The sequence below is a fragment of the Levilactobacillus parabrevis genome (assembly GCF_044051715.1).
GTDB classification, from domain to species: Bacteria; Bacillota; Bacilli; order Lactobacillales; family Lactobacillaceae; genus Levilactobacillus; species Levilactobacillus parabrevis.
In genome coordinates this window covers 2,189,866-2,305,208 of sequence record NZ_CP168688.1, presented here as the reverse complement: position 1 = coordinate 2,305,208, position 115,343 = coordinate 2,189,866, and the positions used below count along the sequence as shown (strand labels likewise).

At 49.8% G+C, this 115,343-nt stretch carries 101 protein-coding genes, 1 tRNA gene, 3 rRNA genes and 1 other annotated feature (2 of these 106 only partly in view); of the genes, 72 read left to right on the top strand and 33 right to left on the bottom strand.

Annotated elements, in window-relative coordinates:
- The 5 genes from ACEPSU_RS10810 to ACEPSU_RS10790 all read left to right on the top strand — a co-directional run.
- Positions 1-566 carry the end of a MucBP domain-containing protein gene (locus ACEPSU_RS10810; protein ID WP_395321577.1) on the top strand. It extends 1,561 nt beyond the left edge of the window, so the window shows 566 of its 2,127 coding nt (coding positions 1,562-2,127); its start codon lies off the left edge, out of view; the stop codon is at positions 564-566.
- A 162-nt stretch (positions 567-728) separates the two neighbouring features.
- Positions 729-869, top strand: a complete 141-nt coding sequence (locus ACEPSU_RS10805) for a hypothetical protein (protein WP_395321575.1) — start codon at positions 729-731, stop codon at positions 867-869.
- A gap of 282 nt (positions 870-1,151) precedes the next feature.
- Positions 1,152-3,401, top strand: coding sequence for a MucBP domain-containing protein (locus ACEPSU_RS10800; RefSeq protein WP_395321573.1), 2,250 nt, complete (start codon positions 1,152-1,154; stop codon positions 3,399-3,401).
- 57 nt (positions 3,402-3,458) lie between these two features.
- Positions 3,459-4,346 carry a MucBP domain-containing protein gene (locus tag ACEPSU_RS10795; RefSeq protein ID WP_395321571.1) on the top strand — a complete coding sequence of 296 codons (888 nt, stop codon included), beginning with the start codon at positions 3,459-3,461 and terminating at the stop codon, positions 4,344-4,346.
- A 343-nt stretch (positions 4,347-4,689) separates the two neighbouring features.
- On the top strand, positions 4,690-6,780 hold the full coding sequence (locus ACEPSU_RS10790) for a collagen-binding domain-containing protein (protein ID WP_395321569.1): 2,091 nt from the start codon (positions 4,690-4,692) through the stop codon (positions 6,778-6,780).
- Between the two features lie 68 nt (positions 6,781-6,848).
- Here the strand turns inward: ACEPSU_RS10790 and ACEPSU_RS10785 are convergent, their stop codons facing one another.
- Positions 6,849-7,592 carry a sulfite exporter TauE/SafE family protein gene (locus ACEPSU_RS10785; protein ID WP_395321567.1) on the bottom strand — a complete coding sequence of 248 codons (744 nt, stop codon included), beginning with the start codon at positions 7,590-7,592 and terminating at the stop codon, positions 6,849-6,851.
- Between the two features lie 240 nt (positions 7,593-7,832).
- Positions 7,833-8,534, bottom strand: a complete 702-nt coding sequence (locus tag ACEPSU_RS10780) for an SDR family NAD(P)-dependent oxidoreductase (protein WP_020088708.1) — start codon at positions 8,532-8,534, stop codon at positions 7,833-7,835.
- A 171-nt stretch (positions 8,535-8,705) separates the two neighbouring features.
- Here ACEPSU_RS10780 and ACEPSU_RS10775 point away from each other — a divergent pair, with 171 nt between their 5' ends.
- Positions 8,706-9,569, top strand: coding sequence for an NAD(P)H-binding protein (locus ACEPSU_RS10775; protein WP_395323187.1), 864 nt, complete (start codon positions 8,706-8,708; stop codon positions 9,567-9,569).
- 18 nt (positions 9,570-9,587) lie between these two features.
- Entirely contained in the window at positions 9,588-10,025 is a 438-nt protein-coding gene (locus tag ACEPSU_RS10770; RefSeq protein ID WP_395321564.1) for an Rrf2 family transcriptional regulator, read from the top strand.
- A gap of 158 nt (positions 10,026-10,183) precedes the next feature.
- Here ACEPSU_RS10770 and ACEPSU_RS10765 read toward each other — a convergent pair whose 3' ends face one another.
- The 4 genes from ACEPSU_RS10765 to ACEPSU_RS10750 form a co-directional block, all read right to left on the bottom strand.
- Positions 10,184-12,508 (bottom strand): CDP-glycerol glycerophosphotransferase family protein, encoded by a 2,325-nt coding sequence (locus tag ACEPSU_RS10765; RefSeq protein ID WP_395321562.1) that lies wholly within the window; start codon positions 12,506-12,508, stop codon positions 10,184-10,186.
- 9 nt (positions 12,509-12,517) lie between these two features.
- A complete protein-coding gene (locus ACEPSU_RS10760; RefSeq protein ID WP_395321560.1) occupies positions 12,518-13,450 on the bottom strand; it encodes a hypothetical protein in 933 nt (310 codons plus the stop codon).
- Between the two features lie 335 nt (positions 13,451-13,785).
- The gene (locus tag ACEPSU_RS10755; RefSeq protein WP_395321559.1) at positions 13,786-14,343 is read right to left on the bottom strand and encodes a hypothetical protein; all 558 of its coding nucleotides are present in this window, start codon (positions 14,341-14,343) and stop codon (positions 13,786-13,788) included.
- A 430-nt stretch (positions 14,344-14,773) separates the two neighbouring features.
- Positions 14,774-15,136, bottom strand: coding sequence for a helix-turn-helix domain-containing protein (locus tag ACEPSU_RS10750; RefSeq protein ID WP_020088714.1), 363 nt, complete (start codon positions 15,134-15,136; stop codon positions 14,774-14,776).
- 123 nt (positions 15,137-15,259) lie between these two features.
- Between ACEPSU_RS10750 and ACEPSU_RS10745 the strand changes: the two genes are divergently transcribed.
- From ACEPSU_RS10745 to ACEPSU_RS10735, 3 genes are all read left to right on the top strand, one after another.
- Entirely contained in the window at positions 15,260-16,465 is a 1,206-nt protein-coding gene (locus tag ACEPSU_RS10745; RefSeq protein WP_395321556.1) for an MFS transporter, read from the top strand.
- A gap of 202 nt (positions 16,466-16,667) precedes the next feature.
- A complete protein-coding gene (locus ACEPSU_RS10740) occupies positions 16,668-18,785 on the top strand; it encodes a lectin-like domain-containing protein (protein WP_395361541.1) in 2,118 nt (705 codons plus the stop codon).
- A gap of 264 nt (positions 18,786-19,049) precedes the next feature.
- Entirely contained in the window at positions 19,050-21,215 is a 2,166-nt protein-coding gene (locus ACEPSU_RS10735; RefSeq protein WP_395321553.1) for a lectin-like domain-containing protein, read from the top strand.
- Between the two features lie 24 nt (positions 21,216-21,239).
- Here ACEPSU_RS10735 and ACEPSU_RS10730 read toward each other — a convergent pair whose 3' ends face one another.
- The 3 genes from ACEPSU_RS10730 to ACEPSU_RS10720 all read right to left on the bottom strand — a co-directional run bounded on the left by ACEPSU_RS10730 (position 21,240) and on the right by ACEPSU_RS10720 (position 23,608).
- Entirely contained in the window at positions 21,240-21,899 is a 660-nt protein-coding gene (locus ACEPSU_RS10730) for a TetR/AcrR family transcriptional regulator (RefSeq protein ID WP_395321551.1), read from the bottom strand.
- 264 nt (positions 21,900-22,163) lie between these two features.
- The gene (locus ACEPSU_RS10725) at positions 22,164-22,430 is read right to left on the bottom strand and encodes a hypothetical protein (RefSeq protein WP_395321549.1); all 267 of its coding nucleotides are present in this window, start codon (positions 22,428-22,430) and stop codon (positions 22,164-22,166) included.
- A gap of 227 nt (positions 22,431-22,657) precedes the next feature.
- On the bottom strand, positions 22,658-23,608 hold the full coding sequence (locus ACEPSU_RS10720) for an aldo/keto reductase family oxidoreductase (protein WP_395321547.1): 951 nt from the start codon (positions 23,606-23,608) through the stop codon (positions 22,658-22,660).
- Between the two features lie 293 nt (positions 23,609-23,901).
- On the opposite strand from ACEPSU_RS10720, the gene ACEPSU_RS10715 reads away from it, so the two are divergent.
- From ACEPSU_RS10715 to ACEPSU_RS10685, 7 genes are all read left to right on the top strand, one after another.
- Positions 23,902-24,660, top strand: coding sequence for an ABC transporter ATP-binding protein (locus ACEPSU_RS10715; RefSeq protein ID WP_020088721.1), 759 nt, complete (start codon positions 23,902-23,904; stop codon positions 24,658-24,660).
- Positions 24,661-24,673: 13 nt separating this feature from the next.
- On the top strand, positions 24,674-26,494 hold the full coding sequence (locus ACEPSU_RS10710; RefSeq protein WP_395321545.1) for an FtsX-like permease family protein: 1,821 nt from the start codon (positions 24,674-24,676) through the stop codon (positions 26,492-26,494).
- Positions 26,495-26,532: 38 nt separating this feature from the next.
- Positions 26,533-26,913, top strand: a complete 381-nt coding sequence (locus ACEPSU_RS10705) for a GntR family transcriptional regulator (RefSeq protein WP_395323185.1) — start codon at positions 26,533-26,535, stop codon at positions 26,911-26,913.
- 435 nt (positions 26,914-27,348) lie between these two features.
- Positions 27,349-27,753: an iron-sulfur cluster biosynthesis family protein gene (locus ACEPSU_RS10700; RefSeq protein ID WP_020088724.1), complete on the top strand. Its 405-nt coding sequence runs from the start codon at positions 27,349-27,351 to the stop codon at positions 27,751-27,753.
- Positions 27,754-28,008: 255 nt separating this feature from the next.
- Positions 28,009-29,343, top strand: coding sequence for a collagen binding domain-containing protein (locus tag ACEPSU_RS10695; protein WP_395321542.1), 1,335 nt, complete (start codon positions 28,009-28,011; stop codon positions 29,341-29,343).
- Between the two features lie 417 nt (positions 29,344-29,760).
- Positions 29,761-31,554, top strand: coding sequence for a heavy metal translocating P-type ATPase (locus ACEPSU_RS10690; RefSeq protein ID WP_395321540.1), 1,794 nt, complete (start codon positions 29,761-29,763; stop codon positions 31,552-31,554).
- Between the two features lie 189 nt (positions 31,555-31,743).
- Positions 31,744-33,279 carry a multicopper oxidase family protein gene (locus ACEPSU_RS10685; RefSeq protein WP_395321538.1) on the top strand — a complete coding sequence of 512 codons (1,536 nt, stop codon included), beginning with the start codon at positions 31,744-31,746 and terminating at the stop codon, positions 33,277-33,279.
- A 364-nt stretch (positions 33,280-33,643) separates the two neighbouring features.
- Here the strand turns inward: ACEPSU_RS10685 and ACEPSU_RS10680 are convergent, their stop codons facing one another.
- The gene (locus tag ACEPSU_RS10680; protein ID WP_020088728.1) at positions 33,644-33,823 is read right to left on the bottom strand and encodes a hypothetical protein; all 180 of its coding nucleotides are present in this window, start codon (positions 33,821-33,823) and stop codon (positions 33,644-33,646) included.
- On the bottom strand, positions 33,813-34,151 hold the full coding sequence (locus tag ACEPSU_RS10675; protein ID WP_020088729.1) for a helix-turn-helix transcriptional regulator: 339 nt from the start codon (positions 34,149-34,151) through the stop codon (positions 33,813-33,815). The genes ACEPSU_RS10680 and ACEPSU_RS10675 overlap by 11 nt, the downstream gene beginning before the upstream one ends.
- A 70-nt stretch (positions 34,152-34,221) precedes the next feature.
- Here ACEPSU_RS10675 and ACEPSU_RS10670 point away from each other — a divergent pair, with 70 nt between their 5' ends.
- From ACEPSU_RS10670 to ACEPSU_RS10660, 3 genes are all read left to right on the top strand, one after another.
- The gene (locus ACEPSU_RS10670; RefSeq protein WP_020088730.1) at positions 34,222-34,827 is read left to right on the top strand and encodes a cadmium resistance transporter; all 606 of its coding nucleotides are present in this window, start codon (positions 34,222-34,224) and stop codon (positions 34,825-34,827) included.
- A gap of 63 nt (positions 34,828-34,890) precedes the next feature.
- Positions 34,891-35,421: a helix-turn-helix domain-containing protein gene (locus tag ACEPSU_RS10665; RefSeq protein WP_260338565.1), complete on the top strand. Its 531-nt coding sequence runs from the start codon at positions 34,891-34,893 to the stop codon at positions 35,419-35,421.
- Positions 35,421-36,302, top strand: a complete 882-nt coding sequence (locus tag ACEPSU_RS10660) for an IS3 family transposase (protein ID WP_260338566.1) — start codon at positions 35,421-35,423, stop codon at positions 36,300-36,302. The genes ACEPSU_RS10665 and ACEPSU_RS10660 overlap by 1 nt, the downstream gene beginning before the upstream one ends.
- Positions 36,303-36,377: 75 nt before the next feature.
- Here the strand turns inward: ACEPSU_RS10660 and ACEPSU_RS10655 are convergent, their stop codons facing one another.
- On the bottom strand, positions 36,378-37,421 hold the full coding sequence (locus ACEPSU_RS10655; protein WP_395321535.1) for a YeiH family protein: 1,044 nt from the start codon (positions 37,419-37,421) through the stop codon (positions 36,378-36,380).
- Positions 37,422-37,528: 107 nt separating this feature from the next.
- On the opposite strand from ACEPSU_RS10655, the gene ACEPSU_RS10650 reads away from it, so the two are divergent.
- From ACEPSU_RS10650 to ACEPSU_RS10635, 4 genes are all read left to right on the top strand, one after another.
- On the top strand, positions 37,529-38,413 hold the full coding sequence (locus tag ACEPSU_RS10650; protein WP_395361539.1) for a LysR family transcriptional regulator: 885 nt from the start codon (positions 37,529-37,531) through the stop codon (positions 38,411-38,413).
- A 115-nt stretch (positions 38,414-38,528) separates the two neighbouring features.
- Entirely contained in the window at positions 38,529-39,734 is a 1,206-nt protein-coding gene (locus tag ACEPSU_RS10645; RefSeq protein WP_395321531.1) for an MFS transporter, read from the top strand.
- Positions 39,735-40,949: 1,215 nt separating this feature from the next.
- Positions 40,950-41,810 (top strand): AraC family transcriptional regulator, encoded by an 861-nt coding sequence (locus tag ACEPSU_RS10640; protein WP_260338701.1) that lies wholly within the window; start codon positions 40,950-40,952, stop codon positions 41,808-41,810.
- Between the two features lie 134 nt (positions 41,811-41,944).
- The gene (locus ACEPSU_RS10635; RefSeq protein WP_020088735.1) at positions 41,945-43,576 is read left to right on the top strand and encodes an ABC-F family ATP-binding cassette domain-containing protein; all 1,632 of its coding nucleotides are present in this window, start codon (positions 41,945-41,947) and stop codon (positions 43,574-43,576) included.
- A 173-nt stretch (positions 43,577-43,749) separates the two neighbouring features.
- On the opposite strand, the gene ACEPSU_RS10630 is transcribed toward ACEPSU_RS10635, so the two are convergent.
- From ACEPSU_RS10630 to ACEPSU_RS10615, 4 genes are all read right to left on the bottom strand, one after another.
- Positions 43,750-44,250 (bottom strand): hypothetical protein, encoded by a 501-nt coding sequence (locus ACEPSU_RS10630; protein WP_395321529.1) that lies wholly within the window; start codon positions 44,248-44,250, stop codon positions 43,750-43,752.
- Positions 44,251-44,270: 20 nt separating this feature from the next.
- Positions 44,271-46,712: a hypothetical protein gene (locus ACEPSU_RS10625; RefSeq protein ID WP_395321527.1), complete on the bottom strand. Its 2,442-nt coding sequence runs from the start codon at positions 46,710-46,712 to the stop codon at positions 44,271-44,273.
- Between the two features lie 476 nt (positions 46,713-47,188).
- A complete protein-coding gene (locus tag ACEPSU_RS10620) occupies positions 47,189-48,127 on the bottom strand; it encodes a DMT family transporter (protein ID WP_395361537.1) in 939 nt (312 codons plus the stop codon).
- Positions 48,128-48,249: 122 nt separating this feature from the next.
- Positions 48,250-49,191, bottom strand: coding sequence for a nucleoside hydrolase (locus tag ACEPSU_RS10615; protein WP_395321523.1), 942 nt, complete (start codon positions 49,189-49,191; stop codon positions 48,250-48,252).
- A 181-nt stretch (positions 49,192-49,372) separates the two neighbouring features.
- On the opposite strand from ACEPSU_RS10615, the gene ACEPSU_RS10610 reads away from it, so the two are divergent.
- The 3 genes from ACEPSU_RS10610 (at position 49,373) to ACEPSU_RS10600 (ending at position 51,381) form a co-directional block, all read left to right on the top strand.
- On the top strand, positions 49,373-49,591 hold the full coding sequence (locus ACEPSU_RS10610) for a hypothetical protein (protein ID WP_395321521.1): 219 nt from the start codon (positions 49,373-49,375) through the stop codon (positions 49,589-49,591).
- 200 nt (positions 49,592-49,791) lie between these two features.
- Positions 49,792-50,517, top strand: a complete 726-nt coding sequence (locus ACEPSU_RS10605) for a hypothetical protein (protein ID WP_395321519.1) — start codon at positions 49,792-49,794, stop codon at positions 50,515-50,517.
- Positions 50,518-50,580: 63 nt separating this feature from the next.
- Positions 50,581-51,381, top strand: coding sequence for a chitosanase (locus ACEPSU_RS10600; protein WP_395321517.1), 801 nt, complete (start codon positions 50,581-50,583; stop codon positions 51,379-51,381).
- A gap of 139 nt (positions 51,382-51,520) precedes the next feature.
- On the opposite strand, the gene ACEPSU_RS10595 is transcribed toward ACEPSU_RS10600, so the two are convergent.
- On the bottom strand, positions 51,521-52,960 hold the full coding sequence (locus ACEPSU_RS10595; protein ID WP_395321515.1) for an aryl-sulfate sulfotransferase: 1,440 nt from the start codon (positions 52,958-52,960) through the stop codon (positions 51,521-51,523).
- A 230-nt stretch (positions 52,961-53,190) separates the two neighbouring features.
- On the opposite strand from ACEPSU_RS10595, the gene ACEPSU_RS10590 reads away from it, so the two are divergent.
- From ACEPSU_RS10590 to ACEPSU_RS10575, 4 genes are all read left to right on the top strand, one after another.
- Positions 53,191-53,922, top strand: coding sequence for a DUF975 family protein (locus ACEPSU_RS10590; protein WP_260339869.1), 732 nt, complete (start codon positions 53,191-53,193; stop codon positions 53,920-53,922).
- Positions 53,923-54,866: 944 nt separating this feature from the next.
- Positions 54,867-55,241: a GntR family transcriptional regulator gene (locus ACEPSU_RS10585; protein ID WP_395321513.1), complete on the top strand. Its 375-nt coding sequence runs from the start codon at positions 54,867-54,869 to the stop codon at positions 55,239-55,241.
- Positions 55,238-56,131 (top strand): ATP-binding cassette domain-containing protein, encoded by an 894-nt coding sequence (locus tag ACEPSU_RS10580; protein ID WP_395321511.1) that lies wholly within the window; start codon positions 55,238-55,240, stop codon positions 56,129-56,131. Before ACEPSU_RS10585 ends, ACEPSU_RS10580 begins: the two co-directional genes overlap by 4 nt.
- A gap of 16 nt (positions 56,132-56,147) precedes the next feature.
- Entirely contained in the window at positions 56,148-57,089 is a 942-nt protein-coding gene (locus tag ACEPSU_RS10575; protein ID WP_260339874.1) for an ABC transporter permease, read from the top strand.
- A 356-nt stretch (positions 57,090-57,445) separates the two neighbouring features.
- On the opposite strand, the gene ACEPSU_RS10570 is transcribed toward ACEPSU_RS10575, so the two are convergent.
- From ACEPSU_RS10570 to ACEPSU_RS10560, 3 genes are read right to left on the bottom strand one after another with little or no spacing between them, the layout of a single operon-like run.
- Positions 57,446-57,796 (bottom strand): DUF2200 domain-containing protein, encoded by a 351-nt coding sequence (locus ACEPSU_RS10570; protein ID WP_395321509.1) that lies wholly within the window; start codon positions 57,794-57,796, stop codon positions 57,446-57,448.
- Positions 57,797-57,809: 13 nt separating this feature from the next.
- Positions 57,810-59,276, bottom strand: a complete 1,467-nt coding sequence (locus ACEPSU_RS10565; protein ID WP_395321507.1) for a PH domain-containing protein — start codon at positions 59,274-59,276, stop codon at positions 57,810-57,812.
- Positions 59,263-59,739, bottom strand: coding sequence for a PH domain-containing protein (locus tag ACEPSU_RS10560; RefSeq protein ID WP_020088749.1), 477 nt, complete (start codon positions 59,737-59,739; stop codon positions 59,263-59,265). The genes ACEPSU_RS10565 and ACEPSU_RS10560 overlap by 14 nt, the downstream gene beginning before the upstream one ends.
- A 657-nt stretch (positions 59,740-60,396) precedes the next feature.
- Between ACEPSU_RS10560 and ACEPSU_RS10555 the strand changes: the two genes are divergently transcribed.
- The 5 genes from ACEPSU_RS10555 to ACEPSU_RS10535 all read left to right on the top strand — a co-directional run bounded on the left by ACEPSU_RS10555 (position 60,397) and on the right by ACEPSU_RS10535 (position 65,839).
- Positions 60,397-60,837, top strand: a complete 441-nt coding sequence (locus ACEPSU_RS10555; RefSeq protein WP_395321505.1) for a nucleoside 2-deoxyribosyltransferase — start codon at positions 60,397-60,399, stop codon at positions 60,835-60,837.
- Positions 60,838-61,613: 776 nt separating this feature from the next.
- Entirely contained in the window at positions 61,614-63,020 is a 1,407-nt protein-coding gene (locus ACEPSU_RS10550) for a cytosine permease (RefSeq protein WP_395321503.1), read from the top strand.
- 347 nt (positions 63,021-63,367) lie between these two features.
- The gene (locus ACEPSU_RS10545; RefSeq protein ID WP_020088753.1) at positions 63,368-63,610 is read left to right on the top strand and encodes a hypothetical protein; all 243 of its coding nucleotides are present in this window, start codon (positions 63,368-63,370) and stop codon (positions 63,608-63,610) included.
- 102 nt (positions 63,611-63,712) lie between these two features.
- Positions 63,713-65,209: a helix-turn-helix domain-containing protein gene (locus ACEPSU_RS10540; RefSeq protein WP_395321501.1), complete on the top strand. Its 1,497-nt coding sequence runs from the start codon at positions 63,713-63,715 to the stop codon at positions 65,207-65,209.
- A gap of 261 nt (positions 65,210-65,470) precedes the next feature.
- Positions 65,471-65,839 carry a MarR family winged helix-turn-helix transcriptional regulator gene (locus ACEPSU_RS10535; RefSeq protein ID WP_395321499.1) on the top strand — a complete coding sequence of 123 codons (369 nt, stop codon included), beginning with the start codon at positions 65,471-65,473 and terminating at the stop codon, positions 65,837-65,839.
- 59 nt (positions 65,840-65,898) lie between these two features.
- Here ACEPSU_RS10535 and ACEPSU_RS10530 read toward each other — a convergent pair whose 3' ends face one another.
- Positions 65,899-66,129 carry a hypothetical protein gene (locus ACEPSU_RS10530; protein WP_395321497.1) on the bottom strand — a complete coding sequence of 77 codons (231 nt, stop codon included), beginning with the start codon at positions 66,127-66,129 and terminating at the stop codon, positions 65,899-65,901.
- A 204-nt stretch (positions 66,130-66,333) separates the two neighbouring features.
- Here ACEPSU_RS10530 and ACEPSU_RS10525 point away from each other — a divergent pair, with 204 nt between their 5' ends.
- The 8 genes from ACEPSU_RS10525 (at position 66,334) to ACEPSU_RS10490 (ending at position 78,518) form a co-directional block, all read left to right on the top strand.
- Positions 66,334-67,704, top strand: a complete 1,371-nt coding sequence (locus ACEPSU_RS10525; RefSeq protein WP_260339882.1) for an Nramp family divalent metal transporter — start codon at positions 66,334-66,336, stop codon at positions 67,702-67,704.
- Positions 67,705-67,782: 78 nt separating this feature from the next.
- Positions 67,783-67,980: a binding site (T-box leader), on the top strand.
- Between the two features lie 55 nt (positions 67,981-68,035).
- Positions 68,036-69,295: a tyrosine--tRNA ligase gene (tyrS, locus tag ACEPSU_RS10520; protein ID WP_020088758.1), complete on the top strand. Its 1,260-nt coding sequence runs from the start codon at positions 68,036-68,038 to the stop codon at positions 69,293-69,295.
- A gap of 571 nt (positions 69,296-69,866) precedes the next feature.
- Positions 69,867-71,432 (top strand): 16S ribosomal RNA (locus tag ACEPSU_RS10515).
- Between the two features lie 217 nt (positions 71,433-71,649).
- Positions 71,650-74,568 (top strand): 23S ribosomal RNA (locus ACEPSU_RS10510).
- Positions 74,569-74,643: 75 nt separating this feature from the next.
- A 5S ribosomal RNA gene (rrf, locus tag ACEPSU_RS10505) occupies positions 74,644-74,760 on the top strand.
- Together the 16S, 23S and 5S rRNA genes with 1 tRNA gene alongside form the textbook arrangement of a ribosomal RNA operon.
- Before the next feature lie 70 nt (positions 74,761-74,830).
- Positions 74,831-74,903: transfer RNA gene (locus tag ACEPSU_RS10500), tRNA-Thr, on the top strand.
- A gap of 212 nt (positions 74,904-75,115) precedes the next feature.
- Positions 75,116-75,334 (top strand): hypothetical protein, encoded by a 219-nt coding sequence (locus ACEPSU_RS10495; RefSeq protein ID WP_395361535.1) that lies wholly within the window; start codon positions 75,116-75,118, stop codon positions 75,332-75,334.
- Positions 75,335-75,560: 226 nt separating this feature from the next.
- Positions 75,561-78,518: a beta strand repeat-containing protein gene (locus ACEPSU_RS10490; protein ID WP_395321492.1), complete on the top strand. Its 2,958-nt coding sequence runs from the start codon at positions 75,561-75,563 to the stop codon at positions 78,516-78,518.
- Positions 78,519-79,112: 594 nt separating this feature from the next.
- Here ACEPSU_RS10490 and ACEPSU_RS10485 read toward each other — a convergent pair.
- The 4 genes from ACEPSU_RS10485 to ACEPSU_RS10470 form a co-directional block, all read right to left on the bottom strand.
- On the bottom strand, positions 79,113-79,643 hold the full coding sequence (locus ACEPSU_RS10485; RefSeq protein ID WP_395321491.1) for an NUDIX domain-containing protein: 531 nt from the start codon (positions 79,641-79,643) through the stop codon (positions 79,113-79,115).
- Positions 79,644-79,743: 100 nt separating this feature from the next.
- Entirely contained in the window at positions 79,744-80,382 is a 639-nt protein-coding gene (locus ACEPSU_RS10480; protein WP_020089204.1) for a DUF421 domain-containing protein, read from the bottom strand.
- 3 nt (positions 80,383-80,385) lie between these two features.
- Positions 80,386-80,832 (bottom strand): DUF3290 domain-containing protein, encoded by a 447-nt coding sequence (locus tag ACEPSU_RS10475; RefSeq protein ID WP_020089203.1) that lies wholly within the window; start codon positions 80,830-80,832, stop codon positions 80,386-80,388.
- Positions 80,833-80,883: 51 nt separating this feature from the next.
- On the bottom strand, positions 80,884-81,777 hold the full coding sequence (locus tag ACEPSU_RS10470; RefSeq protein WP_395321488.1) for a helix-turn-helix domain-containing protein: 894 nt from the start codon (positions 81,775-81,777) through the stop codon (positions 80,884-80,886).
- A 112-nt stretch (positions 81,778-81,889) separates the two neighbouring features.
- Here ACEPSU_RS10470 and ACEPSU_RS10465 point away from each other — a divergent pair, with 112 nt between their 5' ends.
- From ACEPSU_RS10465 to ACEPSU_RS10450, 4 genes are all read left to right on the top strand, one after another.
- Complete coding sequence (locus tag ACEPSU_RS10465) at positions 81,890-83,158, top strand: MFS transporter (RefSeq protein ID WP_395361533.1); 1,269 nt, start codon at positions 81,890-81,892, stop codon at positions 83,156-83,158.
- Between the two features lie 164 nt (positions 83,159-83,322).
- Entirely contained in the window at positions 83,323-84,657 is a 1,335-nt protein-coding gene (locus ACEPSU_RS10460) for a dihydrolipoyl dehydrogenase family protein (RefSeq protein ID WP_395321484.1), read from the top strand.
- 206 nt (positions 84,658-84,863) lie between these two features.
- Positions 84,864-85,697 (top strand): hypothetical protein, encoded by an 834-nt coding sequence (locus ACEPSU_RS10455; protein ID WP_395321482.1) that lies wholly within the window; start codon positions 84,864-84,866, stop codon positions 85,695-85,697.
- 29 nt (positions 85,698-85,726) lie between these two features.
- Positions 85,727-86,551 (top strand): hypothetical protein, encoded by an 825-nt coding sequence (locus ACEPSU_RS10450; protein ID WP_395321480.1) that lies wholly within the window; start codon positions 85,727-85,729, stop codon positions 86,549-86,551.
- A 150-nt stretch (positions 86,552-86,701) separates the two neighbouring features.
- Here ACEPSU_RS10450 and ACEPSU_RS10445 read toward each other — a convergent pair whose 3' ends face one another.
- Positions 86,702-86,905, bottom strand: coding sequence for a helix-turn-helix domain-containing protein (locus ACEPSU_RS10445; RefSeq protein ID WP_395321478.1), 204 nt, complete (start codon positions 86,903-86,905; stop codon positions 86,702-86,704).
- Positions 86,906-86,915: 10 nt separating this feature from the next.
- Positions 86,916-87,494: a hypothetical protein gene (locus ACEPSU_RS10440; protein ID WP_395321476.1), complete on the bottom strand. Its 579-nt coding sequence runs from the start codon at positions 87,492-87,494 to the stop codon at positions 86,916-86,918.
- A gap of 144 nt (positions 87,495-87,638) precedes the next feature.
- Between ACEPSU_RS10440 and ACEPSU_RS10435 the strand changes: the two genes are divergently transcribed.
- Both ACEPSU_RS10435 and ACEPSU_RS10430 read left to right on the top strand, forming a co-directional pair.
- Positions 87,639-87,836 carry a hypothetical protein gene (locus tag ACEPSU_RS10435; protein ID WP_395321474.1) on the top strand — a complete coding sequence of 66 codons (198 nt, stop codon included), beginning with the start codon at positions 87,639-87,641 and terminating at the stop codon, positions 87,834-87,836.
- 398 nt (positions 87,837-88,234) lie between these two features.
- Complete coding sequence (locus ACEPSU_RS10430) at positions 88,235-88,981, top strand: HAD-IIB family hydrolase (protein WP_395321472.1); 747 nt, start codon at positions 88,235-88,237, stop codon at positions 88,979-88,981.
- A 202-nt stretch (positions 88,982-89,183) separates the two neighbouring features.
- On the opposite strand, the gene ACEPSU_RS10425 is transcribed toward ACEPSU_RS10430, so the two are convergent.
- Both ACEPSU_RS10425 and ACEPSU_RS10420 read right to left on the bottom strand, forming a co-directional pair.
- Positions 89,184-89,459 (bottom strand): hypothetical protein, encoded by a 276-nt coding sequence (locus ACEPSU_RS10425; protein WP_395321470.1) that lies wholly within the window; start codon positions 89,457-89,459, stop codon positions 89,184-89,186.
- A gap of 167 nt (positions 89,460-89,626) precedes the next feature.
- The gene (locus tag ACEPSU_RS10420; RefSeq protein ID WP_395321468.1) at positions 89,627-89,905 is read right to left on the bottom strand and encodes a hypothetical protein; all 279 of its coding nucleotides are present in this window, start codon (positions 89,903-89,905) and stop codon (positions 89,627-89,629) included.
- 108 nt (positions 89,906-90,013) lie between these two features.
- Between ACEPSU_RS10420 and ACEPSU_RS10415 the strand changes: the two genes are divergently transcribed.
- A complete protein-coding gene (locus ACEPSU_RS10415) occupies positions 90,014-90,553 on the top strand; it encodes a GNAT family N-acetyltransferase (protein WP_395321466.1) in 540 nt (179 codons plus the stop codon).
- 1 nt (position 90,554) lies between these two features.
- Here ACEPSU_RS10415 and ACEPSU_RS10410 read toward each other — a convergent pair whose 3' ends face one another.
- Together ACEPSU_RS10410 and ACEPSU_RS10405 are read right to left on the bottom strand one after the other, a co-directional pair.
- The gene (locus ACEPSU_RS10410) at positions 90,555-91,064 is read right to left on the bottom strand and encodes a DUF3278 domain-containing protein (protein ID WP_395323392.1); all 510 of its coding nucleotides are present in this window, start codon (positions 91,062-91,064) and stop codon (positions 90,555-90,557) included.
- A 166-nt stretch (positions 91,065-91,230) separates the two neighbouring features.
- The gene (locus tag ACEPSU_RS10405) at positions 91,231-92,223 is read right to left on the bottom strand and encodes a serine hydrolase (protein WP_395321462.1); all 993 of its coding nucleotides are present in this window, start codon (positions 92,221-92,223) and stop codon (positions 91,231-91,233) included.
- Positions 92,224-92,528: 305 nt separating this feature from the next.
- Between ACEPSU_RS10405 and ACEPSU_RS10400 the strand changes: the two genes are divergently transcribed.
- Together ACEPSU_RS10400 and ACEPSU_RS10395 are read left to right on the top strand one after the other, a co-directional pair.
- A complete protein-coding gene (locus ACEPSU_RS10400; RefSeq protein ID WP_395321460.1) occupies positions 92,529-93,710 on the top strand; it encodes a cation:proton antiporter in 1,182 nt (393 codons plus the stop codon).
- A 138-nt stretch (positions 93,711-93,848) separates the two neighbouring features.
- The gene (locus ACEPSU_RS10395; RefSeq protein WP_395321458.1) at positions 93,849-94,307 is read left to right on the top strand and encodes a hypothetical protein; all 459 of its coding nucleotides are present in this window, start codon (positions 93,849-93,851) and stop codon (positions 94,305-94,307) included.
- A gap of 81 nt (positions 94,308-94,388) precedes the next feature.
- Here the strand turns inward: ACEPSU_RS10395 and ACEPSU_RS10390 are convergent, their stop codons facing one another.
- Both ACEPSU_RS10390 and helD read right to left on the bottom strand, forming a co-directional pair.
- On the bottom strand, positions 94,389-94,985 hold the full coding sequence (locus tag ACEPSU_RS10390) for an SdpI family protein (protein ID WP_395321456.1): 597 nt from the start codon (positions 94,983-94,985) through the stop codon (positions 94,389-94,391).
- Between the two features lie 210 nt (positions 94,986-95,195).
- Complete coding sequence (gene helD / locus ACEPSU_RS10385; RefSeq protein WP_395321454.1) at positions 95,196-97,502, bottom strand: RNA polymerase recycling motor HelD; 2,307 nt, start codon at positions 97,500-97,502, stop codon at positions 95,196-95,198.
- Positions 97,503-97,988: 486 nt separating this feature from the next.
- Here helD and trpS point away from each other — a divergent pair, with 486 nt between their 5' ends.
- The 19 genes from trpS to ACEPSU_RS10290 form a co-directional block, all read left to right on the top strand.
- Positions 97,989-99,008, top strand: a complete 1,020-nt coding sequence (gene trpS / locus ACEPSU_RS10380) for a tryptophan--tRNA ligase (protein WP_020089185.1) — start codon at positions 97,989-97,991, stop codon at positions 99,006-99,008.
- A gap of 20 nt (positions 99,009-99,028) precedes the next feature.
- Positions 99,029-99,949, top strand: a complete 921-nt coding sequence (locus tag ACEPSU_RS10375; protein ID WP_020089184.1) for a Ppx/GppA family phosphatase — start codon at positions 99,029-99,031, stop codon at positions 99,947-99,949.
- 12 nt (positions 99,950-99,961) lie between these two features.
- Complete coding sequence (locus tag ACEPSU_RS10370; protein WP_020089183.1) at positions 99,962-101,224, top strand: hydroxymethylglutaryl-CoA reductase, degradative; 1,263 nt, start codon at positions 99,962-99,964, stop codon at positions 101,222-101,224.
- Positions 101,225-101,239: 15 nt separating this feature from the next.
- Positions 101,240-102,205, top strand: coding sequence for an IpaB/EvcA family protein (locus tag ACEPSU_RS10365; protein ID WP_260339814.1), 966 nt, complete (start codon positions 101,240-101,242; stop codon positions 102,203-102,205).
- A gap of 337 nt (positions 102,206-102,542) precedes the next feature.
- Complete coding sequence (locus tag ACEPSU_RS10360) at positions 102,543-103,241, top strand: NAD-dependent protein deacylase (RefSeq protein ID WP_020089181.1); 699 nt, start codon at positions 102,543-102,545, stop codon at positions 103,239-103,241.
- Between the two features lie 10 nt (positions 103,242-103,251).
- On the top strand, positions 103,252-103,578 hold the full coding sequence (locus ACEPSU_RS10355) for a hypothetical protein (RefSeq protein WP_020089180.1): 327 nt from the start codon (positions 103,252-103,254) through the stop codon (positions 103,576-103,578).
- An 11-nt stretch (positions 103,579-103,589) separates the two neighbouring features.
- Positions 103,590-104,438: a DUF72 domain-containing protein gene (locus ACEPSU_RS10350; RefSeq protein ID WP_395321451.1), complete on the top strand. Its 849-nt coding sequence runs from the start codon at positions 103,590-103,592 to the stop codon at positions 104,436-104,438.
- A 206-nt stretch (positions 104,439-104,644) separates the two neighbouring features.
- On the top strand, positions 104,645-106,687 hold the full coding sequence (gene metG, locus ACEPSU_RS10345) for a methionine--tRNA ligase (RefSeq protein ID WP_020089178.1): 2,043 nt from the start codon (positions 104,645-104,647) through the stop codon (positions 106,685-106,687).
- Between the two features lie 953 nt (positions 106,688-107,640).
- Positions 107,641-108,420, top strand: a complete 780-nt coding sequence (locus ACEPSU_RS10340) for a TatD family hydrolase (protein ID WP_020089177.1) — start codon at positions 107,641-107,643, stop codon at positions 108,418-108,420.
- Positions 108,407-108,976: a ribonuclease M5 gene (rnmV, locus tag ACEPSU_RS10335; protein WP_395321450.1), complete on the top strand. Its 570-nt coding sequence runs from the start codon at positions 108,407-108,409 to the stop codon at positions 108,974-108,976. The genes ACEPSU_RS10340 and rnmV overlap by 14 nt, the downstream gene beginning before the upstream one ends.
- Entirely contained in the window at positions 108,969-109,859 is an 891-nt protein-coding gene (rsmA, locus tag ACEPSU_RS10330; protein ID WP_395321449.1) for a 16S rRNA (adenine(1518)-N(6)/adenine(1519)-N(6))-dimethyltransferase RsmA, read from the top strand. The genes rnmV and rsmA overlap by 8 nt, the downstream gene beginning before the upstream one ends.
- Before the next feature lie 98 nt (positions 109,860-109,957).
- Positions 109,958-110,194 carry a Veg family protein gene (locus ACEPSU_RS10325; RefSeq protein WP_020089174.1) on the top strand — a complete coding sequence of 79 codons (237 nt, stop codon included), beginning with the start codon at positions 109,958-109,960 and terminating at the stop codon, positions 110,192-110,194.
- 190 nt (positions 110,195-110,384) lie between these two features.
- On the top strand, positions 110,385-111,239 hold the full coding sequence (gene ispE / locus ACEPSU_RS10320; RefSeq protein WP_395321448.1) for a 4-(cytidine 5'-diphospho)-2-C-methyl-D-erythritol kinase: 855 nt from the start codon (positions 110,385-110,387) through the stop codon (positions 111,237-111,239).
- A gap of 18 nt (positions 111,240-111,257) precedes the next feature.
- Positions 111,258-111,839, top strand: a complete 582-nt coding sequence (locus ACEPSU_RS10315) for a uracil-DNA glycosylase family protein (RefSeq protein ID WP_395321447.1) — start codon at positions 111,258-111,260, stop codon at positions 111,837-111,839.
- A 137-nt stretch (positions 111,840-111,976) separates the two neighbouring features.
- On the top strand, positions 111,977-112,108 hold the full coding sequence (locus ACEPSU_RS10310; RefSeq protein WP_395321446.1) for a hypothetical protein: 132 nt from the start codon (positions 111,977-111,979) through the stop codon (positions 112,106-112,108).
- Between the two features lie 219 nt (positions 112,109-112,327).
- Positions 112,328-113,263 carry an alpha/beta hydrolase gene (locus tag ACEPSU_RS10305; RefSeq protein ID WP_395321445.1) on the top strand — a complete coding sequence of 312 codons (936 nt, stop codon included), beginning with the start codon at positions 112,328-112,330 and terminating at the stop codon, positions 113,261-113,263.
- Positions 113,264-113,354: 91 nt separating this feature from the next.
- Positions 113,355-114,290 (top strand): metal ABC transporter solute-binding protein, Zn/Mn family, encoded by a 936-nt coding sequence (locus ACEPSU_RS10300; protein ID WP_395321444.1) that lies wholly within the window; start codon positions 113,355-113,357, stop codon positions 114,288-114,290.
- Positions 114,290-114,988: a metal ABC transporter ATP-binding protein gene (locus ACEPSU_RS10295; RefSeq protein WP_020089168.1), complete on the top strand. Its 699-nt coding sequence runs from the start codon at positions 114,290-114,292 to the stop codon at positions 114,986-114,988. The genes ACEPSU_RS10300 and ACEPSU_RS10295 overlap by 1 nt, the downstream gene beginning before the upstream one ends.
- On the top strand, positions 114,981-115,343 hold the 5' portion of the coding sequence (locus ACEPSU_RS10290) for a metal ABC transporter permease (protein WP_020089167.1). The gene runs 435 nt beyond the window's last position; the window shows 363 of its 798 coding nt (coding positions 1-363); its start codon is at positions 114,981-114,983; its stop codon lies off the right edge, out of view. Before ACEPSU_RS10295 ends, ACEPSU_RS10290 begins: the two co-directional genes overlap by 8 nt.

The following is a 115,343-nucleotide window of genomic DNA, read 5'->3' as shown; positions in this document are numbered from 1 at the left end:
ATGGCGGTACGGTCACGCCACCAGTTGATCCACAGCCTGATGTCACTGTCACGATTACCGTTCAGTTCCAAACGGCTGATGGGGTCAAAGTAGCGGCTGACCAGCTGCTGACTGGGAAAACTGGGGAGACCTATACGACTTCACCAGCTACCGTAGATGGAACGAAGTATGTCCTTGTATCAACGCCAGGTAATGCCTCCGGAACGTTTGGAACCAGTGATGATACGGTCACTTATATCTATGCGGAAATCGAGGATTCTGGTGACGGTGACGGGATAACGACCGAGCCGGATGTTGATGAGCCCGATGGTGAAGATGCTGATGATGGCCAAGTGACTGTTGATCGGCCGGATACGTCAACAGGTAGTCAGGGTGACCAGATCAGTGGTCATCCGACTGGAACAGCTAGCCAATCGCCACAACAGCTAGCAGTAAAACCAGATGGTCAAACTGCGACAACCCTACCGCAGACTGATGAACGGACAGTGTCTCCGGCCTGGGGCGTGGCGCTATTACTAAGCGTCCTTGGATTCCTAGGATTTAAGTCTCGGCGGAAAGATCGGTAATGAAGTTTGAAGGAGAGGCCTCTAAGTGAGGGCCTCTTTTTTTTTCGGAAAATAACGGGTTGTGACTCTAAAGTAGTCCGACCGTCGTCCGTATCCCAACGGCAAGTTTCCAGGCAGAAGCAGACAGCCGAGGCACAACATCATGGTGATGCTGCAGCTAAGGTGGTTACGCCAAAACATACGGCATTTCACAAGCATTACATCTGGCAGTCACTGTTGTTCTGGTGGCTCATCGTTGGTGTGATCATTGGGCTTTGGTTCTTCTTGGCCTATCGGCGGCGCCGGAAAGATCAGGAAGAATAGGCGTAGGTATAGCGTAGAGTTAGTCAGAAATGACTGGCTTTTTTTATTTGAAAAATTATATTTTGCCCAATTTTAACGTGCACTAATGAATCTTATTAGGGATCACTTTGTGAAAATTCACAAGTGGAAGCATTAGCTTTGGATTTTAAGTAAAGAGCCTATGGCGTACTTGGGTTTACTATACTAATTTGTGTTGGAAACGGTATTTTGAATGAACAGTTCCCGTTCCATATCAAGTTTTCAAACGAATCGATACTTGGCTTGTTAGAGGAGAGATGAGTGATGAACCAGCACATGCAGACCAAAACGCATTACAAGATGTACAAAAAGGGGAAGACGTGGGTAATCGCCGGAATTATGAGTGGCACCCTGTTGTTTGCGCTCAGTGGTGTGACGGCCCAAGCAGATGAACAGGGGGCAACGCGCGAGACGCTAGAATCAAACGTTAAAATGAAAGCGCCTACGGTTTTGAATCAGAAGGTCGCTTCAACGACGACCGCCAAGTATTCGGAAAATCAAAAGGATCAGCAAGCTCCAGCAGTAATAGAAGAATCAGGCGTATCAACGCCAATCGTAGGGGAGTCGGTGGCTGAGCCAATTTTAGCTGGCAACGCCGCGTCATCCGGTGGGAAGATAGCACACAAGGAAGAAGGTGACGCGACTGCTCAACCGCTTCAGGCGGCGACAACGACTGAAGCCCCTGCAAGGACTGAGCTGAGGGCGAGTGACAAGTTGCCTAGGCTTGCACGAGATAAGAGTGACGTTACGAAAGCTAAGACGCTCAAGGCAACTAAGGACACAGGCACCATTGATCAGTGGATGCCTAATAAGACGCTACAGAAGTTGGTTTTGATTCACTTAAGAAAGCTGGATAATAGTAAAAAATGGAATAGTGTAGCGGATATTACGCAAGAAGATATGAAATTATTGAAAAAATTTTATGCTTTGGGTGAAGACGGATACGATACGTACATTGACGGTAAAACCGAGTTTTCTCTAGAAGGGCTGCAATATGCAACTAATCTGACCGTCATTATGATGGGAGCTACGCGGAATTATGAACCTGGCGCGTTTTATGGCGACATTGTAGACGTGACGCCATTAGCGAATTTACAAAATCTACAATTAGTCTCGCTCGATTATAATCGAATCGAAGATGTGACGCCATTAGCGAATTTAAAGAAGGTTACGGATATGCGGCTAGAGTTTAACCACATTCGCGATTTTTCTCCTTTGAAGGGCAAAAACTATGAAACATTCACGTCTATGGGGCAACTGATTATGCTCGATCCAGTGATGGTTAATAGTGAAGACAGGAAGGGCCATCTGCAGATTCAGTGTATCGATATTAACGGTAAGGTGGTCCCGTTATCCACTAGGCCAGGAACAGCGGTTCCGGTGTTTAATAGTCCATCTAATGGTCCAGTTTATCGTCTTTATTATACCGGAGGCGTTGGTACGCCTGATGGTCAAGGGGGACTTAACTTTACTGGGATTCATGATCAGAAGCCTGGTGTTCAAGATCCGCCTAATGATTGGACGAGTATTGATGTTCTGCCTGATAAATATTACCTCATGGGGAGCAATTTATCAGATAAGGGAATTTATAATTTTGCGGTCATTCAGCCTTATGCGATTTCTACGTCGGCCGCCAGCGTCACAGTCCATTTCCAAGATGAGGCCGGTAAGTCATTAGCTGACGACGAAGTTTTACCGGAGAAACTGATTGGGGAAGATTACACCACTACGGCAAAGGAAATAGACGGCTACACCCTGTTGAAGACGCCGGCAAATGCGACGGGTAAGTACGGTGAGAAACCTACGGACGTTATTTACGTTTATGCCAAAAAGAGCGATCCGGTTAAACCACCGGTAGTGACGCCACCAACGGAACCTACAACACCACCTACAACACCACCTACAACACCACCTACAACGCCACCAACAGTGCCCACAAAGCAGACAAATGTAACGGTTCATCACCAGACGGCGTCGGGCAAGCAGGTGGCTGCGGATCAAGTACTGACGGGTAAGCCTGGCGAAAGCTATACGACTCAGCCAGCCACGCCTACCGGTTATAAACTGGTGGTCACGCCGGCCAATGCTAGCGGTAAGTTTGGGGATAGCGATACGACAGTCACTTATATTTATGAAGCCGTTGAATCTGGGACTGACGGTGATGGTGGGACAACTGGTCAGCCCGCGCCGACTGCACCTGGGGATGGCGATACGGATACTGGGGACACCGTGATTTCAGGTGGTGGGTCTGGTGACCTGATCCATCCGGAGAATGATGTGATTAATCAAGGTGGCCTGGGCAACTTGGTTGAGAGTCAGGCTGGTCCACAGCCCACACCAAATCCAATTACGGGGAGTATTAGTCCTTTAAACGCAGCCAGCCCTGCAAGTGGTAGTGACAACGCGGCCACCGAGTTGCCACAGACTGGTGAGCGCCAGACCTCAGCTCTCTGGGGAATTGCTCTGTTGACGACACTGTACAGCCTACTGGGGATTAAACGAAAGATGAAATAATTTGTGCTAATTACTGGTGAACCGTCACACGACGAAAAGTGGTGCGGCGGTTTTTGCGTGTCGTACGGGCTGAGCACCGGTCAGATTGATGATAACGAAGGAACCTGGACGGCCGCATTGGCTAGTGGCGTGACCATTGCGTATGGCGACCTTGACCCTAATCTGCCAACCGAAGATATTGCAGCTTGGGCCACCACCGCTGAAGATGCCACGGATTGGTTCAGCGTTCAACGCATTTCTGGCAACAAGGTAGCGCTGATGTTTACCGCGAAGGATGATGTGCCAGACGGAACCTATACCGTCCACATCATTAACCAGAGTTATGGCGCGCTGTGGGGGTACAGTGCCTACATTACCTTCAAGCTTGAAAATGAAAAGCCAGTTGATCCTGGTAATCCGGGGACACCAGATCCGGGCGTTACCACCGGAACCGTCACTATCGTCAATGTCGATCAGGATGGGAAGGTCATCAGCCAGACGCAACAATCTGGCAATGTTGGCGACGCTTTTACCATCAACGCCCAGAAGTTGCCGGGTTATCAATTGGTCGGTAACGACGTCGCGAGTGGCACCTACACCGCGGCAGGGCAGACCGTCACTTTCACCTATCAGGCTGTGAGCACCGGGGGCGATGGGGACCTTATCGATCCTGACACGCCAGTAGTTGATGACGCAGGTGATGCCGTGACTGGTGGGGATGCTGATCGGATTGCCCCTGGTAAGCAAGCTCAGAAGTCGACGAGCAAACGTGCTGGGGCGGTGAAGCTGAATGCAAAGGCCACAACGGCAACGACTCAGCGAGCTACTCAGCAACAGGTGGCTACGGATGTGTCGGCTACCTTGCCACAGACCGACGAGGCTACCATGTCACCATGGGCTGGCTTAGCCTTACTGCTCGGTGGTGCACTGACCGGTTTTGTCTTGAATCGCAAGCGGCGGCACTAGCTTTGGACGGCGGCGCGATTAAGGACTTAACTTTTTAAAGTATAGTTAGCCAACGGCTCCGACAACCAACGGTCGGGGCCGTTTTAGGTTGCCCACTACTAATACCAATGTAAAAAATGGTGATTTGGTCTCACAAAATTTCAAAATAACCGTTAATTTTGTGAAACCATGCTGTATGACTGGTTCGCCGAACTAACAATCTAACGATAATATTATCTCGTTAAACTACATAAGAGTTAATTTGTTAAATTAAAAAATAATTTCAAAATAACGTTGAATGTTCCCCCGGAGAGGACGAAAATAGGGATGGAGTCTTATAGTGAAAGGTAGGGATTTTGTCGATATGGAAACGAAACGAACGCATTTTAAGATGTACAAAGACGGTCGTAAGTGGGTCTTCGCCTGCGCAGTGATGCTTGCCATTGGGGGTGGCGGCATGGTGACGGCCAACGCTTCGGCAACCGAGAGTAGCAGTAGTAGCTCAGTCTCTTCTAGCATCGTGGGGTCTGCTGAGAGTAGCAGTAGTGGTGTCAGCGGTAATAGTAGTGCTAATAGTAGCAGTAACAGTAGCAGCGAAAGCATTAGCACTAGTAGCAACAGCACTAGCGATAATGGTGGGTCGAAGCAGAACCAGTCAGAAAGCACACTGGTCTCCACAGCTGAGACGACCACTGAGACTGATGGTCAACATCAGGGAGACAACAATGCTTCCGGAACCACGACGTCTAATAATAAGCATCCAAAGAAAGTAAGAACGTCTAAAAAGAATCTTTATAAAATGGCGCACAAGGCGAATACAGCAGACATTAACAAACGCCTGATGACCTCTCAGGAGCGCCTTTCGACGGATTTAGCTAACGCCAAACTACGTGAAAAGGTCAACGCTTTGGTTGAAAAGGCTCAAGACAAGTATCTGCCAGCCACGACCACGGCGCTTGAACCTTTGTCAGAAGCCGAAATTCAAGCCGGTGGAACCGTCTACGATGACTATCCAGATTTGGATAACCTGTTAGGAGTCTCTTCCGTCTTCCATATTTTTGCCCGAGAAGCTGAATTGAACGCCCATACCAACGGGAACGTTGCCGTTCAAAACCTGATTGGGAATGTGAACTTCGGGACGAATGTGATTGAAGAATTACTCGACAAGGATATTTCCTACATACAGAACTTTACCAATATTGCTGGTAGTTCCTTTGTTTCTAAAGGTAATACCCGTGAAAATAAAGTGGTCTTTGGGGAAGGTATCAACATTGATATCAGCAATCCCAACCGACCAATGGTCAACGGTGTCTACATCGATCACCTCTTGGCGGATGAAGTTTACCAAGACCAGAATGGCCAGACGTATATCGACTTCGATGCCGAATTTGCTAAGCTGAAGACGTTGAATGAATCTCTGGCAAATAAGGCTAGCGAGGTTAGCTATAGCAACAGTGACTTTGCGGATGAAAATAACCGGGTCATCGACATCAGTGATATGACGCCAAATGCCAACGGTCAAATCGTCATCAACCTGTCGCCAGATGTTTTACAAAAGGATCGGCCACTGACCATCAAGGGCTTATCACCGGACGCTGATGGGAATACCGTGATCATTAACGTGGACACGGGTGGCCAGGCAGATTATGACATCAACTCGCAGATCAAGATCGTCTACAGCGATGGTAGTGACCGGAACAACCACGAAACAGAAGACTTCGGGGACAATCACTTACTGTGGAACTTCTACGACAGCACCGCTAGTGACAAGCAGTACGGTGGTGAAATCAACGTCAATGCGGCATTCCAAGGTAGTATGTTGGCACCGTCCGCAACGATTGTCGCCAACCAAAACATTGATGGGAACATCATTGCCGACAAGGTCATCGTTAAGGCGGAAACTCACCGGTGGGATCTGCAAGGTAACGGTGATAACGAAGAGGAAGAATTTGAAAAGCCAATTCACCCCGGTATCGATGTGGAATTGCCAAACATTGAAGGGCCAGACGTTGAGGAACCAAATACCGAAACGCCAGGAACTGAGGAACCTAACATTGTTGACCCCGATACCGAAGAACCTGGTGAAGAGGGCGAGGAAGGCGAAGAGGACCTGACCTATGAACATGAGCATCCAAACTACGCCGAGGATGAAGTGGTCGAGGACTACTGGGACGATTTGATTGCCGATGAAGCAGAGACACCATCCGCAGCGCATGCGAGTGAAGAAGCTCTGTTACAGCGGGTTGACCAAGCCATTGTAGCGGCTAAGGCTCAAGGCAATGCACAACGAGTTGCTCAGCTTCAGGCACTGAAGAACCGAATCCTGGCCGACTTGGGTGGCTTGCCACAAACGGGTGAAGCCCAGAATAACTGGGCACCAGCCGTTGGGGCAGCACTCTTAGCTAGTCTGTTGGGAACGTTGGGCGCCGTCATGATTAAGAAGCGTCGCGACTAAATCTAAGGATTAAAAAACGTCAATCAGCGTTCGCTGGTTGGCGTTTTTAGTCGTGATTAGGTTAAGTTTTAGAAGACCATTTTTAAGGCCATGAAGATGATCAGTACGCCCATAAAGGGCTTGAGGTAGGCGTTTAGCTTCTGCGGGTCTGCGTGCATCAGGAGGCGGGGCGCACAGAAGGCTCCCAGCATTGCGCCAATCATCAGACTAACACCGATGCTCCAGTTGACATTATTGGCCGACATGTGGAAGATCAGGCCAATCAGGGTCGTCCCAACTAACACGTAGGCCGAGGTAGCTGCGGCTGGAATCATATCGAGACCGAGAACCAGCAGGCCGGCAATGATTGGGCCACCACCGGATAGACCGGCAACGCCGACCATCAGACCACTGAGCACACCGTAACAGGCGGCTTGCAGGCCCTGATGGTGGATGGGCTTGCTCTGGCGATGACTGAACCGTTTGACTAGGATCTGGACCCCCAGTAAGAATAAGATAATGGCGACCAGCCAAGTGTACAGCTTGATTGGGATGTCGGGGGAAATCAGGGCACCTACGATAGTTGCCGGAATGGCCGCAATCAGCATTTGATTGCCGACTTTAAAATGGATCTGACCGGTGCGGTAGTGCCCGTAAGCGCCGACTAGGAGGGATGGAAACGCTGTGAACAGTGAGGTGGCCGCTGCCGAACCGGGAGCTAAATGAAAGACGGTCGTGAGCAGGCCAAGATAAATGGCTGCTCCACCGCCACCGGTTGAGATAACCAGTAGCCCAACTAAAAATCCTGTAATTAGTAAAATTAACCATGTCATAGCATGACACATCTCCTTACCCGCTAAAGCAACTGCTTTCCAGTGTACAAGTCGGGTGAGATGACGTCAATTTATTCTGTTGTGGCCAGGGCTCCGATGGTGTGGGGACGGCCTTGAACGGTATCTCAGGCAAATTGGCGTAGCGCGTAGTTAAAACAATTGGGAATAGAAGTAAAAACTGGCATCGCGGCGCAACATGATCTGTTGCGTTACGATGCCAGTTTTGATTTCGATTGAAAGTTAGAATTTCACTGGGACGATGACGCCGTTGACGTAGCTGGCGGCATCGGAACATAGGAACAGTGCCGTTTGGGCAATCTTGTTGCCGCTAGGTGTGGTAGGAACCGTGATGCCCAGTGGAGATTCGGCGTCCTTACTGCCGGGAGCGATGGCGTTGGTTCGAATCCCAGCGTTTTGATACATGAAGGCCGTATTCTTTGTCAGGCCGACCACCGCGTGCTTGGAGGCAGCGTAGGCCGCACTGGCCCGGTCACTGGTATCGCCTTCAACCGCGGCAATGTTGAGGATAACCCCGGCGTCTTGGGCGGTGAATCGCTTGAGGGCTTCACGCGTGGCCAACATCACGCTGGTCGTGTTGACCGTCATGACTCTGTCCCACAGCTCGTTGGTCAGCGTATCGGCGGGTGCTAATTTATCGAGCATCCCGGCGTTATTGACCAAGATATCGAGGTGGCCAAATTGGTCAACAGCACGCTGGACCATGGCCGTAACATCGGCGTCTTTGGTGACGTCGGTGACCGCTGCGATGGCAGTTCCACCAGCGGAATTGATGCCATCGACCACAGCATTCAGCGCTTCGGCGTTACTGTCGGCAGCGACGACCTGGGCACCTTGCTTGGCAAATAGCTCGGCAATGGCTTGGCCCTTACCAGAACCGGCACCAGTGACGATTGCAACTTTATTAGCTAATTGTTGAACCACGTTACTCACTCCTCATCAAAACTATTTTTAGGTTAATGTATCTTAACTTTATTATAGTCGTTTGTGGCGAATAAGCAGTGCAATTTGTCAAAATCTGAGGTGAGTTGATGGACGAGGAGAGGTTTTGATGTTATCTTTAAAGTAACAACTAGTCTAAAGGAGTCCTTCATGATGAAATATGTCGTTACGGGTGCCGCCGGTCACTTGGGTACCCAAATTGTTAAAGCCTTAGCCCAATTAGTTGCGCCACAGCAGATGACGCTCGGTGTTCATACGCCGGCAAAAGCCGCAACATTTGCGGCCCAGGGGATGACGGTCCTGCCGTTGGATTATCGCGATTCCGATACGGTGGCCACCGTCTTGGATGCTGCTGATGTGGCTATTTATGTTCCTAGCAAGAGTCACGACAGTTTTAGCCGCGTGACGGAATTTGAAAACGTAATTGCGGCGGCTGAAAAGGCACAGGTGGGGCATTTGATCGTGATGGGTTTCATTGCCGATCAGACGAACAATCCGTTTGACCTTTCTGCATTTTACGGCTATGTCCCGCGCAGATTGGCAGGCACGAACTTGAGTTACACTATTTTACGCAATGCACTATACGCTGATCCATTGGTACCTTACTTGCCGGAATTGATCGAACGCCACAATGTTATTTATCCCATGGGAGATGCGTCACTGAGCTTCATCAGTTTGGCCGATAGTGCAGCTGCCTTTGCCAAGGTAGCTGTTACCCCAGCGTTGTGGCGACAACCCATGTACACACTGACCCAGGAGCGTTCATACACGATGCCAGCGCTTGCCAAGGTCCTCAGCAACGTTTCGGATGAGGCCATTGGTTACGCGCCGGTCACACTCAGCGAGTTTGCGGCGCTGTATAACGAAGGCGGCGAAGGTCACATGTTGGCTTCCATGTACGATGCCGGAGGGCGTGGCCTGTTGGCGACGGTGACCGATGATTACCGTCAAATTATGGGCCAACCCGCACAGAGCCTACCAGACTTCTTAACGACGGCTTTAGCAACAACGAAGTAATCAAGGAGGTCGTGGACCATGCGATATTCCCATAAACTTAGTGATGCCGTGCATATTCTGGCGTATGTTGAAATCTACCACGACGATGATTTATCCAGCATGGCGATCGCTCAGAGTGTTGAATCCAATCCAGGGCTGGTCCGGCGTTTGATGGCCGCGTTACGAACGGCGGGTTTACTTGCGACACAACGGGGAACGGCCACGCCGGAAATTACGCGTGATCCAGCGGATATTTCACTCTTGGATATTTATCGAGCGGTCGAAACGGATGATCATCTCTTGCACATCGATGATAAGACCAATCCACAGTGTATCGTGGGTGGCAATATCCAGGATACATTGCGCGAGGCCTATGCGACGGTGCAGACAGTGGCTGAAACTCAGATGGCCACTATCACACTAGCTAGCCTGATTGCGGATATTCGGCAACGGCGACAGCAGAAAACGCGATCTTAGGTTACTTTGAGAGTAACAGTTTTGCTGATGGATAGCGAGACTAACCGTATCTAGTGGGTCAGCTGTTTCAAAGCGCGATGATTAGTGAATTGAATAGATCACAAAAACTCCCATGCTGGCGAAATTACCGGCATGGGAGTTTTGAAATTGCTGAAAGCTTACTTTAAATCGTCTTGATCGAAGAAGGCGTCAACCACGCGTTGGGTGGCGTGCCCATCTTCCCAAGCGTTGAATCGCTGACTGAAAGTCCGGTAGGCCGCCGCATAGTCGCGAGTGACCTGCGGCAGGTTGTGCAGCGCCGCTAAGACATCGTCGTTGGTCTTCAACAGGGGACCAGGTAAATCTTTTTCCATATCGAGGTAAAAGCCTCGTAGGACGCTCCCGTACTTCTCGTAGTCGTAAACGAAGTAGAGAATGGGGCGCTTCAGGATGGCATAGTCGAAGAACACACTGGAGTAGTCAGTAATCAGGACATCTGAGATCAAGTAGAGTTCGGCGATGTCGTCGTAACTAGATTCGTTGTACACGAAGTCACCAAAACCAGTCGTATCCAAGTGTTCCGTGATGAAGTAGTGGGTCCGTAAGACCAGTACGTACTCATCACCCAGTTCACGACGCAGGCGGTTGATGTCGAGCTTCAAGGTAAACTTGTAGTCACCGACACCGTAGTAATCGTCGTCACGCCAAGTTGGTGCGTAAAGGATGATCTTCTTATCCTGTGGAATGCCTAACTGTTCCTTGATCTGACGGGCCCGCGCGTCGCGGTCCGGGACACTCAGAATATCGTTACGTGGATAGCCGGACTTCAGCATCTTTTCGACCGGATACATGAAGGCGTGCTCGAAAACATCCACGGAGAACTGATTGGCCGTGACCAGATAGTCCCATTGACGAGACTGCTGGAAGAAAATCTGCTTGTAGAGCGGATTGGCACTGGCCACGTTATCCATATCAAAAACTAAGTGCTTTAGTGGCGTCCCATGCCAAGTCGCCAGAAATTTGGTGCCGGGTCGTTTGACGAACCACTTGGGTTGGCGCATGTTGATGACTTGGAACTTAGCGGTAGCCAAATAATACATGTACCGCCAGCCGAATCGTTTTACCACGATTGTGTTGGGACGCTTATCCGGCATACCGGTCACGCCGGGATTGGAGATCCAAACGTGTTTGAACTGACCAGGATAGTTGGCTTGCAGGTAGTTATAAACGGCCTTGGGGCTGTCTGAGAAATTTCGACCCAGGAAGGATTCATAGAGAATTGTCTTGGGCTTAATTGGGAGCTTGGTGAACCACCACATGTAGGAGAGGCGTGTGATACCGCGGCCACGATGCTTGATCACACGGCCTAACTGGCGTAAATGTACGATGCGGTTGATGGCGTGATGTGGGTAGACCGGTTGACGCCGAATTTTGTTGAGAATGTGACGACTCAACATTGAAATTTCGCCAAGCGCTTCCTCATCGACCAGTTGTAGAAAATCATGAAGCTGTGTAATCAGCTGTGGAACGTTAGAGATAGTCGACGTGTCATCGTCATCGACCGTGGCCCCGGTAGCTAAAGCCATGTATAGGTACCGGTGAATTCGGTTCAGACAATAGCGACTAAAGGCCAGATGGAGACCTTCGTCACTAATGTTAGCCAAGCTGGTGTGCCAAGCCGCCAGTCGTTGTTGCCAGCGGTCAGGTGCTTCAAGTTGGTGAACAGAAGGCTGGTTGATCGGATCGTTGTGCTTTACGCGGATGTAGGTTGGGTCGGCCAAGCGAAGATAGCTGCTAGTCCGGGCCATAACTTGCGTCAGGAAAGCATAATCTGGGTAAAGGGCATTGGAAGTGTCGAACACCAATTGATTATCTTGAACCAAGCGGCGGTCGATCACCTTTCCAGTGATTTTCAGTTGGCGGTTGAATTGGGCCCACCGGTCATCACCGGTGCAGCGAACGTACTTGTGCTGTAGCCAATTAGCAGCGACGGGTGCCAGCTGTTGATCAGACGAAAGCTGGCTAAGCATCGCCTCATTCAGATTGACGGCGCGGTTCTTGAGCTGCCGCCGCTTAGGACCGCCCCATTTAGGAAGACTGTCCGCGATGGGTGCCTGCTCTTGACTCGCCACGAAGGACGTGTGAGGTTCATAAGTGGGATATTGATACAGGTCAGCCAGCGTGTCGGCAGAGAGTGGTTGGATAGCTGAAATTTCAGCTAAGGCGCTAACTGTCAGGTAGTCATCGCTATCGACAAAGACCAACCAATCGCCGACTGCGGTGGCCATGGCGGCATTGCGTGCAGCGCCAAGAGTCGAGCCATCAAAGCTGACTTGATGTACAGCAAAGGGCAACTGCCAGTCGGGGGTGGTTAAATCGAGTGGTGTATTTAGGGCAATTAGCCATTCGAAATCATGCGTGGTTTGATTGACTAGGTTTTGGCGAAGTTCTAGTAACTGAGATAGCTCTGCAGGTTGGCAGGGCGTGATTATGCTAAATTTCATGAGGGCCTCCTAGTAGAACAACTGATGTGCCAGACGAGGCGATATCAGTTGTAAAAGTCCAAGGCGAGACCAACGATGGGTAGGCCCAGTGATCAGTTGTTTGATACGTGTCATTAAGGTTATGTGTGCCTGCTTGGATAGTTGTTTATGACTAGCCGTTGTTAGCAAGAAATTAAGCTGGCGTTGTACGTAGTCCGTGTATGCAGGTTGCCACATAACATCCAGTTGGGCTGTGTCAACCTGTGTCAGTTCATCAAGCCAAGCGATGGGCGTAGCTTCAGCCCACATTGAGCGTTGAATTGTTGGGACGTGGAGACGCACGATATCCGTACCTTGCCGCAAAACGGCAAAAGCTTGGGCAGCCGATACGAGTGGCAGAGTTGGTATCAACAGTTCAGTTGGTAGTAGAATGCCCGTTGGCCGGATGCGTTGGGTCATCTGCCGAATGTTCTGCAGGTTCGTCTGAACGCTGTAACTTTGAAGGCTCCAGAGGGTGAAGAGCCGTTCATCTGGGTCGTCGATGCTGGCCGTGGCGACTTGTCGATAGGTTTGTTGCAGACCGGATTCTTGATGATCAGCAACGTACGCCATAATCTGGGCATCCAAGTCCTCTGACGAATCAAAAGCCGCCAGACTAATTGGGCTGCCAGTGTGTTTTGCCATGACTTGCGCCCACTGGTGAAAGGCACCTGGAAGGACGTGGTCAGTTTCTCTTAAATTAATGAGATAGTTGTGTGGTGTTAAAGTCGGTTGCAATTGATTGACCGTTAACCCCCAGGCAACAACTTGGTCTTGTTGTTCGGGCGTGAGGGCCTGATCTGCTGGTAATTGCAGATTAAAAGAGGCGTCCGCAAAGTGTTGACTGGTCAACTCCCCGACGAGTGTGCTTAAGCACGCCCAGTCTAACTGGTTTTGCGGCACAATATTAACAAATACGTGCATTATTTTTCCCTTCTCCGATGAGGTATGTAGCTAATTATGAAAACGTGACAAAGCTATAACGTACCTATTATACGGAGTTTAGCAGGCCAATGCACCAACTATTTTGAAACGGATAAAAACTTTAATAAAATCGTGGATTAAGGGGAAAAAGAATTTGTTGGAGGAAAACTGCGATGGCGATATAGATACGCAAGTAGCCACCCGTAGAGCAATCGATTTGGCCTTACAGGTGGCTACTAAATTAGTAGAAGTGGTCTGCGTTTTCTGACTGAGTGCTTAGTTTTACTAAAGAGGGGTTGCTTGATGATTAGTGATGCCCCAATAATCACCAATCACTAGCCGACTGTAAAGCCGGCACCGTGACCACCATAATTGGTAAACTTCCCATTGTGTTCATGAATGCCCCAGAGGACGTAGGTTCGGTTACCGACTTGTTTGACTTTTTCCTTCATAAACGAAACGTAGTTACCATCAACGTAGGAGCCGTAGACGATGTTTGCGGATTGCCTTTGGCGCTTTAGCTTTTTTAACTTGATCGCATATTTTTTATGTAGTTTGTTGATCTTGCGGGTCAGCGTCTTGGCCTGCTTTGCAGAATAGACGGTGCCTTTTTCTTGGGCAACGGTCTTTTTCAAACGGTTGAGGAATTTGATTTTGTGCTGGAGGACATCCTTCCAGGCAATAGAGAGACCCTTCGCGTTTAGGGTCGCCGCTTTGAGTGCTTTCTGGTTTTTCTTAATGAAGTTTTTTCTTTCAGTTCGCAGGGATTGTTTACCGGATATCTTAGAGGCAGAGATGTTAGTTGCCGGTAAAATCACCGTGGTAGCTAGGATGATAACGGTCAGAAATAACCCAATGATATGGCGAGGGTTGCCAACTTTTGGACGTTTCATGGAATTCTCCTCTCACTTGGCTGGACGGGGCGGTATTTAAGATGAAACAACAACCCATCTTTAACAGAATTGTAGTACAAAAATAATCATGTAAATATGAATCTATTGGTAAAGACCGCTGTTCTTGATCGAGATAACCTGTTAAGGGTATGGGATTAGCTAAACCATAGCATTCGCTGAGACGCCTGACAAGCATTATCTTCACGGAAAATAGGGATAGCTGAGTGGTCTAAACAGGGTTAGTAGGCCCAATATGGTCAAGCTGTTGGTAACTGAAATTGGTCTGACTTTTCGTATAATTGTTTTTATTCATAGTCAGAACTAATTGCCTTGGTTAGCAAGTCACACCTTGAAGCGTCGCGTTAAAAATAGCCGGCCTCCCTTAACGACAATTAGGAGAACTGGCTATTGGTTGGTTGATGGTCAGAGCCTAAACGTCGTCACGACTGAGCAGGGTAATGGCCTCACCGTTACTTTGTCGCCGGTCGATATTATCCTCGCCCCAGACGCAGAGTTCATGCAAGATTCCCGACAGTGACTGGCCGTAGTCGGTTAGACTGTAGTCAACACGCGGTGGAACCTGCTGATAGACGTGGCGAGAGACGATGTTGGCGGCCTCCAATTCGCGGAGTTGTTGGGTCAACATCTTTTGAGAAATTTGCGGAATAGCGCGGGCAAGCTCACCGGTCCGCATGGTTTGATGACGTAGGTGACAGAGAATGATCGATTTCCATTTGCCACCGATGATCTCCATGGTGGCTTCGACACCAATGTGATAAGTTTTTGTGGGCATGAAACGGCCTCCTGACTGATAGTTACCTTTTGGTGGGTAGGGCACTTTAAAGTGGGTTCTTGTACTTGAGTTCTCAGCCAGTATAATCAATATTTATCGAGTTCGCAATTCAAGGAGGTCATTATGACAAAAAAACTTTCACCAACATTTACACTACTTGCACTGGCCGTTAGTGCCTTTGCAATTGGATCAACTGAATTTATTAGTGTGGGGCTGATTCCCCTATTGATTCAAAGCTTCCATGTGAGCCTAGCTCAAGCGGGGTTGACGGTCTCAGTCTACGCTTTGGGTATCATGGTCGGCGCGCCTGTCATGACACTGCTGACTGGGCAAATCAACCGACACACACTGATGGTGGTGATCATGCTGCTATTTATTTCGGGTAACTTGGTTGCTGCCTTTGCCCCAACTTTCGTGATTCTTTTAGCCGGACGAGTTATTGCCGCTTTGGCCCATGGTATCTTCATGACGGTGGCATCCGTGATTGCCGCTGACGTGGTGGCGCCTTCCAAACGGGCATCAGCAATCGCTGTGATGTTTACGGGACTGACGGTGGCTACGGTTACTGGGGTGCCTCTGGGAACCATGATTGGTCAATTAGGCGGTTGGCGCTGGTCATTTATTTTTATCAGTGTTATTGGCGTAATCGGTTTGATTGCCGATTACATTCTGGTTCCGCGGAATCTGCCGCTGCCCAGCAAGGCAACAGCGCGGGGCATCTTGCGTGTTTTGGGGAACCCACAACTCTTAGTGGCCTTATTGGTGACGGCTTTGGGTTACGGGGGAACCTTTGTAGCTTACACCTACCTATCTCCGTTGTTGGAACAACAGATGGGCTGGTCTAGTAGTGCTGTCGTGGTGATCCTGGTCGTCTATGGTTTGATGGTCGCTGTCGGTAACACGTTGGGTGGCCGCTGGGCGAATGCCAAGCCACTGGCAGCTTTATTGAAAATGTTTATCGGTCTCTTTGCCACGTTATTAGTCTTGACGGTAACGGCAAACAGCCAGTGGTTAGGTTTACTGACAGTCTTAGTGATGGGATTCTTCGCCTTCATGAACGTCCCTGGCCTACAATTGTACATCGTGCAGTTAGCAGAAAAGTATACGCCGGCTGATATCACGATGGCCTCAGCATTGAACATTTCGGCCTTTAACGTTGGAATTGCGTTAGGTTCAGGCATCGGTGGTCAGGTGACAAGTCGCTTCGGGCTGGGCTGGACGCCGTTGTTTGGAGCGTTGATGGTTGCGTTGAGCATTGTGTTAACGGTCGGCTTGATCCGGCTGGCGCGGCCATCCAAGGTCCTGATCAATAAATTTAATCATAATTAGACAAAAGACACGGCAGGGAGGTAAAACTCGCTGTCGTTTTATTTTACGTTAAATGCAATCGCTAACACAAGAATGCAAATACCTAATTATTTATATTGGGAGTTTTATACGCCGTTAACGAGTTTCCTCCGGTATAATTTGACCTTAGTAAGGACAGACTAGGGGGAGCACAGTGAAGAGGTTTTTAGTTATATTTTTCATAATGGGGATAGTCGTTAGTGTCTGGTCTAGCCGGAAGGTACAGGCGACGAGCAGAAACGCCGATTTAGCACATGCGATTGTAACGGCACCGACGGGAATGCCGTTGGATCAGGTATTTACAACCGATATCCCTGGATCATCGACGAAGTTATTGGATTCACCGACGATTCCTAAATCAATCGCACAGATTACGCCAGAAGAACCCAATCAGATTGGGGCTATTTGGTCGCGAGAGACGGCTGGTAATCAACAAAATCAGTTTAATTTAACTCAGAAAATGGAGATGGGTTTTTGGCTGTACTTTGGTAATCGTGGGGAGGCAGCCGGCGAAGGTATGGCGTTTGTCGTGCAGAATTCACCACAAGGGGACCATGCATTGGCGGCTAGTGGGCAATCGTTAGGGGTCTGGGGACACGTGACGAGTAACAATCAAGGGTTGTCGCAACAGATTGCGCAGACCGCTATTCAGAATAGTTGGGCACTGGAATTTGATACCCACGTTAATGGTGATATACATGAGTTGGCGGGTTACTTTGATGGGGCCACCGCAACGCGTAGGACCCCACATATTGCTTACGCTTCGCCGGCAGATCCGAGCTATTATTTGTGGACGCCGGAATTAGTGAATGGATCATGGGACAAAAATTATGTGCTACGCCACTACCATGCAAATCCGTTGCGTCATGGGGCGGATGGCTCTTGGCACCATTTGACGATGTCTTGGGATCCGAACTCGCGGTACTTAACTTATTACTATGATGATCGGGACCCAGCGACGAATGCCGAACGAGAAATTTTTGACTCTGATACGTTCCGTGTGAAACCTGAGGATGTGGCAACCGGAAGTGATCAAGAAAAGGCATATTGGGGGATTACTGGTGCTACCGGTCCCAATAATCAGGCGAATAATTTGGTCATGATCGACCATGCTTCATCCTTGGGAAAGGTTGCGGCCAACGCTTATCTCGATGATGAGACAACGAAGCAGTCAGTCACAGCGAGGACCACGGTAGCTGCCGGCGATCAGTTGACGTATCGCTATGAATTTGATTATCAACCGACTGACAGCGAGCAGGAACTCCAGCCGTTAACGATGACCATGCCGGTGCCTGAAGGGTTGGACGTGACTGGCGGTCAAATCAGCTACAGTGATCAAAAGACCGAGAAGATTGCTAAGTCACAGGGAAACCAGATCCAGGTGAAGTGGTCGCAGGGATTATCGAAGCAACGACACCATGCAACCGTCAAAGTGACAGGGAAAGCCTTACCTGTCACGCAATCAGTGACACGTCCAGCGGCGGTTGCCCAGTTCTATGGCGGCAACTATCAAACGACATTAACTGCCCCGGCCTACAAAGTTGCGGGCGGCCTGTACCTAAAGCTGACTAATCTTGGAGATGATGTATACCTAGTCAAGCGGCATGAGACGGCAACGATAAAGGTGCGTTTACAGAATGGAAACCTGCCACTGGATGTAGCGACAGTTGCACAATATCCGCTACAGCTTAGTCTAAACGGACAGTCTCACGCCTTATCAGAATTTGCGGGTGGGCTAGTTACCGGTGACGCTCCGGGAACGTATCAGTTTCAGATTCCCGCTAACCTATTGCGAGAGGGAGAGAATAGGTTGCGATTAAGAGCGACGGGTCATCAATTGTCCTCGAATGAAATCGCCATTTCACTGGTTCGTTCGCCGGGGACTCTGAGTTTTGAGCATGTGCCGCAAGTAGCCTCATTTGAAGCTCATGTTTTAGATGGGCGACAGCGGTTGCTGAAACGCCGTGATGATTGGCAACTCGGGATTCGTGATGAGCGCGGTCCGGAAAAGAACTGGCGATTGCAGGTTAAGATGACCGACGGCTTTACGACGACGAAGGGGCAACCATTGCGCGGCCAGCCATTGTTAATGACAGCTAACGGCCATCAGCCGTTGGATAACAATGTAACAACGGTCGCTGAGAAGCCCAGTCGTACCCAAGGTGAGGTGGTTTGGGTAGATCGGACGTGGGCAGCGAATACGGGAATCTTACTCGAAGTCGCCGCAGATGCCATAGCTGGCGATTATTCCGGAAGCTTGCAGTGGTTGCTTGAGGATGTGCCAGACTTGAATAATGGTTAGGCTAGGCCTGCGGGTTAGAAATAGTCACGCCACGCAACCATTGTGGGAAAAATGAAAATAGTCAATTTTAACCGGCCATCCTTCGAAAAATAGGCCACCCCAAACAGCAGGGAAAGCCTATCAATTCAGCACTTTAGATTGTACACAATTGTATTTCACACAATTATTTATGAAAACAACTTAATTTTGCGGTCAAATGGCCATTTCTCCTGTATACTCCCTAAGCGAGTGTTAATTCGATAGAGATTACAGGGAGGAATACACATGCGCCGATTATTAATCATTATTATAACATGCCTGGGAGTTGGTTTGCTAAGTGAACGGCAGGCCCAGGCTGCCGGAGTCGCCTTGGATGAAGATATGCAAGCTGCCATTAAGACGGCACCAAACGGGATGACATTGTCGTCACTATTTAATACAAATGATGTGAGTTACTCAGCTACTCAATTAGTAGATGGGACGTTTACTAAGGAGTCAATTGCCCAAATTACCAATGATAACATTGAACCGCGAGCAGAACAGGTGGGCGCGCTCTGGTCACAGCGGCTCGGTAAGACCGGGGCCAAGGTCAATCTGACTCACGATACGAGTTGGTCATTTTGGCTCTACTTTGGGAATAAGCAGGCTAAGCAGAGTTCTGGAATGGCCTTTGTCCTACAAAATGATACGGCGGCTACCCATGCGATTGCCAAGGGTGGAAAAGGGCAATCGTTAGGGGCCTGGGCTAGTGATGCTAATTCTCGAGCCTCGAGTACGGACCTGGCCGCCATAGCGATTCAACATAGTTGGGCATTGGAGTTTGATACCACGGTCAATAAGACGCCTAGTCTTGGTGCCGGAAATTACTACGATGCGGAGGGTATCCCAAGTCAGGGACCACATATTGCGAGTGGTTATCCAGCAGATGCTTCTATGTACAAACAGTATGGTCAGCGAAACAAACATTATTTTTCTTTGAAACATCAACAGCCTAAGTTGATGGCGAATCCTGCCGATGGTCAATGGCGCCACGTGACGATTGATTGGAAAGTGCAGAGCAGTCAGATGACTTATGCCTTCAACGATCAAGATCCTAAGACGCGTCAACCGATGAAGCCAGAGGTTCAGGACACCGTTACGATTGATCGTAAGAAGTTATCCGCTGACGGGAAAACACCGGCCAATGAAGTGGCCTGGGGAATTACCGGGTCCACTGGTAAGTTCAACAGTGCTAATCAGTTGGTCGTTCTGGATCAAACACCCCGTCAGATACAATTCTCAAAGTTGGCGGAAACAAACATCATGCAAAATATGGCCGTTAAACGCAAGATTAAAGAAGGGGACACGGTCTTCCCTGGTGAGACGTTGCGCTACGTTCTGCATGCAACGGCAGATCATCCAACGCAATTAGGGACATTGACAACAGCTACGGCACTGTTACCAGCGATATCCGCGGTTAAACGCATTCGGGGACACTTCACGAATGATGGGATGCATGCCCTCCATCCGTTAAATGATCAGGAGTTATTAGCTGATCGTGTAGATGCCCGAATTGCGAGTCGGGCCTTCTCTACGGCGACCCCCTCGTTAGCATTTTGGTTGAAGACGGAAATCCAGCCAGTGGATCATGATGTCTATGTGCCACCACGTAAAGTTATCTTTTCCGGAGTGGATCATTACGTTGAGATAGAGTCGGCGGGGTATACGGTTAAACGGAAGCTCAATTTAAAACTGGAGAGCTTAGACGACGGGGCGCTGAGCGTTGAAAAAGGGGAGGACGCGACAGTTCATGCGCGACTTTCCAACAATGGTAAAGATATTAATGACGACATCATAGCAGATACCAAGGTTCGAATCGACGTCGGTGGCCTGACTTTTAATCTGAGTCAACTCAAGGGATCCTGGGAAGGCACATCCGGAAAATTCCAGTTCAAGGTGCCTAGCCGATTATTGAAACCGGGTAAGAACAATATTTCGGTCCAAGCATCGAACCGCAAAGATGAAACCCAACCGTTAAAAATCGCTGTTAACCAACGTTCAGGGGACTTGGCGTTTGATACCATGCCTTGCAACTGTAATTTTAAAGGCGAGCTGAACGGGAGACACCAGATGATTGGTCGAGACAAGGATTGGCAATTACGGGTACGTGATGGCCGAGGTGCCGGGAGTTCTTGGAAGCTTCAACTAAACGTTAGTAAGAAATTTACCACCACGGATGGTCGTGAATTGAGTGGAAACGTGGTCTACCGTAATGGAAAAGCCCGCCAGAAGCTGACTATTGGGGACAAGCCGACAGTAATTGAAGAACAAACGACTAAGGAAGACGATGAATGTACTGACGTTGCTCAAAAATGGAAAGATAACGATGGTGTCTTAATTGAGGTCAATGGTGATGCCGTTGCCGGTGATTACAGTGGTGAACTGCTGTGGCAATTGACGGATGCACCATAAGAAAAACAAGTCTAGACAGTGTGTCTAGGCTTGTTCTGGTTGTAAGACTTTCTCGAGTTCGGCGACGAGGTACTTGGCTTCATTGTCGTCATCCCAATCCCGGTTGGGGAAGAGCACGTACCGGTCAAGAATGTAGCCAGCAACGATCGACGCAATGTAACGGAAAATCATGGTGAATGGCCAGTTGATAATCAAGTTGTGTTTTTGTAGCTTGGTCACCGTACCCTCAAAGGACACGATGAATTGCTTACGAGCAACGTCGATGAATTCCTGACGAAGATCCTCGTTGTAGAGCAGTTCACTGAAGAAAACCTTGATGGCGTCTTGATTGGCATCGGCGAATTCCATGCGGTTCTGCACGAAGATAATCAGAAAGTCATGAAGGTTCGTGAAAGGCTTACTCAGTGTATCTTTCTTCAGCTCAGCGGCAACGTCCGGAATAATTTGGAAGATGACGGGTTCCAAGGCGACCCGAAGAATATTAGCCTTGGACTTGAAATGCTTGAACATGGTGCCCTCAGATTGGTGGGCGGCAACTGCAATTTGGTGGGTACTGGTATTGGCGTACCCCTGCTTGGCAAAGAGTTGAATGCTGGCAATCAGCACGTCTTTTTGCTTTTGCGTGAGCTCCTTCGTCGCTTGAATAGTGGCGGGAAACTGATCCAATATTTTATTAACAGACATGGCACGACCACCTTTTTGTATTTGAAATTTACTGATACGCCGGTGCGGTTATCAGTAGGGTTATTTAAGTTTTGGAAGGGTCTTCTTAATCTTACCAGCTTCCTTAGTAAATACCAATTAAGGTGCTAGAGCAGACTAGGTGGTTTCCACACCAGCTGGAATTTTCAGCAGTTGGAAGTGGAAAACGTTAAAACTTTGAGAGTCATTAAAAATCGGGGATGCTCACAGTCATCCCCGGTTTTTAAGTAAAGATCTTTATTTGAATTAATGTGCCTGTGCAGCAGTCTTCTTGTAAGCAAAGTAGAACTGTGTGATTGCCAAGATAACGTTGACCCAGTTAACTGCAGTGAACCAGCCTGTCAGACCAGCAACGCCAGCGGCACCGTAGAATACCCAGAAGCCGGCAATAATAGCAACCACGTTGATCCAGCCGAACCACTTCATTAATTCCCGGTTTGTCGTCGCGGTGCAGGTCCAAATTCCGTTGATAACTAACCAAATAGCAAGAATCCAAAATGTTGTGGTAAACATGATAAAATCCCCTTTCTAGTTATCGAGCGAGTAATCACTCGCCCTTGATTACAACTACAGTGTAACACCGTTTAAAAAAAGTACAACCCCTTTAGTAAAAAAGTTTATGGTGGATTTGGAACCGTTTTCCCAAACGCCTGGTGGGCCAGCTTTTGCCGACTTACTGGAAAATAAAAAACGTTCAGAAGGTTTTCTGAACGTTTCGAGATACATTAGTTATTGTGATTTTAAGGTAAGTCGTTCCCAGCAGCCAGGTAGATATCGTACCATTCCTGCTTAGTCAGTGTAACGTCGGCACCGGCCGCACTGTCCGTGATGTGGGCGGGATTCATCGTACCCAGCAAGACTTGGATGTTAGCGGGGTGGCGAAGAATCCAAGCCACGGCAATCCCGTTCTTGGAAACACCATACTTGTCAGCTAACTTTTGTAAAACCTTATTTAACTCGGCGTACTTCGGATCATTGATGAACATTCCCGCAAATAGGCCGTATTGGAATGGCGACCAGGCTTGAATGGTGATGTGATTCCGCCGGGCAAACTCGATCATTCCAAAGTCGTTATGTGTTGGAACGTCGCCCATGTTGACGTGAAGACCTTCCGTAATCATACCGGCGTGAGCTGCGCTGAATTGCAGTTGGTTGAACATCAACTTTTGGTCAACGGCGTCTTGCACCATCAGGTATTGTTGTACGTTGAAGTTGGAAACCCCAAAGTGACGAACTTTACCTTCACGTTGCAGGGTGTTGAAGGCATCAGCAATTTCGTCCGGTTCCATCAGTGGGTCTGGCCGGTGAAGGAGGAAGGCATCCAGGTAGTCGATTCCCATCCGGGAAAGAATCCCATCGACGGCGTCAATCAGATGTTGCTTGCCGTAATCGTAGCGTTGGCCAAAGACCAAGTCATCGTGGCTCCGGTTAGGGTCGAGCACAATGCCACCCTTGGATTGGATGTAAAAGTCATCACGTGAGAGACCGGAGACTTTGAGGGCATCGCCAAAGATTCTTTCAGAATTACCGTTGACGTAAATATCAGCGGAGTCAATGTAATTAATGCCAGCTTCGTGCGCTGCTTGCAGAGACTTGACGGCATCATCCTTACTCAGAACGCCCATCCGCATGATCCCTAAAGCGACGGCGGAGGCTTGCCAGTTACTGCCACCTAATTGCAGTTGTTTCATCAGAAGAACTCCCTTATTTTCAGATTTGGAACTTACAATTTTAATTGTACAACGAAAGTGGGGAAAGGTCGCGCGAGATGTTTGGTCGTCAGCGATTACTGGGTTGGGTACTGGTGAATTTTTCTGGCGCTGGTAAGGCCCGCTAAGGCATTGACGTGCTGGGCAGTTAACGGACCTAACCGCGAAGAAGTTATCTGGGGAGATAAAAATAATGATTGACAATTCCAGCTCAACCGTTATAGTTAATTACACAAGTAACTAACCAATAGACTAAAGAGTGGGGGATTTTAAAAATGACAACAAATACTGTGGTTAACGTCCACAATCTAGAAAAGACTTACGGCAAGGCTAATGAACGCCAGTACAAGGCGTTGAAGGGGCTCGACTTCACGGTGGAAGCCGGCGAATTTGTCGGGATCATGGGGGCTTCTGGTTCGGGGAAGACTACGCTACTGAACATGCTATCAACGCTGGATGTGCCTACTAAGGGCGATGTCGTGGTCAATGGTCACGATGTCACGAAGATGCGAGGCAACCAGCTCGCTGACTTTCGGGCGCAAGAAGTTGGCTTTATTTTCCAAGACTTTAACTTATTAGAGAGTTTGACGGCCGAAGAAAATATCGGCCTACCACTGGCTCTGAAGGGGACACCATCTCGGGTGATGGACCAGGCCATCCATGAGGTTGCCACAACGCTGTCGATTGCTGATCTTTTACAGAAGTACCCGGCTGAGTTATCCGGAGGCCAAAAGCAACGGGTCGCTGCCGCCCGGGCCATCGTCCACCACCCCTCAATCCTAATGGGTGACGAACCGACTGGGGCATTGGATTCCACGAGCGCCCGTGAGTTACTCGACCTGTTGACGACGATTAATCAGAAACAGCACATGTCTGTACTACTGGTGACCCATGATCCGTTCTCTGCCAGCTTCTGTCAACGCATCCTGTTTATCAAGGATGGTCAGATTGGTTCCGAGATCAAGCGTGGCGAGCAAGACCGGAGTGCCTTTTACCAGCAGATCTTAAATGAGCTGGGGACGTTTAACGAGTAAGGGGAAGTCAATAATGTTAGGAAAATTAGCACTGGCCGGAATCAAGAACCGGCGACGAGACTACCTCGTCTTATTGGCGGGACTGACCATGTCGGCCGCCATCTTCTATATGTTTGCCAACCTGGCGACCAACCGGGCCTTTCTGAAGGCTAACGCTATGGTCAATCAGGCTAGCATTATCTTCGGTTTTGGCGCGGTTCTGCTGATTCTGATCACCATCGTCTATATCATGTACGCCAACAGTTTCCTATTGAGTATGCGTCAACACGACTACGGCCTGTTCATGATGCTCGGAGCCACTCGAAAGCGTATCGGGGAATTAGTCTTCCTAGAGACGTTGATCCTAGGGACCATCGCGACCGCCATTGGAATTGCACTGGGGTTACTGATGAGCCAGTTCTTAGTAGGGCTCTTGTTGGATATGCTGGGGCTACATCTTGCCCACCTATCCGCAGTCTACTTACCGGCAATTATCGCAACGGCGGTTCTCTACGTGGGCCTCTTCATTTTAGCCTCATTGTTTAACATGGTACGGTTGACCCGGACCACCGTGTTGAAATTACTTCACACGGATGAACAAGCCAACCAACCTAAAATTCATCCCTTCCGGCAGATGGTCGCCGCAGTCTTGGGCGTGGCCTTTCTGGGGATCGGTTACTGGGCACTGGCAGCCATTAAGATGCTACAAGTGATGGCGATTCCGGTCGCCCTAGTCACCATTACAATCGGGACTTACCTGTTGTTCCGTGCGACCTTGCTGGTCATTATTCAGGGATTACGCCGAACCAAGTGGGCCAAGCGGCATTTAAATGGCTTCCTCCTGGGCCAGCTGAACTTTCGGGTCTACAATTACACGCGAATGTTAACGATTGTATCGTTGTTGTTCGCGATGGCCCTGGGTGCGATCACCGTGGGGTCCGGCTATCACCGGCAGTTGCCAATGATGGCTAATTCCATCGGAACGTACACCGTCGCCATTCACAACAAGAATGCTCAGGAACAAAAACTGATCGACCAGTTAAATGTTGAGCACCAAGCCACGTACACTCAGAAGCGGCAGGGTAAGGTTGTCTACTACAACGCCGGTGAGTTGCAACAACAGCCATTTGAGCTTAGTAAGAGTGCACAGTTAGCGAAGAGCCTGAAGCACCCGAAGTTCTACACGGAGTCGCTCGCCAAGTTCAAGAAGAGTGGCGTGCAAGACTTTGATTTTCAAAGTTTAGCCGTGCGTCAGGACATGGGATTCTACACGCCGAAGATTCTCAACGCTAAGCAATTTGCTAAGCAAAAAGGGACCACTCTGACCGTGACAACGGTGCGGGTCAAGGACCTCGTACAGGATCAAAAAGTTCTGAAGCAGCTGAATCACATGGAGGTGAAACGCTTTGCCCTCCCCGAACAGGTCACAGTCGGTAACTATCAAAGTTATGAGATGATGAGCGGTATCTTTGGTGGTCTAGAATTCATGGGTTACTTCCTGGGGATCGCCTTCCTGGCAATGTTAGCTTCCTGCCTGATGTTTAAGATTCTCTCGGGAGCGCCTGGCGATAAGCAACGTTACCAAATGCTGTATAAGATTGGGGTGCGTCAAAACCTGATGCGTCACGGGATTGCGAAAGAAATTGGGATTTTATTCCTGATTCCTGGTATCATGGGAGTAATCGATGTTCTGTTTGGTCTGCAAATGTTTAAGCCGATCATGTCCAGTCCGATGAGCCCTTACCTGGGCATCGGCAGTATCTTTGCCATCTTCATCGGCCTGTACGCCATTTACTATGCGATTACGTTGACCCTCTATTGGCGAATCGTGTTGCCCAAGGCGCCAACGAACTAGTCGACAGAACGAGTTCACAAAGAATGTGGGAAATGACAATGAAATTTAATTTCGATAGTCCGGAACCAATCTACCTGCAGGTGGCCGAACAAGTTGAAGAAGCTATCTTCACCGGAATCTATCGGGCGGGCGAACAGGTCCCGTCCACGACGGAAATGTCCAAAGAATTTCATATTAATCCGGCAACGGTGCTCAAGGGCATCAACCGGCTAGTTGCTGCGGGGATCATCGAGAAACGTCGCGGAGTGGGGATGTTTGTCACAGCCACGGCTGAGACGACGATTCGGGAGAAACGCCGTGCGGAGTTCTATGACCGCTACGTTAGTCGTTTTACCAGTGAGGCCAAGAAGCTTAATCTGTCAGAGGATGAGCTGATTGCGCTGATCAAACGCGGTTATGAGGACGATCCGACCGGCTAGTCTAATTTGCTGAATGAGCCAGATGAAGGGCGTGCTATTGGCGCCTTTCATCTGGCTTTTGTGCGTTTCTCGACGGTTGAGAACAGGTGACGCCTGCGATGGGCAGAGACTCCGTCTGCTAACAGAGCGTGAGTAATCTCGCTACCTCGGTGACTGATTAAGTGGCGACCTGCCTAAACTTTAATGTCGCATCACGGTATTTCTCAGAGACATAATGCTGCTTGAGCCAGAATGTGGGGTGAGGTTGGCGTCAACGTTTGAAAGGGTGAAAAGAAGATCTAGCCGCAGGCGGATGTTTTTACTATGATTCAAGGTGGGAAAAATGATTCAGAAGGTCACCCCAAGTCGAGTTGATTTACAAATTAGCCGAATGAAGTTATAGTTAATTGTGCACAATTGATTGAACGATGGTTGGCAAGAAAGAGGGAAATAATCATGGAAATCACGATTAAAGATGCAGCGAAGGCGTACTTAGCCGAAAATGTTCAGCCGGGCAGTACCCTGCTACTGACTACGGATGATGGATCTAACCGGTACTCAACGGTGGGAGGTACCTGTGCCATCGGTGATAAATTCCAGTTCGTCGCTCTGACCGATGATGATCCCGACTATCCCATTACCGTCACCAATAACACGGCGTGGACGTTGAAGACGAATGCCGATACCGAATTGTATTTGAGTAATGGCCTGATTTTAGACCGAGTCTTTAACCAACTCTCCTTGCGAGATGACAGTGGCATCTTGGACAGTGCCGTTGGGCTAATCACCTATACGGCTGAAGAAAAATCAAAGTTAGATTTGAAGAAGGAAATGCAAACGTTGGGTACGCGTATCTGCTAGGCGTTTGGGAAGAACGAAACCGGCTTCCCCTGTGGCGCACGTTTCGACTATATAAAATAGCATAACCAGCGAGCTTGGGATTTTGTCCCAGGCTTTTTTTTCGAAATTGAACCGAAATTTTGAAGACTAGTCGGTATGCTCTGACAGATTGGGAAGTTCTTCACTCAATTTTGACAACCTGTCCCGCTACTATTGCCAAGCGGTTGCACGGGCGCGTATACTTTGAGTATCTAAAAGTTTCGGGAGGGGATATTTTTGAAGATAAATAGTAAATCTTGGCGACTGCTGATTGGATTCTTTAGTTTAGTGTTCTTATTAGTTGTCAGCCAAGTGGCGACACCGGCCAAAGCCGCAACCAACCATAATGGTGCAGACTTTACCACCTCAGCCAGTGTGACCAACGGACCGGATTTCAAGCATTCCGATACGATTGATGTCCAGTATAACTTGGACTTTGGTGACACGCCGCTTAAGAGTGGCGATACCATCACGCTTGATTTTCCGGAGAACTTGAAGGGGAAGACCCCCGGTGATACTTTCAAAGTTTACGATGACGATGGCACGGTGATTGGTGAAGCGGTCATATCCGACAAGGGTGTTGTCATCACCATGAACGATGCGTTGGAGGGTAAAACCAACAGCAAGTTGACTTTGAACATGATGACTAAGTATCGTTACGAAGATTCTGGCGAGAAGGATGTTGTTTTCCCACTCGAAAACAACGGGAGTAGCACTTCTCAGATCAACATTGTTGAAAATGAAGCCAACCTTTCTAAGAAGGGGACGCTGCAGGATGATGGGACCATCAAGTGGACCATCTTAGTTGATCGGCGAGCCATTGACATGGAAAACTTGGACATTACCGACACGATTGGTGCCAACCAAGAATTAATCCATGGCATGACTGTAAGTAACGGATATTGGGAAAGTACCACGACTTACAAACGCGAAAAGCCAGCAATGACTGAAGGCACCGACTACAACGTTACATACAACGACAAGGGGTTTGACCTGTCCTTTAACGACACCGTCAGCAATCTTGTGGTCATCGATTACTATACTAAGGTGACCGACCCGTCGTTGATTGATTCTGGTTACAAATTTAAAAACAACGCTGTCATGACTTGGGGTGGGGGCACTTCAGGGGACAAGAATTCCGAAGAAGCAAATGGGAAAGTTTCCTCTTCAAACGGTAACAGTGGTTCTGGTGGTGGCGACACCCATGAAACCGAAGAACCTGGGGTTGATCCCGATGTCGATACTGGGACCGGGACGACCGATACCGATGGTGGAACTGAAACCGATGAAGAAGAGGCTGAACGCGAAGACAAAGAAAACGAACAAGCCGCTAAAAAGGAAGCTGCCAAGAAGGCTGCTAAGAAGCAAGCTGCCAAGGCCGCTGCCGCAAAAGCTGCCGCTGCGAAGGCTGCCGTTGCTAAAGCAACCGCAACCGAGAATCCTGGCACCACGAAGACCACAAACACGAAGTTACCTCAGACCAATGATCAGGGGAACTTATCCGGCGTGCTCGGTGGCGTTCTGGTATTAGCGACGCTAGGTGCAGGCGTGATTGTTCGTCGTCACTTCTAGAAATTACTCAGTGTAAAAATGTCGCCTGCGGTTGCCAGAAACTCCGCCTGCTATGGGGAACGCCTTCAGCCGAAGAACGGGCTTCCGGCTCGGTTTGAAACCTCGCCAAGTTCAGGCGAGTTTCCAAACGCGTCCCACGGTGTAAGACCGGGAAAAACCAATCGCCCAGACTAACACCGTCGTCACAGCTGGCTACGTTTCTGGCCTCCTCCGGCTGAGCCATCTTTTACTATGAGTATTTAGTGAGTTCCGTTTTTGATTTGATAGACGATAATATTTGGCTTAAGGCTGATTTAGTAGAGAGTTCGACCGCGGTCGGGCTCTTTTTGTTTCGCAAAACGCCGGTTCACATGTGGTAAAAGTCACAAGCTTTGGTATACTCAAGGTAACAATTACGATTTAAGGGGAGGGACCATAATGCAACAATTACGGCAATACCGCCAATTTTGGTTCGTCATTATCTTAGGAGCCATCGCGTTGTGGCTTCAATTTGTTAATCATCAGGCAATGTGGGCGCAGGTCCTAATTACCGGGCTGGGCTTGCTACTTGCTATTATTATGTTTATCGAAATGGTCCGGACGCTGCGCTCGGGTAAATTCGGCGTGGACCTGCTGGCCATTACGGCGGTGTTGGCCACGTTGGCCGTGGGTGAGTATTGGGCGGCACTGATTGTTCTGCTAATGCTGACCGGGGGCGATGCTCTGGAAGACTTTGCGGCCAGTCGGGCCAACAGCGAGCTTCAAGAGTTGTTGAATAATTCACCACAGACCGCGCACCGGGTCGTGGGCGACCGACTGAGCGATGTTGCCGTGAGCTTGGTGGCGGTTGGCGATCGGTTACTGGTCAAGCCGGGCGAAGTCATGCCAGTCGATGGCACGCTAGCGACTGGGCCCACCACAGTCAATGAAGCTTCACTGACGGGTGAGGCCCGACCGATTGAGAAACAGGTCGGTGACACCGTCATGTCCGGAAGCATCAACGGTGAGGCATCGGTCTACTTACAAGCCGACCAGACTGCCGACAACAGTCAGTACCAGAACATTGTCCGCTTGGTTCAACAGGCCGAGGCACAACCGGCCAAATTTGTGCGGATGGCCGATCGGTATGCGGTGCCGTTTACCTTGCTGGCCTACGTCATCGCTGGCCTAGCTTGGTTCTTCTCCGGTGACCCGGTGCGGCTAGCAGAGGTCCTGGTCGTGGCGTCACCGTGCCCATTGATTTTGGCGGCGCCGATTGCCCTGATCTCGGGGATGAGTCGGGCTAGTCGAAATGGGATCATCGTTAAGACGGGGACGACGCTGGAAAAATTGGCGCAGGTCAAGACGTTTGCGTTTGATAAGACCGGGACGATTACTCAGGGACGGCTGGTCGTGGACCAAGTCGTTCCCGTTACAGCGTTGCCCGCGGAAAAGTTGCTTCAGTTGGCAGCCAGCACCGAGCAGCACTCGGGTCACGTCCTGGCACAGTCGCTAGTTGCGGCTACAACTGAGCCGTTACTGCCAGCAACCGCGGTCAACGAGACCACGGCCCAAGGAGTGGCGGCAATGGTGGACGGTCAGAAAGTTCGCGTTGGTAAGAGTGGTTTCGTGACGGACGAAGCCGTGGATAAAACCAATCAGACGGCGGTCTACATCTCAATTGCTGGTATTTACCAGGGGTACGTCAGTTTTAACGACCGGGTGCGGCCAGAAGCTAGGCGAACGATGGCGGCTCTGCGGGCGGCTGGGGCCAATCACCTCCTGATGATCTCAGGGGATCGCCGGCCAATTGCCGAAACGATTGCCAGTGAGGTCGGTATTGATCAGGTTCATGCGGATTGTTTGCCTGCCGACAAAATTAAGGTCTTGGCTGAGCTCCCCGCTGAGCAGCGGCCGGTGGCCATGGTGGGGGACGGAATTAATGACGCACCATCACTGGCGACTGCGGATGTCGGTATTGCCATGGGGGCGCACGGGGCGACGGCGGCTAGCGAATCGGCGGATGCGGTCGTCTTAAAGGATGATCTGACTCGGGTCAGTACGGCCCGCCAGATTGCTCACGACACCATGCGCGTGGCTAAGCAGGCCGTGTTGATTGGTATCTTCATCTGCACCGGCTTGATGGTGATTGCCAGCTTTGGGGTTATCCCAGCCATCATCGGGGCCGTCTTCCAGGAAGTTGTGGACACGGTCACCATCCTCTACGCGCTACGGGCACGGGCGGATCGGTAGCTATTATTTACTTGAAAATGAAACTTCAAACGGGTTGCCTGCGGGCGGCCTTTTTACGTTCCGGAAGGGTTGGATCGAACTGATCGACTGGGCGGTTGAAAATTGCGCGTTCATTTCCCCCAGATTGGTGAATGCGGTATTATGGACTTGTACAGTGTTGCCAAATCAAATCGAAGAGGAGCCTGAAAGATGACAAAATCAATCTACACCGATTATTTCTTTGATGAACCGGCTTTTAACACGCATGACGGGGGTTACGTCCCGTTGGAGGAACCCGATACGCCGCAACAACCGCTACGGATTCCCCCACTTTTAAAGCCTGACAAGGAGACCGCCACGGATACCTACTACACGGTCGAGGCCCAAGCTGGGGAGACACAATTGTTGCCCGGCAAGAAGACCAAGACCTGGGGGTATAACGGGAGTCTGCTCGGTCAGACCCTTGTCTTTGCTAAGGGCAAGACGATGCATATCGATCTAAAAAATAAGTTACCTGAATTGACCACTTTCCACTGGCATGGACTGAATGTTCCTGGGCCATACACGGATGGTGGGTGTCACGCCCCAGTTTATCCTGGCAAGACGCGACACATTGATTTTAAAGTCGACCAACCAGCCGCAACGTTGTGGTTACACGCCCATCCATGTCCATCAACGGCCGAACAGGTCTGGAAGGGCCTGGCGGGCTTGGCGCTGGTCACCGATGAGCAAGAAGCCAAGTTGCCATTTCCAAGAAACTACGGGGTCGATGATATTCCGTTAGTTTTACAGGACCGGCGTTTCCACGAGGATAATCAATGGGATTACGAAGCTGATTATGATCCGGATGGTGTTCAAGGTCCCACGGCAATGATCAATGGGACGATCAATCCTTACTTCGATGTCACCACGCAACGGCTACGCCTGCGCATTCTGGATGGGGCAAACCGGCGCGAGTGGCGGCTGCACTTCAGCAATGACCTGCCATTTACACAAGTGGCTTCGGATGGTGGCGTGATGCCGGAACCCGTTGAATTTACCCACTTGATGTTGACCTGTGCGGAACGGGCTGAAGTCATCGTGGACTTCGGCAAGGCCAAGCCGGGGGAAACGGTCACGTTGTATTCCGACGATGTTCCGTTGGTTCGGTTCCGCATTCACGAGTTTAAGCCGGATACGACTAAGTTACCCGACCACCTCGTCGATATTCCCGATCCAGAAGTTACGCCGAATACGCCGGTACGCAAGGTCGTGATGTCCGGGATGGATGAGCAAGTCATGATCGACGGTAAGAAATTTGAAATGCAACGGATCGATGCGAAGCAAAAGGTGGGCAACGTCGAGCTCTGGGACGTTACCAACACCAACGATATGGGGAGCGGCATGGTTCACCCCTTCCACATGCACGGGACGCAATTCCTGGTGCTCTCGCGGAATGGTAAGGCCCCGTACCCCAACGAGCACGGCTTCAAGGACACGGTCGGCGTCAACCCAGGAGAAACGGTCCGTATCAAGGTCCGGTTCGAGCACACGGGGGTCTACATGTACCACTGCCATATCATCGAGCACGAAGACGGCGGCATGATGGCACAAATTGAAGCTTATGATCCAGACCATCCACAAACGTATAAACTAATGGATATGGATACCTTAATGAACGCGGTAGCCAAGGAGCGGGGGATTGCGGTTAAAGACCTCCACCTCGCTGGAATGAGTTCGTATGAGAAGATGGGGATGAAGATGTAAGAGAGTGGAACAAGCCGTTTAGATTCTGAGCATTAGGGAAATAAGGGGCTTCTGTTCGGCTATGCCGGGCAGGAGTTTCTTATTTTGCTAAGCGGAAGAATCTGGCTTGAGGAATTCGTTTCGGAGGCCGCAAGTTTCCGAACATCAAGGCGAGAGCAAGACTAATTCTTTAAGCCAGTCTTACCAGTAAAAGCTTCGCCGGACAGAAGAACTGAGATTTCTGATCCAGTTCAGCTTCTCCGCAACAATCCTTTAAATACAATTTAAATATCAAAAAACTGCAGATACCATCTGGTTAAATCCAGATAGTATCTGCAGTTTTGCTATTGAAGAAAATTCAAGATTCTTAGCAAGTTAACTGTCTTCAATCATTCAAATCTGCCCAAAGCTTCTCAAGAGAATTAAACGTTTCGAGCTGATCAGTTTCAACTTCTGTTTTAGCAGCTAAGGCTTCATGACTAGACGAAAAGTTACCCGCCAAGTTATTTTCAGGCTCAGTCGAAGCGGAGTCTTCAGCTTGTTCACCACGTCCCTTAATGGCCATGGGTCTTCCCCCGCAACACGTGGTCCACGTGGGCCAAGGTTTCATTAACGATATCGAGAATGTGCGGGTCATCTAGGCGATAGAAGTTTTGCTTACCCACCCGGCGAACCGCCACCAACTGTTCCTTCTTTAACAGTGCCAGCTGGTGGGAAATTACCGACTGTTCTACCGACAATAGCTCGCTGAGTTGACTAACGTTGAGCTCCTGCTGTTCCAAGAGGTAGAGCAGTTGTAAACGCGTGGGGTTACTGAGTAATTTAAAGATTAATTGTGAAGCTTGGGCCATTCGTGGTTCAATCAAAGTGACTTTTTCTTCGGAATTCGGCATAAAAGGGTTGCTCCTTTCATATGTAGATGATAACATATGTTATAGATAACATGCATGGGGAGATGGCAACATGTTAAAAACGATTCTTACGGGAGTCACGGCGTATATTTCCACCGGACTCGACTACTTAATTATTCTAATGGTAATCTTCGGCCGCGTAAAGCACCAAGACCGCTGGTTAGTGTTGGTAGGGGATTTTTTGGGAACAACTGTGTTAGTCGGTAGCTCACTGATTGTGGCCTTTTTTCTGGGATTCGTGCCGGCACCGTGGCTGTTAGGTCTGCTGGGATTGATTCCAATCTATTTGGGAATCAAGTTGTGGGTTCAAGGGGATGACGATGATGCCGGGGAGATTGCCGCCAAGGTAGCGAAACCGCAGAGTCTCATCTGGAACGTGGCTTTGATTACGGTGGCGACCTGTGGTGCGGATAACATTGGGATTTACGTGCCAATCTTCACCACGGTGGCACCGGCGACAATTCCGTTGATTTTACTGACGTTTGCGGTCATGGTCATCCTGTTCTGGGAGATTGGCTATCGGCTGGCCTGTTTGCCTAAAGTGGCAGAAGTTTTGGAGAAACAGGGGCGTTATATTACCATTGCCGTGTACCTACTGATTGGGCTGTATATTTTGTGGGATAGCGGAACGATTCAGCATTTAGGAAAAATGATCTAAAAAATAGTGGCTTGAAGTGAACCCCCAAGGTTGGACAGAAAGTCCAACCTTGGGGGTTTTACTATGGTTAAGTTTGATTTAGATTTTAGAATTAAGGTCGTCACTGAATATTTGAGTGGAGTTGGATCAACCTCATTGGCCAGAAAACATGGTATCAGCAAGGAAGAAACTATCCTTCTTTGGGTTAGTCGCTTCCGGAAATACGGTATAGCTGGATTGAAGCTGAAGGATCAGAAGCCAGAATATTCTAGTCAGTTCAAGGTTGATGTATTAAACTGGAGAAAACAACATCAGGCCTCGCTTCCGGTAACGGCTCTGCACTTCAATCTATCTTCGCCAAGCACCATCTGGCAATGGGAGAAGCGCTTTGAGGAGCAAGGAATCGCTGGCCTTGAACGGAAGCGAGGAAAGCCTAAAATCATGGCTAAACATAAGCAAACGAAGCCTTCAAAGAGTCGCAATAACTCCAGTACCGCCGATGAATTGAAGCAATTAAAACAAGAAAACTTGATGTTAAAGATTGAGAATGAATACCTAAAAAAACTCGATGCCTTAGCTCAGAAGAAGTCAGCAGACAAGAAATCTCGCAAATAGTGACCGAGTTAAGGCAGGTCTTTCAAGTGCCCATCAAGCTCCTACTCAAGGTCGTCAAAGTACCAAGAAGTACGTATTATTACGCACGCTCACATCGTCAGCGTGAAAAGCTGGATGATTCTCCAATCATTCAGGCAATCGATGAGATCCGGCAGGAAGATTCTAAGTACACCAAGAAGTATGGTTACCGGCGACTAACTAAAGCTTTACAGGAGCATGGATTCACGGTGAATCATAAACGAGTCTTGCGTCTAATGCATGAGCATGATTGGCTTTGTTTAGCGTACAATCGGCAAAAACGTAAATATAATTCATACAAAGGATCCGTTGGTAAAATTGCGCCTAATCGGTTGAACCGACGATTCAAAACGGACCGACCCTATCAAAAACTCGTTACAGATGTCAGTGAATTTCGATACGGTGGTATGAGCCAAAGTGAACGTGTCTATTTAGAACCAGTGATTGACCTCTTCTCAGGCGAAGTCTTAGCCTTCAACATCAGTGACCATCCAACAGTAGAATTTGCCCTAAAGCCGCTTAGAGAAGCATTGGAAGGACTGCCAAAATTAGGTTATCGAACAACAGTCCACACGGATCAGGGATTCCAGTATCAACATAAATTCTGGCGAGAAACACTCAAAGAACATCGCGTATTTCAAAGCATGTCACGCAAAGCAACTTGTCTAGATAATGCGGTAGTTGAATCATTCTTCCACATCATGAAGGTCGAAGTTATGGATGAGCATTTTGAGAACAAGGAAGACTTGACTCAAGCTATGACTGACTGGATTAGCTTTTACAATAAACGTCGGATCAAAACAAAACTGGATGGCAAGTCCCCGGAAAAATACCGGGAACTCGCCATCCAGAAGGCAGCGTAAATTCTGTGTCCAACTTTAAGGGTTCACTTCAGCTCGTCAATTGCTGACGAACCACTATTTTGGCATGAATTGGGTCTAGAAGAATAACTTGCTGGCAATCGTCACGCAGGTCATCAGGATAACTGATGAAATGGTGGCCGCCAGGAAGACGTTGCCCCCGCGCTGGAAGATCACGCGAAAGTTGACGCTCATCCCCAGGGCGGCCATGGCCATGCCGAGGAAGATGTAGGCTAATTTAACCAGACCAGCCAGAGCAACATCGCCCAGTGGCAGGAAGGTCCCGATGATGCTGGTTAGAACGAAACCGGCCATGAACCACGGAATTGGCAACTTAGCTGGACCTTCATTGGCAGTTGCTTCAGGATTAGCCTTGCGGGATTGATGTTGGTACCACCAGCCAATGATCAGCGCTGCAGGGGCCAACAGTAGGACCCGGGAGAGCTTGGTAATGATGGCGGTGTCGAGGCTGACGGGACCACCGGCACTACCGGCGGCAACGGCGTGGGCAATTTCGTGAAGCGAGCCCCCAGTCAGTACCCCGAATTGAACGGCAGTCAGGTGGAGCAGTGGCTTCAGGCCGATTTCAATCAGCGTGAAGACCGTTCCCAAGATAGCGACGATAGCGACGGCCAGAACTTCATTTTCCCGTTGACGTTCGGCCTTGTCGTCAGGCACCTTGATTTGTGGCGACACACCCATAACGGCGGCGGCTCCACAGATGCTAGTCCCAGTGGCGGTCAAAATGGCCAATTCCTTCTCCACGCCGAGTTTACGGCTGAGGTTGTAGGTCAGAAGCACCATCCCTGTCACCACGAAGATGGCCAAAGTGATAGTCTTCACGCCGGCTTGGGCCAGTTGGAGCAAGTTTAATTTGAATCCTAAGAGAATAATACCAAGACGCAAGAATTTATTGCTGATGAAGCCGATACCAGCCCGGTTGGCGTTGATGACCTGGGGCTGAATCTGACAAGCCATGCCTAGCAGTAGCGCGATGACTAGGGCGCCGACCAGGTTTAAGTAAGGCAGTTGTGCCAGAAAGCTACCGGCAACGGCGCAGACTAAAGTTAAGAGTGAAGCCAGCCAGAAACCGCGGCTCACAACAGTTGTGCGAATATCCAAAAGAATTTCCTCCTCAAAAATGTCTAAACCTAGTTTACCGGAAGTCAGTTATAAGATAAAATTGGAATGGATAATAATGATATAAGTATCACTTATGAAAGGGAGCTATGACCATGCTTGACCACCGGTATCAAACGTTTCTCGTGTTGGCCACGACCAAGTCGTATACGCAGACGGCCCGTCAGCTATACATCAGCCAGCCAGCAGTGTCTCAACAAATCAAGAGCTTAGAGGCGGAACTGGGTGTCGAGCTCGTGCGCTACGAACGCCCCAAGCTGACAATCACGCCGGCTGGGGTGGAACTTGCGGCGTTTGTTCAACGCGTCCAGGTTCAGGCGGATGCGGTGGTGGCGACTCTCCAACATCCCCAGAAGGCGCGGCAAGTCACCTTTAGTACAACACTATCGATCAGCGAATTCTTGGCGCCGCAGCTGATTGGCTTACTACAGGCCCAGCATTATCATGAAATTAATTGTCGGGTGACGAATACCCACGTTGCTTTAGCAGCGATTGAATCTGGAGACAGCGACTTTGCTTTGATTGAAGGGAATTTTGACAAGCAACGCTACGGCTATGAGGTGGTGCGGCAGGAACCCTTCGTCGGGGTGGTCGCCGCTGACCACCCGTTGGCCCAACAGTCAGCCGTGAGTTGGGCCGACTTGACCGCCTATCCGCTGATTGTTCGGGAAGAGGGGTCCGGTAGTCGGGAAATTTTAGAAAACTTGGCGCATGCGGCCAACGTGACCTTCGCGGAGTTTCCTCAGGTGGTGACGGTAAATAATCCGACCGCCATTCGGGAAGTCTTGCTGCAGGGAAGTGGGATTAGCTTTGTCTACCGTTCCGTGGTCGCCGAGGCCTTAAAATCTGGAAAACTGGCGGTTCTTCCACTGCAAGCGGGGCAGCTGCGGCATGACTTGGATCTAGTTTATCCCCGTGATAGTTATTTTGCAGATGATTATCGCCAGTGGGCGGCGGCCTTGAAAAAGGGATAAGTCACGGAAAAACTAAAATTTTCTGAGAAAATGAGCTGATGATTAGACAAACACCCCTAAATATTGATATATTTATCTCAATGCTGTAAAAATTAGTGAGAAGGGGTGAGCCATCGTGACGAAGAAAACGAGACGGGCCATTTTTATCTTAGTGTTTAGTGAATTTTTAGTGTGTTTGGGAATTAGTTTAGTGATCCCGGTCATGCCGTTCCTGAAGAATCAATTACATCTGACCGCAACGGACATGGGAATTATGAGTGCCCTGTTTGCCTTCGCACAGTTCGTGGCGTCACCCCTGATTGGGCGGTTGTCGGATAAGATTGGGCGAAAGCCTGTGTTGACGGCCGGACTGTTCCTGTTTATGGCTTCCGAAGTGCTGTTCGCTTTGACCAACAAGTTGATGGTCTTCAACATTTCGCGGGTTATTGGTGGGCTGTCTGCTGCCATGGTCGTACCTACGGCGATGGCCTTAGCCGCTGACATTACGACGAAACGCCAACGAGCGCGGGTCATCGGCTGGTTGTCGGCCGCCTTTAGTGGGGGCCTGATTCTGGGTCCCGGTATCGGGGGGATTTTAGCTGGAGTCAGTTACAAGACGCCGTTCTGGGCCGCCGGTGCATTGGGCCTGATCAGTGCCATTGTCCTGATCAGTCTGTTGCCAAGTGATGCCGAGACTAGTAAGATTCGCGATGCGGAAGCAACAACGTCTACGGCTGCCAAGCCTTCTGCCCATCCAATGACCAAGGAATTTTGGACGGTGCCGATCATCATCCTATTTACCATGATTCTGGTCTCTTCCTTTGGTCTGCAAGGATTTGAAAGTATCTATAGTATCTACGTCAACGAAGTCTTCCACTTTAGCTTGGGCAACATTGCATTAGTGTTGACGCTTAACGGATTAATCTCGTTATTCTTGCAAGTGGCGATGTTTGATACCCTGGTTAGTAAGTGGGGTGAGCGGCGAGTCATCCGGGCCTGCTTCTTCCTAGCCGCAATCTGTGTGGTTTGGATTACCCAGGCACACGGGAAGATTGCCGTCATGATTGCTACACTGGTTGTCTTCTCGGCCTTCGACCTGTTGCGGCCAGCCATTACGACGTTGCTGACCAAGGCTAGCGAATCTAATCAGGGGCTAATCAACGGGTTAAACATGTCCCTGACCAGTGTGGGGAATATCGTGGGACCAATCATGTCGGGGATGTTACTCGATATGAATCCGCACTACCCATACTTGGTGGTGTCGGTCTTTCTGATTGTTTCTTACCTGATGGCCTTTCTGTTGAAGCGGCCGGACCAATTACAGTCGGCTACGGAAAAGTAGGGCTGGCTAGCTGATGAAACGATAATTTTCGATGTAAATATGAGGAACCTGAGATGGAGAATTCTGGGGTTCCTCTTTTTTGCGGAGATTTTTAGGAAGCTAGTGGTGACCTTGGTGTGGCAGGCACCTCTTGCTAAGGTATTTGGAAATATGTGGGTTTCGAAACGTGTTCAGTCGGGTAGGTTCTTGCGCTTAATAAGTTAAGTGATTCCTGCTCGGTATATGTATGTTGGTGGTTATTCTGGCGTAGTTCGTTAGACTTTCTCTCGCCGGGATATCCGGGAACTTGCGGCTTCTGAAACGAGTTCCGCAAGGCAGGTTCTTCCGCTTAGAAAGCTAAGTGACTCCTGTCCGGCAAGGCCGAACAGAAGCCCCTTAGCTCCCTAATGCTCAAAACCTAATCGCCTTACTTCACTCTCTGGTATGAAACGAGTTCCGCAAGGCAGGTTCTTCCGCTTAGAAAAATAAGGGACTCCTGCTCGGTATATGTATGTTAGTGGTTATTCTGGCGTAGTTCGTTAGACTTTCTTTCGCCGGGATATCCGGAAATATGCGGCTTCTGAAACGAGTTCCGCAAGCCAGATTCTTCCGCTTAACAAAAATAAGACTCCTGGCCGGCGGCTGCCGACCAGAAGCCTTATTCTCGTTAATGCTCAGAATCTAAACGGCTTGCTCCACTCTCTAAACAAAAACAACCAGACCCAATAAACCGGTCTAGCTGTCCCCCCTAAAGCCTCTGATGGCCATAGCCTATTCTGTTTCTTCACAGTACGGTGGGTGATCTCTTCCCCAAGAGAAACCACCGGTAGTTGGTTGATCGGCCACTCCCCCAAGCGGTCGGTACGATTATCCTAAAAGATGATGGGCTAGGCGCTTTGTGCGACTAGCGGCTGGTCTCGCTGGCACTCCCCAGTAGCGGCGAGAAACGGCGCTGACGGACAAACTTTCACGAGGTTTGCAATGACTGTAACAGTAGGGACGAACAATTGTTAATTTGTGTGGCCCCTATCGGATGTTACAAGTACATTGTACTGGGGATTTAGCAATTCCATAATCCCATAATTTAATGATTGCGTTACTTATTTTAACCATCTAGGTGGTTAACGTGGTATACTACAATACAAAACAACTTGCTGCAATTGGTCTACTTGGGGGTAATTAAATTGGAGCCGCTTACTTTGTTGAATAAGAATTTGCGAGAATGGGGGGACGAACATGCCTCGGCCGTATCATGAACGCTTAAACTTTACAATGCAATTGCCGTTGCGCGTCATTAGCCATGGCACCGGCGGCCCGAAATTGGTATTGCCACATTGGCACCAAGCGGTTGAATTGGCCTACCCGTATTGTGGGCATCCTGGGACCGTGCATATTGGGAGCTCAACCTTTGAAATGGCTGCCGGTCATATCTACGTGATTAATTCCGAAGTGGTCCACAGTTATGAGACGATGTTGGATGAGGATAATCAAATCATGACGCTACTGATGCCGGCGGCTTGGCTGCGAAATGTGGTCGATAACGAGCAGCTTCCAATCTGGGGTCCCGTCGATCTGGACTTGCACGATGCCGCTTACCGCGGAATTGGTCAGGCGGCTGGCGTGCTCGTGGATAATGCCATTCACGAACGTGACAGCCAGGCAGATTACCTAGCGAGTCTGGGTGCCGAGTATCAGCTGGTCGGGCAGCTTTTGAAGCAGTTGAAGATCAACGGGCAGGTCGATAATGATCAGTTGCCATTGCCGGAGCCCTTGCGCCAAGCCGTCGGAGAGCTGCAGCAGAACTACGGGCAACCCGTGTCAATTGCCGATTTAGCGACGAAACTGAACTACTCGAGTGTTTATTTTTCCCGATATTTCAAAGAATATATGGGGATCTCACCGAAGGCCTATTTGGGGCAGATTCGGCTGGAACGGGCCACGGAGCTCCTAATGACCTCGGACGATTCCATCCAGACGATTGCCACCAAGACGGGCTTTCGGACGGAGAAGAATTTCTTCGTGACCTTCAAGCAACACTTCCTGATGACGCCGAAGTCTTACCGTGAGCGGTACGCCGCCCAACGGTCCTGGTCGTAGCATAACCGTTGCTTGTGAACGATATTTATGGTAGACTAGGCCAACATAACACAACGAATATGAGTGGAAACCAACGTTGCCGTTAATTGACACGTTGGTTTTTTACGCAAAAATCTAGGAGGTATCGTTCATTCATGTTAACCGTCAATAATGTCAGTATGCAGTTCTCCGACCGGAAGCTCTACGACGAAGTCAATCTCAAGTTCACCCCGGGGAATTGCTACGGGGTCATTGGCGCTAACGGCGCCGGCAAGTCCACTTTCTTAAAGATTATCGAAAACAAATTAAAGCCGACGACCGGGACCGTCTCCATGGGCCCCAACGAACGGATGTCCAGCCTGAACCAAGATCACTTTGCCTTTGAAGATGAAATCGTCTTGAACACGGTGATCCAGGGTCACAAGAAGCTTTACGATATCATGACTGAAAAGAACGCCATCTACATGAAGGCCGATTTTAGTGATGCAGATGGGATTCGCGCCGCTGAACTCGAAGGTGAATTTGGTGAAATGGGTGGTTGGGAAGCCGAAGCCGAAGCGAGCCAGATGTTGCAGGCCTTGGGGATTGACGAATCTCTCCACCAAGTCCAAATGCGTGAATTAACGGAACCCCAAAAGGTGAAGGTCTTACTGGGCCAAGCCTTATTCGGTCATCCCGACGTATTACTCTTGGACGAACCGACCAACGGGCTGGACGTGCAATCCATCAGCTGGTTGGAAAACTTCCTGGCGGACTACGAAAATACCGTCATCGTTGTTTCCCATGACCGGCATTTCTTGAACCAGGTCTGCACGCACATGTGTGACGTGGACTTCGGTAAGATCACGCTGTTTGTCGGGAACTACGACTTCTGGATGGAATCTAGTGAATTGGCTGCACAGCTGAAGGCTAACGCCAACGCCAAGAAGGCCGATCAGATCAAGCAACTGCAAGAATTCGTGGCGCGGTTCAGTGCCAACGCTTCGAAGTCTAAGCAGGCCACGTCTCGGAAGAAACAATTGGAGAAGATCACACTGGATGACATCAAGCCATCTTCACGGAAGTACCCCTTCATCAAGTTCACGCCAGAACGGGAACTTGGGAACGACTTGGTTCGCGTAGAACACCTTTCCAAGGCCATCGACGGTGTGACGATTCTCGATGACGTCAGCTTCACGTTGCGTCCCGATGAGAAGACGGCGTTCATCAGTCGTAATGACTTGACGACTACCATCTTGATGCAGATCATTGCTGGCGAAATGGAGCCGGACAGTGGAAACGTTGTCTGGGGTCAAACGACCAGTACGACCTACCTGCCAAAGAACGTCAACGACTACTTTGCCAACAACGAGTTGACGGTTATTGACTGGTTACGGCAGTTCGCATCCAAGGAGGAGAGTGACAACACCTTCTTACGGGGCTTCCTCGGGAAGATGCTGTTCTCTGGCGATGATGTGAACCGGGAAGTCGACGTGATGTCTGGGGGCGAGAAGGTCCGGGCTATGCTGTCCAAGATGATGTTGAGCAAGGCTAACGTGCTGTTGCTTGATGATCCAACCAATCACCTGGATCTGGAATCCATCACGGCATTGAACGACAGCCTGGTCGGGTTCACCGGTAGCATCCTCTTCACATCGCATGACCACGAGTTCATTCAAACGATTGCTAACCGGATCATTGAAGTTAGCCCTAACGGTATCGTGGATCGGGCAGACACGACTTATGACGAATTCTTAGGCCACCAACAGGTTCAGGATCAAGTTGCGAAGCTGTACGCTGACAAGTAATTAAATTAATCGTAAACAGAGGGAGCCGCAGTAGGGGCTCCCTTTTTGGTTGCTCAGATTTAGTAAAAGCAAATTCGGACGAAGACAAAAGCCCAGTGGATACAAGTGCTTAGCTTTTTGGGCAAGCACCTGTATCTGCTGGGTAATTTAGAGTTAGTAAAAAATATTCAGTGTTAGTCGTCGGACTTTCTTTCCTCATCCAGGTGCCTCTTGTGTTGCCGGATAACGACGATTAACCGCTCGCGGATATCATTTGGGGATTTACGCAATTGTTTTTCAATACCCAATTGTGTTCGCTGATGTATCAGGACTTGGCCAATGGCATAGAGCTGGGCTAGACTCATTTTTGATAATTGGTCTTCCCAGTCGGCAGTGGCAAAGAAGCGGTTAACTTTCTTTTGATTGCGCCAGGTAAGCCACTTGGCCCAGAATCGAGCGTTACCAATAAGTAGCGTGAAGAAAGTCCAAATAAGCAAAACAACGACTAGAAGTTGTTCCAGTGTTGTCTCGTTTATAGCCATATTATCATACCAGGTCATTGCAATGAGGCATATTGGTATAACAGTGCCCAAATCGGCTAGCAAAAAGAATCTCCATTGTGCCAGCAGAAATCGCCACTGGGTTAAAGTAAATCTTAGTAGTCTAAAGAATACTGTTAATTTGTTGGTGGACAAAGAACCACTCCTATACCTTATTAAGCGCCTACGGGAATGAACATAATGAATAGGGCAGTAGCTGCTATTATTGCTAAATCAGTAGCAGCAATCAAAGAAATCTTTAGTACGAATGTTGCAAGAGATTCAACTTTTACCCAATCTAAATTTTGAATCTTGTTAATTTGGTTATTGTAGTCTGTCACTGTCTCAGTCGGTGTTGTCACTGTAATCTGGTGGAATTTGATGGTCAGAGAAATTTCATACTTTTCGGTAACTTGGACTTGGTTAACTTCAGTGTGATCCTTTTCAAGATGCAACGTGAATCCTGAACCACCTGCTGCAGCATCGATCCATAATCGACCATTCTTTAGTTTAACGGCTAACGTGCCTAAGATTTGATTTAAACCATCAAAGGTAAAAGTATCGTTCTGAGCTAATAATTTCTGGATGCTGTCAAGGTTGTTTGTAATTTGACCATCTTTAATCGTATACACCACAATGTTATCACTCTCTGGAGAAGAAATCGAGGCCCCTACATCTAAGCGCCAGGCAACGTCTACAGCTGGAGATGCAAACGTATAGGTAGTAGCCGTTTCAGTAAAGTTTAATTCAGGAATAGCCTTTAGAAAGGCTAGATTATCTTGATAGTAGTCCAAGTCATCGTTTGCGGCGTCAAGCGTATTCTGCGTGAGGTCAGTTGAAAATGAGAGCGTTGGAAATACAGCATCGATGTCATTAATAACTAGATATAACCATGCGCTTCCGACAACACTCTCCCAGACGTGAAATTCCCATGGCAGTGCAGCATAGGTCTCTGTTGCGTAAACCATACCACCAGTTGCATTCTTAATGGTTTGGAGGTTTTCCATTTGGGATAAATATTTGTCAGCCTCAGCTGTGTTGCCCAGTTTTTTGCAGAGTGCTATATACCCGAGGGTTCCTTCCGTCCAAATAATGTCTGGGGAACCGGAATAACCGCCATCGCTGTCACTATATGGCTTGAATCCCGAGAGACTAGCTTCGGAACTGTAAGTTTCGTTATAGTGAGCTTCATCGGTACTTTCGACCACCTTTACATTGTTTACAAGAAAAGTATCTTGTGCAGTCTTCAAAAAGTCAGCACTATTGATGTTAAAAGACTTATCTTGGATAACTGCCATACCAGCCCAGGTCACACAATCGAGGGCCCAGGAAGAGTCGATTCCGTCAGCTGAAACACCTTGATAAAAGCGTTTATTCTTGGCATCATATAAAGTATTGACAAAATGGCTGTGAATCTTATCCAGAGCGCGTTGGTATTTCTTGTTTCCAGTAACTTTTAGCAAGCCATACAGTCCTTGCATACTGGAGACTTGGTGTTCAGTGGAGCACCAGGCGATTTCAGTATCTGAAAAATCATAATTGTTGCTATATTCACCATTCCCACCTTTAAGCAGGCCGTAACGTGGATCTTTGGGATCTGTAACCATCTGACTCAAAATCCAATTGCCCGCTTTTTCGGCTACGTCAAGATGATTTTTATCACCAGTTTTGAGCATGTAGTGACACATGCCCCAGACAATCCAGCCAACAGCTCCTGTTCTAACGTAATGTTCAAAAAGAGCGCCAATATAATTGTCATAACTAAAATCAAACGAACCATCTGAGTTTTGTTCGGCAGCTAAGCGATTCATAATTTCTTTGCAGAGATCGTAATCACCACTAGTTGTGAATACTAAAAGGGCTAATCCAATATCATAAAGCCAGCTACGGGAATTCAACATGTAGCCGTACTTGCGTAAGGCTTTAGTTCCATCCTTATCGTATGATGGGTCATTTGCCGGAATTAGGAATGAGCTTGGGAGTCGGCCGTCGTGAACATTTGCTTCAGATCCAATTAGCCCAACGACATCGTATTCGTAGGAATTCGCACGCCATACACGATGTAAAACTTTAGCAATCTTCAATCCTGGATAGACCTTATTAGTGTAAAAAATATAATTACCAGCGCCGACATCAAAGATTGGAACTTCAGCATTAAGATACTCTGCATCGGTTAAAGAAAAGAAACGGGCCTTATAATTTACGAAAGTTGAATAAGGGTATTCAACAAAGCTAGTTGATTTGTCACTATTAGTTTGGACGAGTCGAATCTCTTTTAATCCTGTGCCAATAGATTTTGTGGTTGTCCAACGTCCGTTGCTAGAAAGATCACAGCTTTCTTGCAGGTAATAATCATCGGTAATGATATAAACTTCGACTTGATAACTAGTTGGGTCAGACAAGTTGAACCATGTTCCTGAGATTATGCCGGAATAGTTGGAAGAATAGTATTGATCAACATTGATATGCTGGGGGAAAATCTTATCATCTTCATTTGGAAGATTAGATACCTGACCTAGCAAAGTATTACCAGTCTCATTCAATGTGACATCGTATTGGAACTTAGCTGTATCCATTTGTGATTTGATAAATGAAAGTAGAGTGCTACTTGTACTCATAATAGATTCCTCCTAGTTATTTTTATATCAAGCGCTTGATATAACCCCATTATACGAACGTGTGTTCTTAAGCCAATATATAAAGGAACCTATGTTCGTGTCGATGGAGCCTGGAATTGATAAATAAAGTAGTAATAAATTTTGTAATATTAATAGAAAATATTTTTAAAATAAATATAGATGCACCATTCTTGACTGAAATTGCGGCTTTAACTGATATAAACTTTGATGAACCCATAGATTTTATTTAATCATAAAGAATGAATTGCAAAAATGCTACGTTGCTTTGTGTTTATGCGAATCCGAAGAATGAAAAAAGCATTGAACTTTTTCTCAAAAGCTCAATGCGATCTTTAATAACATTATATTTTTCTAGCGTGTAAATTCATTTTTTTGAGAGATGTTGTAAGTATTTGCAGGTCTTGGAGAATTCTTGACAAGACAAAATGATTTTTATTGATCTTGAAAATTCCAAATTAAAACAGTCGAATCATGACAACCCCAGCAATCAGTGTTGCCAGGCCTAACAGTTGAACCGGAACGACCGGCTTGCGAGTTGCGCCCAGCAGACCAAATTGATCGACGAGCAGGCCTCCGGCAATTTGACCCAGTAAGGCGAAGACCACCGTTTGGCCAGTGCCGGGGATTGGTGCCAGGTAGGCGTTTCCCAGTACGAAGACGGCGCCCAGTAACCCGCCAATCCACAGCCACCAAGGCTTGCCCGGACCGGTTGCTCGGCGGACTTCCTTTAGCCCGTGATTAGCGATGAGGACGATGACCAGCAGTCCCAGCGTTCCAATCAAAAAGGAAATGAATGCCGCGTGAACAGCGGAGTGCAGGACGAGTCCTAATCGACCGTTGATCGTCGTTTGTGTCGCACCCAGTGCCCCGATAAATACGCCCAGTAAGCGCCAGAGTAGTGGATTACCAGTGGGTGTTGGCCGCTGTAGCTGGTTGCGCCGTTGCAGGATTCCCGGCAGGGCTACCGTGATGATAATGCCAGCCAGTGCGAGTAGGAGACCGATGATTTTGATAAGGGTCAGCGGCTGCTTGGTCGCGCTGAACCAGCCGAAGTTGTCGATGATCGACCCCATGATGACCTGCCCGAGGATCGGCATGATAGCCGTTTGAACGGCACCGATGTGGGGAAACAGGAGAATATTGGTGGTTAGAAAAATGACCCCGAGTAGCCCACCAATCCAGATCCACCAAGGCTGGGTCGCCAGTAGGGTGCCAGAGACCCATAGCGACTGGTGGCCCAGCAGGGTGATGACTGCCAGAAAGAGGGTCCCGATGGCAAATGAAACAAACGAGGCTTGATAGGGCGAGCCGATGAAGCTGCGCAACCGCGAGTTGACGGCAGTCTGGAAGGATACGATGATACCGATCGCAATGCCGATGGTGATGGAAAGCATAAACGTTATCTCCTTGTACGATGTATTTTTAGGATGTGTAAAGTCATTATTTTATGTAGGCAGGGCCGCCTTGATGGCGTCAAAAAAGGAAGCACCGTTGCGGCCGCTTCCTCCAGTATAACTTATTTATCGGCTAGAATGGCCAGTTCATCGATTCGCTGGAAGAATCCGTCGTGATCGACCTGGGTGACCAGGGTCACGGGCCGACCGTTCGGCGTTTCAAAGGTGCGACCGCGACCGGGGCCAGTCGTGAGAACATCGCTGGTCACAGTCTTGGTGGTGACGATAGCTGGTGTCTCAGTGGCTACCGTGGTCAGAACGTCCCAGAGGAAGTAGGTCGAGTTGGTCTCAAAGTGCTGTAGGGCGGGGACCAACGCGTATCCCTGGCCGATGAAGTCCAGCGCCGGATGTTGACGCAAGGTGGCCCAGTGTTGCCGAATGGCAGGGGTCAGCGGCACCTGGTGCGTGCTTTCCAGACCGACCATTTGGATGGGAATCTGGCTGTCCCAGACGGTCTTCACAGCATCCGGATCCCAGAAGGCATTCCATTCCGTCGTGCCATCCTGTTCGGGTTCGGCGACGTTCCCTCGACCGTCGAAGGTGCCGCCCATCCAGTAGAGGCAATCAATCTTGGTGACGATGCTGGGATCAATTGCCAGGGCGCGAGCGAGGTCGGTCAGGGGGCCCGTCATGAGTAGCGTGGTCTGACCGGCCTCAGCCTGAACCTTATCGATCAGGTCGAGGTGGGCTGGCTTGGCAGCTACGGGAGTGGTCACCGTCCCGGCTTCGTTCAAGATGGGCAGGGCGTCGAGGCTAAAGGCATCGAGTCGCCACTCCTTGGGAAAGGGATTGACGCCCCGAGAATCGGACGCGGCCACATCGAGTTGGGCGCCGTGCCCAAAACGATCGATAATCTTCCGGCTAGCGGCCAGGGCTGGTTCCAGGTAGCAGTCGGCGCCAATGACACTGACCCCGGTTAGGTGAACATCTGGCATTTGTAGCAAGAGCAACAGGGAAACTAAGTCATCGACGCCACCATCGTGGTTAAAGTAGACATTACGCATCGGGTATCTTCTCCATTTCCGAACATTATTTAATCTTTTTCAAATTCATAGTTCACATACTACCGACTTTTAAAGTGGAACGCAACCCTTAGATTCCGAACGATTTAGCCAAGGTTAAGAAAACTCCCGTATACTGCTACTTATACGATTGCAGATTATTTTTAGAAAGGATGATTCTAAGATGCAACCAACGCGTAAAGGACCCAAACACTGGCTATCGCTCGTCGTTGCTGGATTCATTTTATTTGGCGGCGGTGGCGGTACGGGCTACATGCTCGGCCAACAACAGGCCAAATCGGCGCAAACAACGCAATTGAAGAACGCGCCGAAGGGCATGAAAGGCCGCCCATCAGGCAAACCTAGTGGGATGCCAACCCAAAGTAGCTCAAGCAGTAATTAACGAACATTTTAAGCATGTGAAGACTGAGAGGACTCAGAAAAAATTCTGGGTCCTTTTTGCGTGGACATTATGCAAAGAAACCGTGACGTTTGTTGATCTGATTCAGCATTGACAGTGGTCGAGCGGAAGCGGATTATAAAAGAGATTAGTTAATGCCATCATGTGGTTAACCAAATAATTATTTTCGGGGAGTGTTTAGGTTGTGGTTAAGAGCATGTTTGAAGTTGGGATTAACAGTGATGGCGTTTGGGTTGGTCAGTTTGGGTGCGGGGGTCACGGCCCAGGCGAAGGCGAAAAATGTCATTGATCATAAGGATTGCGCGGCGACCAACAAAATTTTTAAAGCTCAGGGGTTTAAGTTATCCCTGCTTCGAGTTCCTAAGAATGGCGAAATCTATGTCGCGGCGTTTACTAAGAAGCAAGACGGCAAGCGCTATGAATTTGTCGCGGGCGAACAGCCGGCTGGCAACGCTGTTAAGGTGAATATGGTCGTCTATCAAGGAAAAAAGGTCGTGTCACGGAAGTCATCTCTTTGGGGACACGTCGGCGGCAAGTACTACAAGGACCTGGTCAGCCAAAACAACCAGAATGAGACTTACATGATTGCGTCAAAGACGAAGACCTGGTCGCTCAAGATTTTGCCGCCACATAATAAGGTGGTAACGGCGACTGCGCAACAGTTAATGGGGAGCGCCGCCATGCGGGCCGATATAGCCTTCAATCGCAATAGCTTGGAATACCACGCCGATCTCGCCGCTAACCAGGGGAAGAATCTGTTGGTGTTGAATCAGCAAGATGACAAAGCATACTGGCAAGGCAAAAAAATTCTGAAAAAATATAAGGCGTACGCCGGTTATTCGAAGAAGACGAAGAAGATGTATCGAACTCTCCAGAAGAATGTGGCCCATGTGGAAAATGTTTCCTAGGCGCCAGGCGTTATTGCTGGAACTTGTGGAGAAATGATGACTTTACATCGGGGAGATTGGTGTATGAAATTCGGAAAAATCCTGTGGCGTCTTTGTTTGGCAGTGGGGATACTAAGTCTCGGTGGCTGTACGGCTCAGACCGGCTACCAAGCTGAGCATACAATTGGGTCCGGTCAGCTGCGTGCAACGACTTTTTCGTTAGTGGCTAGTGCCGAGAATTCAACGACAAATTATCGGCAACAGTACGGTTACATCGAAGATATTGGTGATCACCGGGGGTATACGGCCGGGATCATTGGCTTTACCTCCGCAACGGGGGATCTGCGGCAAGTTGTGCAGCGTTATTGTCAGTTAAAGCCCCAGCATAATGGGTTGAAACGCTATTTGCCGGCACTTCGACGGGTGAACGGTACGGCCTCACACGCAGGGTTAGGGTCGCGCTTCGTTCGGGCCTGGCGGGTAGCTGCTAAGGATTCACAGATGGTGCGGGCTCAGAATGCGATTTTGGACCGGCAATATCTGCGTCCAGTCCTGCGTGCGGCGAAGCAGGATAATCTCAGTCCACTGGGACAGTACATTTATTACGATGCCATTGTGGTTCACGGCCCGGGAAACGACAACAGTAGCTTTGGCGGTATTCGGCAACGCGCATTGCGCCTTGCCAAGACGCCACGGCAAGGTGGTAATCAAGCGAAATATCTGCGTGCCTTTCTGAAGGTCCGCACCCAAGTCATGCGGCAGGAGAAGGCGCACAAGGATCTCTCCCGCGTGAAGGTCCAGCGACAGTTGATTGAGGCTGGCAATTATCAGCTTAAGCGGCCGTTGCATTGGCGGATGTATGGGGATGCCTATCATTTGAATTAGTACTATACGTGTAAATTAAATCAGCGTCATTTCAAAAAATCACCCTTCCAGCTTTGACTCTGGAAGGGTGATTTTGTAGTGGAGAGGGTATTTGCGTATAAGTTGGTACAGTCTGGTGCAGGCAAACAAGCCGTGCGACTTATTTAGGTTGAATGTCTCGCAAACTCAGGTTAGCCGATCCCGGATACAGCGTCATCCGTTGGGCCCGGTAGCTCCAGTCGCCGTGACGGAAGCCGGTTCGGTCGACATCGAAGACAATCTGCTTAGTCTTGCGGTTGACTTCCACGAACTCACTGCGTTTGCCATTGTCCGCGTAACCGAAACCAATCAGGGTGTTGCCCTTACCGACAGCGTAGCTATTGCCGACAATGTTGGTGAAGTTACGTTTGCCCAGCGTCCGACCGAAGCTCCACGTCTTGGTGACGGTCTTCTTCAGTTGATCGATGCTGACAATTTCGCCGGCCGACCACTGTTTAGACTGCTTGGTTTTGCCGCGAGTGACGGGGACATTGTTGTCGTAGAACTCTAAGTCGATCTTACTGCCGGTGTTTTTAGCCGTGTTGATCAACATGACCGCGTGTTGGCCCCCGTTGTAGCGGTAGTGCTTGGTCGTGGGCTTCAACAGGTATTTGTGATAACTCTGCGGCAGCTTTTCCGGCGCAGCCAGGATCCACTTGAGCTTGGTGGTCTTGTAGTTAATGGCCAACATCATATCCTGATTGCGCCCGGAAATGATGAGCTCGCCGTTCTTACGGTTATAGTACATAGAATTTTGGTGGAACCAGTCGATTTTGCCATCGGCGCGGTGGGTCCCGTTGTAGTTTTCGTAGGCCGACTTGGGTAGAATGCGTTTGAGGTCAATGACCTTCTTAATTTTCCCAGTGTTGCGGTCAACCTTGATCATGGTATCCTCGACGAACTTCTTACTCCCATCGTCCACCGTCAACAGGAAGTTGTGGTTCGGTAGCTCGATGGCGTCATGGTGAATCACGGTGTTATTAGCCAGCTTGGATGGGTCATCCTTGGTTGGAAAGAGGCCGTTCATGTTGTATTGGTGGTAAACGCGCCCATAGAAGTCGGTCTCCTGAAGCGCGTTCGACTTAGAGTCGCTGGCCTTCACCTTGGTGTTGAGCAGCAGGTGCTTGTTGGCGAGCTGCTTGAATATGTGGGAAATTGGTTTAGTCGAGTACCAACGAACCTGACCCCTGGCGTCCAATCCGTAGGTGTAGCCGAGACCGCTGACGGCAAAGGTTAATTTGGTATTGCCGTGTCCCAGCGCCATTTGCTTAGGTTTGCTGGTCTTCAACGTATTCTTACCAATTGCCTTGGGTGCCGCCGTTGTCTTCATCGTGTAGGTTGTTCGCGTGGTCGTTCCATTCTTACGCGTAAAGGTCAACGTGACGCGGTTGGTTCGGTCGGCATAGAGGCCGAGCACACCAACTGCGTGTTGGGTCTTGTAACCCTTAAGGTGCTTGGTGATCGTCGTAGTGGGCGTATCCCCGTGGACGGTCAGGGTGACCTTAGTAGCCGCCTCAGTCTTGACCAGAATCAGCCAACCAAAGCGTCTGTGTTTTCTCAAAATGACACCACTTTCTTTATGTATTTGATGTGAAGTGGTAACAATGTTCTGGTGAAACCACTTACACCTGCTTACAAATTATAAATGGCGATTGTAATGGAAGTATAAGAGAGTTGTGAAAATTATGTGAAGTTCAGGCGGATTGCAGAAAAGTTCGTTTCTCTAAAACTAATGTGACAATTATGTTACAATAAAACAATCACAGGCAGTGAAAACGAGGAGGAGTTTACATGGATTCACAAGATCGCATTAATTTTAAATTAGGGGCCAAGAGCCAAATCTTGGATCATATCGGATTTTACATATTACTCTCAATTCTATGGATCGCATTAAATTGGATCGGTGGCATGGTCTATGAACGTAGCGCCAACATTTTCACGCAAACCTTGGCGACTAATGGCGGAACGACCATCAGTGGTTTCTTTTCATTCGGTTGGTTATTGATTATTGCGGGATCAATGATGCGGGCGGGGACCCGTTTGACCATGATTGATATTGACCGGGGAACTGCCAAGTTGGATAATCCCATTCAACGAAGCTTCAAGTTATTTGATAACGGCCGTTACTTCTTGGGCTGGATCTTCATCGGGATTCTGATCGCCATCTTCACGTTCCTGTGGAGCTTGCTGTTGATCGTACCGGGATTCATCAAGTCTTATTCCTATTCGCAGGCATTCTTCCTGTACCGGGACGCAATCGACAAGGGCGAAGAACTCTCACCATTACAGGCGATTACCAAGTCACGACACATGATGAATGGTAACAAGGCGTTCTTGTTCATCATGGACCTGAGTTTCATCGGCTGGTTCCTGTTGGTGATGATCACGTTTGGCTTAGCAGGCCTGTTCGTTCAACCTTACTATGACATGGCACGGGCGAAGTTCTTTACGCAACTGGTTGTCCGCCACGACGAACCGCAAGCAACGGTTGCTGGCGACAATCACGACGATTCTGTTGAGTAAATCATCGCCTTGCCGGGTGCTGGCGATCGGCCGTGACGCTGTGGCTTAGGTTCTTTCGCCTACATCAGTTGGGGTCTACGCTGTGGGGCAACCTCTAGAGCCAAAGGGCGGTCTCTAGAGGCGATCGGAAGCCTCAAAAGTCGAGTCTACCAATCGTCCCGGGGTCTAAGCTAGCTAGGTACGCTAGCAAAGACCCCCGTCACTGCGTAGACCCCAACTGCCTCCGGCTACAGAGCAAGTCTAGACGGTACCTTCAGAGTAAAAGCTGTTTACGTGCAGAAGGTCTATCGTTGGTGTCATGTTCAGGAGCGCTGCTGTTGGCGTTATTAATTTATAGTAGTATCATCACTAGGCTACCTGTGAGGTTCGGTGGTGATATGGTTAACGGAATAGTGGGGACTATTGCGTCATTGATTTCGGGGAATTTAAACATATCTTGTATCAGGACCAGCGAGCGAAGGCTTGGCTGGCCCTTTTGTGTCTCTGCAGTGAGTTAGTGGATTGAGAGATAAGTTGGTGTGTTAGAACGGTACAGTAGTGTCTACCGGAGGGATGGTGAAAATGGATGCGGGTGGTTCGAAGCCATATTAGCCGTGAGGGTGGCGCAAATAGGCTCAGCCGTGGGAATTATCTTGGTAGCGAGCTTTACTGCCTAGATAATTGGTGACTTGGAAACTCGTTCCTTAGAGGTTCCAAGTCAAGCTGGGAGACCGCACTTTGGCTCCCGGCGTCCGCCCTAGCGTTCCAGCCTATTTGCGCCGCCCGGTAAGGCGATGGTGTCCTCCCTACTGCAGTCCCGGTCCATTTTCACCATCCCGGGAGGCGCCAATAAGGCCAGTCAAACCGGCAATCACAATTAATTTTCAAACAAGGGGTTGCCATTTTAACTGTACTAGGTATAATAGTACACACAGAACACGTAGCCAAACCAAGGGGTGAAAAACATGCAAGTAAACGATCAATCCGGCCTGCCGTACTACGAGCAGCTGGTGTTACGCGTTAAGCAACAGATCGTCCAGGGCATCTTGCGACCGGGTGACCGGTTACCGTCCGTCAGAGAGATGGCGCGGCAGGAACAACTGAACCCGAACACGGTCAGCAAGGCTTACAAGCAGTTGGAAGCTCAACAAGTCATCACCACGGTCCACGGGAAGGGCACTTACGTCCGCGAGGCAGTCACACCGGCCGGCGACTCGGCACAGGTGATTGCCACGAAGAAACAACTCCTGACATTGTTGACGGAGATTCGGTACCTCGGTGTACCGTTGGACGAAGTTGTCGATTGGATCAAGGCGGCATATGAGGGGGTAGAGCAATGACGTTACAAGTTTCAGGATTAAGCAAACAAATTAGCGGTCGTGCAATCATTCAGGACATTAACTTTGAATGGGCACCCGGTGAAATCATCGGTTTAGTCGGTCGAAATGGTGTGGGGAAAACCACCCTATTTCGGACGATGATGAATCAATACGTGCCAGAAGCTGGTCACGTAGCGATTGATGGCGAGGACATCCTCGATGTGCCCAGTCGCCAGGAGCAGCTCTTCTTTATTGATACGCAGTATAACTTTTTAAGTACTTACCGGTTGTGGGAACTGCCTCGGTTCTTCGGGACGGTGTACCCCAACTTTGATGGCAAACGTTTCACTAAACTAATCGCCCAGTTCAAGTTAGATCCGAACAGTCAGTACCGGCGGCTCTCCAAGGGGATGCGGGCGTTAGTCAACCTGATTCTGGCGTTGACCTCGAATGCAACTTACATTATCTTGGATGAACCCTTTGACGGACTGGATGTCATCGTGCGGGAGAATATCGCAACAATGGTCATTGATGAGGTGGCCGACCAGCAGAAGGGCTTCCTGATTTCCTCACATGACCTGAATGAACTCGACGGTTTGAGTGACCGGGTCCTGTTGTTGAAGGACAGTCAACTGGTTCACGACTATAATCTGGAAGAAGTCCGTTCACGGGCCAAAAAGATTCAGTTGGTGCTCAACGACAAGGTGATTCCGGATGTGCTCAAGAAAAACAGCCAGTTGATCCGGGTCTCTGGACGGGTATTAGTTGTGGTTATTACCAACTACACGCCGGCCATCGAGCAAGAGTTAAAGGCGTTAAAGCCAGTCTTATTTGAAGAATTACCATTGACCCTGGAAGACCTGTTCCGTGCTAATTTGGCGCACGACACGGGCTACCAGCTGTTGAAGTAGGGGAGGAGACACAGACATGTTTAAGAATCGTTTGGACCAGTTGATTTGGCAACGCCATCGCAGAATGCTTTTTGCCGTCGGGGCGATGGCCCTGTTTGGCGTTGTGATGATCGCCCTGATTGCCCTCCACGATGTGACTAATGATCATTACAGTCGTAACCTGGTGAACGCCGTAACCATGCAACAGTGGGCACCGTACCGGGGCATCTACTTCTCTGGGTTTTCCGTTTGGCTGATGATTGCTGCCTGGTTGGCTGGCTTAGAAATGATGCACCTTGATCTACGGGATAACTTTAACCAGTTTCTGTTCAGCAGTGGCTTCAGTCGGCAACAGATCTACTGGTCGAAAATCAAGGTGGCCTTTCTGACAATCTTATTTATTGATTGCGTCACGATTGCCGTACAGTATCTGATCTACTGGGTCGGCACGCCGAGCGGCTACACCTGGCATATTGGTTGGCCGGGTATCCTGTCATCCTGGTTGTTTGGGCTGATGATCTCATTTGGCCTGTTCGCCATTAGTTGGTTTGCTTCCTTGATCATTGGTCAAGAAGGCCCCCTAGTCGTGACCATCGCGGGCTTTACCTTTTCTTTAGGCGGATATAGCGCAATCAGTGGTAATATAGTGAGGAAGTTGACCTCGCTAACGGAAACGCAGATTATGTGGTGCGTCTTGACGTTCGCGGTCATTCTTGCACTGGCACTGCTTATCTGGGGATCGGCTCTATATCAACGGCTTTCACTGGAACATAATGGTGAGTACTTAATGTTCCCGCACTTGCGGGTTCCGGTATACATCGTCTTTGTCATTTACGTCACGTTCTTCTTCAGTTGGACGTCGGACGGGACCTCGTTCGTCCTGTCCCTGCTGTTTACGTTGTTATTCGGTTACGCCTGGTTATGGCGTCCCCGACTGGGAGAACAGTGGCATCAATGGCGTGAACGTAAACGCGGCTAGAGAGTAGGATTTAACGAAAGTAGTATCGGTACACCACGGCTTGGGGAGGTCAGTGAGTACCAAGGGGAGCGTCACAACGTTGGGGAACGCTGTGGCGAGACGAAACGGGCACCGACAACTGTTGTGGTTGTGGGTGCCCGTTTTTTGTCAGCAATCGTGTCAAAAAGGCCATTCCCGGTTAAGTGGGGAATGGCCTTAATTGTGCTGTTGGGACAGTTTAAGAATCTCTATGGTTTGTTAAATTCGTGCGACTATTTCGGCGTTTTTGACATTAGTAATAAGTAAGAGCCCTAGTTCCGGGGAACCCGGAACCGCAAGTACAATGTGCGGCATGTCGAAAATGAATGCTGCTATCATCAGTCTCGAAAGATTTTAGCCATGGTCTTCCCTCGAGCCAATTCGTCGATCAGTTTGTCGAGGTAGCGCAGACGTTGCATGGTGGGGTCCGCAATCTCTTCAACGCGAACACCACAAACGACGCCGGTAATTTTGGTGGCATTGGGGTTGAAGCGGGGGGCGTTAGTCACAAAGGTGGCACAATCCACATTTGCGTCCAACTGGGCCTGTAGCGCAGGCGCATCGTAACCGGTCAGCCAGGTGATGATCTCATCGACTTCGGCGGCAGTGCGTCCCTTCTTTTCGGCCTTCTGGACGTACAGCGGATAGACCCGCGCAAAACTCATTTTGAAGATTCGAGGGGTGGTCATGGTGGGACTCCTTTCAGACGGTTTGCAGGTACCAGTCGTAGACGCGCTGGGCCTGCGCTGACTTCAGGTAACGGAGTTCAATTGCTTGGTTCTTGTTACCGTGGCGCACGTTGACGATGAGGTGCATGAGACCGGTTCGTTTCATCCAGATGGACTGGTTCAGCCGAACCGACTGGATCATGTCAACGGGGAGGTAGTAGGTCTCCTTGGTCCACATGTGGCCAGTCTGTAGCGCCAGCATCCGCGGGGTGATCAAGCCACCACCCGTTTGGTGAGCGGCGAAGCGCCCTTGAAAGAAGGCGATGACTAGAATCAGAGCAAAGGCCCACATCCAGTGCGGTAGCAAGAAGCTGGCAAGGGCTACTGGGGCAATAACAATCAGTAAGGCGTTACGGATGAGATACCACTGCCGGCGGTCAGCAACGTTGAGATCACTGAGGTCTGGCGTATGATCCGGTAGCCAGTCCACAAATGGAGACGCCACGTCATAGAGTTGTGACTGGGGTACGGCCGGGAGAATCACCAGGTCGTCATCGTCGTCCTTGGAAGCGGCCTTGGAGGCCAGCAGGACTTGGACCGTTTGGATGTGCAGCCATTGCCGGAAAACGTTTTGTTTGACCCGGATGGCCTGGATGCGTTTGAGCGGCGCGGTGATCGTGTTGCGTTGGAATAGCCCCTTCGCCGTCTTTAGCTGGTCCCCCTGCAACGCGACGTCGAAGTGAAAGTAGCGGATGTAGGTCCATAGAAAGGCACCGACCCAGGCAATAGCGACCACGGCTACGGCACCACCGATCAAGACGATTAATGCTAAATGCGTGGCGTCAGCAATCAGTGAATCGGTCCAACTACGCGGAACCTTGTTATAAATGGCTAACAGAATCAAAAGTAAGGGGATGAATCCCGTCGAGGTAACCGCAAACTTAAGCAGGGTGCGGTTGTTGATCCGATAATGGGCGGTCACTGGCGTGGTTGCGGGCAGTGGAAGCGGATCTGTTTCTGTAGTCTCCGCAGTTGCCGTAGCGGCCGTCGAATCGGTTGTCGCTGCGGCAGTTGCGCCTAAACGGTAGCCGTCGATGGTATCGGCAAGTGTCGTGGGAACAGCAGCGAGCCGCGCTTCGGGTTTGTTATCATCATGGCTGGCGGTTTCAATATAGAGTTCTTCCAGCTTAAATGGGGCTAGGAAGAACCACTGCTTCCGTTGAACCGTTTGAATTCGTGAATAAGGAATATGCTCGTGGTGGCGAACAAACACCCCAGAGTTGACTTCGACGGCCGTCGGGGTAACCCGGTAGCTCAACGTGGCCCAGCGCGTGGCGGGCCAAATGATTATGACAAGGACAATTCCAGCCCAGCTTAGTGCAAACCAAAGGGGCTGGTTATACAGGGTGAGGACCAGAATGAAGAGAAACCAATATTCCTTGATTGAATTAGCAATATGCAGGAGTAGGCCCAGTGGATGGGTGCGTTTAGGCTTGATCATGGCGGGCCTCCCGCGCGAGCCGCATGATTTGATCGCGCAATGCTTCGGCTTCGTCGAGTTCCAGGCCTTCGATGCCGTGATCAGTAGACGCGGTGGCAATTGACACCTTGGTCAATTTTTGCCACTGCAGTAGCGGACCGGCGTTGAGCGTGACGTTTTGGACCCGGGCAATCGGAATGGCGACCCGTTTTTTAAAGATAAATCCGGACTGCATTTCAACGGCGACCGCGGAAATCTGGTAGCGCGTGAATCGGTAGCGGTAGGGGATGAGGCTCCCTTCGATGATGGGCTCGATAATAGTAATTGCCGCAAAGGTGGAGACCAGCCAGAAGGGCCAGCTCCAGTAGCGGTAGGTGAGCCAGATGAGACCAGTGATGACTACTAAGGCCGCAAAGCTACCCACCGCGCTGATTCCCCAGATGAGCTTGATGCGGTTGGGTAGGTGATGATTTTCAGATGACATAGATGTGTGAAACTCCTCTCCTGATATAACCAGTGTAGCAAGTCCCCCATCCCTTGACAACCATGGGGGTTAACTAATTACGCCTCCGGGCTGGTGAAAATGGGCCGTGATGCTGAGGGCGGACGCCTAAAGCCAAAGAGCGGTCTTTAGGCTGAACTTCAAGCCGTGAGAACCACGTCTTAAAGTTCCCAATACGCTAACCGGCAAAGGGCGCCGCTAAGCGTATTCCCACAGCTGAGTCCATTTTCACCAGCCCTGCGGCTCATATGGTGTTAACCCGTGACGATGATGTTAGCCCGTACTGCGGCTGTAGGCGGTCCCCACAGCAGACGGAATCTCTGGCAGCCGCAGGCGACAATTTTCAACGTTCAGGAATTAATTGAAAAATTAGTTAGCGCTGGCACAGCGGGTGGTTTACCGATTAACCCCAATCATTTTCGACGATTTGGGGTTTGACGGATGAACAGTCGGCCCGTATAATACTTTACAACAACCAAATAAGTCCTTTTAATTTAGTCCCGTGAGGCTGATAAAGGTACGGTAGAAGTCATTCGTGCGCCTAGGCACGAGTGAACCTAGCGGCTGGAATTCTTGCGGGATTCGGCCGCTTTTTTCATGCCGATAGGGTTGAAATCGAATCGATGGAGGAATTTAGTTATGTCACAGATTTACGTTGCGAGTCCATTCTTTAGTCCAGAACAGGTCGACCGGGTGAAGCGCCTAGAGGCTGCCCTGGAAGCCAATCCAACGGTTAAAGATTTCTATTCACCACGGCTTCACCAAGATGCGGCCAACGAACAATTTACCAAGCCATGGGCCACGGAAATCTTCCACCGCGATATGGATCAAATTGCGGCGGCTGATGTAATCGTTACGGTCATCGACTTTGAGGCCAAGAACCTGGATTCTGGTACGGCCTACGAGTTAGGTGTGGCTACGATGAGTAACAAGCCAATCATTGCCCTGCAGGAAAAGGATGAAGCCGTCAACTTGATGGTTACCGAGAGTATGCACTGGTACAGCAAGAACGTCGATGACTTCAAGACTTACGACTTCAGCACCCTCCCAGCCGGCGAGTTCGTCGGCCAAATCCTCTAGTCTTCGGTTGGGTGAAGATTACCGCCTGCGGCAGCCCGGGATTCCGCCGCTGTGGGGACCGCCGTCAGCCAAAGGGCGGTCTGACGGCTCGGTTTGAAGACACAGAAAACGTGTCTTCAAACGCGTCCCATGGTGTAGGTTGACTGGAAAACGTCAACCAACGCCATCGCCACGGCTGGCTCCATCCCAGGCTGCCTCCGGCTGAAATGTGATGATGACCATTCTAGCGGATTTAGCCAGGTAACTTAGCTAGCCGTTTGATGGGGTGATAGCATGTCTCTGAACCGGCCAAGGTCGATTTCTGCAACTGAGCTCATTTTCACCGGTCCTACGGCTCAGACGGTGTTAACCCGTGATAGAGAAGACTAGTATCTTGATGCGTCAAATTAAAGCTTGAACGTGATTGGTGATTAAGCCAATCGCGATGTACATAGGCCGTCTGGATAATCTTCCAAAATTGGTGAATGCCAGAGACTGGCGGAGAAGCTGCTAACAGTTTTGACGGCATTCTTGCAACATAAGCCGGAGGAGGTCAAGGATGGAGCCGGCTGTGGCGGTGATATTAGCTGATGATTCACCAGCTGATATCACGGGACGAGCTTGGAAACTCACGATTTTTGTGAGGTTCCAAGTCGAGGTCCAAGACCGTACTTTGGCTTGGACCGGTCCCCACAGCAGGCGGAATCCTTGGCAGCCGCAGGCGACCAGTTATCACAATTTAATAGTTCCAAAGTCAAAACAGTTCGCAGCATTCGAGAAGAGAAAGGTGAGGACGCATGGCACAAGAGATTAAAGCAACCGCAACAAAAGCACCTAAGGAATTCGGGAGAGTCGAGTCGATTCCTCGTGAGCACCGGCGGATGTCCAATTGGGATTTGTTCGCCACCTGGATTGGCGCTAACGCGAATAACGGAACCTGGTACATTGGTGGGGTCATTGCTGCCTGTGGGTTCCTGACGGCGTCGACTACGTTAGTCGTTGTGGGATTGATCTCTTACGCCTTACTGGCGGTGGCCAGTTACATGGGCTACCGTACAGGATTACCGGCGATGGCGCTGACCCGAGCTTCGTTTGGGTTACGCGGGAGCTTCATTCCGTCGGTTATCAACGTGATTCAGTTTATCGGGTGGGCCGCGGTCAATACATTTATCGCAGCAACTTCGATCAGCTACATCTTCGGGGAGCTCTTCGGTTGGCCATTGTATGGCAAGCCCGGTGGGACCTTCGGCTTGATCGTTGGAATTATTATCATGAGTGTCCTGCATTTATTGAGCATTTCGTTGGGCGAACGGTCGGTTCGATTGATTGAACGAATCGGGATTATCCTCGTCGTGATCTTCGTGTTATGGGAATCGGTAGTTGTATTCCGGACGGTTTCCTTTAGTGAAATCGTTGGCTGGCAACCGCCCCACAATCTGCGGATGAGCTCTGGGGTGGCAGCCGACACGTTGGCAGCTTTCAACCTCGCGTGGGTCACGGCAGCGTCCGACTTTAGCCGTTTCACCAACAAGAAGTCGGCGGCGACCAAGGCCAGTTTTCTGGGCGCCAACTTCGGCCTGTTCTGGTTTGCCTTCATTGGGTTATTTGCTACGATTGGGACGGCGGTCTCACTGAACCATTTCGACCCGAATAACTCCGACCCTAGTACGGTGGCTGCTAAATTGGGGCTGGGTATCATCGCCTTACTGGTCATCGTGCTGACCAGCACCACGGCTAACGCAGTCAACCTGATGTCGGCCGGGTCCGCACTGACAAACATGACGCACCGGTTGTCACTGAACGTGAGCTTGTGGATTGTGACGCTGGCAGCAACGGCCGTCACCTTTATTCCGGTCTACCTCGCAAGCTTCCTAGACGTTTTCGAAACGTTTTTGGACGGGATCGGTATGTTTCTGGGACCGGAAATCGCCATCTTCCTGGTGGATTACTTTATCTTGAAAGGCAAGCAGTACAAGCTGAGTGAATTCACCAAGGTTCACGGTGCCTACTGGTACGCTCATGGTGTCAACTGGATTGCCGTAGCGAGCTGGGGCTTGGGAGTTGCCGCCTACTGGGGCTTGAAGCAGGTGCCAGTGATTGCCACGACAATTGGGGCAACTTTCATTGCGATGGCCATCACAGCCGTAATCTACTTCATCGGTATGCGGTTTACTCGAGTAGCGGCGCCAGCCAAAGCCTCATAAGAACAGCATGGGGAAACGGATACATTCTGAAAACCTATTAATATAGAAGAAACTAACACGGTAATTCATGACGGGAGTGATTGAATTGCCGTGTTTTTGGCGTTTCGGGTCCATTTTCACTGGGCGTTAATGGCGTCAAAGTTAGTTGACGGTCAACACTGAACTTTGTGGGGTGTTTGTATTGGGAGAAAGGCGCTGGCTGGGTATCCTTAAGGCAGGCTCAGAGTGGAAATCTGACGTTAGGCCGGGGACAGTGCGCAGTCTAAATTGGCGAGTAACGAAGCAGGAGGTCCGTGAGTGGACGTGTTAGAATGAAGATGGAAGCTCAGTATAGGAGGGTGATCAGAATGATGCAAAAGATGCCGATTTTACCACTAGTTGACCGGTTGACGGCTGGTAAGAGTGTGACCTTGACCACAAGTGATGGGTTAAATGTCCTCATTCAACCAGAGGTGGCGGCAGGTAGATTGACGGGAAATTACGTCAGCAGTGCACTTCCTGGCATTCGCTACGACGATCCTCGGATTATCTTGAAGGAGACTTTGACGGAATTCGATGCCCGTAACGTAACCATTTCCAGTATCGATTAGAACGTTGACCCAGGCCATAGAGCATGGAAAATATTAATGGCGCAGAAACTCCCTGACTTTTTAGTGGTTAGGGGGCTTTCGTTTATGCCAGGTGAATGAGAAGTGAGAGAATTGAAGATCGACTTTGCGATGTTGACGGCCAAGGAGACGTTGAAGATTCGGCTGTTGACCTTTATCAATGATGAGAAACGACATTTTAGTTTGACAGAATTTGCTGAAATGACTAAGGTGAGCTATTCACGGGCCTACCACGTTTTGCTGAATCTCAGAGCGGACCTGGAGGTGTTGGACCGGCAAACGTTATTGACCAAGGATGACTTGGTGACGAGTGTCACGATGGATGACTATCGTCGTTGGCTCTACCGGCAGAGCATTCCGTATCAGGCGATGCTGGCGACGTTGCGGGAGGATTACCAGCAGACCAGTACCTTCTGTGCTGACCTGGGCATCAGTACGTCCACCTTCAACCGGCGCATGAAGGAAATGAAGCAACAGCTGGCCCAGTACGATTTGCAACTGACGGCCAATCCACTGCGGGTCGTGGGTAACGAAGCCCTGATCCAACTGCTTTATTTTATGCTGTTTAGCACGACACTGACGCCAGTGGCGGATCTGCCAAAGTTGTCGGCACGCATGCGGCCCATCCACGATCAGGTCATGACGACCTACGCCAACGGGGCCATTTATCAGGAGTCCATTAGTTTGACACAGCGAAAAGACCTGCTCGTCACGTTGGCGCTGTTACGTTTGGACCAGGGCCATCGCTATGCGCCACTGCGTTTTCCACTGGGGCATTTGACCGACCTGCGGGGATTAGCGGGGGCCTTACAGACGCGACTGGGGGATACGCCACAGGAGGCGCTGACGGAATTGGCCACGCTGGATTACCTGTTGACGAGCTCACCGTATTTTGTCCGAGCTCTACAACCCCAAGCGATGCAGCGAATCTATCTTGGTATCAAGCAACGTTTAGGCAGCTACGAGTTGGCCCCTGGCGTGCGGGAGTTGTCAGACTATGCGACCGGTCGCGATTGGTTCGCCAACTGGCTATTCTCGCTCTGCCAGTTCATGTTGCTCTTCCGAGTGGATCCTTTGCTCCGACCGGAAATCACGGCCCTGTATAAGCCGACCGAGTCGTCGATGGCGGCCGCTGTGGCGTTAGCGAAGAGCATGGGGCGCCTCTACCCCGGTGAAGTGGCAGCCGCGGATGTCCGACTGGTGCAGAAACATTTGAGTAAATATACGAATGGCCTGAGCCTGACGGAAGCCAAGGTTGAGATTCTGGTAACTTACGATATGATCGGGGTGACCACGGATATTTTCAATCGGCTATTGAGTGGCGTCGTCCACCTCAGTCTGCTGACGGATCAGACGGTGATCGATGCGCGGAACCGGGACAATTACCTCGTCATCTACGGTGTCGATCCGTTGGCGGCGGGATTCGCTCAGCGCAATCGCCTGGAGGCTTTTCACTGGGTCAAGGAGTTGGCTTACGGGGAAAATCTGGATCGCTTGATTCGGGTGCTGCGCCATCACGAGTTGTCGCTCTTTGCGTTGGACTTCAATAACCGGACGCACCCACTGGACGAGGATTCTTAATTCGTCAATCGGGGTGCTGAGGGACAAATACTTTGCTGAGTATGGCTGATATCAGTGGGCTAGGAGATGTTTCTAGCCTGCTTTTTATTTATTCCGGTAGTCGTCGTACGAACAACTTATATGAGATTCGTGAAAATGGCTATCTTTTGGGGTCAAATTAGGATATATGGCGGACTAATTATGCGGCTGGATTGTTTCATAGTAGACAGTTAATGATATAATGAAAGCGGATACAATTATGCAGCAATTGGAGTTGAGAAAATGGTGAAGCATGAGCAATTACAAAAGTTAACTGAGATCTACGGCTTAGTGACGCAGTGCTATAACCAACCGCTGACGGAGCTAAGTTTGAATTTACCGCAGTGCCAGTTGCTGACGTACGTAGCCAGTGAAGAGTTATCGGTAGCACAAGTGGCGCAGAGACTAGGGTTTTCGGCAACGCGGACATCAAATCTCGTTGTTGATCTGTGCAAACGCGGTTACCTGAGCCAGCGGGTGGCAACAAAGGACCGGCGGCGTCGGTACCTCACGCTGACGGTGCTGGGGCAGAAGAAGCTGGATCTGATTCAAGAGAAGCTGCCAGCAACGCTGGATTCGACGCTTCAGCAGTTGCAAAGTGGTATTAGTTAGCACGATTCCCACTGAAGGACATAAAAAGTGGCTGAAAAAAACCGGTAGCTCCTGAGGAGTTACCGGTTTTTGGCTTGCGATTTAACGGAGGCGGTTGTGTGCCGACGGGTCCAAAGGTCAGCGACCAAGCCACAGACAACGACTGTGACTAGGCCAGCAGCGCCGAGGGTTCCTAGACCCACAGCAGTTGGCGTGATTTGCCATTTCACTAAAATTGCGAGGCCAGCAATTGTGAGGACGGCAATAAATAAAGGAGCTAATAATTCAATGAACATTTTTGTATGGGTCATTGGGATCACCACTTTCTGCAAAATGAAATATAAAAAATATTATGATGCAAACCCGTTGAAAACACAAGAAAAATTGGTATTTTTAGGGTTATCTATTTAATGGGTAATATAAAATTAAAGTTAGGGACAATTAAAAAATCCTTTACAATCTGTGCGCTGTCAGTATAATGGGGAGATAGCAAAGAGATAGGGGAGTTGGAAAATATGACAGACAACGTTTCAACGAAGTCGACAAAGATGGCCGGCTACGCAAACGGACCGTCATTGGAAGAAGTTAACGGGACCGTATCGGTACCCAAGGAAAAAGGCTTTATTAGGAATTTAATGGCGTTCTCCGGACCAGGGGCATTAGTCGCTGTGGGTTACATGGACCCGGGAAACTGGGTAACCTCGATCGGTGGGGGTGCCAAGTATGGCTACTTACTGATGTCAGTGATCTTGATGTCGAGTTTAATCGCGATGTTACTGCAATACATGGCGGCTAAACTGGGCATCGTGACGCAAATGGACCTCGCGCAAGCCACTCGTGCGCATACCAGCAAGCGAATTGGGGCCGTGCTGTGGGTCGTGACCGAGCTCGCTATTATGGCGACAGATATTGCCGAAGTTATTGGGGGGGCAATTGCCTTACAATTACTGTTCGGCGTGCCACTGGTTCTTGGGGTGTCACTGACGGTATTTGACGTCTTGTTACTCTTATTGTTAACGAAATTAGGCTTCAGAAAGATTGAAGCTATCGTGATCTGCCTGATTACCGTAATTCTGGTGGTCTTCGCTTACGAAGTGGTCATTGCGCAACCGAACATGGGCGCGGCCGTGGCGAACTTTATTCCACGGACGGAGATCGTCCACTCAGGTCAACTGACGATGGCCTTGGGAATTGTGGGGGCGACGGTGATGCCGCATAACCTCTACTTGCATTCATCAATCTCGCAGACGCGGAAGTTCAACCGGGAAGATCCAGCCGAGATGCGTCGTGCCGTGAAGTTTACGACCTGGGATTCCAATATTCAGTTATTTGGCGCGTTCATTATCAACTGTTTGCTCCTCTTGTTGGGGGCAGCGATGTTCTTCGGTAAGGGCACGGATCAGTTGGGAACGTTTGGTAACCTTTACGCCGCGTTACAGGATAACCACTTGGCTGGTGCAGTTGCGTCGCCATTGTTGTCCACGCTGTTTGCGGTTGCCCTGTTGGCCTCCGGACAGAACTCAACGATTACGGGGACGCTGACGGGACAGGTCATTATGGAAGGATTTATCAATTTAAAGATTCCATTGTGGGTTCGGCGTCTCGTGACCCGGCTGATCTCAGTGGTACCCGTAATTATTTGTACGATTATCTATGGCGGCAATGAAGCCGCGCTGGATAGCCTGCTGGTCAATTCACAGGTGTTCCTGTCGATTGCGCTGCCGTTTTCCATGATCCCACTGACAATCTTCACGTCCTCCAAGAAAATCATGGGGACGGAGTACGTCAATAAGCGCTGGATCACGGTTCTGGCGTGGACGTGTACGATTGTTCTGACGTTGCTGAACATTCAGATCGTTTGGGAAAGTCTGACAAGTCTCTTTTAGGAAGTTACCGTGTCGCTAAGTCACAGTAAAGGTTGCGTGGTGTATTGACATTTGCCCGCCGTCCCGGTATCATCGACATCATAAGCAATGAATCAGTCCAGTAGTGGGTGCGGCTCCGGTCAAGAAATCTGACGGTGCTGGGAGTCAGGACGTCCGTAACCACGAATTACGCTGAGGAGCGGCCGAGTAATCGGCGGGTCATTCCGTTAAAGATGACGAGCGGTTGTCAATTGACAACAACTTGGGTGGTAACGCGGATTTCAATTCGTCCCTGATGGCATAGCGCCATTGGGGACTTTTTTATTGAGAGATTTATATAGGAGGAACGGAAATGTCAATTATTGATGAGTTAAAATGGCGTGGCGCGATTAACCAACAGACTGATGAAGCTGGCCTGGGCGAGTTGGTCAACGATAAGGCAGTCGGCCTGTACGTTGGAATCGACCCAACTGGGGATTCCATGCACATTGGTCACTTGATTCCCTTTATGATTCTGAAACGGTTCCAGTTAGCTGGTCACCGGCCTTACATCATTATCGGTGGGGCAACGGGTTCTATCGGTGACCCATCCGGGAAGAAATCGGAACGGGTGCTGCAGACGATGGACCAAGTTCGCCATAACCAAGACTGCTTGACCAAGCAAATGGAACACCTTTTTGGTCAAGACGGGACCTTTAAGATTGTGAACAACTACGACTGGTTATCAAAAATCTCCTTATTAGACTTCTTGCGTGACTACGGGAAGCTCTTCAACGTGAATAACATGTTAAATAAGGAAGTTGTTGCTTCGCGGTTGGAAGTTGGGATTTCCTATACGGAATTCACTTACCAAATCCTGCAATCCATCGATTTCCTTCATTTGTTCACGAAGGAAGACGTTCAGCTCCAAATTGGTGGTGCCGACCAGTGGGGGAACATCACGGCCGGAATTGACCTGATCCATAAGCTCAAGGGATCAGATGCCAAGGCATATGGGTTGACCATTCCATTACTCTTGAAGGAAGACGGGACTAAGTTTGGGAAGTCCGAAGGCGGCAATATCTGGCTTGACCCAGAAAAAACGTCACCATACGAGTTCTATCAATTCTGGTTCAACACGAATGACAAGGATGTTATCAAGTTACTGAAGTACTTTACCTTCCTGGACCAAGACCAGATCAAGGAATTGGAAACGGCAGTGGCAACGGAACCTAAGAAGCGGGAAGCTCAGATTCGCTTAGCCGAAGAAGTCACGGAATTCGTTCATGGCCATGACGCTGTAGTTGAAGCACAACACATTACCAAGGCACTGTTCTCTGGGGATGTTGCGGACTTGACGGCCAGTGAAATCGAACAAGGCTTCAAGAAGATGCCTTCCGTGACGGTTAGCGGTGACAAGAAGAACTTGGTAGAGTGGTTAGTTGACGACACTAAGATTGAATCTTCACGTCGACAAGCACGAGAAGACCTGACCAATGGGGCAATCCGGATCAATGGTGAAAAGATTACGGATACGGATGCTGAAGTTGACCCAAGTAGTGCCTTCGATGGTAAGTTTGTCATCGTTCGTCGTGGGAAAAAGCGGTACTTCTTAGTTCGAATCGCTAAATAGTTACGGGTTTTATGAAAGGCAGTCACTATTTTCGGTGACTGCCTTTTTTGACGCCAAAATAAAGACGAACGCGGTACTCATTAAAAAGAAGAAACACACGGCCGTCAGTTAACAATTCAGACGCTTTCAACTATAAGTTTTGCCTTTGGAAAAAGATGAATTTATTTTCAATATTTAGTTGACGGTGGGGTTCTCACTTGGTATAGTTATATACGTTGTCAACGCGAGTTACCAACTAGACCAATTCGAAAGATTGAAATTAGTTCTTGACAGTGATGATGATAAAATGTTATATTAATTGAGCTGTTGCATTTGAAACAGCGAATCAACGAGAAACGTTGCTAAATCAAACTTCTTGTTGACATCAAATCAGTAACATGATATGATGATTGAGCTGATTGCTTCGGTAATTAGTTATGTAGACCTTTGAAAACTGAACATTGTTTCGACAAACCAAATATGTGTAGGGCGGTTTGATACTCGGTATCAAACCCAAACAATATTTGCGAAGTCAATTCGCTTTTATGAAAATAAAGTAACAACAATCGATGAGCTATTCAAGCATCATCTTTAAGATGAGAGTTTGATCCTGGCTCAGGACGAACGCTGGCGGCATGCCTAATACATGCAAGTCGAACGAGCTTCCGTTGAATGACGTGCTTGCACTGATTTCAACAATGAAGCGAGTGGCGAACTGGTGAGTAACACGTGGGTAACTTGCCCAGAAGCAGGGGATAACACTTGGAAACAGGTGCTAATACCGTATAACAACAGAAACCGCATGGTTTCTGTTTGAAAGGTGGTTTCGGCTATCACTTCTGGATGGACCCGCGGCGTATTAGTTAGTTGGTGAGGTAAAGGCCCACCAAGACAATGATACGTAGCCGACCTGAGAGGGTAATCGGCCACATTGGGACTGAGACACGGCCCAAACTCCTACGGGAGGCAGCAGTAGGGAATCTTCCACAATGGACGAAAGTCTGATGGAGCAATGCCGCGTGAGTGAAGAAGGGTTTCGGCTCGTAAAACTCTGTTGTTAAAGAAGAACACTCTTGAGAGTAACTGTTCAGGAGTTGACGGTATTTAACCAGAAAGCCACGGCTAACTACGTGCCAGCAGCCGCGGTAATACGTAGGTGGCAAGCGTTGTCCGGATTTATTGGGCGTAAAGCGAGCGCAGGCGGTTTCTTAAGTCTGATGTGAAAGCCTTCGGCTTAACCGGAGAAGTGCATCGGAAACTGGGAGACTTGAGTGCAGAAGAGGACAGTGGAACTCCATGTGTAGCGGTGGAATGCGTAGATATATGGAAGAACACCAGTGGCGAAGGCGGCTGTCTAGTCTGTAACTGACGCTGAGGCTCGAAAGCATGGGTAGCAAACAGGATTAGATACCCTGGTAGTCCATGCCGTAAACGATGAGTGCTAGGTGTTGGAGGGTTTCCGCCCTTCAGTGCCGCAGCTAACGCATTAAGCACTCCGCCTGGGGAGTACGACCGCAAGGTTGAAACTCAAAGGAATTGACGGGGGCCCGCACAAGCGGTGGAGCATGTGGTTTAATTCGAAGCTACGCGAAGAACCTTACCAGGTCTTGACATACTATGCAAATCCTAGAGATAGGACGTTCCCTTCGGGGACATGGATACAGGTGGTGCATGGTTGTCGTCAGCTCGTGTCGTGAGATGTTGGGTTAAGTCCCGCAACGAGCGCAACCCTTATTATCAGTTGCCAGCATTAAGTTGGGCACTCTGGTGAGACTGCCGGTGACAAACCGGAGGAAGGTGGGGATGACGTCAAATCATCATGCCCCTTATGACCTGGGCTACACACGTGCTACAATGGACGGTACAACGAGTTGCGAAGTCGTGAGGCTAAGCTAATCTCTTAAAGCCGTTCTCAGTTCGGATTGTAGGCTGCAACTCGCCTACATGAAGTTGGAATCGCTAGTAATCGCGGATCAGCATGCCGCGGTGAATACGTTCCCGGGCCTTGTACACACCGCCCGTCACACCATGAGAGTTTGTAACACCCAAAGCCGGTGAGATAACCTTCGGGAGTCAGCCGTCTAAGGTGGGACAGATGATTAGGGTGAAGTCGTAACAAGGTAGCCGTAGGAGAACCTGCGGCTGGATCACCTCCTTTCTAAGGAATATACGGAGGCTACACATACTTTGTCGAAACAATGGTCAGTTTTGAGGGGTCTACCCTCAAACTTGTTCTTTGAAAACTAGATATTATCAATTATTTTCCTTTAATTATTAAGATAATTAAAACCGAGAAACAACTGCGTATTTTTGAGTTTTTTAATTAGTTTATATCGCTAATACTCAATTAATCAGCGATTACGAAGTAATCGTTAGGTTAAGTTATGAAGGGCGCATGGTGGATGCCTTGGTACTAGGAGCCGATGAAGGACGGGACTAACACCGATATGCTTCGGGGAGCTGTACGTAAGCTTTGATCCGGAGATTTCCGAATGGGGAAACCCAATTACTTTAATCAGTAATTACAACTCAGGGAATACATACTTGAGTTGAGGCAGACGCGGGGAACTGAAACATCTAAGTACCCGCAGGAATAGAAAGAAAAATCGATTCCCTAAGTAGCGGCGAGCGAACGGGGAATAGCCCAAACCAAAGAGCTTGCTCTTTGGGGTTGTAGGACTGAACATTTGAGTTACCAAAGTCAATGATAATCGAAGAGTCTGGGAAGACTCGGCATAGAGGGTGATACCCCCGTAGATGAAATTGTTGACCCTCAGTTCAGTATCCTGAGTACGGCCACACACGTGAAACGTGGTCGGAATCCGGGAGGACCATCTCCCAAGGCTAAATACTCCCTAGTGACCGATAGTGAACCAGTACCGTGAGGGAAAGGTGAAAAGCACCGCGGAAGCGGAGTGAAATAGTTCCTGAAACCATGTGCCTACAATTAGTTAGAGCCCGTTAATGGGTGATAGCGTGCCTTTTGTAGAATGAACCGGCGAGTTACGTTAATTTGCAAGGTTAAGGTGTAAAGACCGGAGCCGTAGCGAAAGCGAGTCTGAAACGGGCGTTTCAGTAAGTTGATGTAGACCCGAAACCAGGTGACCTATCCATGTCCAGGTTGAAGGTGCGGTAAAACGCACTGGAGGACCGAACCCGTGTATGTTGAAAAATGCTGGGATGAGGTGTGGATAGCGGTGAAATTCCAAACGAACTTGGAGATAGCTGGTTCTCTCCGAAATAGCTTTAGGGTTAGCCTCGGAGTTAAGAATCGTGGAGGTAGAGCCACTGTTTGGACTAGGGGCCCGTCATGGGTTACTGAATTCAGATAAACTCCGAATGCCACTGATTTATATCCGGGAGTCAGACGATGAGTGATAAGATCCACCGTCGAAAGGGGAACAGCCCAGACCATCAATTAAGGTCCCTAAATACATGCTGAGTGGAAAAGGATGTGGAGTTGCACAGACAGCTAGGATGTTGGCTCAGAAGCAGCCACCATTTAAAGAGTGCGTAATAGCTCACTAGCCGAGTGATCCCGCGCCGAAAATTTACCGGGGCTAAGCATGTTACCGAAATTATGGATGCGACCAATAGGTCGCGTGATAGGAGAGCGTTCTAAGGGCAACGAAGCTAGACCGCAAGGACTAGTGGAGCGCTTAGAAGTGAGAATGCCGGTATGAGTAGCGAAAGATCAGTGAGAATCTGATCCACCGAATGACTAAGGTTTCCTGGGGAAGGCTCGTCCTCCCAGGGTTAGTCGGGACCTAAGCCGAGGCTGAGAAGCGTAGGCGATGGATAACAGGTTGATATTCCTGTACTAGTTAATCATGTTTGAACGATGGAGGGACGCAGTAGGCTATGGTGTGCACACGATTGGAAATGTGTGTTCAAGCGTCAAGTCTGGTGATGAGTTAAATGCTTATCGCTAAGGACAAGGCGTGACGAGGACCGAATTTTAGTAGGGAAGCGCCAGATGTCACACTGCCGAGAAAAGCTTCTAGTTAGTGATTAATTACCCGTACCGCAAACCGACACAGGTAGTCGAGGAGAGTATCCTAAGGTGAGCGAGTGAACTCTCGTTAAGGAACTCGGCAAAATGACCCCGTAACTTCGGGAGAAGGGGTGCTACACGCAAGTGTAGCCGCAGTGAAAAGGCCCAGGCGACTGTTTATCAAAAACACAGGTTTCTGCAAAATCGCAAGATGACGTATAGGGGCTGACGCCTGCCCGGTGCTGGAAGGTTAAGTGGATGAGTTAGCTTCGGCGAAGCCCAGAAATGAAGCCCCAGTAAACGGCGGCCGTAACTATAACGGTCCTAAGGTAGCGAAATTCCTTGTCGGGTAAGTTCCGACCCGCACGAAAGGCGTAACGATCTGGGCACTGTCTCAACGAGAGACTCGGTGAAATTATATTACCTGTGAAGATGCAGGTTACCCGCGACAGGACGGAAAGACCCCATGGAGCTTTACTGTAGCTTGATATTGGGTGTTGACACAGCTTGTACAGGATAGGTCGGAGCCGTAGAACTCGGAACGCTAGTTTCGAGTGAGGCGCTGGTGGGATACGACCCTCGCTGTGTGAACACTCTAACCCGCACCACTAATCGTGGTGGGAGACAGTGTCAGGTAGGCAGTTTGACTGGGGCGGTCGCCTCCTAAAAAGTAACGGAGGCGCCCAAAGGTTCTCTCAGAATGGTTGGAAATCATTCGTCGAGTGTAAAGGCAGAAGAGAGCTTGACTGCGAGACAGACAGGTCGAGCAGGGACGAAAGTCGGGCTTAGTGATCCGGTGGTACCGTATGGAAGGGCCATCGCTCAACGGATAAAAGCTACCCTGGGGATAACAGGCTTATCTCCCCCAAGAGTCCACATCGACGGGGAGGTTTGGCACCTCGATGTCGGCTCATCGCATCCTGGGGCTGTAGTCGGTCCCAAGGGTTGGGCTGTTCGCCCATTAAAGCGGTACGCGAGCTGGGTTCAGAACGTCGTGAGACAGTTCGGTCCCTATCCGTCGCGGGCGTAGGAAATTTGAGAGGAGCTGTCCTTAGTACGAGAGGACCGGGATGGACATACCGCTGGTGTACCAGTTGTGCCGCCAGGCGCATCGCTGGGTAGCTATGTATGGATGAGATAAACGCTGAAAGCATCTAAGTGTGAAACTCGCCTCGAGATGAGATTTCCCATTCCTATATGGAAGTAAGACCCCTGAAAGATGATCAGGTAGATAGGCTGGAAGTAGCAGCGCCGTGAGGCGTGGAGCGGACCAGTACTAATCGGTCGAGGACTTAACCAAGTTGAAAACGTGGTTGTTTCCGAATGGAAGATAATTGAATAATATCTAGTTTTGAGGGAAGAAGTTCTCTTATAGTGTGGTGGCGATAGCCTAAAGGATACACCTGTTCCCATGCCGAACACAGAAGTTAAGCTTTAGCACGCCGATAGTAGTTGGGGGATCGCCCCCTGCGAGGATAGGACGTTGCCACGCGAGCAAAAGAACCCTGTGAGGGTTCTTTTTTTATTGCCATTATTTCCAATATCAACGATAATGGTAGTATGCCGCTTTAGCTCAGTAGGTAGAGCGTTTCCATGGTAAGGAAGAGGTCGTTGGTTCAAATCCAATAAGCGGCTTACCACAATGTGAGGTCCCCGTAGCATACAATCTGCTACGGGGACCTTTTGGTTTCAAAGGAAAGTGGGTGAGACCTTGTCTTCTGACGCTAGCCCGCTGTATACTGGTTTTGTATCAGGTGTGAACCCCTGATGGATGCGAATTTTAAGCAAATCGTTCATAACATCGTCACCAGTTAATCGATTGTTGTGGTGGGTCATTGCTACGGTAAGTGAAGCGGGGCAATGCCGTTGTCTTCGCTGGGGCTTGGCGGATGCAGCAGCAACGGCCGTACCACGTTCTGACACTAGTCGGGTACAAGCACGGTAAGTTTCTTGTTGCTGACCCATACATGGAGAAAGGCTGGCCCAACAAGGTTTACTGGACATCGACCAGAAACTTCATGACGGTTTACCACTCTCGGCATTCACGTGCAATTACTATCCGTTAAGCAATTCGCGGGAGCGTTTGTCAGCCGGAACCATTTCGATATAAATGTTTTTATTTTATAAACGCTGTTAAATCAACGTTTTTCGTGAAAGGAATCACTGTCAGTTGGCAGGGGTTCCTTTTTTGATTGCCAAAAACGGTTTTTGTTTCTTTCTGACAGTTAACTTGATAGTATATTGATTATCGGCAGAGAGAACAGAAGGCAAAGAAAATCTGGAGGAGAAAAGATGACGCAAAACGTAAGAACGAGCCTCTGGCTCACCGCGGCCGCCGCACTGGTAGGGACAGGGATGTTTGCAGATCAACCAGTTACGGCAAAGGCCAACACATTACGGACGGAACAAGCGCCAGCTAAAGCGGTAGACAATGTGACGAAGAATGCAAGTGAAACAGCAACCGTCACTACCCCGACCACGGCCAATACGACGACACAAACTAGTGAAAATAATAACAGCTCAAACGGAGCCAGTTCAGCTACAACCATTAGTGAAAATGATAACAGTCAAGACGTGACAACCGCAGTAAGTGAATCCACTACGAATACGGAAAGCGTTTCGGATGGTGCCACAACTAACGATGGCGCTAATGGTTACGAGACTCCAGCGACGGATACTGATACGTCTGGAAGTTATGGTGATGGAAATGTGGAAACCCCTACCGGTAATGAGGGTGGGGGTACTGATCAGACGGGTGTTACGGACGGTGATGACACAACGGGGACTGATACTGGCTTGGGAACGCCAGATACGGGAGACACCAATGGGAACGCCGGTGACTTAGATACGGATGGCACAGGTGAAACTGGCTCAGATGGATCGTCAGACGTTTCTGATAATGAAAGCTCAGAAGGTAACAGTGGCAATACCAACGACTCGGATACGACTGAGACGGATACTAATGATTCTGATACAACCACTGGCAATGCCAGCGATTCTGATTCGGAAGGCTCAGAAGAAAACACGGGCGATTCGGATACGGACACGTCGGATGCTGAAACTAGCAACACGGACTCTGATGGTGACACTGATTCGGAAGATAATGAGGGTGGCGATACGACCACGGATGAATCAGACGGTGATACAAATGGAACTGATGAGAATACCGGCGACACGGACGAGAATGAATCGGACGGAAATACTGGTGGGGATTCGGATGGAGCCACAAACGGTACGGATGATTCCGACTCTGAAGGCAATACGGGGGATTCAGATTCAGAAGGTTCAGAAGAGAATACTGGCGACTCTAATTCTGAAGGCTCAGAAGGCAATACAGGAGATTCCGATTCCGAGGGTTCCGAAGGCAATACAGGAAATTCCGATTCCGAAGGCTCCGATAGTAATACCGGTGACTCAGACACTGAAGGTTCAGAAGGCAATACTAGCGACTCTGACTCCGAAGGCTCAAACGGTAATACCGGTGACTCCGATTCCGAAGGTTCAGATGGTAATACCAGTGACTCGGATTCCGAAGGCTCAGAGGGCAACACCGGCGATTCAGACTCAGAGGGGTCGGACGGTAACACGGGCGACTCAGACTCCGAAGGCTCGGACGGTAACACGAGTGATTCAGATTCCGAGGATTCAGAAGGCAATACTGGTGACTCCGATTCGGAGGGCTCAGACGGCAATACTGGTGACTCCGATTCGGAGGGCTCAGAGGGCAACACCGGTGACTCGGATTCCGAAGGCTCCGACGGTAATACAGGCGATTCCGACTCCGAAGGCTCAGATGGAAACGCCAGTGATTCCGATTCCGAAGGTTCAGACGGAAATACTGGTGACTCTGACTCCGAGGGTTCAGACGGCAACACCAGTGACTCGGATTCTGAAGGTTCAGACGGAAATACTGGTGACTCCGACTCAGAAGATTCAGACGGAAATACTAGCGATTCTGACTCCGAGGGTTCAGACGGTAACACCGGTGACTCCGATTCCGAAGGTTCAGATGGCAATACCGGCGACTCAGATTCCGAGGGTTCAGATGGCAATACCGGCGACTCAGATTCCGAGGGTTCAGGCGGTAACACCGGTGACTCCGATTCAGAAGGTTCAGATGGCAATACTAGCGACTCCGATTCTGAAGGTTCCGACGGCAATACTGGTGACTCCGATTCAGAGGGTTCAGATGGCAATACCGGCGACTCAGATTCAGAGGGTTCAGATGGCAATACCGGCAACTCCGATTCTGAAGGCTCCGACGGTAACACCGGCGATTCAGATTCAGAGGGTTCGGAAGAAAATACAGGAGATTCCGATTCAGAAGGCTCCGATAGTAATACCGGTGACTCAGACGCTGAAGGTTCAGAAGGCAATACTAGCGACTCTGACTCCGAAGGCTCAAACGGTAATACCGGTGACTCGGATTCAGAAGGCTCCGATGGCAATACCGGCGATTCCGATTCCGAGGGTTCAGACGGTAATACTGGCGACTCAGACTCCGAAGGTTCAGAAGGCAACACCGGTGACTCCGATTCTGAAGGTTCAGACGGCAACGATGGTGACCTAAATGATTCCGGTTCAGAAGGATCGGACGGCAACACCGGCGATTCAGACTCCGAGGGCTCCGACGGTAACACGAGCGACTCGGATTCGGAGGGCTCCGACGGAAATACTGGCGACTCAGACTCGGAGGGTTCAGACGGTAACACGGGTGACTCCGACTCAGAAGGTTCAGATGGCAACACTGGTAACTCCGATTCAGAAGGTTCTGACAGTAACACTGGTGCAGGGGATGTCAATGGCAACGAGAATGATCCTGGCAGTGACAGTGAAGCCGGTTCTGATAGCAACACTGATGCAACTAGTGATGCTGACAGCGATGCTCAGACAGACCAAACGACCAGTGATTCAGGCGATGCGGACACGAATCTCACGGATAACTCGACCGGAACAACCAATGAAAATGGCTCCGGCAACCCGACGACCGATTTCACGGATGCTGGCGCTGCGGATGGGATTGCAGCGAGCCACACTACTGATATCGATAACGACACTTTTGCTGGGGGCAGTTACGACGGATTTGAAGATCCGCTGCTACGTACGAGCCAAGACGTGGCTACTGAAGACACTAGCAATGGTGACCTCCCGCAGACCAACGAAGGTCAGTCCAAATTGGCTTGGTTGGGCGCACTGATGGGAACCTTCATTCTCGGTGCATGGCGTCTATTCCGCAAACGTAAGGATTAAAACGTACCAAAATTTTTAAAAATGACTAGGGCAACAACCAGAAAATCTGATTGACTGTTGTGACGCAATGATGAAGCAGTCAAGTCAGCAATATAAATCATCACAAGTGACTGCCGTGATGAATCTAGAGGAACTGCGGTAAACCAACCGTGGTTCCTTTTTGCTTGAAGGCCACTATACATCGTGAAATAGGCGATTCAGTGCAGATTTAACCGGTAAACGTTCCAAATCTGACGTGCTAAATCGGAAACTATTTCCTTTTTCAGGAAGACCTGGTATGCTGGTAATCGTTGACATTAGTGACAGGTTATTGTCCGGCCATGGAGTAGGGTCGTTACAATACTGGCAAGGGGAGGCGTGTCTGTGATGGTTCAAATGAGCACTCACGGAATATCACGTTTAGCCGGTATAAGTGAATAGGCGGTTGGCTACTGGGGAGTGGCCAATCGCATTTATAAAGAGGGAACCACGGCACAATGACCGTGGTTCCCTCTCTTGTCAGCTTACGGGCATGGTATTGAATTAAAAAATATGGTCAAAAAAAGGTCGAATCGCTCGGATGCGTTCGACCTCAGATATTGCGCGTGAAGCGTGCTAGTCTTGATGAGTGTTCGCCAATTGTAAATGATTCCAGGCCCGATCTAACTCCGCGGTATAGGGATCGAAGCCAATTTGGTGAAGGTGGGCGTGGGCCGCTGGTTGGTCAAAGAATGCCACCCGTTGTAGCTCATCGTGTTGGACGGTGAAGTCAGTTGCGGCGTGGTCCGTCTGAAACGCAAACCATGCACTGATCCAGTGAGAATGGGGCGCTAACAGGTAGTTGTCGGCCGCTTTCACGGGGATGTCCCATCCGATTTCTTCTGCCATTTCGCGGTGCATCGCCGTGGCAATCGTTTCACCAGCCTGCACGGACCCGCCAACCGAGGAATCCCAGTAGCTGGGAAAGTACAGCTTATCGGGAGACCGTTGTTGCAGAAGGACTTGGCCGCCCGCATTGAAGATAAAAGCATTAACGACCAGATGGTATTCGCCAGGTGCCAACGTCTCTTCGCGTCGGCGAGTGCCAATGCATTGAAGCTGTCGGTTGTAGATTTGCCATTCTTCCAGTAATCGATCTGCGGCCATACGGGTTCCCTCCTCATGCTTATTACATTTAGCGTACCACTTTTAGGGTAAATAAATAACCGGGTAATTGACGTTGTTCACAACGCTTCTGCCGGAGGACCTAGGCTTCATCGTACCGCGTAATTTCGAACTGGTGATTCTCATACTTGGCCATGTAGACATCACGAATGTTTTGGACGCCGTGCTGCTGCAGTTGGGCCAGTAACCAAGTCTCATCGTGATTCATCAGTTCCAACACGTCTTGGTCAATCTGACCGTCAACAATAATTGGGTAGCGGATCGAGCCGTCGCCTTGGCGTAGGACGGTCAGACTACCGTTTTGTTCCACGATGGCCCGTTTAACCTCGTCGATTTGATAGACGCCGGCCGTTCGTAATTTAAAATCAATTTCTTTGGCAGAGAGGTTGGCCTTCAGGCAGTTGTGCACCAATAGTTTGCCGTCACGAATCACCGTGATGGGACCACCGTCAATAAATTTACCGATCACCCGGATATGAATTTTCAAATAACGCGTGACCAGAATGAGCAACGACCAGATCAATAGTACCAGTACGAATTGCAGGAGAGTAACGGCAGAGTTATAGATGACCCCACCAACGATACCCCCTAAGACGTAGTTCTGGACCTGGTCAATTGCCGAGGTGGGGGCTAGATTACCCTTACCGGAAAAGTTGATCAATACCGTCATAAATAGGAAACCAACAACTAATTTAATAAATACATCCGAATATACAAACATGGCCTACTCCTTTACCAGTGTGATCTCAGGATTCTCCAACGTAATCTTTTCCAGCACAAACGCCGAACCATCCGAGTTGTAGTCCAGACGGTAGTAACCCTTGGGTGATTTCACCAGTAGGTCGCTGCCGGTCGTGGTGGCGTTGATGCTGAGCTTACCCGGCTTGACTTTGAGCTGTTTGGCCACTTGCTGGACGGTCGCGGTGATCTGGCCGGTTTGTTTGGTTGCTGACTGGAGCGAGACCAGACTATTGATTTGCAAGCCGAGGACTAGTAATAATAACGTTGCGGTGATAATACTAAGATCTTTATATTTGACGTTCCACTGGTTGCGTAGGTAATGCACGAATAGGCCAATAAACACGATCAACAGGGCAATTAGCAGGCCAATCCGCGCGTATTGCCACGTACTGTGGTGGGTCGTGAGATAGCTATACGTATAGAATGTCATTGTGTTCCCCCTCTAACCATTACTAGAGATTATTTTAGCACAGGCGCACGGTTAACGGTGGTCGCTAATGTTGCGGCGTCGATACTGTTGCGCCCGACCCTCCCAGGCGTGTAATAGGGCGTGAATCCCTAGGTGGAAGCGGGGCGTCGGCATCTGGCGGAGCGCGTCTCCCAAGGATTGTGCCCGAGCGGTCTCGCCGAAATAACTTTCCCAGAGCCACAGCGATAATTGCTGATCGAGGATGCCGTCACTGGTCAAGTGTTCCGTGTGGCCGGCCAGTAATTGTGGTTTGAAGGCCTTGGCTGCAGGGTAGGCCTTCTCGCTCAGCAATTGTTGCAACGCGACCAGATCGAAAGATGCCCGTGAATCCATGACGCGAAAAGGATCGGCTGCCGCTGAAACGTAGCGGTCACAGGTCAGGTGATACTTGCGAATTGTCGCGGCGAGTGGTGTTTGTTTCAGACTCGTCAAGACAATCAGAATGGAACCGAAGTCAATTTCCTGGAGCGTCCAGGTCTTGGTCAGTGCAATCTGTTGCCACAACGTTTCCATCGCCGGGGTGATCGCCATGGTGCGGTGGTCAAAGGCCATTATCAATGTATTGGCGACGACCGCGATTCGCTGTTCTGCCGGGTTTTCGCTGTGAGCGTATTTCGCCGCGAGATGGCTAATCCGGGGGAAGTTCTGCTGATCGTAGGCCAACATGACTTGGCTGCGGGCCAGCTCGGTCGCGGTTGGTTGATAGTCGTTTTGAATGAAACGAAATTCATTGGCACTAACGCCCAACCGGTCCAGAATTGCAAAGAGCTTTTCAGCGGCAATGTCGTGTTGGCCGCTCTCTAGGCGACTCGCAAAGGAGCGGGAGACGATGGCACCGTAGACTTCCTTTTGAGTAAAGCCCTTGGCTTGGCGAATCTGTTTTAAGGTTGAGCCGATAGTGGACATGGGAGGCACTCCTTTCAGGAACGTGGCATATTTGCTACATATTATAAGATTAATTGGCGGGAATTGCGACTACAATAATGAGCAATAATGCAAACGGAAGGGATGATTGCGGATGGCTGACTCCGTTCAAATCAGCAACCGACAGTTGACGATTCAAATCGTCAAGGCGGCAAGTAGCGATATTATTAGTACGCTGGGTGGGGATACCTTTAGTTTTGCGATGGGATTGATGTTACTTCACCGGACGCATTCAGCCATTAGCTTTGGTCTCGGGTCCATCATCTACCCCCTGATTGGCCTCCTACTGGTCATGCCGGTGGGAAATCTCGTGGATCGCCGGCGCCACAAACCCCTGATTCTACTGAGTAAAGCAACGGTCATCGTAGCCTTGGTGCTGTACGCCGTATTGACGGCCAATATCAACGATCCCATGCTACTCGCAATCCTGCTGCTAATCGTCATCGCCTGCTGTGACAAGGTGACCAACACAACGTTTACCGCGGCGGTCCATGAGCTGGTCAATGACAAACACGTTAAGACACTCGCAACCATCGAGCAGGCGGCTACGGCCGGCATCCAGCTGCTCTCGCCGATTCTGGCCGCGGCACTGTACGGATGGATTGGTTTTACGGGCATCATTCGCGTGGAAATTGCGGCGGAGGTACTGGTCCTCTTGATTGCGCTAAGCATGCGCTTCTATCCGCTCCCCGCCGAGGACGTGCCGGCTACAGCTGGCGGCGAGTGGGAACAATTTAAGATTGGTCTGGTCTACATCAAGAATCGACTCACACTCCGATCGGTCGTTGTGCTAGGGGTCGGACTGAACTTTCTACTGAGCTCGATAGATGTCGGCTTACCCTACGCCATCGTGCAGGAGCGGCATCTGGGAAATGCCAACTTAAGTCTGGTCATGAGTGGCTTTGCCGGGGGCGTTCTGGTGGGGAACCTCATTCTCTCCGTATTACCATCGTTTAAGAAAGTACTCCTCGCGGTTCTCCGGCTATGCGTACTGACTGGGGTGGGTATTACCCTGTTGGGCATTATCTTTCTTAGTGCGTTCACTGGTCGTCATCTGGTGGTTGGGCTGATTGTTTGGGCGGTCGCCGTTGGCCTGATCCTCGCCTTTATCAATACGCCGATGTCGGTCTACATGCAGATGACGGTGCCTACCAAGTTGCTTGGTCGGGTGGGGTCAACGTTTAGCACGCTGATGACGCTGGCCTTACCTGCGGGCACCATCGTCTATGGGGCCTTTTTCCAGAACTTTCCAGCCGGACCGGTTTACCTGATTACGGGGCTGTTGGTCATCTGCTATACGGGTTACCAGCTCATCAGGACGCTACGTCGTGAAAAGGTAAATGGGCAAATTGGTCAGGAATAAACCATTTCCGTGCTAGAATTAACCATATAGTTGGGTAAAAGTCAGAGCACCTTGAGCTGACCTGCGTTTGCCCGACGGATAGTGGCCGATTGATAGAATTGCCTTGGCTGGTGTGATACTAGCCGGTTCCTATCAGGTTTTCCAAGAAGGGAAGGTTCGTACAGATGCAAGAGTTCGATATCGTTGTGATTGGTGGCGGCCCCGGTGGATTAGCCGCAGCGTATGGGTTACACGCACGGGGAATGAGCGTTGCTGTCGTTGAGAAGGATCTCTGGGGTGGGACGTGTCCCAACCGGGGATGTGATCCCAAGAAAATTTTGATGGCCGCGGTCGAGACTCAGGGCCATGCAGAAGCCTTGCAAGGCCACGGTCTAACCAGTGTGCCACAGATTGACTGGCCGGCCCTGATGGCGGCTAAACGTGCCTACACGACTAAGATTCCGGCAGGGACGCACGGCGGCCTAGAAGCGGCCAAGGTTGCGACGTTCCATGGCACAGCCAGCTTTAATGCTGACGGCACGTTGACAGTCGGTGATGACCAGCTCAATGCGGCTAACTGGATCGTAGCGACTGGTCAGGAGCCACGGATTCCCGCCATTGACGGGGCCGAGTGGTTGAATACCAGTAATGAATTCTTAGACTTAGATAACTTGCCAGCCGATATTACCTTGATGGGCGCGGGTTACGTGGGTGTCGAGCTCGCATCGATTGCGAATGCTGCTGGTAGCCGTGTTCACCTGGTCCATCACAGCGACCGACCACTGCGCGCCTTTGACGGTGACTTAGTTAACGATCTGTTGGAGCGGCTCAAGGCGGAGGGCGTTGACGTGCAACTGAACACGACGATCACGACCGTTGCCCCTGCCGACGACCAGTTCAAGGTCACGACGGCTGTGGGAGATAGCTGGACGACGGGGATGGTCTTCGCTACCGCTGGCCGTAAGCCAGTCGTGGACGACCTGCACCTGGACCGCGTCAACGTGGCCACAACGGCACATGGTATCACGGTCAATGGCAATCTACAGACCACCAATCCACATATCTTTGCGTTGGGTGACGTGGTCGACCGGCCACAGCCCAAGCTGACGCCGGTTGCTGGCTTTGAAGGCCGCTACTTAACGCAGACGCTGACAACCTGCGATTCACCGGACATCGTGTATCCGACGATTCCTTCAGTGGTCTATGGTAAAGCGCAATTGGCCCAATTGGGGGTGACGACCACTGAGGCAGCACAGGCACCAGATAAGTACCAGGTCAATGCTCTTGATTTGACCCACTGGTACAGTTACCAGCGGATTCAGGACCCTCACGCGAGAATCAAAGTGGTCGTGGATCGGACGAGCCAACACATTGTGGGGGCGGCGGTTCTGAGCAGCGAGGCTGAGCAGGTTATCAACTACTTGGACTTCGTGATCGAGAATCATATGGGTAGCGCGGAGATTGGCCAGACGATTACGGCTTATCCAACGCTGGCTTCGGATTTAACTTACTTCAATTAATAGACTATAGTGAAAAGTTGTCGACATTAGGTGGCAACTTTTTTTGTTTAAGGTTTATATGTAGTTTTTAGCGCAAATGGCCTATAGCAATCTTGCCGCATTTGCGCGACAATGAAGATGTAATCGACAGCAATTTATTTCGGGGATGAATCGTTAGCAATTACATAGATCGGACGTAGATTTTTAAGTAAAGGGGAGATTTTACAATGAAAATGAGCGCAAAGTTAAGCCTCATCATAGTTACCTTGATGATGGGGGTAGTTGGACTGGGAACGCAGGCCAGTGCCAAGTCAGCAACTGTGAAGATCGGCAAGAACCAGGTTCCTCGCGATTATCTTTACACGAGTACGTTCTACCGGTCAACTAAGGCCGTGACGGTCAAGGTGACGGCTAACCATACCGATGGCACCTTTGCATCGAAGACCATCAAGATTCCCAAGAATACGGTCGTTTCTGGCCAGAAGTATCATATTACTAGTAAGAAACAGGCATTGTCGATCAATCACGATAACGAGTTAAGCTATCACGTTTTGAAGACGGCCTTCACGCAGCACCCGAGCTACGTGCCCAGTGTCCGGGATCTCACGGTTAGTCCGGCAGCCTTCAAGAAGGTTAAGCGGCCAGTCTATTTGCCAACTTGGAGTCACGGTGATCTCTACCTTGGGGGCAAGTCGGCGATTGGTAAGCTGACCAGCAAACGGAGGGTTCAAGTCACCTCGGACGGCTATCTCGAAATTCATAAGTACGTGGCAACCACTGGAACGATGACCCCGAAGCCGTTGCAATCGGCCAAGATTAATCGAACTCGGGTGAAAGGGGCCACACGCTACCTGTACTTTGGTCGTAAAATTAAGGGATTAACACTGAAGCACGTGGCCAAGCGTGGCCAGACCCAGTATCGGCTGGCTATGAAGAATTTACACCAACCCCAACATCGGGCGGGCTTTTCGGATGATGATATGCCGGGGGTCTATTACAGCCTGTACAAGTTAGGCAGTCAGACCTACTTCACGCCAATCGCGGATGACACGGCTTACTAGGAGTTAGAGAAAATTCGGAGGAGAACGAAATGAAAAAGAAGATATGGACCGCGTTGCTGGGCATTGCCGTGCTCGGTGGCCTCTGGGGCATGACCAATACAGCGCAGGCGGCCACACCGTATAAAACGGTCAAGCTAAATTGGTATATAGAGACGACGTTATTGCGGTCGGTTAACGCCCAAAAGTCGATTAACATCTGGAATCGCGCGCATACGAAGAAACTGGGTAATTTGAAAACCTATCCCAACGTGACCTGGACCAGTACCGCGCGGCTACATCTCAAGCACGGCAACACTTACTCTTGGTACTACCGGGTCGATGGGCAGATTGGGCGCAATCAGATCAAGCAGGGCTATGTTTGGCACGGCTTCATGGAGGAGGGGCTGGCCAATGATATGTTGACGAGGCGTTACACGGGCTTGTGGCTCTTTAAACGGAATGCGGATTATAATAAGTATGTGAGATTATCGCCATCTCAGGGAACGACGCGAGCAATATTGAAGTTGTTCCCGAATAGCCCGCTGACGCTGGATCTGAGCCAAATCGCGATTATTAAGGATGGTCGCTACAGTTCGGATGACATCGTGTTGCCGGTCATGCACCCGAAGACGGCTAACTATCAGAAGTTAAAGACCTTCCCGACAATTACGAAGTATCTGAAGAAGTCTCGTAACCAGCCAACCGCGACGCGTATCAAGCAGGTCAAAAAGTTATTGGCCGCAGAAGATTACGGTGCTGCCAAGCGAAAGAGCCTGAAAAATTATCAGGTAGGCTTGGAGATTATCGATCACTCGTCTACTAATAAGTATCATGACTACAATGGCTATGCTTTTGTGGTTGCACAGTTGAAGTAGCTTGTGGGCGAACAGGTGCCGAGTAAACCTGTGCTAAAGGAAAGGTAACTGATTACGAAAAAGCGGGCCTGGGATAAGATTCCAGACTCGCTTTTGACGTGCGGATTTTGATAGTCGAAACGTGTGCCGTAAGACAGCTAGGATTGTACGCTAATCATCAACGTATTTCAGAATATCCCCCGGCTGGCAGTCGAGAACTTTGCAGATCTTAGCCAGCGTACTGAAACGGATGGCCTTGGCCTTGCCCGTTTTCAGAATTGAGAGGTTGGCGGGGGTGATGTCGATGGCCGCCGCTAGTTCTCGGCTGGTGATATTGCGTTCAGCCATCACCACGTTTAAGGTTAATTTGACCATGATAGACCTCCTAAATAGTTAAATCATTTTCGGCTTTAAGGGTCAGGGTGTACCGGTAGGCGACGTAGATGACGCCGAAGAAGATAGCCATCCAGACATCGGAAATGGCTGTTGACCAAGTTGCCCCCATGATACCATCATTATTTACAAGGAAAAACCAACTTCGGGTTAATTGATTGCCGCTTGCAAGGAAAAGGTCACCGACAATCATGGCGATTCGAGCAATGAACAGTTGTTTCAGAGCGCCCACGGTAGTGACAGCAAAGTAATCAGCATCGCGAAGATTCGTCAGAATGACGATGAGTGCCTTTAGGTGCTTAATGATTGCCCAAACGAGAATGGCACTCCCCATTAAAATTAGGATGGCGTATGGCCAGCTTGGAAAACTTTGCATCGCTGCAGCTGTGACGGTGTGTTTTCCTGGTAATAGGAGGAAGTTGTCGTTATGCAGAATAGTTTTTGATAGTGTCCCTTTAACAGCAGGGTAAAAGTTGCCTAATGGCAGGATAATCAAAAGATAGGCAAAAACGATACTAATTCTCCCCAGAACAATGACACAGTTAATCCCGAATTTTAACCATTTTGACATGGTTAACATCTCCTTATTGAATTATTCATTTTCAATAATAGCATATCGTTTAACGATAATCAATAATTAAAAAACGATATTTTCACTCTAACTATTGTGCTGAATGGTTTAGAGGTGTAGTCTTTCTTCAGGAGGGGATTGTTAATGATGAATAAAATAGTATCGCTTGAGTATTCTAGTGGGGCCAAAGGGCTGGATGCTGGGATTTATACCTACGAAGTCGATGGGAAAAACATTCTTAAAATAGATTTTCCAGATAGTAATGGCTTTATGGCTGTCCATGAGAAGGATGATAAGACGGTTTACATCAAGGCGGACTACATGAAGTTTACGACTGAATAGAGTTTGGCCTATAGAAAATAATTAGCAGCGATGTATCGCTTGAATTGGCGATGCGTTGCTGCTTTTTGTGTGGAAATGAGGATCGCTGGAAACGCCGTCACAACAATCCTTATAGCGGATTTGGTGTTGCCTGCAACTTTACATTGCTATTCACCTCGGAGTCCCGTATAGTTAGGAAAATTCCTGGTAGCGAGTTGAAAAGCAGTCAGCAAAAATGGCCTTCCTGGAGTGTTGTAGGGAAAGGGTCGTTGTTAACAATCGCTTATAGAATTATCACCATTGGATAAAGGTTTAGAGGAAACGGGTTATCAATCAACTTTGAGAAGCCTGGATAATAACGCAGAATTTGGAAACTTCTCATTTTGCAAGCTACTCGCAAACAAAGGGGATTAATACGCATGAATTATGTATTTGATGTTGATGGAACGCTTAGCTTTAATGGCATAAGCATTGAACCAGATATTATTACAAGCCTAAAAAAACTAGAAAAAATGGGCAATCAAATAATTTTCGCATCTGCGCGCCCTATAAGAGATCTAATACCAATCATTCCAGAATTTCAACATCATATGTTAATTGGTGGAAACGGCGCTATAGTTTCCATAGCAGACACTATAAAAGTTATGTCTCCTATTTCTGAAAACGATTTCGACTGTTTAAAGTGGCTCATGAAGAAATACAATTTGGAATATGTGGTGGATGGAAAGTGGAATTATTCAGCACAAGTTTCTTCAGAAAATGCCATTGTTAGGCAACTTGATCCAGATGGATTGGCAAAGAATGTCCCGATTGAAAAAATTCAAAGTCCTATTAAAGCCATTCTTTTAGGGATAAGCAATCAGCAAATGTCACAGATCACCAATAGAATAAGGTCAAATACCGATTTAGAACTCGTAGAACATAGTGGTGAAGGAAATCTGGACATGACCTCAAAAGGTATCAATAAGAGCAGTACACTAGGCTTACTTGGTATCAATCAATACATTGCCTTTGGTAATGATATGAATGATATAGAAATGCTATCGGGTGCTGTAAAAAGTTTTTGGGTCAAAAGTAAACCTGATTTATCAGCACAAGCGTCAACTTTCGATTTTATTTTAGAACCAAGTCAAGTGTCATCAGCAATTCAAGACCTATGTATTTAATGCGTAGTGCTAGTTTATTCGTAATAGCTCTTTGATAAGACGATATAGGTCAAAGCGGACCATATGAAGTTTACGATTGCGTGGGGTCGAGCCTCTGGAAAATGGTTAGCAACGTGTCGTTTGAATTGGCGAGGCGAAAAGCAGTCAGCAAAAAGCGGCCTTCCCATAACGCTGTCGGGAAAGGTCGTTGGATAAAAATAGCTTATAGAACCATGGTCAAAAGGAGAATACTTAAGCCTGCCTGGAGTACAAAGATTGAGATAGCCTCCATCTCGCGGTAGAGCTGTGCGAAGATGATGCCACTCAGTGTAAGTAACGCTGAGAGGACGAAGATGACGGCAACGGCTGTCCAAATGGTGAACAGAATGTGGTCAGGCACCTGTACGATGGCACAAACTCCGGCTGCTAAAAAAACATAAAAATCCAAGAAGGCAACTTTGAATAGAATGTTCAAGGTTGGATGTAATAATTTACTCATTTTTCCCGACTTCTTTCCGACTAGAATAGTGAAAAAACCTAATGGAACCTAAACTCCGATAATTAGATTATCATTAGAAAATGTATCTATAGATTTAGTTATATCCTTTTTTTAGAGCTAGTCAATAGCAGTATTGCGACGACTGGACTCGAAAATCAGTAGTGTTTTTACGTCATACCGAATCCGATAGTCAGAAGCGTTATCAGTGAAATAATGTAATAGGTGAGTACGAATTTCTTAGCAACTGACTGTGATCGTAGTTTCTTGTAGAGTTTTGTAGCTAGACCGAATACGATAACGATGCTGATACTCCAAAGTAATGCAAACAAAAAGCGGGGTGCGTCGGAGAGTGCGAGCCAATCAGCGATGAGTTTACTGGTGACTGTTCCGGCATCTAGTAATAACGTGAGACTGATCAAGCGAAAGAATTTTGTTTTGAGTGTCATGATAAATGCTCCCCTTTCGGTGGAATGGATGATTATAGCTAGTCACAGTCCTATAATGTGATTGGCAATTATTCTTTGGTATACTGAGAAAAATTGGAGGTGGGGAATATGATGGTAACCTTAGCACCGCTAACTGCAGCGGAGGCACCGGCTTTTTGGCAGTTAGCCTTTAGTGATCCACAGGCCGAATGGCTCAAGTGGAATGGTCCTTATTTTCACGACAAGGTGCCCAGTCGGGAAAGGTTCCTGACCGAGATTGCACCGCAGAAATTCATTGGGAATCCTGCTCGGCAAATCATCAGAGTCGATGGTCGCATGGTCGGAATCGTTTCGTATGATTACGAGGACGGGGCACTTCAGCGGTGGCTCGATTTTGGAATCGTCTTGTATCGGCCGGAAGACTGGCATCGTGGTATTGGCAAACAGGCGCTGACGCTGTGGATTGACTGGCTGTGGGACCACGTTGATTTACCCCATATTGGACTCACAACGTGGTCGGGCAACGTCCGCATGTGTCGGCTAGCCGAAAGCCTGGGCCTGCAACAGGAGGCTCGTGTGCGGCAGGTGCGTTATTGGCAGGATCAGTACTGGGATTCGGTGAAGTATGGTTGCCTGCGTGATGAATGGCGACGGCAAAACGACAACTAAGTTAAGGCTTGTGGCGACGACGGCTTTCAGTGATTAGAGTGGAAATGCCGATGAAAATGGCCAACACCACGGTAACCAAGAAAGTCTTTAGATTTTCAACGGATTTGACGAATGATGTCCCGGAAAGTTGATCGTTAAAGACCATGAGAATCCAGAAGAGGGCGGCATTCTGGAAGGCCTGTTGGCAGGCAAAACGAATCTGGGCCGCCTGTGTTGTTGGTGCTTCGGATTGCGCCTTCAGACCTAGCAGCGTCAGTGATTCCTTGAAGTACAGCCCCCCAATGATGAACGTAACGAGGACATCGCTAATAATGACGAACTGGAATAGCTGGGTGCGGGAGATCCAGGAGGATAATCCGGTGAAAATTAGGCTGGAAATTAAAATGTAGCAGTACAGATAGGTAAAGGCGTTAGCACCAACCTGATTGGCCGCTTGGGACTGGTTTGGTGCGAGGCTCCCCTGTATGTGGAACAGGTGCTTGACCCAACGAATATAGTGGCTGTCTTTCATGATGATTCCCTCCTGACCAGTGCCGGTTCGCAGTGTGGTATTTTGACAAACTGATGGTAGAACCGGCGCGGAACGTGGTCAATTTAGAGGCACAATAGGAAAGGTTAGGTAACCAACACCAAAGAAAATGACCACCGACTAAATTAGTCAGTGGCCATTATGAGATTTATTTGCTGAGCCCCTTAACAATCGCAGGGTCGTAGACGAGTTTCTGAACGCGAGTGGCAATCTTAGCCATTCGAGGAAAACCACTGAAGCCGGCCTGTTCGTGGCCGTGGGTCATGATGACCAGAATATAGCGTTCGCCGTTGGGCAGGGTGACGATGGCGGCATCGTTATTGGTGTCGGCCAGGAAGCCGACCTTGTCGGCAACAACCGTTCCCTTTTTCGCAGCCGCAGCTCCGGCGGGAATCCCCGTACGGTAGACCTGTTGTTTCATCAACGACAGGAGCTTCTGTTGATCCTTAGCGTGACTGAACGGTCCACTCTGCGTGGCAAGGTCCTTCAGTACGAGGGTCAGGCTATAGGCGGTCGTGGTGGCAACTTGGCCACTGACGAAGGTTGGCGAGTAGTAGTGCCGGCTGGCGAGATAATCGTCTAGTGCGACGGGACCGTAAGTATCAATCACGTCTTCAGAGAAGTCATTGGCACTGTTGACGATCATCCGCTGAAAGCCATCTTCTTCGGCGGGCGTCCAGGTGTATAGTCCGGCCGCATGTTGATGAAAGAGGTAGGCCGCAATGTACAACTTGTAAGTGCTAGCCGAGATTTCCGGCGTGTGGGCGTTGGCTGAAGTTGCGAGGGCCCCAGACTTGTAGAATCTGGTGGCTGTTGCCGACTTCGCTGCGGCGCTACCAGCGACCGGTCCTAAATTGTAGAAACTCACGCTGGCGGTGCCATCGGCCGTCACGGATTTTAAGTAGTGATGGAGTTGGTGCTTCACGTGACGTTGTTTTTGGGCAATCTGATGCGCGTTGGCTGGCTGATTTTCCGCCACTGCGGGTTGATTTGTGCGGTTGCGGTGGGCCTGCACCGTAATCAGACTGGCAAAGACAAGCAAGAAGATGCCGAGGCCGGCTAAGATTCTGCGGTTGCGGAGGTAAGGCAGCAACCAGCTAATATGTATTTTGTGGCGGGGTGGCCGGAAAGCGTGTTTCATAACGAGCATCTCACTTCGATTCTGAATTTTTACAGATTTGTCACAGACGTTGGTTAGGTCAAACAGTTTATCTGAGCAAATCAATTGTAATTGAAAGCGTAATCAAAGTTTACCACTAATTGTTAGGCGAAAGTACCAAAATCGGTTGAATTAATTAACGGCGACGATAACCTGATGGGGTAATTGAATTCTTCAATCCGTCATTAATGATTTTGTGCTAGAATTTGACGGCAGTTTGCTCTTTTGTGGGCTGAAAAAGTGGCGTATGATAGAAACTAATTAATTTTTAAGAAGGAGGGACGGGGATGGCTTTTCTCGGAACACTGTGTTTGATTCTGGTATTAACCACGTTGGCGGGAAACTTTGCCAACCGTTTGGGTGTGCCCGCCGTGATTGGTGAGCTGGTCATTGGAATCCTGATCGGACCGGCCATGCTCGATTGGGTGCAGCTTAATAGCCTGGTGAACTTGTTTGCCGATATTGGGGTGGTAATTCTGATGTTTCTGGGCGGCTTGGAAAGTAATTTGGAGTTGTTGATGAAGTATCTACGACCGGCCATTGTGGTGGCGACGCTGGGCGTAGTCTTCCCAATCGCGGTAATGGGTTTGGCTTCCTGGTGGTGGGGCTTCAATGCGCTGGAAGCCCTCTTCATCGGGGTAATCTTCTCCGCCACTTCAGTCTCGATTTCCGTGGCTGTGCTGAAAGAGTACCACGCGTTGTCTACGCGTGAGGGCGCGACCATCCTGGGGGCGGCTGTGGCCGACGATATCATGGGGGTGGTTCTACTGTCCCTGATGATCAGTCTGCTGGCTAGTCAAGGCATCAAGGCCGCGGGTAGTCAGCCCAACCTGGCCGTAGTTCTGATTGAGCAGATTGCCTTCTTTGGTGGGACGTACATATTGGTTAAATGGGTCGCACCGTACCTGATGCACCTGAGTGAACGATTAGTTATGGCTTCCAGTGTGACCATCATGTCGATGGTTATCTGTCTGGGAATGGCCTGGTTGGCCGATATCGTTGGGCTGAGTGGGGCCATTGGGGCCTTCTTTGCCGGCATCGCCGTGGCACACACGCCGTACCGGGCCGTCTTGGCCGATCACGTGGAGCCACTGGGAAATGCCATTTTTATCCCGGTCTTTTTCGTCAGTGTGGGGTTGAATATGACACTCGACCACATGGCAGAGAATATGGGGATTATCGTGGGGCTGACCGTCTTAGCTTGCCTGACCAAGCTGGTTGGTTGTGGCCTCGGTGCGCGGCTGTGCGGGTTCTCCTGGACCAGTAGTAGCGTGATTGGAACCGGGATGATTGCGCGCGGCGAGATGGGGCTGATCACCGCTCAGATTGGGCATCAAGCTGGTCTGCTAGGGGATGTCAACTACTCCGCCATGATTCTGGTAATTGTGCTGGCGACGGTTCTGGCGCCATTGTTACTGAAACAGACATTAAAACGTATGCCCAAAGCAACCGCAGCGGCAGTCGACTGAGTAAATCGTCCGGTTGGCGATTAGTCCGTGGTTCGAGCCATTGCGTGGCTAAAACGAATTGTCTTGCTTTACCGGTGGGCAACGCGTATTGTCAAAGAGAAGCAACACCGGTGGTTATTCGGAGGAGGAATTTGCACCATGGTTAAACCTTATTTTTTAATGGGTCTTGCGGCCGTATCGCTGGGGTTAGCGGCGACTGACCTGACCTCTGCCCAAGCAGCAACGTGGCACGCGGGCACACCTAAGGCCTTGCGCCACACCTGGTTTCATAATGGTAAGGGCGACAATAAAGCTTATATCACGTACAGTAAGACCAAGAGCACGGGGAATCTCTTTGGTCTGGATGAAGGTAGCGAGCGTTATTACCGTCTGCCAGGATATGGGCTGAAAAAGTTGAAATACCGGTCACTGGGGCATCACGTTTATCAGCTATCAGGTATTCAATATTCGCCTAAGGGTGGTAAAGTCCAGTTTGATGGGCAGCGGATGACCTACAAGTTGAAGGTCCAAAAGAAGCAATTGCACTTTTACAAGGGCTATCACAACTATGGCCGCCACACGACGTTTCCCACGATGAAGACGCCGGCAATTTTTTAAAATTAAACACAAAGATCCCGTTGTCACAAATAACCTAGGCTGTTTGCGACAACGGGATTTTTCTATAATATTTTTCGAGAATTATGGTTGTGATAAATGGTAGGCATACCCAACCGTGGCAGCGGTAAGGATGATTACACCGATCATCAGCGACATCAGGAACCAAGCGGCCTGAAAAGTGCCAATCAAGAGGCTGATCACGCCAATGACAAAGAGCAGGCGGGCACCTAACAGATTTGTCTTGTCCCAGATCTCCGTGGAGTTACGCGTCCAGGGTAGCCGAATGCCATAAACTCCGTTTGGCCGGATGTAAGGCATGGGGATACCCAACAGGGAAAAGAGGATGCCCAGTCCGGCCTGTGAGGAAGACAGGTTAGCCGTATCTAAGGCACGCGGCAGGAAAAGTAGGATCAGACCATACACGGTTAAAACGACATTGAAGTCCAACAGAATCTCGGTCAGTACGTTGGCGGTCACGTATTTCTTCAGTTTCACCGGTAGATAGAGCATCACGGCATAGGCGGCGGTGAAAATCAGCAATGTCCGTAGCGTGCGTAAGGGCTGGATGGGTCCTAGTTTGACTGCAAGCATCTGAACGATCCAGCAGAACAGCAGAATTAGGGCGTTGCTAATCTTAAAGACGCCGAGTTTAGTTTGACAGTACTTTGGCAATAGCATCGCGGTCACTCCAAGTCAGAATTTTCTTTGTGTGAGGCCCACAATAGTCGGTCAGGTTGGTGGAAACAACCGAAGCGACTGACCTGGTTAACTGAAGCGGCTGAACTAAGCGAATGGGTGGACGGTATTAAAAAAACGACCTCAACCGGCAAGTGCTGGTCAAAGTCGTTGGGATGCTGATTGTATTTGATTTCTGGAAGGTATCTTACGTTAGTTCTGAAACTCGTGTTCGATCGTCAAATCAGCCTGGGGAATCTTTCCCGAGGCAATTAATGGCGAAACCGCGCCAATACTCAACAACGTCAGGTGGTGCATAGCCCGTGATGCAATCGTGTAGAGCGTCCCCGTCATCTGTTCATCGGGATAGTTTTCCGCCGAGACGTTGTAGGCGATGACACTGTCGAATTCCAACCCCTTAGCCAAGTAGATTGGCAGAACGACAACGCCCTTAGGTAAGGAGCGGTCGGTGTCGGTCAATCGTGTCAGGTCGAACTGGGGATGCAGTTCCTGATAGACGCGCTTGGCTTCGATCGTACTCTTGGTGAGGATGGCGACGGTGCCGCTGGTGGCGAGCTCCGCCGTGACTTCGTTGGCCAATGCCTTGAAGGCGGCATCCTCATCGTAGCGAATGACGACCTTGGGCAAATCACCTGGCCGGTTGAAAGCCTCAATCTGGTCGCCATCCGGTAACAGCGCCTTGGCAAAGGTCGTGATGGGGTAGGTTGAGCGGTAGGAACGTCGCAATGTGATCAACCGTGACCGTTTGACGTTCAAGGCCGAATCCAATTTTTTCAGGATAGATTCTGGGGACTCTACGGCTTTGAACAAGGCCTGTTCACTGTCACCCAACAGGGTCAGCTTGGCTCGAGGAAACGCGTGTTGCAGGTAAATCAGTTGGGCCATCGAGTAATCCTGCATCTCATCGACGAACAGGTGCTGCATCCGGTGGTTCGCCCCGCCACCAATCAAGAGGTCGCGCAGGTAGAGTAGGGGGGCGGCGTCGGTCAGCGCCAGTCGGTGGAATTCGATGTCGTGTTGGTAGGCATCGACCACCGTCTGCCATTCGTCAGCGGACACGTTGTCTGGTAACGGACAGTGCTTCAGGAAGGCCGTGTATTGACTGTAAGCGTCTAAAAAGTAGCCGTTATAAATGGCGTCGTCAACCGATCGCAGGCGTTTGCGCACAATTTGCCGGGCAATGAAGTCAATCTCGTCATCGAGTTGTTCGAATTCACCGAGATGGTTGGCACCCAACCAATTGTGATAATCTTCATCGTTGAGCTGGTCGATCTCGTCACGCACCCAGTCGGCCTTGGCCTCATCGGCAATGCGGTGTTTCAACCGTTTTTCCAGGGCATTCTTGGTCCGCAGGAAGCGGTCGGCTGGTGCGGTGGCGTCTGGGAACTGTTCGTAGATATCGCGAATTTCTTCCTTACTGAAAAACACGCGACCGTCGAAACGAATGTCGGTAAACTTCAGCTCATCGGCTGGGCAGGTATGACAGTAATCCTTGACCGCAGTCATCAATGCGGCGCTCTCGCGGAAGTCGCGCAGCCGGTGATTGACTGGGACTTGTTGATCAGCTTCGTAACGTTCGAACTGTGTCTGGACTTTTAATCCTTGGAAGCGTTGTGTGAGAAATTCAGCGAGGGTGACCTGGCGCATGTTGCGTTCCCCTAGGCTAGGGAGGACATCGCTGATATAGTGGCTGAACAGTCGGTTGGGCGAGAAGAGAACGATTTGGTCGGCCTCTAGGTCGCGGCGGCTGTGATACAGCAGAAAGGCGATTCGTTGTAGAATCGCGGAAGTTTTGCCGGAACCAGCCACGCCTTGCACGACGAGCAAGTCGCTCTTAGTGTCGCGAATGATGTCGTTTTGCTCGCGCTGAATGGTGGCCACGATATTTTGCATGGTGGCGTCGTTCTGTTCGCCCAACGCGTGCTGGAGCATTTCATCACCCACGGTTTCGTTGGTGTCGAACATGTTTTCAATCTGGCCGTCTTTGATCAGAAATTGCCGTTTCTTTAGGAGGTCGGTCTGTTGATCGCCAGCGGGTGTGCTGTAAGCGACCTGACCGAGGACCCCATTATAGTAGATACTGGAGATTGGGGCCCGCCAGTCGTAGACCAAGAAGTTCTGATCGTCATCGACGAATGAGGCCGTGCCAATGTAGAGGGATTCCGGCGCCGTTTCGTCCGGGTCCTGGATGTCAATCCGGCCGAAGTAGGGCGACCGTTGGAGTTCTTTAAAAGTATCAAGTTGATCTTGAATGATGTTTTGATTTTCAGTTAGCCGGGAGACCAATGCCCGTTGCTGTTGCAGTTCGGCACTGGTTTCGATTCGGTCATCGACTTCAAACCAGTTAACTGAGGTGTTTTCGCTGTAGTTCTTCAACACGTTGCGCAATTCTTTATGCGCGGCGGAATAGTCGGACGTGGTCTTATCGATCCGCTCACCGATCTGAGCAGCGACGTGGTCAACACGCTGTTGTTCCTGTGCTTCTTCGCTGGTGGTCAAAATGACCGCCTCCTTTGGATAGGCTAAATTGCTTAACAAGTTTAGTCATTTTAGGGGTCCCTGTCAATCAAAGCGACTGGGGATGCTGGGATTTCTGGGTTCCCGGCAGTCCTCATGGCAGGTGGAATCCCTAGCAGCCGCAGGCAACAAGTTTAGAGAGTAACGGGTACTGACAAACCAGCAGTTATGATAAAAATCTTTGTATTGACAAGACGGTTTACTTTCCCAGTGAAAACCTCTAAAATAAGAACATGAAAGTCGTGATATAGAGTAGGCCAAATCCAGAGAGAAACCGCCCGTGCTGAAACGGTTTTAGCGTCGAATTGGGTCACGTCCGAACATTCAATCGATAATCAATTATCGCGGGGTCCCGTTAACGACAAAAGTGGTGGTCATAGTGATCACAATTTAGGTGGTACCGCGCAAGTTAGCGTCCTATTGGAGTCTTTCTCCAATGGGGCGCTTTTTCAGAAAGGAAGAGTATTAATGACTAAAAAGCACGTTATATTAACTGGTGACCGACCAACAGGTAAACTTCATATTGGACATTACGTGGGGTCTCTGAAGAATCGGGTTGCCCTGCAAAACACTGGCGATTACGATACCTTCATCATGATTGCCGACATGCAGGCGCTGACTGACAACGCCCGCGATCCCGAAAAAATCCGCCACAGTCTGTTACAAGTGGCGTTGGACTACTTGGCAGTGGGAATCGATCCCGCCAAGTCCACGATTCTTGTTCAATCTCAGATTCCAGCTCTTAGCGAATTGACGATGGCTTATTTGAACTTGGTCAGCGTTGCTCGGTTGAACCGGAACCCAACGGTTAAGACGGAAATCAAACAAAAGGCGTTCGGTGAAAGTGTCCCAGCTGGTTTCTTCATCTACCCTGTGAGCCAAGCCGCTGATATCACAGCATTCAAGGCCGACACGGTGCCCGTTGGAGAAGACCAAGAACCGATGCTGGAACAGACGCGTGAAATCGTCCGCAGTTTCAACAGCATTTACCAACAAGAGATTCTGGTTGAACCAGAAGGCTACTTCCCACCTAAGGGACAAGGCCGGATTCCTGGGCTCGATGGCAATGCCAAGATGAGTAAGTCGTTGGATAATGCAATCTACTTGGCCGACAGCGCCGATGATATTCAGAAGAAAGTAATGTCGATGTACACTGACCCTGAGCACGTGCACATTGAAGACCCTGGCCACATTGAAGGCAATACCGTCTTTACGTATCTCGATATTTTTGCCGACGATACGGACCACGTTGCTGATTTGAAAGCACAATACCAGCACGGTGGGCTCGGTGATGTTAAAATTAAGCGGTATTTGAACGAGGTCCTTCAGGCCAAGCTCCAACCGATTCGCGACCGTCGCGAACAGTACGCTGCCAACGAGGATGCCGTTTACGATATCTTGAAGCAGGGTAGTGAAAAAGCTAACCAGGTTGCCGCACAGACGTTACATGAAGTTCGGCACGCCATCGGTATCGACTACTTCGGCTAAACTGAAACGGAGGAGAGTCTATGCAAAACTTAGCCATTGTTGATCTAGGATCGAATTCGGTCCGCATGGCCGTTAACGAACTCCACGATGACGGCACCTATCGCGAGGTTAATCGCGTCAAGGTGGACAGCCGTCTGTCGGAGGGCATGGGCCCCGAGAAAATTCTCCAACCGAAGGCGATGGACCGTACGATCAGTGCGTTGAAGTCGTTTCGACCGTACTACGAACAATTGCCAAACCTTGTCGTCAGGGGAATCGCCACGGCGGCGGTTCGTCAGGCGCGTAACCGGGATGAATTTCTCAAGCGTGTCGCGGTGGCGACCGACATTGACCTCGAAGTGTTATCCGGTGACCAGGAAGCCTATTACGACTACCTGGGGGCCGTGAACCGACTGAAGGTCAAAGACTGTCTGCTTCTAGATACCGGTGGAGCCAGTTGTGAATTGGTCCACGTCAAGGATGGCCGCGATGCCAACTTGATCAGCGTGCCGTTTGGCGCCGTCAACCTGTCCGAGCAATTTCGGCTGGATGACCGGGTGCGAGCGGTGGATCTGTTCTCCGCGCAAGTCTTCTTGCGTGAACGACTCCGCGATATTTGGTGGCTGAACGATGCCAAGCATTTACCGTTGGTCTTGTTGGGCGGCGCTAACCGGACGTTAGCCCGCATGAATCGGCAGCAACAAAAGATTCTACACGTGGAGAACATCCACGGGTACCGTTTGACCACTGAGCAAGTCATGAAGACCTTCGAACGCCTGTTACGGGTGCCGTTGGCCGAACGAAAACGTATCTCCGGCCTAGAACTAGACCGCGCCGATATCATTATCGGTGGGATGTTGCCATTGGTAACACTTTTACAGATGTTGGACTCCGATCGGGTAGTTTTCTCCGAGAGTGGGGTCCGCGAAGGCATTATTTCCGAATATCTCAGTCAACGCTAGGAGGAATGTCTTATGGCACAAACACCATTCTACCGGCTACCCTATGGGGCCCGGCGCGACTTGTTGGCTCAGCAGAGTCATTTAACGGTTCAGCAATTGGCGAAGATTGCCGCTAGACAGCGGTCAGCCGATGCTGATTTGATTGAAAATTACCTCACAACTTACGGTCTTCCTGAAGGAGTCGCCGTTAATCTACGGGTCAACGGCCAGACCATTGCCGTGCCGATGGTGACGGAGGAACCCTCTGTCATCGCCGCTGCCAGCAATGGTGGCCGACTGTTGACCAGCGAACGGGGGATCACCACCAAAGTTGAACGCCGCGAAGTCATGGGGCAGATTGTCCTGAGTCATGTTGCCGATCGTACCGGGGTCAAAGCCTGGTTGATCGCCCATCAAGACGAGCTCTTGAAGGTGGCCAACGAGGTTCATCCCTCGCTGATTGGTCATGGGGGCGGGGCCCGTTCGTTACGGATTCGTTGCATCCCGCCTTACTGGATGTCGCTGGACTTGTTCATCGATGTCGGTGAAGCGATGGGCGCCAATCTGGTCAACACAATCTGTGAGGCCGTTGCGAATTACTTAAAGGAACATTTAACCGTCAACGTTTTGATGAGTATCTTAAGTAACTATGCGACTCACAGTCTAGTGACCGCCGAAGTGGCGGTGCCGGTTGACCAATTGGCGACAAAAACCATTGATGGTACGACCGTTGCCCAACGGATCTGTGATGCCAGTGACTTTGCTGAGCACGATCCGTATCGGGCGGTGACCCACAACAAGGGTATCATGAACGGTATTGATGCCGTCGTCTTGGCGATGGGCAATGACTGGCGAGCCGTGGAAAGTGGTGCGCACGCCTATGCGAGTCGTCACGGAAGCTATCAGAGCCTCAGCCGTTGGTGGCTGGAGGACACAACGTTACACGGTGAACTGACCTTGCCACTAGCACTGGGTTACGTTGGTGGTGCCACGCGGGTCTTTCCGTTAGTGGTCATCAACCAGCAAATTGCGCAAATCACCTCGGCCCGTGAACTGATGGGTGTGACGGCAGCGGTGGGGTTAGCCCAAAATTTGGCAGCCCTGCGTGCGTTGGTGACCGATGGGATTCAGCACGGTCACATGCAATTACAATTAAAATCACTCGCGCTGTCGGTTGGCGCAACGCCGGGAGAAGTTCCGGCGGTGGTCGGTCGACTTCGCGGTAGCACACAACCGACGACGGCACAGGCCAAAGCGGCTCTGCTTGCCGTACGCCAAGCAAATTTAGAGAAATAGGTGACAACTTAAATTATGAAAGCAAAAGATGTTCAACTTAACGAGGCGGTCCAGGGATTATTGAATCAGGTCAACGCCATTTATCCTGGTAAAGTCGAAGTCCAATTCATTGGTGAACTCCAAGCTGGCTATGTGCGACACGACCAAGCCCAACAGATGCAAATGGGTAAGGACATTGCCATCCAAGTGGCTGACTTGACGGCGCCTAACTACACGGCTTCGCACGAATTACTCCATTTGTTAATGATTCTCTCTGGGTTCCCCCAAGTCTTCTTCTCATTAACGACGGGGCAGCCTAAGCTTGATGAACAGCTGATGATCATGGGGACCGAACTCTACGATATCGTGAGCCACTTTGTCGTGGTCAGCGAACAACAGAAGCACGGCCTGATCACACCAGAAATCAAGGACCTCTACCTGGCCGGTGTGAAGGCCACCATCAAGCCAGAACCAACACCCGTCGACGATGAAATGACGTTACGGACGCTGACATTGCTGGATGCATTAGTCTTCTTTGGCCTCGATGATGCCAAGGTCATGGCGGACTTCGAAAAGGATTACCCCATCAGTTTGGCTGCGGCTAAGAAGCTGTATGCAGTCATTACGGCTAAGCCAGTCGATTCACCATTCACGCTGCGCCGGAACGTGGTCAAGTTGTTCAAGGCCTTCGATGCCCAATTGGAAGCTTGGCATTTACCAGCGCTGCACAACACCGAATTCACCACGTTAACCAGTGTCATGTCCAAACGGCAACTCGGCTTGAAGGTCAAGCAAATCTTTGAATTGTATCACTCCGATATGCACGAGAAGAAGACGCAACGGCGGGCTTACGTGGGCTTCAACCGGGCCGACGAGCAGAATGCTTTTGTGTTGCCGTCACCAGCGCCTAAGGATGACACGCCAGATTACTTCACGAAGCTCTATGACATGACGGTTGAAGAACTCTTCAACAAACTCGAAATGCCATTTATCTTGCGGTAGACTGAGCGTAGATGGTTGTTTGTAACCCTGTAGGAGGGGAACTCTGACTTCTTCTGACTGCTGATAGGACAATTGTAAAATTGGCAAGTTGCCGTAGCCGGAAGAGGCTAGGGTGGAGCCGGCTGTGTCGGTGGCGTTAGAGCGGGTGACTTTTCCCGATCTTACGGCACGGGACGACCTTGGAGACAGCCCCGGGTTTTAGGGGCTGGTTTCAAGGCGAGCTGGAAGCCCGTTCTTTGGCTGGAAGCGGTCCTCATAGCAGGCGTAACCCTAGCAGCCGCAGGCGAAGGCAACAACGACAAGTTTAGAGAATCAAGACAAGGAAAGGATGATGGGGATGGAAGCGCGCTTACAAGCGACCTTTGATCAAGCTCAGCACATTGTATTCTTAACCGGGGCAGGTGTGTCTACGCCGTCTGGGATTCCGGATTACCGGTCCAAGAATGGTTTGTACACCGGCCATCGGAACGCCGAATACTATCTGAGTCACAGCTGTTTGGTACAGGAGCCAGAAGTTTTTTACGATTATGTGAAGCAGAACCTGTACTATCCAGATGCCAAACCCAACGTCATTCACGAGAAACAAGCGGCCCTGACTCGGCAAAACCGGGCCACGGTCATTACCCAAAATATCGATAACTTGTACAACGTCGCGGATACCCAGCACCTGGTCGAATTTCACGGGAACCTCTATAACGTGTACTGCCAGATCTGTGGTGCCAAGGCTGACTGGCACGACTACCTAAAGTCGCCGTACCATGATGCCGATGGTGGCTGGTTACGGCCCGATGTTGTGCTGTACGATGAGGGCTTGAACACCACCAACGTGCAACGCGCGGTGGCGGCGATGAGTCAAGCTGATCTGGTCGTTATCGTGGGGACCTCCATGCGGGTCTATCCGTTTGCTGGCCTCCTCGATTACCGCAATCAACAGGCACAGGTCGTGGTCGTTAACCAAGAAAAATTAAACCTGGGCTTTACCTATGATATGGTTCAAGCCGACGCAACCGAGTTCTTCGACGCGTTGCGAGTCTGAGGGTGAAACGATGAGTCATCAAGAAGTCATTGCACAATTAAGAAAGTTAGTGCGGCGGTTGCGGTGGTTGAACGTGCTTCAACTGTTGCCAGACACGCTGCTGGTCTACAGTATCATTCAATTGGCGTTTAGTGGCCAATTGGTGACGCTCTTTAATGCGACCTTTAATCGGCGCGAGGCCATCTTGGTGACGGTCATGTTTGCCTTAATTGATATCTGTGTGACGGCAATTCGGTATAACGACCGAGTCGCTGGTAAACGTTTGATCAGCCAACTGACGGGGCAATTGACCACGCCAGAAGTGGATTTGATCAAACGGTTTGAACGTTTAAAGTAAGAGGTGACAGGATGATTACGATTGGATTGACGACCTGGAAGGAACATCCCGCCTTGATTGGTGGGGAGGACCGCCCGGTAACGTTGAGTGAGTATGCAGGGCATTTTCCAGTCGTCGAATTGGATACGCCCTTCTACGGGATTCCCCGACAGAGCACGGTGGCGAATTGGCAGGCGGCGGTACCCGATGGCTTTCAGTACATCTTGAAAGCTAATCAAGTGATGACGCAGCATGACCAACGTAGCGCGCCTGCCACTGATGCGGAGCGAGCAACCGCCTTTATTCAATTTCGTGAGGCCATTCAACCCCTGGTCGACCATGACCAGCTGCGAACGGTTCTCTTCCAGTTTCCACCGTACTTTAACCGGACAACTGCGAATATCCAGTACTTACGTGACGTACGCGTTCAAATGGGGGACCTACCGGTGGCGGTGGAATTTCGTAGCCCCAGTTGGTTTGAAGAGCCGGGAATGACGGCTGATGTGACGGCATACCTACAATCGCTACGGATGACCAACGTCACGACCGATGAGCCCCATAACTTGAATAACGGAATTCCACTGGTTGAAACGGTGACAACCCCTGATTTAGCCATCGTGCGCTTGCACGGGCGAAATGAACAGGGGTGGTTCAATCAGGGAGCGAGTTGGCGTAAGACACGGACGCTGTACAAGTACAGTGAAGAAGAGCTGCAGGCGTTAGCGGACTTGGTTCGCCGGTTGGCGACGCAAGCCAAGGATGTTTGCGTGATCTTTAACAACAACTCCGGTAAGGATGCGGCACCGAATGCCCTGCGCTTGCAAGCTATTCTGGGCCTGCACTGGGACAATCTGGCGCCACAACAGTTGGATCTGTTCTGACTGAATTGTTGGCGTTGGGTGTCTCCGGTCGTGGTGGTGACCCAAACGGTAAGTGTTCAAACGACTAAATCGAAAATTTGTAGCCTTAAAATCCCCGGGAACCGCTATGGCTCAACCGGGGTTTATGCTATACTGGATTAGAATTTAAACTGAAATTTAACCTAAAAATAAGGGAACAATTTAGAGCGAGGGAAGGCTTTTATTTTATGGCAGACAAACCAAGTTTTTACATTACCACGCCGATCTACTACCCATCTGGGCGGTTACACATCGGAAACTCTTATACGACGATTGCTTGTGACACGGTGGCTCGTTACAAACGGAGCAACGGGTACGACGTCTTTTTCTTAACGGGGACCGATGAACATGGTCTGAAGATTGAGGACAAGGCGAAGTCCCAAGGCCAATCACCACAAGAATACGTAGATGGCATGGCTGACGGCATCAAGCAACTCTGGAAGACGTTGGAAATTTCCAACGATAAATTCATTCGAACGACCGACAAGGAACACGTGGCGGCTGTGCAGGAAGTCTTCGAACGCCTGTTAAAGCAGGGCGATATCTACCTGGGCGAATACGAAGGTTGGTACTCAGAGGATGACGAAGAATACTTCACCGAAACCCAATTGGCCGAAGTCTACCATGACGACAACGGTAAGGTAATTGGTGGGAAGGCACCTTCTGGCCACGAAGTTTCTCTGGTCAAGGAACAGTCTTACTTCTTCAAGATGAGTAAGTACGCTGACTGGTTGCTGGACTTCTACCACAGCCACCCGCACTTCATTCAACCAGAATCTCGGATGACTGAAATGATCAACAACTTCATCAAGCCTGGTCTGGAAGACCTTGCCGTTTCCCGGACGACCTTCACTTGGGGTGTGCCCGTTAAGAGTGACCCGAAGCACGTGGTTTACGTGTGGATCGATGCGTTGCTCAACTATATCACGGCATTGGGTTATACCAGTGACGATGAAAGTCTGTTCAAGAAGTTCTGGCCCGCCAACGTTCAAATGGTCGGGAAAGAAATCGTACGTTTCCACTCCATTTACTGGCCAATCGTGTTGCACGCACTGGGTATCGAAGCCCCAGACGAGTTGTTTGCGCACGGCTGGTTACTGATGAGAGACGGTAAGATGTCCAAGTCTAAGGGGAACGTGATTTACCCCGAGACACTGGTTGATCGTTACGGTCTCGATGCTTTGCGTTACTACTTAATGCGGGCAATGCCTTACGGAAACGATGGAACCTTTACGCCCGAAGACTTTGTCGACCGGTTGAACTACGATTTGGCAAACGACCTGGGGAACCTGTTGAACCGGACCGTTGCCATGATCAACAAGTATGAAGCTGGCAAGTTGCCTGAATTCAAGGCCGGCGTGACTGAATTTGACGCGGACCTCGAAGCTACTTCTGAATCCGTCATTGCTAACTACCATGACTTGATGGACAAGATGCACTTTGCCGATGCCCTTTCTGAAATCTGGAAGTTAGTTTCCCGGACAAACAAGTACATTGATGAGACGGAACCTTGGCAGTTGGCTAAGGACGACAGCAAGGCAACCGAATTGGCCGCTGTTATGGCCCATCTGGCGGCCAGTTTGCGAGTAATCGCGACGCTGATCAGTCCAGTCATGACGCACGCGCCTAAGGAAATCTTTGCCCAACTTGGCTTAGATCCAGCTACCATTGACATGGTTGACCTGAAGCTGGCTGATTTACCAGCTGGCAAACAAGTCGTTGCCAAGGGGACACCAATCTTCCCACGGATCGACGTGAAGGAAGAAGTCGACTTCATTCAAGGTCAGATGACCAAGTCTGAAAAGACGAAGGGCCGGGCCGCAATGGCCGCCAAGGCACAGGCTCAGCAGGAAGCTGCCAAGTCTGAGACCGAAAGTGACTCTGAGTTAACACTAAACAAGCCGGAAATTCGGTTTGATAAATTTGAAAAGATTGAACTGCGGGTCGCCGAAGTCAAAGCGGTCGACCACGTAGAAGGTGCCGACAAACTCCTGAAGTTCCAATTGGATGCCGGCGACCAAGGCAACCGTCAGATTCTGTCTGGGATTGCTCAATGGTATCCAGAACCACAGTCGCTCGTGGGTAAAAAGGTGGTCATTGTGGCCAACTTGAAGCCACGGAAGATGCGTGGTCAGGTCAGCCAAGGGATGTTACTGTCCGCAGAACATGACGGTAAGGTCCAGTTAATCACCGTACCAAATGAACTGGTCAACGGTTCATCAGTCGAATAATGTTCGCATAAGCGTGGGCGGCGGGTCGATGAGACGCCAAACCCGCGTTTTTATGTCAAAAGAGTGTGGAAGAGGGCGGTTAGCTGGCGAGTATTAACGTCGTTGCGTGAAAAATCCTGAACTTGGATTTTTGACGCGGCGGGGTTAAGCGCAACCAGCTGCCCTCTGGAACACGTTTCGGCAAGGTGGTTAAAAGGTCGTCGCCTGCGCAACCAGAGATTCCGCCGGCTAAGCTAGCTTTTAACTGCGAGTCTCAATTGGCTGATAAGTTCCCTGATGATAGCTGTGTGTGGATAGAGGGAAGAGTTATCCACTTACGAACTTATCCACCGGTGTAAAAGATATTGGCAAAATTATGAACGTTGGTAAAATGTGGACAACTTCCGCCACCTATAAACAGATAGGTGTACAAGTCGGTTGATAATTCAGCGAATTGTGGATGAAATTGTTCATAAGGTCTGCGATAATGGCGGTAGGCAGTGAAATGAGTGAATAAGTGCTGATTTTGCTGTTGATAACTGCTAACTTCAAATAGTTATCCACTTGTGAATAACTATTTTGGATAGCGATATCGTGTTTAGTCCGTAATGGTGGTATCTTTACTATCTGGTGATGGTTGTTTCTACGTTGTCAGCGAGGCTACTATAGGCTGATTTTGAGACCCTTAGTTGGGAGTTAGGTCAGTCATGATAGCGGGTTAACAACTCGTTTAGCCGGAGGAGGCCAGGATGGAGCCGGCCGTGACGATGGCGTTAGGACGGGGGATCTTGCCCGTTCTTACGCCATGGGACGAGCTTGGAAACTCGCGGGTTTGTGCGAGGTTTCAAGTCGAGGTTCAAGACCGAACTTTGGCTTGGACCGGTCCCCACAGCAGGCGGAATCCTGGCAGCCGCAGGCGGTAATCGTTACCAAAGTATCAAAGGAAAGTGTTTCACGGAAATAGGAGGATCATGATGAAAATCTTTGATTCACATACCCATTTAAATAGCGAAGAATTTATTAAAGAAGTGCCCCGCTACCTCAAGCAGGCGGCGGATTTAGGTGTTGTCAAGATGGTCAACATTGGCTCCAACACGCAGCTGAACGCCGACGCCATTAAGCTGGCGCATCAGTATCCACAGCTGTATGCGGCTGTGGGCTGGCATCCTGAGGATTCTAAGAATTACGATGCGGCTGCCGAGAAGGTTATGGAAGAACAATTAGCCGATGACCGGGTCGTTGCGCTCGGTGAGATTGGCTTGGACTACCACTGGGACAGTTCACCACAAGACGTGCAACGCAAGGTGTTTGCTCGGCAGGTTGCGATTGCCAAAGAGGTTGGTAAGCCCGTTGCCATTCACAACCGGGACGCCTTTGAAGATACCTACCGGATTCTCAAGGAAGGCGGCATCAGCGAAATTGGTGGTGTCATGCACAGCTTTAACGGCGATCCCGAATGGCTCAAGAAGTTCTTGGACCTGGGGATGCACATTTCATATTCCGGGGTGGCTAGCTTCAAGAACGCCCACGAAGTCCATGACTCCGTGCGGGCCACGCCACTCGATGTGATGATGGTTGAGACCGATGCACCCTATCTGTCACCGGAACCCCACCGTGGGGAACAGAACGAACCGGCCTTTACTCGGTATACGGTTGAAGCCATTGCCAAGGAACGTGACACGACGCCGGAAGAAATCGCAGCCGCCACTTACCACAACGCAGAGGAGTTTTATCAAATCAATGAAGAAGATTAAAGAAGTCCTCGTGGTGGAGGGCAAAGATGATACCAAATCAATCAATCGAGCGGTCAACGCCGACACTATCGAGACACGGGGTTCCGCTATCGATGACGATACGCTAACCCTCATTGAAAAGTTAGCCGATCAGCGCGGCGTGATCATTTTCACCGACCCTGATTTCTCCGGCGAAAAGATTCGTAAGATTGTGGCCGAAGCCGTACCGAATGCCAAACACGCCTTTTTACCTAAGGCGGAGGGGCGTCCGGACAAGGCCGGTGGCTCACTTGGCGTGGAACATGCGAGTCCAGAAGCCATCCGGGCCGCGCTCGACCACGTGTATACCGAAACGACCGCGGCCCCCACGTTGATCACCCACGAAGATTTAATGGCAGCGGGCTTGATTGGCGGGGCCGGCGCTAAAGCCCGCCGTGAACAACTCGGTGAGCTTCTCCAGATTGGTTACGTGAATGGTAAGCAGTTGGAGAAGCGCTTGCGGATGTTTAGCATTCAACCCGCAGACTTCGCCGCTGCAGTGCAACAGATTCGTCAAAAGGAGGATTTCCATGAATAATAGCGTACCCGAAATTGGCTCACCAGCTCGTACCAAGGCCATCTTGTCCCGTTACCGTTTAGTGGCTAAGAAGAGCCTGGGACAAAACTTTCTTTCGGACTTAAATATCCTGCGCAACATCGTTAACGCTGCGGACGTGACTGACAACGACAACGTCATTGAAATCGGTCCTGGGATCGGAGCCCTGACGGAACAGATCGCTAAGCGGGCACGAAAGGTCGTGGCCTTTGAAATCGATGAAAACCTGTTGCCAGTCCTCGACGAAACGTTGATGGATTACGATAACGTCAAGGTGATCAATCAAGATATCTTGAAGGCGAATTTGCCGGCCGTCATTAAGGATGAATTCGAACCGGGCCACCCCGTGAAAATCGTGGCGAACCTACCGTACTACATCACGACACCAATTCTGATGGGCGTGTTGCAGAGCGGGGTCAGCTTCGATGAAATCGTGGTGATGATGCAGAGTGAAGTGGCTGATCGTTTGGTCGCTGAACCGGGTACCAAGGCCTACGGGTCGCTCTCCGTGGTCATGCAATATCGCGCCCACGTGGCCGTTGCTTTTGATGTGCCACGGACAGCTTTTATTCCACAACCGAACGTTGACTCTGCCATCATTCGCTTGACGCCGCGTGAGCCATTGCCAGTCAAACCGTACGAAGATCAAGCCTTGTACAAGTTCGTTAAGGGTTGCTTCGCGCATCGCCGCAAGACGTTGTGGAACAATCTTCAAGGGATTTTTGGAAAGCAGCCAGAAGTTCGTGAACGGATTGAAGCGGTCCTGACAGATGTTGGTATTTCGCAACAGTTACGGCCAGAACGGCTAACCTTGATAAATTTCATCGAATTAACCAACGCTTTTCACAATGAAGGACTTATGTAACCCTTTTCAATTGCGGATTCTTGCGGATTGTAGGCTAGTGTGGTATAATTTGCGTTTTTTGTGAAACCATGGTATCATGTTTCACAGAGGTGAAGTGCATGCCAACAAGTTTAGCGAACATTAAGAACAAACTGGACGAGCGCATTGGCGAAAAGTTAATGGTGATCGCGCAGGCCGGGCGTAAGAAGACAACAGAACGGCATGGAATTCTTCGGGAAACCTATCCAGCTGTATTCGTTGTGGATTTAGACCAGGACGAAAATTCGTTTGAACGGGTTTCATATAGCTATACCGATATTTTAACCAAAAACATCGAAGTTGACTTTGATGAATAAATAATTTGGCCAGTAAGGCCTTTTTATTTTGGCAAAAATTAAGAATCAAGGGTTCACGGGCACCAGCTAATCAGGAATTAGCGTAGGGCTTGGAGAACCCTTTTTATTTTCGCCACAACCATAGTATAATAGGCTTAATCAGATTCAGGAGAACGGTAGGCAGTGGCCTATCTGGAATTAAGGTGAGCTCATGCAACTGATTGAAAAGGCGCCTGCCAAGATAAACCTCGGGCTTGACACCCCGTACCATCACCAGGATGGCGCGGAGGAGTGGAACATGGTCATGACGTCCGTGGACTTGGCGGACTATGTTGAAATTCAAACGTTAACCAAACACAAACGCATCCGGGTTGCCTCGGATAGTGGCTTTTTGCCAAATGATCAGCGAAACTTGGCCTATCAGGCCGCCCATTTACTCCAAACGAAATTCAATGTGGGTGAGGGAGTCAACATTCGGATTAAAAAGAATATTCCCGTGGCTGCGGGATTAGGGGGTGGCTCATCCGATGCCGCCGCCGTGTTACGGGGCCTGAATCAACTGTGGAACCTGGGATTGAGTTGGCAGGAGCTGGCCGAGCTTGGTTTGCAGATTGATTCGGACGTGCCGTACTGTGTTTACGGTCGGACGGCCCATGTGCGCGGTCGTGGCGAGCGGATTACGCCGCTGTCGAAGTTGCCGGCTGCGTGGGTGGTCTTGGCCAAGCCTAAGGTGAGCGTCTCCACGCCCAGTATTCTTCAGCAGATTCGCTACGATGACTTGGAACATCCGGATATCGATAGCCTGCTGAAGGCGGTGCGCAATCAGGATATTTCGGAGATGTGTGCGGTCATGGGGAACGTGCTAGAGCCGCTGACGGCTCACCGTTACCCAGAGATTACCCAGTTGAAGCAACAGCTGATGAAGTTCGGAGCCGATGCCGCTCAGATGAGTGGGACCGGACCGACCGTCTTTGGTTTATGCAGTAAGCAGTCGCGGGCCCAACGGGTGTTTAACGGCATGAAGGGGTTCTGCCGTGAGGTGTATTTGGTACGGCCATTACCGTAAGTTGAGGAGGAACCATTGATGCAGACGGCCACACAGATTTTCCAAGCCATTCAGGACGATCCACAGAACCAAGCCTTTACCGAACAGGGGATTCAGCCACTTTACCACACTGAATCCGGGGCGGAGATTTTACTGGTCAGTCAGGCGCCGAGTCGGCGGGCCCAAGCCTCGATGACCTTCTGGGATGATGCCAGTGGGAATCGCTTGCGGGACTGGATGGGCGTAACCAAAGATCAGTTCTATCATTCGGGAAAGATCGCCGTGTTGCCGTTGGATTTTTACTATCCAGGCAAGCACGCTCACGGCGGCGATTTGCCGCCGCGTAAGGGATTTGCGGACAAATGGCACGCGCCTCTGTTGGAGCTGATGCCCAACATTAAGCTGACTCTGTTGATTGGTCAGTACGCGCAGAAATACTATCTGCCGCAGCGTGAGCGGACGTTGACGGCTACGGTAGACCATTATCAGGACTACTTGCCGGATTACTTTCCGCTGGTACACCCGTCGCCCTTAAACTATGGGTGGCTGCACCAGCACCCGTGGTTTTTAGATAATGTAGTGCCTGATCTGCAGGTTCGCGTAAAACAAATTATTCATTAAATTAGCTTGGAATTTAAGAGACGTCATGCCAACGAAAACGTTGATGTGACGCCTTTTTGTATATAACAAAATTTATAAGACGTTTGGCTGGTGTTACTCAGCGAAAACGGTCATGATAGCTAGGTGAGGTGAAGGCATTGGAGAGAGAAAATATCCCCGTAGATCCACGGCTAGTTGCTGAAGTCGGGGCAGCCCTGAAAGGGCAATTGACGCAGTTGGAATTGATTCAGCTGTTGTACAGTGACCATAAGGGGAACAAGTCGAAGTAGGTCGGCCGTTTTTTGTGGTGTCAGGAAAGTATCCCCTAAAATTGAAACTAATTTTAAGTAAAGAGTGGAAAACGCTCTCATTTTTAGCTAGAGTAGAGGTAATAAACCTAAAATAAACGTTGTAGTCGTCTGATTTAGCGTGGTGGGGGTCAAACCTATTTTTTAGTGACCGCTGAATCCGATACAGCGTCGAAAATAACTAGAAATGGGGTAGTCAATATGAAAACTTGGCAAAAAATTCTGGGCGGTACCGCGGCTGTGGCTGCCGTTGGGGCTGTCAGTGTTTTGGGTGGCGCCGCAGTGGTCTATCAGGCCGCCACGAAATCCTTCAGTCATAATCGACTCAAAACTAAAAAACGCGCCATTGCTGAAAATACGGCGGACGATAATGCTTGGTATTTGCGACACAATCCAGCTGAATGGACGCAGACCAGCTTAGATGGGCTGATTCTGCGGGCAAGTTTGGTGGAGGCCGAGAAGCCCACGAAGCGCGTGGCCATTTTGGCCCACGGCCTAGGTCACGCTCGCGAACAAATGATTCCGTATGCCCGAGTCTTCCATAATTGGGGGTACGCTACACTGATGCCCGATGCTCGGGCTCATGGCGATAGCGAGGGTCACACGATAGGTTACGGCTGGCCTGATCGCTTGGATTATACCGGCTGGATCAATCAGGTGATCGCCAAGTATGGGGATGACTGTGAGATCGTTTTGATGGGTATCTCGATGGGGGCCGCCACGGTGATGGCGACTGCTGGCGAAGATTTGCCACACAACGTTAAGGCCGTAATTGCCGATTCCGGGTACGCCTCCGTCTTGGCGGAAGCTCGCTTCCGGATTCGCCACCGATACCACTTGCCAACGTATCCAATTGTTCCGATTGCTAATCAGTATTCCCGGTTGGCTGAGGGGTACCGCTTATCTGACGGGAATATTGCTGAACAGCTCCGGCATACGCATTTGCCGTTGCTATTGATCCAGGGAGCCAACGATCAAACGGTTCCCGTGGAGAACTTGGATGTTCTTTATCGAGCCGCAGCGGGGCCTAAGGAAAAGTATCGTGACCCTAGTGCCGCTCACATAGCAACGCGGAAAACGGATCCGGTCAAGTATGACCAAATGGTGGCAGATTTTCTGAAAAAATATGTTGATTAAAGAAGCCTTAAGCTTGGTTGACAAGTTTTCATTATCTGGTAAGATATTAAACGGTAATCATTACTGTTTACATATTTAGCGGAGAGATGGGATGAGTCGATTGCAGCTTGGAAAACGAAAATTTTGGCGGCGGGGTCTGCTGACCTTGCTGGCCGTCTTAATGGTGGGAGTTACCCTGAGTGCATGCTCGGCGGCGCCCACCACTAAGCGTGCCGACAATCAGATTCATGTGGTGGCGACGCTGGGGTTCTATGGCGAAGCGGCCAAGGCCATTCTGGGTGATCGCGGTCAGGTGACCACGGTTATCAATAGTCCCAGCATTGATGCCGAAAGTTATGAGCCAGACGTGAAGACGGCTAAGAAGGTCGCTAAGGCCGATGTCGTCATTGCCAATGGATTGGGCTATGATAGCTGGATGGACCGGGTTGTAGCGGCTAACGATGATGCTCAGACGAAGAAACTCACGATTGGCACCCTCATGGGTAAGAAAACGGGGGATAATCCCCACTTGTGGACGGACTCTACGACCATGGTCAAGGTAACCCGTCACTTGGTGGCGCAATTTAGTAAGCTTGATCCGAGCCAGGCGGCGGCATTCAAACGTCGCGGCATCGCCTATGAGAAACAACTAGCGGTCTTACCGCGCCTCGCTAAGCAATTGGCCGAACACAGCAATCACCAACAGGTTGCGGTAAGTGAGCCCGTCTTTGACTTGGCGTTAAGTGCAATGGGCTATCGAATCAGCGATGGACATTTTGCCCAGTCAATTGAAGAGGACAGCGACCCAACCCCGGCTGATATTACCAAGCTCCAAAATCAAATCAAACAGCGTAAGATCGCATTTTTCGTGGAAAACACACAGAACACTAGTAAAAATGTGACGGCAATGGTCAATCTGGCCAAGAAATACAATATTCCCATCGTCAAGGTAACCGAGACGATGCCGGTCAATCAAAGCTACCGGACCTGGATGCTGAAGCAGTATCAACAGGTTCAACGAATTCAAGCGAAGGAGGGGCAGTCCTAATGGAAAGTGCACCCATTTTAAAATTAGAACATCTCGGCGTGACCTTTCCCAATCACCCGGTATTTAACGACCTTAATCTGACAATCAACCAGGGCGAAATCTGGAGTATTATCGGAAAAAACGGGGTCGGGAAAACGACACTGATGCGGACTATCCTCCATCAATTGCGCCCAACTCACGGGAAGATTTCGTATTTGCCTAGTCAGGGTGAAGTGACGATCGGTTACGTGCCGCAATTCAGAAATATCGATGCCGATTATCCGCTGACCATCAAGGACTTCGTTGGACTGAATCTGACGGGCTGGAAACTGCCATGGCTTTCGGCCAAGGAACGCGCTAAGGTTCAAAAGATTCTGGACCAGACCGGTCTGAAGCAGTTGGCCAAGCGGCCCATCGGACAGGCTTCGGGTGGTGAAAAGCAGAAGGCGTACCTTGCGCAAGCTTTGGTAGAAGCCCCCAACTTGTTGATTTTAGATGAATCGACGGCTAGTTTGGACCCCGTGACCAAGACGGAGCTTCTGGATTTGGTGACGGAGTTGAATCAACGCTTGAAGCTGACGGTGCTCTTCGTGACTCACGATATTCCGATGGCGCAGAAGTATACGCAACACTACTTGATGATGACCCCCGGTAAGGTAGAACAGGGGCCCATCGCGAATTTGACGACCGAAAAGGTGTGGGAGGGCGAAAATGTTTAGTTATGAATTTATGCGAAACGCCTTCGCGGCTGGCACCATTATTGCCATCATCTGTGGCATCATGGGTGTCTTCGTGATTGCCCGCAACATGTCTTTTTTGACGCATACGCTCTCTGAAATTGGTTTCTCCGGGGCAGCCTTCGGGGTCTTTGCCGGTTGGGCGCCGTTAAACGGGATGTTACTGTTTACGGTGGTCAGCTCGGTCATCGTTGGTCAACTCTCGGCACGTTCCGAACGACGGGAAGCGGCAACGAGTGCCATTTCGGCGCTGTTCATTGGGTTGGGGATTCTGTTCCTCTCACTGGCTAATAAGAATGCCAGTTACGCGACGAGTATTTTATTCGGGAGTGTTATC

Coding starts and splice junctions, on each gene's coding strand:
- metG (WP_020089178.1), top strand. CDS start 104,645: ATGGCAGACAAACCAAGTTTTTACATTACCACGCCGATCTACTACCCA.
- ACEPSU_RS10590 (WP_260339869.1), top strand. CDS start 53,191: ATGGATTCACAAGATCGCATTAATTTTAAATTAGGGGCCAAGAGCCAA.
- ACEPSU_RS10615 (WP_395321523.1), bottom strand. CDS start 49,191: ATGCGTAATGTCTACTTTAACCACGATGGTGGCGTCGATGACTTAGTT.
- ACEPSU_RS10305 (WP_395321445.1), top strand. CDS start 112,328: ATGAAAACTTGGCAAAAAATTCTGGGCGGTACCGCGGCTGTGGCTGCC.
- ACEPSU_RS10705 (WP_395323185.1), top strand. CDS start 26,533: ATGAAATTTAATTTCGATAGTCCGGAACCAATCTACCTGCAGGTGGCC.
- ACEPSU_RS10600 (WP_395321517.1), top strand. CDS start 50,581: ATGAAATTCGGAAAAATCCTGTGGCGTCTTTGTTTGGCAGTGGGGATA.
- ACEPSU_RS10750 (WP_020088714.1), bottom strand. CDS start 15,136: ATGCCCACAAAAACTTATCACATTGGTGTCGAAGCCACCATGGAGATC.
- ACEPSU_RS10295 (WP_020089168.1), top strand. CDS start 114,290: ATGGAAAGTGCACCCATTTTAAAATTAGAACATCTCGGCGTGACCTTT.
- ACEPSU_RS10575 (WP_260339874.1), top strand. CDS start 56,148: ATGTTTAAGAATCGTTTGGACCAGTTGATTTGGCAACGCCATCGCAGA.
- ACEPSU_RS10760 (WP_395321560.1), bottom strand. CDS start 13,450: ATGCACGTATTTGTTAATATTGTGCCGCAAAACCAGTTAGACTGGGCG.
- ispE (WP_395321448.1), top strand. CDS start 110,385: ATGCAACTGATTGAAAAGGCGCCTGCCAAGATAAACCTCGGGCTTGAC.
- ACEPSU_RS10400 (WP_395321460.1), top strand. CDS start 92,529: ATGGCTTTTCTCGGAACACTGTGTTTGATTCTGGTATTAACCACGTTG.
- ACEPSU_RS10350 (WP_395321451.1), top strand. CDS start 103,590: ATGATTACGATTGGATTGACGACCTGGAAGGAACATCCCGCCTTGATT.
- ACEPSU_RS10625 (WP_395321527.1), bottom strand. CDS start 46,712: ATGAGTACAAGTAGCACTCTACTTTCATTTATCAAATCACAAATGGAT.
- ACEPSU_RS10680 (WP_020088728.1), bottom strand. CDS start 33,823: ATGGCCATTAAGGGACGTGGTGAACAAGCTGAAGACTCCGCTTCGACT.
- ACEPSU_RS10765 (WP_395321562.1), bottom strand. CDS start 12,508: ATGAAATTTAGCATAATCACGCCCTGCCAACCTGCAGAGCTATCTCAG.
- ACEPSU_RS10650 (WP_395361539.1), top strand. CDS start 37,529: ATGACCATGCTTGACCACCGGTATCAAACGTTTCTCGTGTTGGCCACG.
- ACEPSU_RS10355 (WP_020089180.1), top strand. CDS start 103,252: ATGAGTCATCAAGAAGTCATTGCACAATTAAGAAAGTTAGTGCGGCGG.
- trpS (WP_020089185.1), top strand. CDS start 97,989: ATGACTAAAAAGCACGTTATATTAACTGGTGACCGACCAACAGGTAAA.
- ACEPSU_RS10530 (WP_395321497.1), bottom strand. CDS start 66,129: ATGACCCATACAAAAATGTTCATTGAATTATTAGCTCCTTTATTTATT.
- ACEPSU_RS10430 (WP_395321472.1), top strand. CDS start 88,235: ATGAATTATGTATTTGATGTTGATGGAACGCTTAGCTTTAATGGCATA.
- ACEPSU_RS10490 (WP_395321492.1), top strand. CDS start 75,561: ATGACGCAAAACGTAAGAACGAGCCTCTGGCTCACCGCGGCCGCCGCA.
- rnmV (WP_395321450.1), top strand. CDS start 108,407: ATGAAGAAGATTAAAGAAGTCCTCGTGGTGGAGGGCAAAGATGATACC.
- ACEPSU_RS10480 (WP_020089204.1), bottom strand. CDS start 80,382: ATGTTTGTATATTCGGATGTATTTATTAAATTAGTTGTTGGTTTCCTA.
- ACEPSU_RS10315 (WP_395321447.1), top strand. CDS start 111,258: ATGCAGACGGCCACACAGATTTTCCAAGCCATTCAGGACGATCCACAG.
- ACEPSU_RS10435 (WP_395321474.1), top strand. CDS start 87,639: ATGATGAATAAAATAGTATCGCTTGAGTATTCTAGTGGGGCCAAAGGG.
- ACEPSU_RS10700 (WP_020088724.1), top strand. CDS start 27,349: ATGGAAATCACGATTAAAGATGCAGCGAAGGCGTACTTAGCCGAAAAT.
- ACEPSU_RS10620 (WP_395361537.1), bottom strand. CDS start 48,127: ATGCTTTCCATCACCATCGGCATTGCGATCGGTATCATCGTATCCTTC.
- ACEPSU_RS10755 (WP_395321559.1), bottom strand. CDS start 14,343: ATGAAACGTCCAAAAGTTGGCAACCCTCGCCATATCATTGGGTTATTT.
- ACEPSU_RS10555 (WP_395321505.1), top strand. CDS start 60,397: ATGTCACAGATTTACGTTGCGAGTCCATTCTTTAGTCCAGAACAGGTC.
- ACEPSU_RS10800 (WP_395321573.1), top strand. CDS start 1,152: ATGAACCAGCACATGCAGACCAAAACGCATTACAAGATGTACAAAAAG.
- ACEPSU_RS10405 (WP_395321462.1), bottom strand. CDS start 92,223: ATGAAACACGCTTTCCGGCCACCCCGCCACAAAATACATATTAGCTGG.
- ACEPSU_RS10745 (WP_395321556.1), top strand. CDS start 15,260: ATGACAAAAAAACTTTCACCAACATTTACACTACTTGCACTGGCCGTT.
- ACEPSU_RS10735 (WP_395321553.1), top strand. CDS start 19,050: ATGCGCCGATTATTAATCATTATTATAACATGCCTGGGAGTTGGTTTG.
- ACEPSU_RS10475 (WP_020089203.1), bottom strand. CDS start 80,832: ATGACATTCTATACGTATAGCTATCTCACGACCCACCACAGTACGTGG.
- ACEPSU_RS10565 (WP_395321507.1), bottom strand. CDS start 59,276: ATGATCAAGCCTAAACGCACCCATCCACTGGGCCTACTCCTGCATATT.
- ACEPSU_RS10775 (WP_395323187.1), top strand. CDS start 8,706: ATGAAATATGTCGTTACGGGTGCCGCCGGTCACTTGGGTACCCAAATT.
- ACEPSU_RS10390 (WP_395321456.1), bottom strand. CDS start 94,985: ATGCTATTGCCAAAGTACTGTCAAACTAAACTCGGCGTCTTTAAGATT.
- ACEPSU_RS10665 (WP_260338565.1), top strand. CDS start 34,891: ATGGTTAAGTTTGATTTAGATTTTAGAATTAAGGTCGTCACTGAATAT.
- ACEPSU_RS10415 (WP_395321466.1), top strand. CDS start 90,014: ATGATGGTAACCTTAGCACCGCTAACTGCAGCGGAGGCACCGGCTTTT.
- ACEPSU_RS10585 (WP_395321513.1), top strand. CDS start 54,867: ATGCAAGTAAACGATCAATCCGGCCTGCCGTACTACGAGCAGCTGGTG.
- ACEPSU_RS10715 (WP_020088721.1), top strand. CDS start 23,902: ATGACAACAAATACTGTGGTTAACGTCCACAATCTAGAAAAGACTTAC.
- ACEPSU_RS10420 (WP_395321468.1), bottom strand. CDS start 89,905: ATGACACTCAAAACAAAATTCTTTCGCTTGATCAGTCTCACGTTATTA.
- ACEPSU_RS10770 (WP_395321564.1), top strand. CDS start 9,588: ATGCGATATTCCCATAAACTTAGTGATGCCGTGCATATTCTGGCGTAT.
- ACEPSU_RS10485 (WP_395321491.1), bottom strand. CDS start 79,643: ATGGCCGCAGATCGATTACTGGAAGAATGGCAAATCTACAACCGACAG.
- ACEPSU_RS10445 (WP_395321478.1), bottom strand. CDS start 86,905: ATGGTCAAATTAACCTTAAACGTGGTGATGGCTGAACGCAATATCACC.
- ACEPSU_RS10790 (WP_395321569.1), top strand. CDS start 4,690: ATGGAAACGAAACGAACGCATTTTAAGATGTACAAAGACGGTCGTAAG.
- ACEPSU_RS10610 (WP_395321521.1), top strand. CDS start 49,373: ATGCAACCAACGCGTAAAGGACCCAAACACTGGCTATCGCTCGTCGTT.
- ACEPSU_RS10720 (WP_395321547.1), bottom strand. CDS start 23,608: ATGAAACAACTGCAATTAGGTGGCAGTAACTGGCAAGCCTCCGCCGTC.
- ACEPSU_RS10525 (WP_260339882.1), top strand. CDS start 66,334: ATGACAGACAACGTTTCAACGAAGTCGACAAAGATGGCCGGCTACGCA.
- ACEPSU_RS10470 (WP_395321488.1), bottom strand. CDS start 81,777: ATGTCCACTATCGGCTCAACCTTAAAACAGATTCGCCAAGCCAAGGGC.
- ACEPSU_RS10460 (WP_395321484.1), top strand. CDS start 83,323: ATGCAAGAGTTCGATATCGTTGTGATTGGTGGCGGCCCCGGTGGATTA.
- ACEPSU_RS10725 (WP_395321549.1), bottom strand. CDS start 22,430: ATGTTTACCACAACATTTTGGATTCTTGCTATTTGGTTAGTTATCAAC.
- ACEPSU_RS10440 (WP_395321476.1), bottom strand. CDS start 87,494: ATGTCAAAATGGTTAAAATTCGGGATTAACTGTGTCATTGTTCTGGGG.
- ACEPSU_RS10425 (WP_395321470.1), bottom strand. CDS start 89,459: ATGAGTAAATTATTACATCCAACCTTGAACATTCTATTCAAAGTTGCC.
- ACEPSU_RS10300 (WP_395321444.1), top strand. CDS start 113,355: ATGAGTCGATTGCAGCTTGGAAAACGAAAATTTTGGCGGCGGGGTCTG.
- ACEPSU_RS10640 (WP_260338701.1), top strand. CDS start 40,950: ATGCCTCGGCCGTATCATGAACGCTTAAACTTTACAATGCAATTGCCG.
- ACEPSU_RS10375 (WP_020089184.1), top strand. CDS start 99,029: ATGCAAAACTTAGCCATTGTTGATCTAGGATCGAATTCGGTCCGCATG.
- ACEPSU_RS10730 (WP_395321551.1), bottom strand. CDS start 21,899: ATGTCTGTTAATAAAATATTGGATCAGTTTCCCGCCACTATTCAAGCG.
- ACEPSU_RS10635 (WP_020088735.1), top strand. CDS start 41,945: ATGTTAACCGTCAATAATGTCAGTATGCAGTTCTCCGACCGGAAGCTC.
- ACEPSU_RS10785 (WP_395321567.1), bottom strand. CDS start 7,592: ATGACATGGTTAATTTTACTAATTACAGGATTTTTAGTTGGGCTACTG.
- ACEPSU_RS10690 (WP_395321540.1), top strand. CDS start 29,761: ATGCAACAATTACGGCAATACCGCCAATTTTGGTTCGTCATTATCTTA.
- ACEPSU_RS10685 (WP_395321538.1), top strand. CDS start 31,744: ATGACAAAATCAATCTACACCGATTATTTCTTTGATGAACCGGCTTTT.
- ACEPSU_RS10455 (WP_395321482.1), top strand. CDS start 84,864: ATGAAAATGAGCGCAAAGTTAAGCCTCATCATAGTTACCTTGATGATG.
- ACEPSU_RS10550 (WP_395321503.1), top strand. CDS start 61,614: ATGGCACAAGAGATTAAAGCAACCGCAACAAAAGCACCTAAGGAATTC.
- ACEPSU_RS10360 (WP_020089181.1), top strand. CDS start 102,543: ATGGAAGCGCGCTTACAAGCGACCTTTGATCAAGCTCAGCACATTGTA.
- ACEPSU_RS10710 (WP_395321545.1), top strand. CDS start 24,674: ATGTTAGGAAAATTAGCACTGGCCGGAATCAAGAACCGGCGACGAGAC.
- ACEPSU_RS10570 (WP_395321509.1), bottom strand. CDS start 57,796: ATGACCACCCCTCGAATCTTCAAAATGAGTTTTGCGCGGGTCTATCCG.
- ACEPSU_RS10545 (WP_020088753.1), top strand. CDS start 63,368: ATGATGCAAAAGATGCCGATTTTACCACTAGTTGACCGGTTGACGGCT.
- ACEPSU_RS10395 (WP_395321458.1), top strand. CDS start 93,849: ATGGTTAAACCTTATTTTTTAATGGGTCTTGCGGCCGTATCGCTGGGG.
- ACEPSU_RS10560 (WP_020088749.1), bottom strand. CDS start 59,739: ATGTCATCTGAAAATCATCACCTACCCAACCGCATCAAGCTCATCTGG.
- ACEPSU_RS10670 (WP_020088730.1), top strand. CDS start 34,222: ATGTTAAAAACGATTCTTACGGGAGTCACGGCGTATATTTCCACCGGA.
- ACEPSU_RS10370 (WP_020089183.1), top strand. CDS start 99,962: ATGGCACAAACACCATTCTACCGGCTACCCTATGGGGCCCGGCGCGAC.
- ACEPSU_RS10580 (WP_395321511.1), top strand. CDS start 55,238: ATGACGTTACAAGTTTCAGGATTAAGCAAACAAATTAGCGGTCGTGCA.
- ACEPSU_RS10410 (WP_395323392.1), bottom strand. CDS start 91,064: ATGAAAGACAGCCACTATATTCGTTGGGTCAAGCACCTGTTCCACATA.
- ACEPSU_RS10365 (WP_260339814.1), top strand. CDS start 101,240: ATGAAAGCAAAAGATGTTCAACTTAACGAGGCGGTCCAGGGATTATTG.
- ACEPSU_RS10340 (WP_020089177.1), top strand. CDS start 107,641: ATGAAAATCTTTGATTCACATACCCATTTAAATAGCGAAGAATTTATT.
- ACEPSU_RS10535 (WP_395321499.1), top strand. CDS start 65,471: ATGGTGAAGCATGAGCAATTACAAAAGTTAACTGAGATCTACGGCTTA.
- rsmA (WP_395321449.1), top strand. CDS start 108,969: ATGAATAATAGCGTACCCGAAATTGGCTCACCAGCTCGTACCAAGGCC.
- ACEPSU_RS10450 (WP_395321480.1), top strand. CDS start 85,727: ATGAAAAAGAAGATATGGACCGCGTTGCTGGGCATTGCCGTGCTCGGT.
- tyrS (WP_020088758.1), top strand. CDS start 68,036: ATGTCAATTATTGATGAGTTAAAATGGCGTGGCGCGATTAACCAACAG.
- ACEPSU_RS10740 (WP_395361541.1), top strand. CDS start 16,668: ATGGGGATAGTCGTTAGTGTCTGGTCTAGCCGGAAGGTACAGGCGACG.
- ACEPSU_RS10325 (WP_020089174.1), top strand. CDS start 109,958: ATGCCAACAAGTTTAGCGAACATTAAGAACAAACTGGACGAGCGCATT.
- ACEPSU_RS10675 (WP_020088729.1), bottom strand. CDS start 34,151: ATGCCGAATTCCGAAGAAAAAGTCACTTTGATTGAACCACGAATGGCC.
- ACEPSU_RS10465 (WP_395361533.1), top strand. CDS start 81,890: ATGGCTGACTCCGTTCAAATCAGCAACCGACAGTTGACGATTCAAATC.